Genomic DNA, 113,643 nt, shown 5'->3' on the forward strand with positions numbered 1-113,643 from the left:
GATAGAGAGCTTCTACCGAGCACGCCGAGCAAGCCGCTCCGGGTCGTCGATCAGCACACTCTTGCCTTCGACTCGGATCCATCCCCGTTTCGCGAAGTCGCTGAGGGCCTTGTTGACCGTCTCCCGCGACGAGCCGACCAACTGAGCAAGCTCCTCTTGGGTGAGGTCGTGGTCGACGCGCAGCGCCGAGCCTTCGCGGGTGCCGAACCGCTGCGCGAGGTGCAGCAGTTGCTTGGCGACCCGGCCGGGAACGTCAGTGAAGATCAAGCTGGTCAACGCATCGTTGGTGCGCCGCAGCCTCCGCGCCAGCACCCGCAGCAGCTGCTCGGCGATATCCGGATACTGAGTGATCCACGAGCGCAGCGCGGCGCGGTCCATCATCACCGCGCGCACCTCGGTCAAGGCGGTGACCGTGGACGTGCGCGGTCCCGGGTCGAAAAGTGCGAGCTCGCCGAACATGTCAGCCGGACCCAGCAGCGTGATCAGACTCTCGCGCCCGTCAGGAGTGCGGCGGCCGACCTTCACCTTGCCGGCGGTGATGATGTACAGCTGCTCGCCAGGGTCGCCTTCGCGGAAGATGGTGTGGCCGCGAGGGAACGTCACCGGCTCGAGCTGCTGGGTGAGCGCGCCGACGGCGCTGGGCGCCACCCCCTGAAAAATACCGGCGCGTGCTAGCACCTCGTTCACGACGACTTCCTCTCAGGTGACGAACCGGGACTGCACGGTGATGGGGGAGTGGTCGACATTGACCAGCAGGATGTCCTGGCGATGCGACGCTACGCGCTTTAGCGCGTCCGCGGAGCACAATCGAGAAAGCTCTAAGTCATTGCGCAGAAAGCAATTACGCCTTGCCGAGCCGATAGCGGCTATAGGTGCCGGCTACATCTGCCAGTCGTTGGACCCGTCGTGCCGCGAGTAGGTGCCGCCGCTGGAGTTCTTCACGATGATCGGATCGCCGGGTCCGAAGTTGTCGAAGAACCACCGGGCGTTGGCCGGGCTGATGTTGATGCAGCCATGACTGACGTCGCGCTTACCCTGGTCGTCCACAGACCACGGAGCGCTGTGCACGAAGTCGCCGCTGTCGTCGAACCGGACGGCGAGCTCGACCGTCGTCTTGTATCCGTAGGTGGAGTTGACCGGAACGCCGTAGGTCGAGGAGTCCATCACCACCGACGGCATCTTCTCTTGGACGTAGTATGTGCCGTTCGGGGTCTGATGGCCGCCGGCTGACATACCCATCGACATCGGCATCGTCTTCACGACGGCTCCGTTGCGGGTGACGGTCAGCTGATGTGTGGCGTCGTCGGCGGTGGCGACCAGCGCATCGCCGGTACGAAAGCTCGACACCGTGCCGCCGGCGTCGACGGTCACCGCGGTGTGGGCGGGCCAGAAGCTCAGCGGACGCCAGCGCAATTGCGTAGGCGTCATCCAGTAGAACTTCCCCGGAACCGGAGGGACCGAGGAGACGTGCACGGCGCCTTCGGCTGCGACGGCGTCGTCGACCAAACCGGGGAAGTTGATGATGATCGGCTGGCCCACGCCCACCGTGGAGCCGTTGGCAGGGACGATCCTCGGCGGTCCGAACGGCGGCGTGCCGGTGAACGGCGTCGGGTCCTGCCCCGCGACCGGCCCGGCGACCACCCCTGGGTCAGGCACGGCCGGATCCGGATCTGCAAGTGCGGGAGCCGCATTCACCGCCAGCACCGAAACCACGAGCGAAGCCGCTGCGGCCGCCCTCGAAACCGTAAAGAGACTTCTTTTCGTCCGGCCCGGCATACAGTCCCTCCAGTCGCGTTCCGCATGCAGTGTCGCATAGCGCCCGGTGCGGCCGTCTTTTCGCCGTGCGCGCTCTGGCGCACGCGAGGTAGCACGTTTCGCGGGGGGTGTCTGCGGGAAGAAGACAGGCGCCGGGGGACTGCACGCTTGCGGATGGAGGGGCTTTGATGAGCAAGTTGTTTCCTCGTTTGGCCGGCGCCCTTGCAGTTGCATTGGCGCCCTTGGCGTACGTGACGGTCGTCTCGCCAGCGGTGAGTCACGCCGACTGCGAGTGGGGTACATGGTGGGACCCGGTGGCGAGCGTGTGTCGGCCGGTGGTGCCGCCGCCTCCGCAGGACTGCGGCTGGGGCAATTGGTGGGATCCGGCAGCCAACGTGTGTCGGCCGGTGGTGCCGCCGCCTCCGCAGGATTGCGGCTGGGGCAATTGGTGGGATCCGGCAGCCAACGTGTGTCGGCCGGTGGTGCCGCCGCCTCCGCAGGATTGCGGCTGGGGCAACTGGTGGGACCCGGTAGCCAACGTGTGCCGTCCCGTGGTGCCGCCTCCGCCCGAGTAGTCGTTTCCCGGAGGAGCCGCGCCGAGGCTACGAGCCCTTAAGGCGGATTCTCCAGCGCACGAACGAGGCGTAGCCGACACAGATCGCGGCCAGCATCGCCATGTCGAACAGCCAGGCGCTCGACGTGTGGTGCCAGTGCGAGTCCTTCGGGGTGAGCGGACCGGGGACGAGCTTGATCAGATCCACCGTCGACGCCGACGCGGCGAATCCCCAGCGCGCCGGCGTGAACCACGAAAGCTGGTCCAGCCCAACGCGATGCGTCACGGGGATCATGCCGCCGGAGAACACCAGCTGCGACATGATCGCCACCACCAGCAGCGGCATGATCTGCTCGTTGGACTTGGCCAGCGCCGACAGCGCCAGGCCCACCATCGCCGCGGCCACACAGGTCAACGCCACGTCGACGAACAGCTCGAAGGCCGGACTCTTCAGCAGCACTGCGCCCTGGGTGGGAGCGCCCTTGCCCCACACCGCAATCGCCACCACGATCGCCGACTGGACCACCGCGAACACCGTGAACACACAGATCTTCGCCAACAGGTAGGCAGTCGTGGACAACCCCACCGCCTGCTCGCGAAGGAAGATCGGCCGCTCGCCGATCAGCGTGCGGATGGTCAGCGCGGTGCCCATGAAGATCGCTCCGACGTTGAGCAGCACCAGAATCTGGCCCGGCTCGTTCGGTGCGTCGCCGTAGGGGTTCGGGATTCCGAACCCGACGTCGCCGGGCACTGCCTTGACCAGTGCGCCCATGATCAGCGGCAGCAGCATCAAGAAGACGAAGTAGCCGCGGTCGGCGACGATCAGCCGCACCTGCCGGCGGGTGACCGTCGAGAACTGCCGCCACAGGCTGGTGTGCACCGGCTTGCCCAAGTCCGTCGGCTTCTCGGTCTCCGGCAGCGACGGCGGGGCCGGATGGCGTTCCAGGAACCGCAGCTTCGCGCCCTCGGGGTCGCTTGCCACGGCGCTGAAGATGTCGGCCCAGTTGGTGGTGCCCATTGCCGAGCCGATGTCGCCGGGTGTCCCGCAGAACGCGGTCTTACCGCCGGGCGCCAGCAGCAGCACCTGGTCGCACACGTCGAGGTAGGTCAGCGAATGGGTCACGACGATCACGGTGCGGCCCGCGTCGGCCAGCTGGCGCAGCATCGTCATCACCTGGCGATCCAGCGCCGGATCCAGACCCGAGGTGGGCTCGTCGAGAATCAGCAGCGACGGGCCGGTGAGCAGCTCCATCGCCACCGAGGCGCGTTTGCGCTGTCCGCCGGACAGCTTGTCCACCCGGGTGCCCGCGTGCGGGGTGAGCTCGAGCTCCTCGAGCACGTTCATCATCACCTGACGCCGGTCTTCCTTGGTGGTGTCCGGCGGCAGCCGCAGCTCGGCCGCATAGCCGAGCGCCTGCTCGACGGTCAGCTGACCGTGCACCACGTCGTCTTGCGGCACCATCCCGATACGACTGCGCAGCGACGCGTACTCGGCGTGGACGTCGTGGCCCTCGAACAGCACCCTGCCGCGGGTCGGATTACTGGCCCCGACAATGACTTTCGCCAGCGTCGACTTGCCGGCGCCGGACGGGCCGATCACCGCGGTCAGCGTGCCGGGCCGCGCCGAGAACGAGATGTTGTCCAGCAGCGTGCGGCCGTGCTCGATCTCCAGGCTGACGTCGCGAACCTCCAAACCGCCTGTGCGGGTGGCGGCTTCGGTCTCGGTACGACGGACCAGCGTGCCGCTCTGGAACACCAGGTCGACGTTGCCGATCGTGACGACGTCGCCGTCGCGCAGCAGCGCCCGGTCCACCCGGTTGCCGTTGACGAACGTGCCGTTGATGCTGCGCGCGTCCTGGATCTCGACGCCCTCGGCCGTCGCCACCAACGTCGCGTGGTGCCGCGACGCCAGCACGTCGGGAATCACGATGTCGTTGTCGGTGGCGCGGCCGATCGTCGTCGCCCCCGGCGGCGGAGGCGCAGCGCCGCCACGCAGGATGCGGATCATGCTCGTCGCCAGGTTCTGGCCGTCGGCGCCGGTGGGACGTGCCGTCGGCCGGATCTGCGTCGGCGGCGGCTGATTGTCCGGCTGCGACACAGGCGGCGACGGCGCCCGGGACGCCGGCGCATTCGTGCTGGGCGGCCGCGTCTGCGGGCCACTGGATGCGCCGGGCGGATACGTGTGCGGCGGCTGCGTCGGCGGGTACGACGGCTGCGGCGTGCTCGGCGGATACTCCGCGGGGGCGTGCGGCACGGACTGCTGGTGGCCCTGCCAGGTGGCAGCGCCGCGGGCTTGGGCCGGCACCGACGTGGTCTGCGGCGGCCGGCCCACAGCACCTTGGTGGCGTCCGACTTCGAATGTCAGCCGGGGGCCGTCCGGGTTGCCGATGTTGATGCTCTGCCCGTCGCGGATCTCCACCGACGGCACGCGGCGGTGGTCGACGAACATCCCGTTGAGGCTGCCGTTGTCGATCGCCACCCAGCGGCCGCGGTCGAACCGCAGCAGCACGTGCGCGCGTGAGACGAGTGGATGAGCGACCCGGACGTCGGCGCGCAGATCGCGGCCGATGACCACGTCATGGCCCGGCGCGAAGGTGCGTTGCGACCCGTCGGTCCGAACAGTCAGCGCGGGCGGTGATGGTCGGCTCATTAGCCGTCACTCTATAAGGGCAGCGGCGTCCCGACGCGTCAGCCGGGCGCTCCGGTGACGACGCATCGGGTGCGCACGGTGGGCCGCGAGCGAAAAGCGGCGGGCATGCACTTGTTGCAGTGCGTGCAGGCCGATCGCACCGCGGTGCCGCCCGCGGCGATCCGGTTGACCAGATCCGGTTCGGCCAGCAACGCGCGGGCCATCGCGACGAACTCGAATCCCTCGGCCATCGCGAGGTCCATGGTTTCGCGGTTGGTGATGCCGCCCAGCAGGATCAGCGGCATCGACAGCTCGGCACGGAACGTGCGCGCCAAGTCGAGCAGGTAGGCGTCGCGGTAGGGGTATTCGCGGAAGATCTTCTTGCCCACCAGCCGCAGCCCCCAGCTCGTCGGGGGCTTGAAGATCTTCGCGAAGTCCTCCAGCGGAACGTCGCCTCGGAACAGGTACATGGGGTTGACGAACGAGCTGCCCGCCGTCGGTTCCAGGGCGTCGAGGCCGCCGTCATCCTGCAGCCAGGTGGCAGTGGTGAGCGCTTCGTCGACGGTGATGCCGGTCCGGATCCCGTCTGCCATATTGAGTTTCGCGGTCACCGCGATCTGGTTGCCCACGGCCTGGCGCACCGCCTGCACCACTTGGCGGGCCACCTTCGCGCGGTTGTGCAGCGAGCCGCCGAACTCGTCGTCACGACGATTCACCAGCGGGCTGAGGAACGAACTGCAGAAGTAGCCGTGCCCCAGATGGATTTCGACGGCGTCGAAGCCGGCGTCGACGGCCAGCCGGGCCGCTGCGGCGTGGTCGGCGATCACCTTGTCGATGTCGTCGCGGGTGGCTTTCTTGGCGAACCGCAGGACGATCGGGTTGAAGCTGCGGACCGGCGCCAGCGCCGGCGATTTGTCGGCCGGGCCCACCCGGACGGGCCCGGCGTGCCCGATCTGCGCGCTGGCCGCGGCGCCTTCGGCGTGCACGGCCTCGGTCAGCCGGCGTAGCCCGGGCACCGCCTCGGGTCGCATCCACAGCTGACCGGCCTCCGTGCGGCCGCCCGGTGACACCGCGCAATAGGCGACGGTAGTCATCGCCACCCCACCGGCCGCAGGCAACCGGTGATATTCGACGAGCTCGTCGGTCACCAGCGCGTCGGGCGTCGCCGCCTCGAACGTCGCTGCCTTGATGATCCGATTACGCAGCGTGATCGGCCCCAGCTTGGCCGGGGAGAACACGCTCATCGGGGCCATGGCTCAAAGCGTGCCACAAGCCTGTCAAACTGAGGTTTGTGACTGCGACGGTGCTCGACGGCAAGGCCACCCGCGACGAGATCTTCACCGACTTGACGCAGCGGGTCCAGGCGCTGACGGCCGCCGGACGCACCCCCGGGCTCGGCACGATACTGGTTGGCGACGACCCCGGCTCGCAGGCCTATGTGCGCGGCAAGCACGCCGACTGCGCGAAGGTCGGCATCACCTCGATCCGCCGCGACCTGCCCGCAGACATCAGCCAGGCCAAGCTGGACGAGACGATCGACGAGCTCAACGACAACCCCGAGTGCACCGGCTACATCGTGCAGCTGCCGCTGCCCAAGCAGTTGGACGAGAACGCGGCTCTGGAGCGCATCGACCCGGAGAAGGACGCCGACGGCCTGCATCCGACCAACCTCGGCCGGCTGGTGCTGGGCAAGGCGGCGCCGCTGCCGTGCACGCCGCGGGGCATCGTGGCGCTGCTGCGCCGCTACGACGTACCGATCGCCGGCGCGCACGTGGTGGTGATCGGCCGCGGTGTGACCGTCGGCCGCCCCCTCGGCCTGCTGCTCACCCGACGGTCGGAAAACGCCACAGTCACCTTGTGCCACACCGGAACTCGTGATTTGCCGGCGCTGACGAGGCAGGCCGACATCGTCGTCGCGGCGGTCGGCGTTGCCCACATGGTGACCGCCGACATGGTTAAGCCGGGGGCCGCGGTCGTCGACGTCGGGGTGAGCCGGGTGGACGGCAAACTCACCGGCGACGTGCATCCCGACGTCTGGGAGGTGGCGGGCCACGTGTCGCCGAATCCCGGCGGCGTGGGGCCGTTGACCCGGGCTTTCCTGCTGACAAACGTCGTGGAGCGTGCGGAGTCGCGATGAGCACCCGCGACGCCGTCCGTCAGGTCGTCCGCGCCCAGTGGCCGATCCTGTTGGTATTCCTCATCTTTGCGGCGGCATTCGTGCTCGTGGTCGCAGACTTCTGGCGGCGCGGGTCGTTGTTGATCGGCATCGGGGTCGCGGTTGCCGCGGTGCTGCGGTTGACCTTGTCGGACAGTCGCGCGGGCCTGCTGGTGGTCCGCAGCCGGCTCACCGACTTCGTGACGATGGCGGTGGTCAGCGCTGTGGTGATCTACATCGCGTGGACGATCGATCCGCTGGGCACCAGGTAGTTCCTGGCCGAGTGTTGGGTTGATCCACGCTTCCTGCGGCCGAGCGTGGCTCAAGTCCACACTCGGCGCGAAATAGCCGCTGCGACAATCGGCTTCGCCCACTCCGGCGTCGACGTCAGGTCGTCCGGCCCGACCACCGCACCGCGCGCCACGTGCAGCACCAGCGATGGACGGGGTTCACAGCCGGTCGCAGGGTCCGCGTCGGCTGAGTTGTCGTATACCCGCAATTCGGTGAGCGCGGGCAGCAGCCGTATCAGGTTTTGCCTACTGTGCCGCCACCGGCGCCGGATGACCGGCTCGGGGATGTCGTGACCGCCTGCCCGGACACGATGCCGCACTCGCGCGATGTGTGTTTCGGCACTGTCGAGCCCGACATACCACATGCGCACCTCGAAGCCATCCAATGCCGCGTCCGTGATCAAGCGCGGGATGGTATTGCCGCCCAGAGTGGTTTCGAGCGCGAAGTCGAGCCGTTGCTCGATCGCACGCTCGAGCAGCCGCTTGCCCTCATGCCACGCGGCAGCGTTGGCCTTCGATTGATCGAGCCCCGGGTTCGCGGCCGTCAAGGACTTGGCGGCTTCGTCGGGGTTGTAGTAGTCGGCGCCGGCCGCGCGGATCATCGCGCCGACAATGCTGCTCTTCCCGGCGCCGTTGACGCCGGCAACCACATAAAGCCGTGGCGGTGTCAGCGTCGGCGCTTCGGACGGGCGGCCTCGACGGCGGCCCGGCCGAGCTCGTCAGGCGTCGCGTCGAAGGCTGCGGCCATGGCTGCCTTGGCCTTCGACGTCTGCAAGCGCTCCAACAATTGGTCGAAGTCTGCGGTCAACTCGTCGAGTGCGGGCACACTGCCCGTCGTCAGGGCCTCGAACTCGTCGTACGACAGCAGCACCGCCTTGGGTGTGTTGTGCTTGGTGATCGCGACTGCGCCGCGGCGCGACGCCTCTTCGAAGACCGCACCGAACTCGTTCTTGAACCGAGTGGCAGCGACCGTCGGCACGTCGACCAGCACACCGTCGCGGTTGCGGAACGTCAAAGTAGCCATATTGGACATTTTAGCCAATAGGGCTAAGCACGTTAGGTCGACAGGGTGGCCCGAATGCACACGGTCACATACGGCAGGGCCAGGCCCGTCGAGTTGGCCAACGCCGGATGCGTGGCGAGCAGTTCGCGCACCTGCCCGAGGGTCCGGGTGCGCACTTCCGTCGGCGAGGTGATGCAGTAGCTGCGCGACGCCACCAAGTCGATCAACGCTTGCGGCGTCAGGTAATTCGTCCACTCCACCTGATGGCGCTGGACGTCGACGAACGGCTCGGGCAGCGTGACGCGGTAGTTGAACGGATCGTCCTCATGGCCGATGATGCGGCCCAAATCGCGTACCCAGCCCATCCGCTCGTCGCGCACGTTCCACACCAGGCCGAGCCGCCCGCCGGGCCGCAGCACCCGCGCTACTTCGGCCACCGCGCGGACCGGGTCGAACCAATGCCAGGCCTGCGCCACCAGCACCGCATCCACGCTGTCGTCGGACAGCGGGATCTCCTCGGCGGTACCGAGCAGCGCGGGCGTGTCGGGCAGCGAATGACGAAGCAGCTCGAGCATTTCCGGGATCGGATCGACCGCAACCACGGACAGCCCGCGTTCGACGAGCCGGGTGGTGAGCTTGCCCGTGCCGGCACCGAGGTCGAGCACGTCGCGCACACCGGGCGGCAGCAGCCAGTCGATGGCCTCCGGAGGGTACGACGGCCGGCCGCGTTCGTATGCGGCCGCTTCGGCTCCGAACGACAGCGAGCGGGCTAGCTGGTCGGTCATGCCGATGCGAGCTTGAGCGTCTGCCGGATCAAATCGCCGACGGCCTCGGACTCGATCAAGAACCCGTCGTGCCCGTACACCGAGTCGACAACGTTCAGCCCGGGGCAGCCCGGCAACAGCTCGGCCAGCTCCTCCTGCAGGCGCAGCGGATACAGCCGGTCGGACGTGATGCCGCCCACCACCACGGGAACCTGACATCGGCTCAGCGCCGCCGGCACACCGCCGCGGCCGCGTCCGACATCGTGGCTGGACAGCGCGTCGGTGAGCACCACATAGCTGCCCGGGTCGAACCGGTCGACCAACTTGGCGCCCTGGTACTCGAGGTAGCTCTGCACCGCGTACCGGCCGCCGGTCAGCGGGTTCTCCGAGGCCTGCGGCTGATTGGCGAAGCGCCGGTCCAGCTCCACCTCGCCGCGGTAGGTCAGATGGGCGAAGCGCCGGGCGATGTCCATGCCGTCGACGGGTTCCCGGCCGGTGCCGTAGTAGTCGCCGCCCTGCCAGTTCGGGTCGGCTTTGATCGCGGCGACCTGGGTGGTCTGCGTGCCGATCTGGTCGGCGGTCGCGCGTGCGCCGACGGCCAGCACCAGCGCCGCGCGCACCTTGTCGGGATGGCCGACGATCCACTCCAGCGCCCGCGCGCCGCCCATCGAGCCGCCGACCACCGCCGCCACCTCCGTGATGCCTACCGCCGCCAGCGCTGCGACGTCGGCTTCCACTTGGTCGCGCACGGTGATCGTGGGAAACCTTGAGCCCCAAGGCCTTCCGTCGGGCGCAGGCGAGCTGGGCCCGGTCGAGCCGCGGCAGCCGCCCAGCACGTTGGTGGCCACAGCGCACCAGCGGTTGGTGTCGATCGGCGCGCCGGGACCCACTGCGCTGTCCCACCAGCCGGGGGTCGGATGGTTCGGGCCGGCGGGTCCGGCGACGTGCGAGTCGCCGGTGAGCGCGTGCAGCACCACCACCACGTTGTCGCGCGCTGGCGACAGCTCACCCCAGCGTTGCAGAGCGATCGACACGTCGTCGATCACCCGGCCGCTCTCCAGTCGCAGCGGGCCGATGTCGACGACGCCTATCTCGCCTTCGGCGGGCAGCTGGGTGGTCGGGACGTCGAAATCCGTCACGACAGCGACCCCACCGACTGGGGGTCGGCGCCCTGCGACGAACTGAACGGCTTGGCGGCGGCGAAGCCGCGCTCGAGGTCGGCGATGATGTCGTCGATCCCCTCGATGCCGACGGCGAGTCGCACCAGGCCCGGGGTCACGCCGGTGGCCAGTTGCTCGTCGGGGCTGAGCTGGCTGTGCGTGGTGGACGCCGGGTGGATCACCAGCGAGCGCACGTCACCGATGTTGGCGACGTGGCTGTGCAGGGTCAGCGCGTTGACGAACGCTTTGCCGGCCTCCACGCCGCCGGCCAGTTCGAACGCCAGCACAGCGCCGGTTCCCTTGGGCGCCAGCTTCTTTCCCAGCTCGTACCACGGCGAGCTGGGCAGCCCGGCGTAGTTCACCGACACCACGTCCTCGTGCCCGGCCAAGTACTGAGCGACGCGTTGCGCATTTTCTACGTGGCGCTCCACCCGCAGGCTCAGCGTCTCCAGACCCTGCGCAATCAGGAACGCGTTGAAAGGCGAAGGGGCAGAACCGAGGTCGCGCAGCAGCTGCACCCGCGCCTTGAGTGCGAAGGCGGGCGGGCCGAGGTCGGCGAACACCACCCCGTGGTAGCTGGGGTCCGGCGTGGTGAAGCCAGGGAAGTTACCGTTGCGCCAGTCGAAGGTGCCGCCGTCGACGATCACTCCGGCGATCGCCGCGCCGTGGCCGCCGAGGTACTTGGTGGCGGAGTGCACGACGATGTCGGCGCCGTGGTTGATCGGCTGGATGAGATACGGGGTCGCGATGGTGTTGTCGACGATCAGCGGCACGCCGACGTCATGGGCCACCCCCGCGACGCCGGGGATATCGAGGATGTCGATCTTGGGGTTGGAAATCGTCTCGGCGAAGAACGCCTTGGTGTTCGGTCGCGCTGCGGCCCGCCACGACTCGAGATCGTCGGGGTCGTCGACGAAGCTGACCTCGATGCCCAGCTTGGGCAGGGAGTAGTGGAACAGGTTGTACGTGCCGCCGTACAGCCGGGGGCTGGACACGACGTGGTCGCCGGCGTTGGCGATGTTGAGGATCGCGTACGTCTCCGCCGCCTGCCCGGACGCCAGGAACAACGCGGCCACGCCGTTCTCCAGCGCGGCGATGCGCTGCTCGACGACCGCGGTGGTGGGGTTGCCGATCCGGGTGTAGATGTTGCCTTCGACCTCGAGGCCGAACAGTGCGGCGGCGTGGGCGGTGTCGTTGAACGTGTACGACGTGGTCTGGTAGATCGGCAGCGCCCGGGCGTTGGTGGCGGCGTCCGGGACCTGGCCGACGTGAATCTGCTTGGTCTCGAACGCCCAGCGGCTGCTGGGATCGTCCTGTTCGTTCGTCATCGATGTGCTCCTGTGGTGAGGGCCGTCCGGTCCGGGGCCCGTCATCACGGACCCGCGCTTGCCGTGTAGCCGCTGGCGGCTACTCAACCTGGTCATCACCCGGGGCACCCCACCGCGGTTGGAGGGTTGCCGGCCAGCGAGCCGGGGCTTGGCGCTGGCGCTCTTGACCGATGAGAAGAGTATCGCATGCCGCAAGCCCACTGCCACCGAGTTCGCGTCGCGGCCGCCCGCTCTGACCTCGCTACCGGACCCACCCCTGACACGGCGGGTGCCTCGACGGAATACTGATAGTCGGCTTGTCCGAAACGATGGCGGGAGACACCCAACACATGAGCAATGAGCAACCGACCATCATCTACACGCTGACCGACGAAGCGCCGCTGCTGGCTACTTATGCCTTGCTGCCGGTCATCCGCACTTTCACCGAGCCGGCGGGGATCAAGGTCGAAACCAGTGACATCTCGCTGGCGGCCCGCATCCTGGCGGAGTTCTCCGACTGCCTGGACGAAGATCAGCGCGTGCCGGACAACCTGGCCGAGCTGGGCCGGCTGACTCAGCTGCCCGACACCAACATCATCAAACTGCCCAACATCAGCGCCTCGGTGCCGCAGCTCACCGACGCGGTCAAGGAACTGCAGGAGAAGGGCTACGCGGTGCCCGACTATCCGGCGCATCCCAAGACCGACGAGGAGAAGGCGCTCAAGGAGCGCTTCGCGAAGGTACTCGGCAGTGCCGTCAATCCCGTTCTGCGCGAAGGCAATTCGGATCGGCGCGCAGCGAAGGCGGTCAAGGAGTACGCGCGCAAGCACCCGCACAGCATGGGCGAGTGGTCGCAGGCCTCCCGCACCCATGTGGCGACGATGAAGAGCGGCGACTTCTACCACGGCGAGAAGTCGATGACGCTGGACCGCCCGCGCGACGTGCGGATGGAGCTGAAGACCAAGCGCGGCGAGACGATCGTGCTCAAGCCCGAGGTGAAGCTCGACGAGGGTGACGTCATCGACAGCATGTTCATGAGCAAAAAGGCGCTGTGCGCGTTCTACGAGCAGCAGATCGAGGACGCCTACAAGACCGGCGTGATGTTCTCCCTGCATGTCAAGGCCACGATGATGAAGGTCAGCCACCCGATCGTGTTCGGCCACTGCGTGAAGGTGTTCTACAAGGAAGCGTTCGCCAAGCATCAGGACGTGCTCGACGAACTCGGCGTGAACGTCAACAACGGCATGGTCGACCTCTACAACAAGATCGAGGCGCTGCCGGGATCGTTGCGCGAGGAGATCATCAACGACATCCACGCCGTGCACGAGCATCGTCCCGAATTGGCGATGGTCGATTCGGCGCGGGGCATCACGAACTTCCACTCGCCGTCCGACGTGATCGTCGACGCATCGATGCCGGCGATGATCCGCCTCGGCGGCAAGATGTACGGCGCCGACGGCCGGACCAAGGACACCAAGGCGGTCAACCCAGAGTCGACATTCAGCCGCATTTATCAGGAGATGATCAACTTCTGTAAGACCCACGGTCAGTTCGACCCGACCACCATGGGCACCGTGCCGAACGTCGGCCTGATGGCACAGAAAGCCGAGGAGTACGGCAGCCACGACAAGACCTTCGAGATCCCCGAGGACGGCGTCGCCGACATCGTCGACAACGAGACCGGCGAAGTGCTGATGACGCAGAACGTCGAAGAGGGCGACATCTGGCGCATGCCCGTCACCAAGGATGCGGCGATCCAGGACTGGGTGAAGCTGGCCGTCACCCGGGCCCGCGACTCCGGCATGACCGTGGTGTTCTGGCTCGACATCGAACGCCCGCACGAGGTCGAGCTACGCAAAAAGGTGAAGAAGTACCTGCAGGACCACGACACCGAGGGCCTGCACATCCAGATCATGCCGCAGGTGTGGGCCATGCGGTACACGCTCGAACGCGTGGTGCGCGGCAAAGACACGATCGCGGCCACCGGCAACATCCTGCGCGACTACCTGACCGATCTGTTCCCGATCCTGGAGCTGGGCACCAGCGCCAAGATGCTGTCGATCGTGCCGCTGATGGCCGGCGGTGGCATGTATGAGACCGGCGCGGGCGGCTCGGCGCCCAAACACGTCAAGCAGCTGGTCGAGGAGAACCACCTGCGGTGGGATTCGCTCGGCGAGTATCTGGCGTTGGGCGCGTGCCTGACGGATATCGGCACGAAAACCGGAAACAAGCGGGCCACGGTTCTCGGCAAGACGCTCGACGGTGCGATCGGCTGCTTCTTGGAGAACGACAAGAGCCCGTCGCGCAAGACCGGCGAGCTGGACAACCGGGGCAGCCACTTCTATCTCGCTTTGTACTGGGCGCAGCAGCTGGCCGAGCAGAGCGACGACCAAGAGCTCGCGGATCACTTCGCGCAGCTGGCGAAGTCGCTGTCGGAGAACGAAGACACGATTCTGTCGGAACTCGCTGCCGCGCAAGGCAATTCGGTCGACATCGGCGGCTACTACTACCCGGATCCCGAAAAGACCACCGCAGTGATGCGGCCCAGCAAGACGTTCAACCAGACGCTGGAGGCCGCCCAAGCCTGAGCGCCGTTTCGCGCCATTCGGCCCTTGTAGTGTGGCGACCATGTCCAAGGTCAAGGTCGAAGGCACCGTCGTGGAGCTCGACGGCGACGAGATGACCCGGGTCATTTGGAAGTCCATCAAGGACACGCTGATCCTGCCCCACTTGGACATCGACCTCGAGTATTACGACCTCGGCATCGAGCACCGCGACGAAACCGACGACCAGGTGACCGTCGACGCCGCGCATGCGATCCAAAAGCACGGTGTCGGCGTGAAATGCGCGACGATCACCCCCGACGAGGCCCGGGTCAAGGAGTTCAACCTCAAGAAGATGTGGCTGTCGCCCAATGGGACGATCCGAAACATCCTCGGCGGCACCATCTTTCGTGCACCGATCGTGATCAACAACGTCCCCCGCCTGGTGCCCGGCTGGACCAAGCCGATCATCATCGGCCGCCACGCGTTCGGCGACCAGTATCGGGCCGAGAACTTCGCGTTCGACCGGCCGGGCACGTTCACGATCACCTTCACTCCCGACGACGGCAGCGAGCCCGTCCAGCAGGAGGTCGTCCACATCCCCGACGAGGGCGGGGTGATCATGGGCATGTACAACTTCAAGCGCTCGATCTCCGACTTCGCGCGCGCGTCGTTCAAGTACGGGCTGAAAGAGCGCTATCCGGTCTACCTGTCGACCAAGAACACGATCCTCAAGGCCTACGACGGGATGTTCAAGGACGAGTTCCAGCGCATCTACGACGAGGAGTTCAAAGACGAGTTCGAGCGCAACGGCCTGACCTACGAGCACCGGTTGATCGACGACATGGTCGCCTCGGCGCTGAAGTGGGAGGGCGGCTACGTCTGGGCGTGCAAGAACTACGACGGCGACGTGCAGTCGGACGCCGTCGCGCAGGGTTACGGGTCGCTGGGGTTGATGACGTCGGTGCTGATGACACCCGACGGCAAGATCGTCGAGGCCGAGGCGGCGCACGGCACCGTGACGCGACACTTCCGGCTGCACCAGCAGGGCAAGCCGACGTCGACGAACCCGATCGCGTCGATCTTCGCGTGGACGCGGGCGCTGGAGCACCGCGGCAAACTCGACGACACCCCTGAGGTGATCGAGTTCGCGCAGAAGCTGGAGAGCGTGGTGGTCGACACCGTCGAGGGCGGGCAGATGACCAAGGACCTCGCGGCGCTGATCGGTCCCGACCAGGAGTGGCTGACCACCGAGGACTTCATGGCCGCCCTCGACGACAACCTGCAGAAAGCGCTCGCCGAGGGTTAACCCGTCGACTGCACGGGCGGCGTCCCGAGGTGCTCGTCGACCCACTTCAGGATCACGTCGGTGACGCGCTCGGGGGCCTCGAACATCGGGATGTGGCCGACGCCGTCGAGCTCGGTGACCTGGGTGATCTCCGGGATGTGGGTGTGGAAGTGCCGGGTGTAGCGCGGATGCGGCAGAACCCGGTCCTTCTCGCAGATCACCAGGTGCGTCGGGGTGCAGGTCTCGGCCAGTTCCATCAGCCCGGGCGCCATCAACGACTTCATCAGCAGCTGGTAGTAGGCCGGGCAGTTGCGGACGTCGTCGATGATGTCGAGCAGGTCGCTCTCGGGCAGGGTTTCCGGTGATGCGCTGATCGGGAAGTGCGCGAGATATCGGCTGAACGGCAGGCTCAGCACCCGCGGGCCGAGCAGCTTCACCAGCACATACAGCGGCGCGCCGGCCAGGAACTTGGCGACGATCTCGAACTTCACCGGCGACCACTGGTGCCAGCCGCCCGCCGGAGCGATCGCGGTGATCGTGCGGGCACGGCCCCGGCGCTCCAGCTCGAACGCCACCCAGCCGCCCAGCGAGTTGCCCACGATGTGGGCGGTTTTCCAGCCGAGGTCGTCGAGCTGGCGCTCCAGATGATCGGCGAGCGTGGCGCTGTCGAGCTTCCAACTGCCTTTCGGGCCGCCGTTGTGGCCGGCCATGGTCGGCGCGAACACCTCGTAGCGCCCAGTGTCCGCGATCCGCGGGGCGACTTTCTTCCAGACGTTCTGCGACATCATGAACGGGTGCAGCAGAAGCATCGGCTCGCCGGAGCCGAGGTGAATGGGGGCACGCTCGCGCATGATGGCGACCATAAAGGCGGTACCGCGGGTACCGCAAGCGCGCAGGACGCCCGTGGGTGAAAAGATTGGCCGATCATGAGCAAGCAGAAACGCGTCTTCTCCGGCGTTCAGCCGACCTCCGACTCGCTGCACCTGGGCAACGCCCTGGGCGCGGTGACGCACTGGGTGGGGCTGCAGGACGAGTTCGACGCGTTCTTCTGCGTGGTCGACCTGCACGCGATCACCGTCCCGCAGGATCCAGATGTGTTGCGCCGGCGCACGCTGGTGACCGCCGCGCAGTATCTGGCCTTGGGAATCGACCCGGCCCGCAGCACCATCTTCGTGCAGAGCCACGTGCCCGCCCACACCGAATTGGCTTGGGTGCTGGGCTGTTTCACCGGCTACGGGCAGGCGTCGCGCATGACGCAGTTCAAGGATAAGGCTTTGCGGCAGGGCACCGAGTCGACCACGGTCGGGCTGTTTACCTATCCGGTGCTGATGGCTGCCGACGTGTTGTTGTACGACACCGATCTGGTGCCGGTCGGTGAGGATCAGCGTCAGCATCTGGAGCTGGCGCGTGACGTCGCACAGCGTTTCAACGGCCGCTTCCCGGGCACTTTCGTGGTGCCCGAGGTGCTGATCCCGAAGGCGACGGCCAAGATCTACGACTTGAGCGACCCGACGTCGAAGATGAGCAAGTCGGCGCCCACCGAGGCGGGGTTGATCAATCTGCTCGACGATCCGAAGATCACCGCGAAGAAGATCCGCTCGGCGGTCACCGACAGTGGTCGGGAGGTCCGCTACGACCCGCAGAACCAGCCGGGAGTGTCGAACCTGCTGACCATCCAATCGGCGATCACCGGCACCGACGTCGACAAGCTGGTCGAGGGCTATGCGGGCCGCGGCTACGGCGACCTCAAGCGAGACACCGCCGACGCGGTCGTGGAGTTCGTCACCCCCATCCGGGCGCGTGTCGACGAATTACTGAGCGACACAACCGAGTTGGAAGCGATTCTGAAGAAGGGCGCCGACCGGGCCCGCGAGGTGTCGGCAAAGACGATCGCCAATGTCTATGAGCGGCTAGGGTTCTTGCAGATTCCCTAACAGGAGACAGCCCATGCCGGACAAGCCGGGCATCCTCGATCGGCTGCGGGCACGCTATGGCTGGTTCGACCATGTGATGCGGGCTCAGCAGCGCTACCGCGACGCCAACGGCGACTTCTTCGCCGCAGGGATCACGTACTTCACGGTGTTCGCGTTGTTTCCGTTGCTCATGGTGGCGTTCGCGATCGCCGGGTTCGTGTTGTCGCGCCAACCAGAGCTGCTCGCACAGCTCGAGGATCGCGTCAAGCACACGGTGTCGGGCGAATTCGGCCACCAGATCGTCGAACTCATCGCCGCCGCGATCGAATCGCGGACGTCCGTGGGCGTCATCGGCCTGGCCACCGCGCTGTGGGCGGGCCTGGGCTGGATGGCCAACATCCGCGAGGCGCTGAGCGCGATGTGGGACCAGCGGCACGAAGCCGGAAGCTTTGTGCGTACCAAGCTGTCGGATCTCGGCGCGCTGCTGTCAGTGTTCCTTGCACTCGTCGTCACCATCGGGTTGTCGGCGCTGTCGACCGCGGGTCTGATGCGAAAAGTGTTGCGCTGGTTGGGCATTGCTCATCTTCCGGGGGTCGGCGTGGCACTGCAGATCACATCGGTGCTGGCGTCGGTGCTGGTTTCCTGGCTGTTGTTCGCGTGGATGATCGCCCGGCTGCCGCGGGAGTCGCTGAGCGTGCGCAGCTCGCTGCGCGCCGGGCTGCTGGCCGCGGTGGGTTTCGAGGTGTTCAAGCAGCTGGGGTCGTTGTATCTGGCGACGGTCATGCATGGGCCGGCGGGGGCGACGTTCGGGCCGGTGCTGGGTCTCTTGGTATTCGCCTACATCACGGCGCGGCTGGTGTTGTTCGCGACGGCGTGGGCGGCGACGTCGTCGGAAAACCTCGCCGCCGCACCGGTGGTGCCGCCGGACGCCGCGATCATTGCGCCACGTACTTCCGAGGGCGTCGGGTTGCGTGCGGCTTTCATCGCCGGTGCGTTGGGGGCCCTTGGGGCGCTAGGCCTTTCACGGCTCATGCGCCGAATGTGAACTCACTGCGAGAATCCGGCCGAATCGTCGCAGCCAGCGCACGCTCGGCGATGGAGCTGGCTCGACCTCTGTGCCGGCGGTTTCTGCAGCACTGGCGGGGTGGTGGCCTGCGACGGCGAGCGCGTGGTTCTTCGAGGTCATGGCCCGATGCTGGTATGCGTCGGCCAACGGCGCATGAGGCATTTGCCTCAAAGGCGATCTGGAATCGGCGAAGGACTAGCTTTGTGCGCGGCGGTTGATCGAGCGGGCGGCCAGGATCAAGCCGAACACGATCAACGCGCCCACGATCGCGACACCGACGCGCACCGGCAGGTCGTTCATCGAAGCCGGCAGGCCCGCCGCGGCCGACGGGGCGCTGGTGTCAGAAGCGGTCTTGGGCACCAGCGACGGGTCCGGCTCCACCAGCTTGCCCACCATGGTGCCCGGCGGCGTCGCGAAGCCGTAGTCCAGCAGATGCGCCGCCTGCTGCCACGGCGGGATGGGCTGGCGGGTGCCGTGCAGCAGCACCGCCATCAGGCGCCGGCCGTCGCGGTTGGCCGCACCGACGAACGTCTGGCCGGCGTCGTCGGTGTAGCCCGTCTTGCCGCCCATCGCGCCCGGATAGTTATAAAGGAGCTGGTTGTCGTTCTCGAGCGTGTAGGCGGGGTGCGGCTCGTCGCCGGGAACATTGGGCCGGGCCGGGTGACCGGGGAACTCGAACGTCTTGGTGGCGACGATCTGCGCGAAGATCGGGTTCTGCCAGGCATACCGGTAGAACAGGCCCATGTCGTAGGCCGACGTGCTCATCCCGGGGCCGTCCAGGCCGGACGGGGTGGCGGCACGGGTGTCGGTGGCGCCGAGCTTGCGCGCCAGCGCGTTGATCTTGCCCAGCGCGACGTCCATGCCGCCCAGCTGCATCGCGAGCGCATGCGCGGCGTCGTTGCCGGAGTGCATCAGCAGCCCGTGCAGCAGCTGGAAGACCGTGTAGGTGCCGCCCTGGTCGACGCCGACGCGGGTGCCCTCGGCGTTGCCGTCCTCGGCGGTGCCGGTGACCACCTTCCCGATGCCGAGTTCGTTGATCGCCTGCATCGCAACCAGCACCTTGATGATGCTGGCGGGCCGGTGCCGTCCGTGTGGATCCTTGGCGGCGACCACGGCGCCGGTGTCGAGGTCCGCGACGAGCCACGCGTCGGCGGAGACGTCGTTGGGCAGCGGCGGGGTGTTGGGCGCGACGACCACCCCGCAGCCGCTCAGTGCGTCACCGCCCATCGGTTTGGCCGGAACCGGCAACGGCTGCGGGGCCTCTCCGGCGGTCGGCACCTCGGATTCGTCGACGGCAGGCGGGGTGGTCACCCGGTACGGGCACGAAGGTGTGTCAGGGGCCGCAACCGGCTCGGCGGACGCCGGCGGCATGCCGCCCAGCGTCGGAAAGCCCATCAGCACCGCTGCCGAAGCCGCGCACAGTGCGCGCCGGCCGATCTTCGTCAACCCACCCATCGAGACCGCAGGTTACGGGACGAAGGTCACGGCAGCCGTCATGACCCGCCGCTTGCCGGTCACAGGTCTGCCACATCGCCTACAGGCGCCGCCACGCCTCCGACAGCACGTGGCGCAGGATCTGCTCGATCTCGTCGAACTCGGCCTGCCCGCTGATCAGCGGCGGTGCGAGCTGCACCACGGGATCGCCGCGGTCGTCGGCGCGGCAGTACAGGCCCGCCTCCAGCAGTGCCGACGACAAGAATCCCCGCAGCAGCCGTTCGCTCTCCTCGTCGGTGAACGTCACCTTGTCGGCCTTGTCCTTCACCAGCTCGACGGCGTAGAAGTAGCCTTCGCCCCGGACGTCGCCGACGATAGGCAGGTCGTAAAGCCTTTGCAGCGTAGTGCGCAGCGCGGCGGCGTTGTGCTTGACGTGGTCGTTGATGCGCTCGCGTTCGAAGACGTCGAAGTTGGCCAGTGCGACCGCGGACGACACGGGATGGCCGCCGAACGTGTAGCCGTGCGGAAATGTCGTCTTACCGTCGTTGAACGGTTCGAACAGCCGGTCGGAGGCGATCATCGCGCCGATCGGCGAGTAGCCCGACGACATGCCCTTCGCGCAGGTGATCATGTCGGGGACGTAGCCGAAGTCGTCACACGCGAACATCGACCCGATCCGGCCGAACGCGCAGATCACTTCGTCGGACACCAGGAGAACGTCGTACTCGTCGCAGATTTCGCGTACCCGCTCGAAGTAGGCGGGTGGCGGCGGGAAGCACCCGCCCGCGTTCTGCACCGGCTCGAGGAACACCGCGGCGACGGTGTCGGGCCCTTCGGATTCGATCACCTCGGCGATCCGGTCTGCAGCCCAGCGCCCGAACTCCTTGGCGTCGGTGTTCACCGGCGCGGGCGCGCGGTAGAAGTTGGTGTTGGGCACCCGGAAGGTGCCCGGTGGCAGTGGCTCGAACGGCTTCTTGAAGTTCGGTAGGCCGGTGATCGCGAGCGCGCCGTGCGGGGTGCCGTGGTAGGCGATCGACCGCGAAATCACCTTGTACTTATGGGGTTTGCCGACCAGCTTGAAATACTGCTTGGCCAGCTTCCACGCGGTTTCCACCGCCTCGCCGCCGCCGGTGGTGAAGAACACCCGGTTCAGGTCGCCCGGCGCGTAGTGCGCCAGCCGTTCGGCCAGTTCGATCGCCGGCGGGGTGGCGTAAGACCACAGCGGAAAAAACTCCAGCTGCCTGGCTTGCCGGGCGGCGGCGTCAGCCAGTTCTGCGCGGCCATGGCCCACCTGGACGACGAACAGTCCGGACAGCCCGTCGAGGTAGCACCTGCCGTGGTTGTCCCAAATCCGCACGCCCTCACCGCGAGTGATGACCGGCGGGGTGATGCCGGCGCCGTGCCGGGCGAAATGGCCCCACAGGTAGCGGTCTGCCTTCGCCGACAGGTCAGCCGAAATGTTCTGGGTGGGACCGCTTGTGGTCATCGCGTGCCCCAATTGTATTGCTGCTTGACGAGTTTGAGGTAAACCAGTGTCTCAGCACACGTGACGCCGGGCAGCGCCCGGATCTGGGTGTTGAGCAAACCCAGCAAGTGGTCGTCGTCCTCGCAGACGACTTCGGCGATCACGTCGAAGGAGCCGGCGGTCAGCACCACGTAGTCGACCGACGTCAATGCGGCCAGCTGCTCGGCGAGCTTGCCGGAGTCGCCGGTGCAGCGGATGCCGATCAACGCCTGGCGGGCGAAGCCCAGCTGCATCGGGTCGGTCACGGCGACGATCTGCATCACTCCTGCGTCGATCATCCGCTGAACCCGTTGGCGCACAGCGGCTTCCGACAATCCCACTGCCTTACCGATTCCGGCGTAGGACCGGCGGCCGTCCTCCTGCAGCTGCTCGATGATCGCTTTCGACAGCTCGTCGAGTTGGCCGTCGGTGCTGGGCATGGGAAAGATTCTGGCACGGATTCCGTCGTCGTGGGCAACCCAGACGACGCTTTGACTCGTGGCTTCCGGATGCACGCAACGGATTGGGTGAGCGAAGAATCATGGCCTTCGAAGCGTGGTCGGCCGGCCGCTAATAGACTCTGGTGAATGACCGCAGCGCAGCGGGTCGACGAGTTCGAGGCTTTGCGCCCTCATCTGCTTTCGGTGGGTTACCGGCTCACCGGCACAGTGGCCGACGCCGAGGACGCGGTACAGGATGCGTGGTTGCGGTGGCAGCACTCCGGAGACGAGCCCGGGGACTTGCGGGCTTGGCTGACCAGAGTGGTGAGCAGGCTGGCGCTGGACCGGCTGCGGTCAGCGGCCAGACGGCGCGAAACCTATGTGGGGGAGTGGCTTCCGGAACCGGTGGTCACCACTCCCGGCACCGATGATCCGCTGGCCGCGGTGGTCGCCGACGAAGACGCACGGTACGCGGCGATGGTGGTGCTGGAGCGGTTGACGCCGGATCAGCGGGTGGCGTTCGTGCTGCACGACGGCTTCGGGGTGCCGTTTTCGGAGATCGCGTCGATTCTGGGTACGACGGAGGCGTCGGCGCGGCAATTGGCGTCGCGTGCCCGCCGGATCGTCGGCGACGAGCCGCTTGCGCGGCCGGTGGATGCGTCGCACGACGAGGTGGTGGGCCGGCTGCTGGCCGCGATGGCCGAGGGTGACATGGATGCGGTGATCGGACTGCTGCACCCCGACGTCACGCTCGTCGGCGACGCAAATGGCAAGACCCGCACCGCAATTCATACGATCACAGGTCCGGACAAGGTGGCGCGGTTCCTGTTCGGGCTGGCCCGCCGCTACGGTCCCGGCTGGCTGGAGTCGAGCCGGCTGGCGCTGGTGAACGGCGAACTCGGCGCCTATTCGGTCGGCAGCCCCGGCAGCGACGGCCACGAGCCCGTGCACCCGAGGATCATCGCGGTCGCCGTGCGCGACGGCAAGGTCGCGGCCGTCTGGGACGTGGCCAACCCGGACAAGTTCACCGGTTCGCCGCTGGCCGCTGATCGTCGGCCCACGGAACCCGGCACGCCTCACCAGAGCTGAAGCCCTGTTCGGTGATGCCCAGCGCGGTGTTCATCCGGGCTCGCATGTTCTCGACGCCGATCTGGTAAGTCAGCTCGATCACCCCGGCGTCGCCGAAACGGCGTCGCAGATCGGCCACTTGTTCGTCGGTGACGGTGTGCGGGTCGCGGGTCATCGCGTCGGCGTAGGCGATCGCGGCGCGCTCGTCGTCGTCGTACAGCGGCGAGGTGGCGTAGTCGTCAATGTGCTTGAGCCGCTCCAGGTCCAGGCCCTCGAGGCGGATCAGCATCGAGCCGAAGTCCACGCACCACGAGCAGCCGACGGTGCGGGCGGTCCAGTACACGGCGAGCTCGCGGACGTTCGCGGGCAGCTTGGTCGAGGCCTTCTGCAGCGCGGTCTCGTGGACCGCATTGGCCGTCAGCAGGCCGGGGTGATGAGCCGCGACCGCGAACGGTTCGGGCACTTCGCCGAACCGGCGCTTGGCGTAGCGGTACATCAGCCGGGTCAGCAGATTGGCGCGGTGAGGGGGCAGAGGCGGGATGCGGGTGTTGGTCATACCCCTTAGACGCCGCAGCCCACCGATGTGTGACAGCCGAAATCACGAGACGTTGGGGTCGAACGTGACGATCACGTAGGTGCCGAGCACCAGGGTGAACGTCATCGACACCGCGAGCAGGCCCTTGAGCCAGCGCCGGGTGGAGTCCTTGCGGGCGTAGTCGTCGATGATCACGCGCATGCCGTTGCCGCCGTGCAGCTGCGCCAGCCACAGCAGCAGCAGATCCCATATCCGCAACCATGGCGAATGCCATTGTGCAGCAACGAAATTGAAGTCGATCCGGTGTACACCGTCGTCGGCGATCAGCGTGACGTACAGGTGTCCCACCGCCAGCACCACGAGCGCGAGCCCGGAGAACCGCACGAAAAGCCACGCGGACCTCTCGAACCGCCGGCCCCGCGGAGAGCGGGGCGCATCCACCGGCGTCACGATCGCTGCACCAGGTGCGCGCCCAGCACGATCAGCGCCGGAATCACCGCGGCCAGCCACAGGATGATGACGGCCCACCGCAAGAACATCTGGAGGCGCTCACGAGGCGACAGGAAGTCGACGACGACCACGCGGATCCCGTTGAGCGCGTGAAAGAGCACCGCGGCCACCAGTACCGCCTCCATGAGGCCGACGACCGGCGTCTTGTAGAGCGCGACCACCTGGTCGTAGGCCTGAGGGCTGACCCGCACCAGCGCGGTGTCGAGGACGTGGACGAAGAGGAAGAAGAAGATCGCCGCCCCCGAGATGCGGTGCAGCACCCACAACCAGATCCCAGGATCGCCGCGGCGGACGGCCTTGCGCTCCATCGACGTGGTGCTCATGACGACAGTAAACCCTGCCGCCCCTTCGTCCCGAACCATGCGTCGGGGCCACTAGGGTAAGGCGTTGATCCGATGACGACGGCGAAAGCGGCGACGGTGGGCGCAGACATCGACTGGAAAGCATTGCGCGGCAAGGCAACTAGCCTAGCTGACCGTGCCTACGCGCCGTATTCGCGGTTCCCGGTCGGTGCCGCGGCGCTGGTGGACGACGGCCGCGTGGTGGCCGGCTGCAACGTCGAGAACGCCTCGTACGGACTGGCGCTGTGCGCCGAGTGCGCGGTCGTGTGCGCGCTGCACAGCGGTGGGGGCGGGCGGCTGGTCGCGTTGGCCTGCGTCGACGGGGGCGGCCGGCCGCTGATGCCGTGCGGGCGCTGCCGGCAGCTGTTGATGGAGCACGGCGGCCCGGAACTGCTGGTCGATGCGCCCGGCGGTGCGCGCCGCCTCGCCGAGCTGTTGCCGCACGCGTTCGGGCCGGACGACCTGCAGCGATGAACTTCGACGCGCCCACCGTGATCCGGGCCAAGCGCGACGGCCACCGCCTGTCCGGCGAGGCGATCGACTGGGTGGTGCACGCCTACACCGCGGGCGAGGTCGCCGACGAGCAGATGTCGGCGCTGCTGATGGCGATCTTCCTGCGCGGGATGGACCGCGACGAGATCGCCCAGTGGACCGCGGCGATGGTGGCCTCAGGACAGCGGTTCGACTTCTCGGACATCGGCCGGCCCACTGTCGACAAGCACTCCACCGGCGGCGTCGGTGACAAGCTCACGCTCACCGTCATGCCCGTCGTCGTCGCGTGCGGCGGCGCCGTGCCGCAGGCAGCCGGTCGGGGGCTCGGCCACACCGGCGGCACGCTGGACAAGCTCGAGTCAATTCCAGGGTTCACCGCTGAACTCACGAAACACCAACTGCATCAACAACTTCAAGATGTCGGCGCGGCGATCTTCGCACCGGGCGAGCTGGCCCCGGCCGACCGCAAGATCTATGCGCTGCGCGACGTCACCGCGACCACCGAGTCGTTGCCGCTGATCGCCAGCTCGGTGATGAGCAAGAAAATCGCCGAGGGCGTCAGCGCGCTGGTTCTCGACTGCAAGGTCGGCTCGGGAGCGTTTCTGAAAACCGAGGCGGAGGTGCGTGAGCTGGCCCGCACGATGGTCGAGCTCGGTGCCGCCCACGGTCTGGCGACCCGCGCGCTGCTGACCGACATGAACACCCCACTCGGGCGTGCGGTCGGCAACGCGGTCGAGGTCGCCGAAGCGCTGGAGGTGCTGGGCGGCGGCGGGCCCGACGACGTCGTGGAGCTGACCCTGGCGCTGGCCACCGAGATGCTCGACGCGGCCGGCCTCGACGGCCGCGACCCGGCGGACACCCTGCGTGACGGGTCGGCAATGGACTCCTTCCGCGCGGTGGTCGCCGCGCAGGGTGGCGACCTGGGCAAGCCGCTGCCGCTGGGCGCGAACACCGAGACCGTTACCGCGGACCGAAGCGGCACCGTCGGCGACATCGACGCGATGGCGGTGGCGATGGCGGCGTGGCGGCTCGGCGCGGGCCGAGCACGGCCGGGCGATCCCGTGCAGCCCGGCGCCGGGGTGCGAATCCACCGCCGGCCGGGGGAGCAGGTGGTCGCCGGCGAGCCGGTGTTCACGCTCTACACCGACACCGCGGAGCGCTTGGCGCCCGCGTTGGCAGAACTCGACGGCTGGCGTGTGGGGATGTTCACCCGCAGGCCGCTTGTGATCGACAGAATCGTGGGATGACGGCTCCGCTGAACCTGGACACGATCGGTCGGGCGCCCAAGGCCCTGCTGCACGACCACCTCGACGGCGGCCTGCGCCCGGCGACCGTGCTCGAGCTCGCCGACCAGTGCGGTTACCGCGACCTGCCGGCCACTGACGTCGACGCTCTTGCGACCTGGTTCGCCACCTCCGCGCACAGCGGCTCGCTGGAGCGCTACCTCGCGCCGTTCGCACACACCGTCGGCATAATGCAAACCCAGGCTGCGCTGTATCGGGTGGCCTACGAGTGTGTCGAGGACCTGGCCGCCGACAACGTCGTCTACGCCGAGGTCCGGTTCGCGCCGGAGCTGCACATCGACGACGGCCTGTCGCTCGACGAGGTGGTGGACGCGGTGCTGGCCGGATTCGCCGACGGCGAGAAGGCCGTGCGCGCCGACGGCCGGACCATCACCGTGCGGTGCCTGGTCACCGCGATGCGCCACGCCGCCCGCTCACTGGAGATCGCCGAGCTGGCGATCCGGTTCCGGGACAAGGGCGTGGTCGGCTTCGACATCGCCGGCGCCGAGGCGGGACACCCGCCGACCCGTCATCTCGACGCCTTCGAATACATGCGAAACAACAGCGGCCGCTTCACGATTCACGCGGGAGAGGCATTCGGGCTGCCGTCCATCCACGAGGCGATCGCGTTCTGCGGCGCCGACCGGCTGGGCCACGGCGTGCGGATCGTCGACGACATCGAGGAGCGGGCCGACGGCAGCCACCACCTCGGCCGGGTGGCGGCAATCGTGCGCGACAAGCGGATTCCGCTGGAGATGTGCCCCAGCTCGAACGTGCAGACCGGCGCTGTGCGCAGCATCGCCGAGCATCCGTTCGGCCTGCTGGCGCGGCTGCGGTTCCGGGTGACCGTCAACACCGACAACCGGTTGATGAGCGACACCACGATGAGCCTGGAAATGCTGCGGCTCGTCGAGACGTTCGGTTACGGCTGGGCCGACTTGCAGCGCTTCACCATCAACGCGATGAAATCGGCGTTCATCCCGTTCGACGAGCGGCTCGCGATCATCGACGACGTCATCAAGCCGCGATTCGCGGTGCTGATCGGGTAGGAGGGCACGATGATCACCGGCGCTCACGTCATCGTCTACAGCACCGACGCCGACGCCGACCGCGCGTTCTTCCGCGACGTCCTCGGCTATCCGCATGTCGACGCCGGCGGCGGTTGGCTGATCTTCAAGCTGCCGCCCGCCGAGGTCGCGGTGCATCCCGCCGACCAGGGCGCCCATGAGCTGTATCTGATGTGCGACGACCTCGACGCCACCATCGCCTCGCTTGCCGATCGCGGGATCGGCTGCACGCCGCCGACCGACGAGGGGTGGGGGATCTTGACGACGATCACGCTGCCCGGCGGCGGCAGCCTCGGGCTGTATGAGCCGCGGCACGATCGTGCCACCGAGCTGTAGCTACTCCTGGCGCAGGCGCGACTCGACGAACGCTTCCAGCTCGCCCCACTGGTCGACGGCCTTGACGTACGGCGGTTTGGGTTTGCTGACTCCGTCGGGATCGAGCACATGCGCGACCAGTTGCCCCAGCGGGGTATCCGGCTCGAGGATCCTGTCGACCGTGCTGTCCTGGGAGTAGTCGCCGACGTCGCGAAGCAGCTCGACGGCAAGCGCCAGTTGCTCGCGGTCCACCGCGTCGGGGCCGTCGGCCAGGTCGTCGGCGATGCCGGTCAGCACGTACACGTTGTCCTCGGTGACGTCGATCCGCAGTGAGCCGTCGGTGGCGGCGGTGCGGATGTCGTCGTAGGTCGCCAGGTCGGAGAGGTCGTGGTCGTGCTCGTCGGCCAAGTACCGCGCCAGCGCCCGCTCGGAGCCGAACACGCTGATCCGGCCGTTGCGCCCCAAAAACACCGGAGTGTCGTCGAGGTAGCACCGCAGCGTGTAGAACGTGCCGGTGCTCGTCATCATCCGGACCGGGTCGATGCCCACCTTGGCCCAGAAGTCCTCGTCGCCACCCAGCACGACGTCGTGCGCGGCAGCCGGCTCGGGTTCCTCGGAGGTCTCCTCGTCGGTCTGTGCGCCCAGCTCGACGCTGTCTTCTTCCTCCTCGGGCTCCTCGGGCGCCGGTTCGTCGAGTTCGGCCTTGGCTTTCTCCGCGGCCGCGCTGTCCACGTCGGGGGTGGTGATGACCTCCTCGATCGCGTCGATGACCTTGTCCCAGCCCTTCTCGACGACCGCGCCGATCTCGTCCCAGCGCCGCAGCCCCGCCTTGTCGGAGAAGTTCTCGATCCCGCCGGACACCGCGGTCAGCACCGGGTTGCCATTGAAGAACTTGGTCACCGCAGGCAGCTCGCAGACCGATCCGATCGCCGAGGCGATCGCCAGCGTCCCGGCCAGCTCTTCGACGGACTCCGCTGTCGGCTTCTCGGCGAGCAGCTCGTAGACCTTGATCAAATCGAAGCGCTTGTCGTCTTTCGGGTTGAGCTTGTGGGCCGACCCGCTTTTGAGCTTTTCCCACGCCGGGTGGTCGGTGAGGTCGTTGTCGTGGTCGGAGCGGACGAACGCGACGAGGTCGGCTACCGACTCGAACGCGTAGAGGTCGTCGTCCTTGCCGAGGAACGCCTCCCACTCGTCGTTGGCGTCGCGCCAGCGCGGCGCGTACAGCGTGAACACGTCGCGGTCGTCAAGAGACAGCTCGATCGGCACGATGTCAGCCACGCGCCACAGCCTAGCCACTGACGCTCGGGCGGCTACTTCGTGCTCGCGGCGGCGCTGCCGGCAGAAGCCGAACGGGTGTCGGACGTGTCGTTGCCGGACGGCGCGTGCCTGTTGATCGCCAGCGACGGCAGCCGAACGCGGGGCGGCTTCGGATCGTCCGTGTTGCCAGCCGGCGGTGTGGTCGGCTGCTTGGTCACGTCGGGGCGGAACGCCGCGACGAGATCGGCCGGCTTGGTCAACCTCGGCGGCTTGACCGGCTTGGTCTTCGGCGGGTCGCTCTTGAGCGTCGGCGTCTCGGTGCGCTTCTGGTCGGAGGGCGCCAGATCTTCTGCGGGTGTGGCCGGGGTGAGCTGGGCCGACGGGTTCGCCGCCACGTACGGGGTCGGACTGCCGCAATTGGCGCCGCCCCCGCAGCCGGCGTTGATGGGCGGACCGCCCACTCCGTACGGAGAGGTGGGAACCGTCGTCCCGAGCGGCCGGCTGCCGGTGAAGTAACTGATCCCGTTGTCAAGCCCCACCGGCACGGCACGCACCGCGTTGACCAGCGTGGTGATCGGGTTGCCGAAGTACAGGAAGTTGGCGTGCGTCGGCGCTCCGGGGTTGATCGTGCGGTCGTAGCCCGCCTCCACCAGCACCCGCAGCACCGGGTCGAGGGTCTGTGCAAGCGGGGTTCCGATGACCGGGATCTGCGTGAGCGGCATCAGCAGCGGCAGCACCGGCGTCGGAACGAGGTAGTAGGTGGTGTCGCCGTACCGTCCCTGCAATTGCGGTGTGCCGATGCCGGTGTAGTTGCCGCCGTGGAGGTAGTAGATGCCCATCGCGGCATTGAGGTCGGACAGCAGAAACAGCGGGTTCAGCGGGAAGTCGGTCCAGCCGTCGTACTGGCGGGCGACGTCGACGGTTGTCATAGCCGTCGGGGTGCCGTCCGGGTTGTTGGTGGGCGTGGCGCCGTCAGCGGTCACTCCCAGGATCGGGATGTGCAGCCCCTCGAAGCGCTCGAGGATGCCGCCGTTGGGTCGGTTCGGGTTCCCGACGAGCACGAAGTTCACGGGAACGCCGGCCGGGTTGGCGATCAGGTCGCGCTTTTCGTCTGTCGCGATGGTCGCGCTCTGCGAATAGCCGTACACCACATATTTGGTGTCGGTGACGTCTTGGTTCGGGTCGGTGGCGTCATAGGGGGGCGCCGTCGCTTGGCAGGCGCCGTTGCGAATACAGCGGTCGAGGTTTGCCTTTCCCGCCGCCACCGACTGGTCGAACGTCATGTCGGTGAGCCCGGTGTCGAACCGGAACTGTTCGGGGGTATAGACCGCGACGAGGGTGCAGGGCGAATTGCCGCAGAACCCAGTGTTGTCGATGTAGGTGTCGTTGGCGCCGGTCACATAGTCGCTGATGAACTGCTGCGTGTCCTGCGGCCGACTGAGCGGATGCTTGGTTCCGCCCATGATGAGCGCGGTCGCGGCAAGCACGACCGACGTCATCGTCGTCGACACGGCCAGCAAGAAGGTGAGGCCCAGCGTCAGCAAAGCCACTGCCGCAGCGCGGATGAAAGGGCGCATTCCGACCTCCCTGGGTGCGCCGAAATCTATTTTCACCGCGCTGGGACTCGAAATTTCCCCGCCCGACGCCGTGGGTGAGAACATCCTGACACTTTCGGGACCATTCCCGTAGCAAAATCGAACTACTTCTTTGTGTGACTGTCAGCAAACTTCAACGGTGGTGCTTTTCCAAAGCGCAGCCGCGTGCCGGTCGACCCCGGTAACGTCGCCGGCATGCTGTTCGCGGCGTTACGCGACATGCAGTGGCGAAGGCGGCGCTTTTCATAGCGATCGTCAGCACCGCATTGGTCTTCGCGATGACGCTGGTTCTCACCGGCCTGTCCAACGGCTTCCGGGTCGAATCACAACGAACCGTCGATTCCCTGGGTGTCGACCGATTCGTCATCGAGGCGGGAGCGAACGGCCCTTTTATGGGCGCCACGGCATTCGCTCCCGTTGATCTCGCCCGGATGGCGAGTACGCCCGGTGTCGTGGCGGCGGCTCCGCTCACCATGGCCGCGGTGACGATCAGGCAGGGCACCTCGACAAAGAACGCCACCGCGTTCGGGGCGCCGGAGCATGGCCCTGGCATGCCTGCCGTCGCGGAGGGGCGCACCCCGTCGAGGGCCGACGAGGTCGCGGTGTCGAGCACATTGGGACGCCACGTCGGCGACGATCTTCAGGTCGGCAAGCGCACCCTACGGATCGTCGGGATAGTGCCCAATTCCACTGCGCTGGCGCGCATGCCGAACATCTTCATGACCACCGAGGGCGTGCAGCAGCTGGCTTTCAGCGGTCAGCCGATCGTCACCTCGATAGGGATCGTCGGCACACCGCAAGAAGTACTGCCCGGCTACCAGGTCGTCGATCGGGCGGCTGGCATGACTGACCTGATGCGCCCGATGAAGGTGGCGGTCGACGCGATCACCATCGTCGCGGTGCTGCTGTGGATCGTGGCGGCGTTGATCGTCGGGTCAGTGGTGTACCTCTCTGCGCTCGAGCGGTTGCGCGATTTCGCGGTGTTCAAGGCGATCGGCGCGCCGACGCGGTCGATTCTGGCGGGACTGGCCGTGCAGGCCGTTGTCGTCGCGCTGCTGGCCGCGGCGCTGGGGATGCTGCTCGCCCAAGCACTCGCGCCGTTGTTCCCGATGAACGTCGTGGTACCGATGCGCGCCTACCTCGCGCTGCCGGCGGTCGCTGTGGCCATCGGTCTGCTGGCCAGCCTTGCCGGGCTCCGGCGTGCGGTGGCGGTGGATCCGGCGCTTGCCTTCGGAGGTCCCTGAGCCGTGGGCGATTTGAGCATTCAGGACCTGGTGGTCGAATACTCCAGCGGCGGATACGCCGTGCGGCCGATCAACGGCTTGACCCTCGATGTGGCGGCCGGATCGTTGGTGATACTTCTGGGGCCCAGTGGCTGCGGGAAGACGACGCTGCTGTCGTGTCTCGGCGGCATCCTGCGTCCGCGTTCCGGACTGATCAGTTTCGACGGTGCCGACATCACCGGGCTCGAAGGCAGTGCGTTGGCGAAGTACCGGCGCCAGACGGTCGGCATCGTGTTCCAGGCGTTCAACCTCGTCGCCAGTCTCACCGCGATGGAAAACGTCATGATCCCGATGCGCATTGCCGGCATCCCCCGCGCATCGGCGCGCGAGCGTGCCACGAAGCTGCTGACCCAGGTCGGTCTCGCGGACCGTCTGAAACATCGTCCGGGTGACTTGAGCGGCGGTCAGCAGCAACGAGTGGCAGTCGCTCGGGCCATCGCTTTGGATCCGCCACTGATCCTCGCCGACGAACCAACGGCACACCTCGATTTCATCCAGGTCGAGGAGGTGCTGCGGCTGATCCGCTCGCTAGCTTCGGGGCAACGTGTGGTGGTCGTCGCGACCCACGACAGTCGGATACTGCCGATGGCGGATCGGGTCGTCGACCTGATTCCCGATGTCGCGCCGACGAACCAGCGATCCGAAACGACCCATCTCTCGGCCGGTGAGGTGCTGTTCGAGCAGGGCTCGATGGGAAGTCTCATCTACATCGTGACCGAGGGTGAACTGGAGATCGTGCGCGAATTAGCCGACGGCGGTGAGGAATTCGTGCGCGCAGCCGGTCCGGGCGACTACTTCGGCGAGATAGGTGTGCTGTTTCACCTGCCGCGGTCGGCGACAGTGCGCGCCCGCACCGACGCGACGGTTGTGGGCTATACAGCGCAGGCGTTTCGTGAGCGGCTCGGCGTCAGCGGTTTCGCCGAGCTGATCCAGCGTCGCAAGCTCACCATCGACTGATCCGCGCTGCCCACTGCGCGCTTCGACCGCGCTGTGCGGTCTCACGCTCACGCCGTCGGCCGCCAGAACCCCTGGAAACCCTGACCCGCGTTGGTGGTTCGGATCGGTGACAGCTGAACAGGATCGCCCGCCTCGATCATCATGCCGTTGCCCACGACCATCGCCACATGCCCGTCCCACACGGCGAGGTCGCCAGGCAGCAACGCATTCGGCGCTACCGCCGCGCCGATGTCCTGCTCTTGGGCCAGCCGCGGAAGGTCAAGTCCCGCTTCGTGATACGCCCACTGCGTCAAGCCGCTGCAGTCCAGCCCGACACCCGGCGACGTCCCGCCCCAGTCGTAAGGCACGCCGAGTTGCGTGAGCGCATGCCGTACCGCTTCAGCGGCCACCTGGTTCGGTGCCTGTGCGGTGCTGCCGTCGGGCAGGCGCACCGCGACCCCGCTGCCCAACGCGTCGGGGTTCGGCATGGGTGCCTCGGCGACGTCGTCGAGACCGGTGGCGGCCGGCAGCCCGCCCGACGCCAGGCTGGTGAGCCCGGACAGCCCGGAGAGGCCGGAGGGAATTGCCGACGCGGCCGAAGGGGCCGGCGCGGCCGGAGCCATCGTGGCCGGCGTGGCCGGCGACAGCCCCGCGGGTGACGTCACCGGTGCCTGAGGAGCCGGTGGCGCCCCTGGTCCCGACGCGACAGCCGCGGCATGACCGTCGAGCTCGGCTTCCAGGTTCGCGACCACGCGGCCGGCCTCCGCGAGTGCCTGCCGTGCGGCATCGGCCAGCGCGGGCGCGCTTTTCGGCAAGGCAGGCTCCAGCGCCTGAGCGGTGGCTTGGAAGTCGTCGATGATGCGCTGCAGCTGGGCCTTCGCGCGCGCGACCGCGTCCGACGCGGCCCCCACGCGGTTGGCCATGCCCGACGCGTGGGCCGCGAGGTCGGCCGCGCCGGTGAGCGCCGTCGAGATCGCCTGCCCCGCCGCGTCGGCGGCGAGACCCGACCACGCGGCACCCATCTGCCCGAGCGCCGCTGTGCCCGCGGACGCCGCGTCAGTGATGACCTGGCTGGCGGCGAGCAGTGTCCGGGCCGGGTCGTCGCCGGTGAAGACGCCGGCACCGACGGCGGCGTGCAATTCATGCAGTGGTGCCGCGAGCGCGGCGACCAGGGCGCTGGGCACCGTTAACTGGCCAGGCCTGTGAGGTGAGCCCGGGACCGCTGGTCAACGTCGTCGAAGTGCCCGGCGGCGGCTGTCGTCGCGGCGCCGGCCGCCGCCACGTCGTCGGCGATGCGGCTCAATCCGGCCGCCAGCTCCTCGGTGGCGGCGACGAGTGCCTGGGCGAACCGGCTGCCGATCGGGCCGAACGCGGCGGCGACCGTCGGGCCGAGGTCGACGGACAGGGTGGTGGCCGCGGCGTGAAGGTCGGCGCCCAGGGAGGCGGTAGCGCTGCCGTAGCCGCGGATGGCGTGGGTGTCGGCGTGCATGCCGTGTTGGACGTGGCATCGCGACGATCCGGTTCCGCCGCAATCGCCGGGCTAATGTCTGCGCCATGGACGTGCGCGTCGTAGACCACCCGCTGGCCCGGACCCGGTTGACCACATTGCGCGACGAACGCACCGACAACGCGGCGTTCCGCGCCGCGCTGCGCGACCTGACGCTGATGCTGGTCTACGAGGCGACCCGCGGCGCGCCCACCGACACGATCTCGGTGCGCACGCCGTTGGCGGTGACCACCGGCTGCCGGCTGGCCAAGCCGCCGCTTCTGGTGCCGGTGCTGCGGGCCGGGCTCGGGATGGTGGACCAAGCGCACGCGCTGATACCGGAGGCACGCGTCGGATTCGTCGGTGTCGCCCGCGACGAGCGAACCCATTCGCCGACACCGTATTTGGAGTCGCTTCCCGACGATCTGTCGCGCCAGCCGGTGATGGTGCTGGATCCGATGCTGGCCACCGGCGGGTCGATGGCCCACACTGTCGGACTGCTGCAGGCGCGCCAAGCCACCGACATCACCGCGGTGTGCGTGGTGGTGGCGCCGGAGGGCATTGCCGCGCTCGAGAAGATCGCACCCGACATGCGGGTCTTCACCGCCACCGTCGACGACCGCCTCAACGAGATCGCCTACATCGTCCCTGGTTTAGGCGACGCCGGGGACCGTCAGTTCGGTCCCCGCTGAAGCAGCGCGGTCGCCTCGGCCCGAACCTCTGCGCACATCTCCTCGGCCCGGCGGCGGGCAACCCGCAGCTCGTCGCCGGCCACGCGAATCTCGATGTATGCCTTGGCTTTCGGCTCGGTGCCCGACGGTCTGACCGCCAACCGCACGCCGTCGCCGGAAAAGATGAGCACGTCGGCCCATTCGGCGACGGTCACGGCGACGCCGCAGAGCCGTGCCGGCGGATCGCTGCGCAGCCGCGCGATCAGCGCTGCCGCGTCGTCGGTGCGCACCGTGATCGACGCAGTCAAATGCACGCCGTGGCGGCGGGCCAGGTCGTCGAGCGCGTCGGCAACCGAGCGGTCGTCGCCTTTCAGCGCCGCGACCAGGTCGCAGCACAGCACCGCCGCGCTGATGCCGTCCTTGTCGCGGACGGCCTGCGGGTCGACGCAGTGGCCGATCGCCTCCTCGTAGGCGTACACCAGCTCGTCGCCGGCGGCGCGGGCCAGCCACTTGAATCCGGTGAGCGTCTCCACGTGCCGAGCGTTGTGGGCTGCGGCGATCGCGGCCAGCATGCGAGACGACACCACCGTGCTTGCCACCGCCACGCCCGGCTTCGCGTACCGCAGAATGTAATCGCCCAGCAGCCAACCGGTTTCGTCGCCGGACAGCATGCGCCAGCCGTGCTCTGTCGGGATGGCGATCGCGCAGCGGTCGGCGTCCGGGTCCAGCGCGACTGCGAGGTCCGCGCCGACGTCGGCAGCCAGCTCCAGCAACATGTCCACTGTGCCCGGCTCTTCGGGGTTGGGAAACGCGACGGTGGGAAAGTCCGGGTCGGGAGCGAATTGGCTTGCGACCGTTTGCACGTCGGTGAAGCCGGCCCGCCGTAAAGCCTCGACGGCGACCTGCCCGCCCACTCCGTGCAGCGGCGTCAGCGCCACGCGCACCGTGCCGGAGCCACGGCGCACAGTCGCTGTGCGCTGGAGGTAGTCCTCGAGAATGCCTGCCGCACTGGGTGTTACCGGAATCCGCCGGATGTCGTCGGCGTACGGGGCGTCAGCCATCGCGGCCTCGATCTGCCGGTCGGTGGGTGAGACGATCTGCAGGCCGCCGTCGAGGTAGACCTTGTAGCCGTTGTCGGAGGCCGGATTGTGCGACGCGGTGATCTGCACGCCGGCCACGGCGCCGCGTCGGCGCACGGCGAACGCGAGCACCGGGGTGGGCAGCGGCTCCGGAAAAAGCGTCACCGAAAAGCCTTCGGCGGCAAACACTTCCGCCGCCGCGGTCGCGAACTCCCGCGACCGGTGTCGGGCGTCGTAGCCGACGAACACCGGGCCTGGCTCGACCACGCGCGCCACCGCCCAGGTGGCGCGCACCACGACGGCGAGGTTCATGCCTGCCGGACCGGCCCGCATCGGCCCGCGCAGCCCGGCCGTGCCGAACGTCAGCGGCCTACTGAACTGCGCGGCGAGTTCGTCGGGCGTGCAGGCCGACAACTCCGCCACCGCGTCGGGTTCTGGATCGTGAGCGATCCACTCCGCGATCCACTCTGCGATCCACTCCTGGGGCGTCACTCCCGTGATTCTGCCCTGGCGAGTTTGCGCAGAATCGGGGCAACCAGCATCACCAGGTCGCATTCGAGATCGGTCAGGTGCTCGCGCATCGCGTCCTGCAGCCAGCGGTCCCGCTCGGCCCGATCGGTCTCGAGCAGGGCGGTGCCCTCAGGGGTGATCTCGACGAGCTGGCGGCGCCTGTCGGCGGTGTCGGCGCGGCGAGACACCAGCCTGCGCGCCGCCAGGTCGTTGATGCTGTCCGTCAGCGACTGCACTCGCACATGCAGCCGTTGGGCCAGTTCCGCGGGAGTGCTGACCCCGGTGCGGCTGACTTCGCTGAGCACCTCCAACTGGCTCAGCGTGAGCCCGTGGTCGGGCCGATGCCGTCGCAACTGGCGGGCCAGCGCCATCATCGCCTCGCGCAGTTCGGTGGCGGCGGCGGAACGTTGCGCGCCCATAAGCAAGTTATACCTTAACAATTTCGCTGATCGACGCACTTTGAGTTGCAAAATTGTCAAGGGCATACTTGAAGAATGAGGTGGCTGGTTCTGGCGGGTGTGACGGTCGCGGTGACCGTCCCGCTCGCCAGGCTCGGCGTGCCGTCGGCGGCGTTGTTCGCGGCGCTGGTGGTGGGCATTGCGCTGGCGCTGGTGCCGTGCGCGCCGCGGCGCGTCCCGCGGCTGGCCGGCCTGGCCGCCCAGGGAGTGCTCGGCGTCTACATCGGCACCATGGTGCACCGTGAGTCGTTCGCGGCGCTGGGCTCGGACTGGCCGGTTGTCGCGGCTGTCGCAATCGGCACGCTGGTGCTGTCCGTCGTCGGCGGAGCGCTGCTGGGTCTGCACCGGGACGTCACGCCGCTGACCGGGGCGCTGGCCCTCGTGGCCGGCGGCGCGTCCGGTCTGGTGGCGATCGCGCGGGAATTGGGTGGCGACGACCGCGTGGTGGCCGTGGTGCAGTACTTGCGCGTCGCGCTGATCACCGCGTCCATGCCCGTCGTCGTCACTCTCGTCTATCACGCGACCAAGGCGCCGCACCAGGAAATGGTGTCCGAAAGCGGTTCGCTGCGTTGGTATCTCAGCGTTGCGCTGATGTCGGTGATCGTGCTCACAGGGGCTGCGGCCGGGCGGTTGGTGCGGATGCCCGGCGCCGGATTGCTGGGTCCGATGGCGATCACAATCGCGGTCGAGCTCACCGGGCTCTCGTTCGGGCTGAGCGTGCCCGCGGTGCTGGTGCAGATCGGCTACATGCTGATCGGCTGGCAGGCCGGCCTGGCGTTCACCCGCGAGTCGCTGCGCGCGATCGAGCGCATCCTGCCGGCCGCATTCGGGCTGATCGTCATGCTGAACGTGGCCGCGGCGGGCTTCGGTGTAGTGCTGTCGAAGGTGGCAGGGATCAGCGAGCTCGACGGCTATCTGGCGACCAGCCCCGGCGGCATCTACGCCGTGCTGGCGACGAGCGTCGAAACCGGCTCCAACGTCACGTTCGTCGTTGCCGCGCAAGTGATTCGCGTGCTGCTGATGCTGTTCACGGCACCGCTGGTGGCTCGGGTGTTCCTGCGGTTCTCGCCGCACACTGCTCAGATCATGCCGACGATCGAGCCCAGCAGGGCGCCGATCCGCGCTGCGGATTGACGGCCGGCTTGCAGCACCTCGTCGTGGCGGATCGGCTGGCCCGTGATGCCGGCGGCCATGTTGGTCACGAGCGAGAGCCCCAGCACCTCCAACCCCGCCGCTCGCGCGGCGATGGTCTCGTGCACCGTGGACATGCCGACCAAATCGGCGCCCAGCGTGCGCAGCATCCGAATCTCGGCGGGTGTTTCGTACTGCGGCCCGACCAGGCCGGCGTAGACGCCCTCGGGCAGCGTCGGATCGGCCTCGCGCGCCAGCGCGCGCAGCCGGGGGGAGTACGCGTCGACCATGTCGACGAACCGCGGGCCGATCAGCGGTGAGCGGCCGGTGAGGTTGAGATGGTCGGCGATCAGCACGGCCTGCCCGACGCGATAGTCGTCGCGCAGGGCGCCGGCGGCATTGGTCAGCACCACCGCCCGCACACCAGCGGCCGCCGCGGTGCGGACCGCATGCACGACATGCCGCAGCTCGTGCCCCTCGTAGGCGTGAATTCGCCCGAGCAGCAACAGGATTCGCGTATCGCCTCGTAGGATGGACGACACCGTGCCGCGATGCCCGGCGGCGGCCGGAGGCGTGAAGCCGGGCAGCTCCGCCATGTCAAGGGTGGCGGTGGGACGGCCCAACGCGTCGGCGGCCGGCGCCCACCCGGATCCGATCACCACGGCGACGTCGTGTTTGCTGACTCCGGTGTGGTCGGCGATGGCCGCGGCGGCCTGTCCGGCCAGCTCGTCATCCCGAGTCACGGTCAGCGAGCCTAGTCCGCAATGCGATACTGCGAGGATGCCCGCCACTTCGCCGCCGCGCCGTCATGCCGCTGCCGACGTGGCCGAGCAGGTGGTTCGGGACCGCGGCAGCGACCTGATCGCGCTGTCGCACGACATTCACTCCGAGCCCGAACTCGCGTTCGCCGAACATCGCAGCTGCGCCAAGACGCAGGCCCTGGTGGCCGAGCGGGGCTTCGCGATCAGCGCCGCGCCGGCCGGACTGGACACCGCGTTTCGCGCCGACTACGGCAGCGGTGACCTCACTGTCGCGGTGTGCGCCGAATACGACGCGTTGCCCGGCATCGGACATGCCTGCGGGCACAACATCATCGCCGCGTCCGCGGTCGGTGCGGCGCTGGCGCTGGCCGACGTGGCCGACGAGCTTGACCTGACCGTGGTGCTGATGGGCACCCCCGCCGAGGAGTCAGGCGGCGGAAAGGCGTTGCTGCTCAACGCCGGAGCCTTCGACGACGTACACGCCGCGGTGATGATCCACCCCCGACCGGCTGACATCGCGGCCCCTCGGTCGCTGGCGCTGTCGGAGGTGGCCGTGCAATTCCGCGGCCACGAATCGCACGCCTCGGTGGCCCCGCACCTCGGCGTCAATGCCGCAGACGCGGCGACCGTCGCGCAAGTGGCGATCGGGCTGCTGCGTCAGCACCTCGCGCCTGGACAGCAGGTGCACGGAATCGTCACCGAGGCCGGCTGGGCGCCGAACGTGATTCCCGGGCACGCGTCGATGACGTACGCGTTGCGGGCCGTCGACAAGCAGTCCCTGCATCATCTTCAGGGGCAGGTTTTCCACTGCTTGCGCGCCGGCGCTCTGGCAACCGGATGTGAATGCGACATCGACGCCCGCGGACCCGCCTACGACGAACTACGCCCAGATCCCTGGCTGGCGAACGTGTTTCGCGACGAAATGGCCCGGTGCGGCCGCAGTCCCGTGGCCGCCGAGCTGGAAAGCGCGCTGCCGGTGGGCAGTACCGACATGGGCAACGTCACTCAGGCGATACCCGGGATCCACCCCATCGTCGGCGTCGAGGCGGGCGGCGCGTCGCTGCATCAGCCGGAGTTCGCGGCGGCCGCGGTGTCGCCCAGCGCCGACCAAGCTGTCGTCGACGGATCGATCATGTTGGCGCGCACCGTGATCCGGCTGGCGGAAACCCCGTCGGAGCGGGCGCGGGTGATGCGCGCATGAGCCTTGCAGACACCGCCGAATCTTGGCTGGCGGCACACTACGACGAATTGGTCAGCTGGCGCAGGCATCTTCACGCCCACCCGGAACTGGGTCGGCAGGAGTTCGCCACCACGCAGTTCGTCGCGACGCTGCTGGCCGAGGCCGGGCTCAATCCGAAGGTGCTGCCGTTGGGCACCGGCCTCACCTGCGATCTGGGGCCCGATCACCTGCCGAAGATCGCGCTGCGGGCGGACATGGACGCCTTGCCGATGTCGGAGCGCACCGGCGCGCCGTATGCGTCGGTGGTGCCGGGTGTCGCGCACGCCTGCGGCCATGACGGCCACACCGCGATCCTGCTGGGCACCGCGCTGGCCCTGGCCGGGGTGCCGGACCTGCCCATCGGGGTGCGGTTGATCTTCCAGCCCGCCGAGGAGTTGATGCCAGGCGGCGCGATCGACGCGATCGCCGCGGGGGTGCTGGCAGGGGTCTCGCGGATCTTCGCGCTGCACTGCGACCCGAGGCTGGAGGTCGGCAAGGTGGCGATCACCGCAGGACCGATCACCTCCGCGTCGGACTCCATCGAGATCACGCTGCATTCGCCGGGCGGCCACACCGCGCGGCCGCATCTGACCGCTGACCTCGTGTATGGCATCGGCACGCTGATCACCGGCTTGCCGGGGGTGCTGTCGCGGCGCATCGACCCGCGCAACAGCACGGTCATGGTGTGGGGGGCGGTCAATGCGGGGATGGCGCCCAACGCGATCCCCCAGAACGGCGTGCTGGCGGGCACGGTGCGCACTGCCAGCCACGCCACCTGGCTGACCCTGGAGTCGCTGGTCCGGGAGACGGTGGCGTCGCTGCTGGCGCCGCTGGGCGTCGAGCATTCGCTGCAATACCGGCGCGGGGTGCCGCCGGTGGTCAACGAAGAGCTCGCAACGCGGATACTCAGCCACGCGATCGAGGCTGTCGGCCCTGACGCGCTGGCCGAGACGCGGCAGTCCGGCGGCGGCGAGGACTTCAGCTGGTACCTCGAGGAGGTGCCGGGTGCGATGGCACGGCTAGGAGTGTGGTCGGGCCGTGGGCCTCAGCTGGACCTGCACCAACCGACGTTCGACCTCGACGAGCGCGCGCTGGCCATCGGCGTGCGGGTGCTGGTGAACACCATCGAGCAGGCCGCGGCGTTGCTCTAGCGGTGTGCTAGTCGCCGTGGCCGGGACCGATGTTGCGTGACGGCCGCGTGCGCAGCGCGTGCACGTATTCCGGTGGCGCGCCGGCGATTTCGGCTGCGTCGGCCATCACCCCGAGGTAGCGGGCGGACGGCAGGCCGCCTTCCCACGCGTCGAGCACATACAGCCACGCCAGCACGGGATCGGTTGTGGTGTCCGACGAAATGCGGTCCACACGGCAGCGGATCTTCTTGTGGATGCCGAATTCCGAACCCTCCCAGCGGTCGAGGTTCTTCTCGTCTTCCTTGGTCATGTCGTAGAGCACCACGAAGACCTTGGAATTGGGGTCCTCGACGATGGTGGCCAGCGCACCTTCCCAACCGATGTCCTCGCCGCCGAACGTCAGGCGCCAGCCGTGCAGCCAGCCGGTGCCGGCCATCGGGGAATGCGGTGCGCGTTGCAGCATCTGCTCTGGATGCATGTTCGACCCGTACGCGGCGTAGAGCGGCACGGAGAAAGAGTAGCTACCGTGAGCACTGTGGCAACCCGCATCGTGATCATCGGGGGAGGGCCGGCAGGCTACGAGGCCGCACTGATCGCGGCAGCGCACGGAGCGGACGTCTCCATCGTCGACTCGGACGGCATCGGCGGTGCCTGTGTGCTGTTCGACTGTGTGCCGTCGAAGACGTTCATCGCGTCGACGGGCGTGCGGACCGATCTGCGCCGGGCACCCCAGCTCGGCTATGACATCCACATCGAAGACGCGAAGATCTCGCTGACCCAGATCCACGACCGCGTGAAGCGGCTCGCTGCGGCGCAGTCGCAGGACATCGCCGAGCGGCTGCGCGGTCAAGGCGTGCGGTTGATCGGCGGGCGCGGCGAGATCGTCGACGCGGTCGAGGGCATGGCCCGGCACAGCGTCAAGGTCACCGAGCCCGACGGCAGCAAGCAGGTGCTCGACGCGGACGTGGTGCTGATCGCGACGGGCGCCAGCCCGCGGGTGCTGCCCAACGCCCAGCCCGACGGCCAGCGCATCTTGACGTGGCGGCAGCTCTACGACCTGACCGACCTGCCCGACCACCTGGTGGTGGTGGGCTCCGGCGTGACGGGCGCGGAGTTCGTCAACGCCTACACCGAGCTGGGTGTCGACGTGACCGTGGTCGCCAGCCGCGACCAGATCCTGCCGCACGAGGACTCCGACGCGGCTGCCGTGCTCGAGGAGGTGTTCGCCGAACGCGGTGTGACGCTGGTGAAGAACGCCCGCGCGGAGTCGGTGACCCGCAGCGAGGACGGGGTCGTGGTGAAGATGACCGACGGGCGCTGCGTGGAGGGCAGCCACGCGCTGATCACGGTCGGGTCGGTGCCGAACACGTCGGGTCTGGGGCTCGAGCGCGTGGGCATCGAACTCGGACCCGGCAATTACATTCCGGTGGACCGGGTTTCGCGGACCTCCGTGCCGACGATCTACGCCGCCGGCGATTGCACGGGGCTGCTTCCGCTGGCGTCGGTCGCGGCGATGCAGGGCCGGATCGCGATGTATCACGCGCTGGGCGATGCGGTCACTCCGATCCGGCTGCGCACCGTCGCCGCTGCGGTGTTCACCCGCCCGGAGATCGCCGCGGTGGGGGTGCCGCAGGCCAAGATCGACGACGGCACCGTCGCCGCCCGGACGGTGATGCTGCCGCTGAACACCAACGCGCGCGCCAAGATGTCGGGCCTGCGCAAGGGGTTCGTCAAGATCTTCTGCCGGCCCGCCACCGGCGTGGTGATCGGCGGTGTGGTGGTGGCTCCGGTTGCCTCTGAGCTGATCCTGCCGATCGCGCTGGCCGTGCAGAACGGCAACTCGGTGGCCGAGCTGGCGCAGACGCTGTCGGTCTACCCGTCGCTGACCGGGTCGATCACCGAGGCGGCCCGTCAGCTGGTGGCGCACGACGACCTGGACTGACTGCCGTTAACCTGGTGGTACTGACCAGTAACTTCAACCGGGAGTGTCTGTGATCGAGGCTGCCCCCGCCCCTGGCAACGGGCAGACGTTTCTGGGCCCACGCGAACGCGGGGTTGCCTGGGAACGGCTGAGCTCCGAGCAGTTCGACGTCGTGGTGATCGGCGGCGGCGTGGTTGGCGCCGGCGCGGCGCTGGACGCGGCCACCCGCGGGCTGAAGGTGGCGCTTGTGGAGGCCCGTGACTTCGCGTCGGGCACGTCGAGCCGCAGCAGCAAGATGTTCCATGGCGGCCTGCGCTACCTCGAGCAGCTGGAGTTCGGGCTGGTGCGCGAGGCGCTGCACGAGCGCGAGCTGTCGCTGACCACCTTGGCCCCGCATCTGGTGAAGCCGATGCCGTTCCTGTACCCGCTGACCAAGCGGTGGTGGGAGCGGCCCTATGTGGCTGCGGGAATCTTTCTCTACGACCAGCTTGGTGGCGCGAAATCGGTTCCGGCGCAGAAGCATCTGTTCAAGGCAGGGGCGCTGCGGCTGGCCCCGGGTCTCAAGCGCAACTCGCTGATCGGCGGAATCCGCTACTACGACACCGTCGTCGACGACGCGCGGCACACGATGACGGTGGTGCGCACCGCCGCGCACTACGGGGCCGTGGTGCGGGCCTCGACGCAGGTCGTGGCTCTGCTGCGGGAAGGCGACCGGGTGATCGGCGTGACGGTCCGAGACTCCGAGAACGGCGAGGTGACCGACGTGCGCGGGCACGTCGTCGTCAACGCCACCGGCGTGTGGACGGACGAGATCCAGGCGCTGTCCAAGCAGCGCGGCCGGTTCCGGGTGCGGGCCTCCAAGGGCGTGCACATCGTGGTGCCGCGCGACCGGATCGTCAGCGAGGTCGCGATCATCCTGCGCACCGAGAAGTCGGTGCTGTTCGTGATCCCGTGGGGGACGCACTGGATCATCGGCACCACCGACACCGAGTGGAACCTCGATCTGGCGCATCCGGCCGCCACGAAGGCCGACATCGACTACCTCCTCGACCACGTCAACACCGTGCTGGCCACCCCGCTGACACACGACGACATCGACGGCGTGTACGCGGGCCTGCGGCCGCTGCTGGCCGGGGAGACCGAGGACACGTCGAAGCTGTCGCGCGAGCACGCGGTCGCGGTCCCGGCGCCGGGGCTGGTGGCGATTGCGGGCGGCAAGTACACCACCTACCGCGTGATGGGCGAGGACGCGATCGACGCCGCCAGCGAATTCATTCCGGCGCGGGTGGCACCGTCGATCACCGAGAAGGTGCCGCTGCTGGGTGCTGACGGCTACTTCGCACTGGTGAACCAGGCCGAAAGGGTCGGCGCCTACTACGGTCTGCATCCGTATCGGGTGCGCCACCTGCTGGACCGCTACGGGTCGCTGATCGGCGAGGTGCTCGCGATGGCCAGCGAGCCGGGTGCAGCCAAGCCGGAGCTGCTGACGCCGATCACAGAAGCGCCGGTGTATCTGAAGGTCGAGGCGTTGTACGCGGTGGCGGCCGAGGGGGCGCTGCATCTGGAGGACATCCTGGCCCGGCGGATGCGGATCTCGATCGAGTACCCGCATCGCGGGGTGGACTGCGCGCGGGAGGTCGCAGAGATCGTCGCGCCGGTGCTGGGTTGGGACGAGGCCGACGTGCAGCGGGAGGTGGACACGTACATCGCGCGGGTGGACGCCGAGGTGCGGTCGCAGCAGCAGCCTGACGACGAGTCGGCCGACGCGTTGCGCCAGGCGGCGCCGGAGGCGCGGGCGGAGATTCTCGAGCCGGTGCCGCTGACTTGATCACGTCGTGAGGCCTGCGCCTTTGCCGGTTCGTGACGGGCTCGGTCCGGCGCGGTTGCGGGTGCGCGGTGGATCGGTGCTCGAGGAGTTCACGACGCGGTTCGGCGCGGCCGGCGGGGCGAAGGTTCTGGCGGGCGAGGTGGTGGACGCCGACGGCGCGGTGCTCGATGCGCGCAGCGCGCTGCCGCCGGGCTCCGTCGTCTATTGCTACCGCGCGCTGCCCGCTGAGGTGCCCGTACCCTTTTCCATCCCAGTGCTCTACCGCGACGACGACATCGTCGTGGTCGACAAGCCGCATTTCCTCGCGACGATGCCGCGCGGCCGCCACGTGGCGCAGACGGCGTTGGTGCGGTTGCGTCGGGAGCTCGACCTGCCGGAGCTCACGCCGGCGCACCGGTTGGACCGACTGACCGCCGGGGTTCTGCTGTTCACCGCGCGGCGGGAGATGCGCGGGCTTTTTCAGTCGTTGTTCGCCTGCGGCGCGGTGCGCAAGACGTATCTGGCAAGGGCGTCGGGTGAACTGCGGGCGCCACAGGTGGTGCGGAGCCGATTGTCAAGCGGCGCGGTTGTTTACAAGCAAGCGTTGAACCGGGTGAACCGAATGCGGAGACATTGGTCGAGCCGTTGGGTGATGGTCTCTACCGGCTCACGCCGCGCACCGGCCGCACACACCAGCTGCGCGTGCACATGGCGTCGCTGGGTCTACCGATCGTCGGGGACCCCTTGTATCCCACCGTGCTCGACGTCGCAGCCGACGATTTCTCCGAACCGCTGCAGTTGCTCGCGCACAGCATGGAATTCGACGATCCGCGCGGCGGCGGCCTGATGCGGTTCGTCAGCCGGCGGACGCTTCCGTCATGACAAGCGCGACCGTCAGCCAGCTTTGGCGCTATCCCGTCAAGTCGATGCAGGGCGAGGAATTGCAAGAGATCCCGGTGAGCCGTACCGGCGTGCCGGGCGACCGGGCGTACGCGTTCGTGGATGCCACGGCTGGTAAGCCGTTGAGCGCCAAGCGATTTGGGCTAGTGATGGGGTGCGCGGCGCGGTTTCTGTCCGAGCCGGCGGACGATCACCGGCCCGCACCGATCGCGGTCACGTTTCCCGACGGCACTGTTGTCACCGAGGAAGGTGAGCTGACCCGGCGCGCTTCGGCGTTGCTGGGTCGGCCGGTGCGCCTCGTCGCGACGGCAGCGGATCGTCTGGGCTACGTCGACCTCGCTCCGCTGCACATCGTTGCGACGAGCACGCTGAGACGCCTGCGTGCCGAACACCCGAAAGGCGACTGGGATCCGCGGCGGTTCCGGCCGAACGTGCTCATCGACGGTGACGGGCCGGGCGCCGACGATGAGTGGCTCGGCTGCGATCTGCACATTGGAACGGACGTGGTCGCCCACGTCCTGATGCGGACGGGGCGTTGCGTCATGACAACCCTCGCTCAGGGCGATCTTGCGTACGATCCCGCCGTCCTGCGCACCATCGCCGGTGCGAGCGAGTCCTCCTGTGCAGGTTGGTATGCCGACGTCGTTCAGCCCGGCGTCATCCGCGTCGGCGATCCCGTTCGCATCGATCGGGTGCCCCCGCGTGAGCCCACTTTTGCGGCGCGCCGCTGAACTCTCGGATGTGGTTCGTGGCCGGGACTTGTCGGTGGTGGGTGCGATGCTGTCGTCGTGTCTTCTTCCGCTTTTGGTGGCGCTGTTGCGGTGAGTCCTGCGCGGCGTCTTGAGGTGTTGTTCGGGGAGTTGGCGGAGTTGGCGGGTCAGCGTAATGCGATTGATGGGCGCATCGTGGAGATCGTCGCTGAGATCGATGGTGAGGGGTTGTGGGGGGCGACCGGTGCGCGGTCGGTGCCGGCGTTGGTGGCCTGGAAGCTGGGGGTGTCGTCGGCGACCGCGCACACGATCACTACGGTGGCGGGCCGGCGTGAGCAGTTTCCGCGGTGTGTGCAGGGTCTGGCCGAGGGCCGGTTGTCGTTGGATCAGGTCGGGGTGATCGCCGCACACGCTGCCGAGGGCTCTGATGAGCATTATGCGCAGCTGGCTAGCGTGGCCACGGTGGGTCAGTTGCGCACCGCGGTCAGGCTCGAACCGCGACGCGAGCCCGAAGCGCAACCGCAACGCGAGCCGCGGGCGTCGATCACCAAGAGCTCCGACGAACAGTTCAGTTACTGGCGGATCAAACTGCCGCATCTGGAGGCGGCGACGTTCGAGGCGGCGTTGGCGTCGCATCTGGAGGCGCTGATCGGCGAGTGGAAACACGACCACGACACCGACGACCGCCCGTCAGAGACGGCCCCGCCCATGCCCAGCAGCGTTGAGGCGTTCATGCGGCTGGTCGAGACGGGCTGGGATGTCGAGGCGGCGCGCCGCCCGCACGGCCAGCACACCACGGTGGTGGTGCATCTGGATGTCAAAGACCGTGTCGCGGCGCTGCATCTGGGTCCGGTGCTCACCGACGCCGAGCGCCGCTACCTGAGCTGTGAGGCCACCGGTGAGGTGTGGTTCGAACGTGACGGGCAACCATCGGCGCGGGCCGAACCACCCGGGTGGTCAACCGGCGGCTGCGCCGCGCACTCGAGCATCGCGACCGCACCTGTGTGGTGCCCGGGTGCGGGGCCACCCGCGGTTTGCACGCCCATCACCTTCGGCATTGGGAAGACGGCGGCGCCACCGAGTTGGCCAACCTGGTGCTGGTCTGCCCACATCACCATCGGCTGCACCATCGCGGCCTGATCACCATCACCGGACCCGCCGACGCTCCCGTCGTCGCCGACAGCGCGGGCCGACCACTGAGCGCCGCCTCGCTGGCCCGCCCACCCCAGCACCCCCCGCCCGCGGTCCCACCATGCCCCGGACCCACCGGCGAGCGCGCCCAGTGGTGGTGGTACCAACCCTTCCAACCCCAACCACCACCGACAAACAACTGACGTATGTCTCCCAGCGTCGGTCGCCTGCCGGCACCGCAGTGAAGCTCAAACTCATGGCCGCATAGAGCCCTTTGGTCCGCGACTCACCGCCACCCCTCATCGCCATCCGGGCCGATGGTGCGCACCAACGTGAGCTGAGCCGGGACTGATTCGAGCTTGCGTTGCGCGACGAGGTAGGCGTTGTTCGCGCGAATCCGGAAGAATCTTGACATCACTTCGTTCGGTGCTGGCGCATCATGGCGAAGATTTCAGCTGAAAGCGTTGCAGCACAAGGAGATAGCGATGTCAGATCTCGAACCGACGGCCGAACAGATCGCAGCACTTGCGGCGCGGCCCCCGGATGCTCCCGTGGTGATGGTCAATCTGCTGAAGTTTAAACAGCCCGGCGGAGCAGAGCGCTATCTGCAGTACGCGCGAGAAGTGACCCCGCACCTTCAGCGGGTCGGCGGCATCGTCCGCTACGGCGGAACGGCGCCGACGGTGGTCATCGGCGACGGTGAGCGGCCGTGGTGGGACGCGATCCTGATCGTCGAATACCCGACGCCCGGCGCGTTCATCGGCATGGTCACCGACGAGGCATATCTGAAAGTGCATGAACACCGCGCCGCTGCACTGGAGCGCGGACACCTCATCGCCACATCCAAGTGGTCGATCGGTGATTGACGGCCACCCGCGGCGACTAACTTAAGGGCATGTATCTGATCACGGGGGCGGCCGGAAGGCTCGGCGGAGTCAGTCGTTGGGTCGTCGAGATGTTGATCGAGAAAGGCGAACCGGTGCGGGCCATGGTGCACCGCGAGGACGCCCGGGCGCAGCGACTGCGGGAAATCGGCGCAGAGGTGGTCATCGGGGATCTGACCAATCCGCGCAACGTCGTCGACGCGATGACCGGTGTCGACCGGATGTTCTTCAACATGAGCGTGTCGCTGGACTATCTCGAGGCGACGGCGATCGTCTGCGCGGCCGCGCGGGAGGTCGGCGGCTACCAGGTGATTGTCAACATGTCGCAGATGACGGTCTCGGAAATGGGGTTGACCAGCACCGGCGAGTCATTCCAGCAGTGGTTGCACTGGCTTTCCGAACAGGTGATGAACTGGTCTGGCGTGCCGGTGGTGCACATCCGGCCAACCGTGTTCCTGGACAACCCGTTGTTCGCGATGCTGGTCCGCCGGTCTGTGCGGGAGCGCGGGGTGCTGCCGCTGCCGATCGGAACCGGGCGTACCTCACCTATCGCTGCCGTCGACATCGCCCGCGTGGTCGTCGAGGTGCTGCTCGATCCGGCGGACCGCATCGGCGACGTCTATGAACTGACCGGCGCAGAAGTCCTCGACATCCACGGGTTGGCCGAGCGGTACGCCCGCGGCCTCAACCGGCCGGTGACCGCCGAAGATACGCCCTACGACGACTGGGTCCGGCAGTACCTGCGCGTGTCGGGGCTGCCCGAGCATGTCCAGCAGCACATCGCGACCATGGCCCGGCTGCACCGCGACGGCCGCTACGACCGAATGAGCGACGACTTCGAAAAGATCACCGGGCAGCCGCCGCAGACGGTCGACCAGTACATCGCGGCGCGTCCGCAGCTGTTCGGCGGTTAGCGGCCACTGCTAGCTCTGGCAGTGCGGGCACCAATATGTGACCCGCTCGCCGCTGCGATCGGTTCGAATAGGTGTGCCGCAGCGGCGGCAGGGTTCTCCGGCGCGGCCGTACACCCATAATTCGTTGCCTCGTCGGCGATCTCCGGTGGTGGTGCGGTTCCACCGAGCGCGGTTCGCCACGAGCATGTCGTGTGCGCGAGAGACCACGCGCAGGGGATCTGCAAGTCGTGACACCGGCGCAGTGGGCAAAACGCCGAACACAAAACACAATTCGTTGCAGTAGACATTGCCGACACCGGCCATGACACGCTGGTCCAGCAGTGCCGCCCCGATCGGGCGGTCAGGGTCGGCGGTCAGGTTGGCGGCCGCTCGCGCGGGGTCCCAGTCGGTGCCCAGCAGATCCGGGCCCAGGTGGGCCACCACCGACATGTCCTGGTTGCGCGACAGGATCTCGAGTTGACCCAAGTCAACTCCTGCGGCCTGAATGTCGTTTGTTTCCAGGATGATCCGGACTCTGTGATCGTTCGGCCGCACGCCGCGGTTCTTGGCCGTCACCCGCCAGCTGCCGTCCATCTTCAGATGCGAATGAATGCTCGCCGGGCCGACGCGGATGAACAAGTGCTTGCCGCGGCTGAGCACCTCGTCCACCCTGTGGCCGGTCAGATCCGCGGTCGCAAACCGCGGTACCCGGACATCACAGCGCGTGAGGGTCTTGCCCTCCAAGCCGTCGCGCAGCTTGGCGGCGGTCAGCCAGACGGTGTCACCCTCGGGCATCGAGCCCTGCTATCCCGTGCAAGCGCTCATCGTGCCCTCAGCCGCAGACCCCTCGGCGTCCTCACAAACCCCGAATCGGCCAGCGCCCCCGCCACATCCGCGCGATGACCGGGCTCCAGCACCGGCACGCCGTCCACCCGCTCGACCAAGATGCCGCCCATCCGCCCGTCGGCTACCAGCTCGGCAAGCGCGACCGCGGCCGCCCGCTGCGCCTCGGGGTCCGACGAGAACGTCAACATCGAGCGTCCGCCACGTTCCAGGAACCACACCAGCTTTCCGTCGACCAGCACGACGAGCGCGCCGGCTTTGCGGCCCGGACGGCCTTCGCCGACGGGCCACGGCAACGCCGAGCCGTACGGGTTCGCCGGGTCCGCCGCGGCCAGCGCGACCGCGTGGTAGGCGGGGCGGTCGGGGTCGACGCTGTCCTGATGCGACCGCAACCGGTCGACGGTCGAGGCGACCGCGAACTGTGCGCCGCCCAGTGACTCGACGAAGTAGCCACGCTGGCAGCGGCCCGCGTCCTCGAGCGCGGTCAGCACCTTGTAGAGCGTGGCGAATCCGCCCGGCACTCCCTCTGCGGCCACGCTGCCCTTCGTCAGCACGCCGTAGCGGCCCAGCAACAGTTCAGCCGAAAAGTGCGCGCGCACAGTCGAATCCGGCTCAGGGTGCGGTAACGCCGACCATCTGCCGGCGACGGTGGGGTCCGATGCGCGGTTCTGAGCGTGCGCGACGCTGTAGTGGCTCAGCCGCGGTGCCCGCCGCCGTTGTCGATGCGCAGGCGCCGACCGGCCGCGAACCGACCCCGTGAGCAAGCCCCGCACCGGCGCAAAAGTGTCACCGGTCACCCAGCCGGCCCAAACCAGCTCCCACAGCGCGTCTTTCAGCTCCCGCTCGTCGCGCCCGTCGGTCAGCTGCCGGAAGAAGAAGCCACCGCCGGGCGCCAGCGTGTCGAGGATCATCCGGTGCCGGTCGGTGAAATCAATCTCGACCGGCGCGGCGAGCGACAGCGGCGCGGTGTCGGCCATGTGCAGTGCTACCCAGCCGTCGCTACCCGAGATCGCGCCGGCCCCCGACCAGACCACTTCGCCAGAGGCGAGCAGTTCGTCGAGCATCGCCGGCTGGTAATCGCGTACCCGCTGCCCAAGCACCAACGGCTCCAGGGCGGACGCCGGGACGGCGACCCCGGCGAGCTGTTCCACGACGGCCGCCACGCCGTCGACGCCCGCCGTGTTTCCCCCCACCTGTTGCCAGCCTGGCAGGAACCTGCCGTAGGCGGCGGTGCTGACTGGCTCGACCTGCGCGCGCAGCGCCGCCAGCGACCGCCGCCGCAGCATGCGCAACACCTCGGTGTCACACCACTGTCCGAAATCGCTTGGCGCAGAGATGAATTCGGCACTGACGAGCTTGCCGTCGACAGCAAGCCTTCTCAACACGTCCTCGGCGACCCGTACGCCGAGCCCGAACCGCGCCGCTGCGTCGGAGGTAGTGAACGGGCCCCGGGTGCGGGCATACCGCCCGATCAGCTCGCCCAGCGGGTCGGCGACCGGCTCGGTAAAGCTCACCGGCACGCCAGGCGGCACCGCGATGCCGACGCCGTCCCGCAGCCGGCCGATGTCCTCGACCGCGGTCCACCACGTCGCACCCGCATACGACACCGTCACCGCCCGGCGCGACGCCCGCAGCCCCTCCAGCCAGCCGCCCGGATCCGCCGTGGTGCTGCGCTGAGCGACCTCCTCTTCGGTGAGGGGACCGAGAAGGCGTAGCAGGTCCGCTACCGCTTCGGCGTCGCGCGCGAGTCGGTCGGGACTGAGGTGTTGCAGTTGGCGATGGGTGGCGTCGACGACGTCCGGGTCGAGAAGTTCTCGCAACTCGACGCGCCCCAGCAGTTCGGCCAGCAGCGTGGTGTCCAGCGACAGTGCCGCAGCACGCCGCTCGGCCAATGGCGCGTCGCCTTCGTACATGAACGCGCCGACGTAGCCGAACAGCAGCGACGCCGCGAACGGCGACGGGGTGGCGGTCTCGACCTCTATCACGCGCACGCGGCGCTGCTGAATGCCGGTCATCAGGGCTGTCAGCGCCGGCACGTCGTACACGTCCTGCAGACATTCGCGCACGGCTTCCAGCACGATCGGGAAGTCGGGGTACTTGCGCGCCACATCGAGCAACTGCGCGGCTCGCTGCCTTTGGTGCCACAACGGTGAGCGCTTGCCGGGGTGGCGTCGCGGCAGCAGCAGAGCCCGGGCAGCGCACTCGCGGAAGCGCGACGCGAACAGCGCTGAACCGCCGACCTCCGTGGTGACGGTGGGCTCGATTTCGTCGGGGTCGAACACGAACAGGTCGGCGCCCGGGGGCACGTCCTCGGTGTCGGGCAAGCGAACGACGATTCCGTCGTCGGAGGCGGTGGGTTTCTCGTCGATGCCATAGCGTTCGAGCAGCCGCCGACTGACCGCGAGCGCCAGCGGTCCGTGCACCCGCAGTCCGTACGGTGAGTGCAGGATCACCCGCCAGTCGCCGAGCTCGTCGCGGAACCGTTCGACCAGCAAGGTGGAATCCGTGGGCACCGCACCGGTGGCCTCGCGTTGGTCGTGGAGCAGCCGGCGCAGATTATCGGTGGCGTACGGATCCAAACCCATTGCTGCGCAACGCTGTTCGAACGCATCCGGCGGAAGGCCGGCCAGCTCGCCGGTGAACGCGCCCAACGCCGCCCCGAGCTCGGCGGGCCGACCGACGCCGTCGCCGCGCCAGAACGGCAGCCGGGCGGGCTCGCCGAATGCCGGCACCACCAGCACGCGGTCATGAGTGATCTCGGTGATCCGCCAGCTGGTGGCGCCCAGCGAGATGACATCGCCCGGCCGCGACTCGTACACCATCTCCTCGTCGAGTTCGCCTACCCGCGAAGGCTTCTCAGAATCAGCGCCGGCGGCAAGATAGACGGTGAACAGACCCCGGTCGGGGATGGCGCCGCCCGACGTGACGGCCAGCCGCTGCGCCCCGGGCCGGGCCGTCAGGGTGCCGGTGTCGCGGTCGTACACCAGCCGGGGCCGCAGCTCGGCGAACTCGGTCGACGGATACTTGCCCGACAGCAGATCCAGCGTCGCCTCGAACGCGCTGCGCGGCAAGGTCGAAAACGGGGCGCTGCGGCGCACGGTGTCGAACCACACGTCGGCGCTCACTGGCTCGAGCGCGCATGCGGCGATGGTGTGCTGCGCGAGCACGTCGAGCGGATTGGCCGGCACCGCGAGGTTCTCGATCTGGCCGGCCCGCATCCGCTGCACCGTGACAGCGCAACTGATCAGGTCGGTGCGGTGCTTGGGGAACACGACCCCGCGGGAGATTTCGCCGACTTGATGGCCGGCGCGGCCGATGCGCTGCAGGCCGCTGGCCACCGACGGCGGCGCCTCCACCTGGATCACGAGATCGACTGCGCCCATGTCGATTCCGAGTTCCAGGCTGGATGTAGCGACGACGGCCTTGAGCCGCCCGCTCTTCAGGTCGTCCTCGACCGCGGCGCGCTGTTCTTTGCTCACCGAACCGTGATGCGCACGGGCCAAAAGCGGCTCGGCCCCGAACGTCTGCCCGCTGCCCATGATGTACGCGGGCGGCCCGCCGGGCACTTCCGGGTTCGCAGGCCGATCGAGGGCAATCCCGACGCGTTCGGCGTGAATCTCGTTGAGTCGCGCCGTCAGCCGCTCGGCCAGGCGCCGGGAGTTGGCGAACACGATCGTCGAGTTGTGTGCTTCGATCAGGTCCGCGATGCGCTGCTCGACGTCCGGCCAGATCGTGTTGTTCTCGAGGTTGGCCATGTCAGGCACCGGCACCACCACGGACAGGTCGAACGTTTTGGCCGCCGGCGGCGCCACGATGGTGACCGGCCGCTGTGCGCCGACCAGGAACCGTGCGACCACCTCGGGTGGACGCACGGTGGCCGACAAGCCGATGCGTTGCGCCGGTTGGGGCAGCAGCGCGTCGAGACGTTCCAGGGAGAGCGCCAGATGCGAGCCGCGTTTGGTGCCGGCCACCGCGTGCACCTCGTCGACGACCACCGTTTCGACGCTCGCCAGCGTGTCGCGGGCGGCCGAGGTGAGCATGAGAAACAGCGACTCGGGCGTGGTGATCAGGATGTCCGGCGGCCGGCTGACCAGCTCGCGTCGCCGCGCCGGTGGCGTGTCGCCGGAGCGCAGCCCGACGGTGATCTGCGGGTCCGGCAGGCCCAGCCGCTGCGCTGTACGGGTGATGCCGGTCAGCGGGGTTCGAAGGTTGCGTTCGACGTCGACGGCCAGAGCCTTGAGCGGCGAGATGTAGAGCACCCTCGTGCCGTCGCCGGGTTGATGCGCCAGTCGGTCGATGGCCCACAGGAACGCCGCGAGCGTCTTGCCTGACCCGGTGGGCGCGATGACCAGGGTGTTGTCGCCGTCGGCGATGGCCGACCAGGCCTGTGCCTGGGCGGGGGTGGGCGCCTCGAACGTGCCGCTGAACCACTCGCGAGTGGCGGGGCTGAAGCGGCCCAGCGGATCGGCAGAAGCGGTCACCTCACCATCGTGCCAACCCGCTACGACAAGTCGGTGCGGTGACGGCTCTACGTGGTGGCCCGCTGTCCGACGCCGGTCGCGAGCTCCTTGCCGCGCAGTCGTCCACCCGCTGCCGGATCCAGCGGGGGAGTGGACATGCCGCTGCTGTCCCTGAGCCCGTCGAGAAAGTCGCGGATCGCGTCCAGCGCGCTGCGTGAGGGATGCCAGCCGAGTTCCGCGCGGGCGCGCGTGGTGTCCATGATCGGCAGGCTCAGGGCCAGGTCGACGAGCGCCGGGCTGGCGGGCAGCAGATGCAGGTTCCAGGCGGCGCTGACGACCGCCCGGATGGGAGCCAGCGGAAGCTTGACCGGCCGCGCGCCGAGCAAGCCGCCGAGGCTCACCGGATCGAGCACCGGGTCAGCCGCGACGTTGAACGCGCCCCGAACGGGCTGCACGACTGCGAGCCGAAACGCCTCACCGGCGTCCACGCTGTGCAGCGCCTGCAGCCGCAGGCCGGGCAGATCGGGAACGATCGGCAGCAACGACGGCCGCACCAGCGCGCCGGGCAGCAGCGGACCGGCGAACAGGCGGCGTTGCGCCGAGGCGGCTTCGCACTTGAAGATGAACCCCGGACGCAGCCGCACCACGCGCACGTCGTGATGGTCGCGCTCGAAGGTGTCGAGCACGCGCTCCAGATACGACTTCTCCCGCCCGTACGCCGCGGTGGGCAGCGCGTGGGTGGGCCACGACTCGTCGACGCCCCGATCCTTCGGACCGGGCGCATATGCACCGACCGACGACGAGTACACCAGCGCACCGACACCCGCGCGGGCGACCGCGTCGAACACACGGATCGCCCCCAACACGTTGTTGCGCCAGGTGGCCAGCTCGTCATGCGTCGGCTGGAAGAGCCACGCCAGGTGCACCACCGCGTCGGCGCCCCGGAAGTGCCGGTCGAGATCGTCGCAGGACACGTCGGCTTGCACCCATGTCGTTTTCGGTGGCTGCCACTGCGGCCGGCGGCGGGCGATGCCGACGATCCGGTCCACCCGCTCGTCGGTGGCGAGAGCTTCGACGACGCTTGTCCCGACGTTGCCGGTTGCGCCGGTGACCACCACATGCATGCCGACGGGTACCCGCCCCAGGGCGTTCGAACCGCGCGCGGTCAGCGCCGTTCGGGCACGGCGACGCGCATCAGATCCTGGGCGACCACGAGATCGCCTGAGTACACCTGGGCCGCCTCGTCATGGAACCGGCGATTGTCGGGGTATCGCTGGGAGAAGTGGGTCAGCACCAGCCGCCGCACTCCGCATCGCTGCGCCACCATCGCCGCTTGCCGGGCGGTCAGGTGCCCGTACTGCGCGGCAAGGTTTGCGTCCTCGTCCAGAAACGTTGCCTCGATCACCAGCAAGTCCACCCCGTCGGCCAACGCATACACCGCGTCACAAAGCCGCGTGTCCATGACGAACGCGAACCGCTGCCCCGGCCGCCGCTCGCTGACATCCGAGAGCCGGATGGTCCGCCCGTTTGCCACGATGACGCCGGATCGCTGCAATTCGCCCACGCAGGGGCCGTCGATTTCGAAGCGACGCAACGATTCTGGGAGCATGCGTCGGCCGTCGGGCTCGACTAGTCGGTAGCCGATCGCGTCGGCGGAATGGTCAGCCCCTCGCCGTCCCAGCGCAACAGGTAGCCGTTGTGGTTGCGGTGCCGGGTCGGCACCTGGCTTGACGTGCCGAGGACGATCAGCTCACGGACCGACACGAGCCGGGCTCAGCGCGGCGGCTTGAGCGGATCGTGACCGATCGACATCAGTCGATGACGCCAATTCTCTTGCCCTGCAGTCGGTTCCAGATCGTCTCGGCGTTCGGCATGGACCCGGTCGACGACTCGGCGCATGACGTGCTCGTCGTCGTCGGTGAGGTCGACCCGGCGCTTCTGCAAGATCTGCAGCACCCGTCGGCCGGTCGGCGTCCCGGACTGGTCGGGCAACTCCTCGGCGTCCTCGTGTGCCGAGCGCGTGCGCAGCCATTCGGACAACTCCCGCGATGTCATGTTCACGACGCGGTGAAACTCGTCCCACAGTTCGTCGTCGACCTCGACGTGCCGAGCCACGCACGACCTCCCATCGTTGTCGGGTTTCCTCCTTGGTCGTACCCTGCGCCGCGCCCGTCGAATCGAGGGCTGGAGTTTCTGCGCTGCAACCGACGGGAATCCTGTGGCGATCTGGAGAGGAAGGGGATATGGACGTGGCTATCTGCGACACCTGCGGCAACGAGTACGACAAGGCGTTCACGGTGAGCTGGGGGGAGCGCACCGCGACGTTCGACAGCATCGAGTGCGCCGCCGCGCAGCTGGCACCGGAATGCGCGCACTGCGGCTGCCGAATCCTGGGGCACGGCGTGGAAACCGAAGACGCAATCTTCTGTTGCGCCCACTGCGCGCGCAAGGCCAGCAACGCCGACATCAACGACAGGTATCCGACTCCCGCGGGAGGCTAGCGCCCGATGAAGATGGCGCCGGACACCGGCAACCCGCGGCGCGACCGCGCGACGCTGGCCGCGGCGGTGAAAGCGGCGGCAGTGTTCGTCGCGATCGCCGTGGTGGTACTGCTGGCGTCGCTGGCATGGCTGAACGGGTGCAAGACGGGCACCGGGGCAGGTGCGCTCGACCATTGCAGCGCGCTGCAGCGCAACACCCTGGCGATCGGTCCGGCCGTCGTGCTCTTTGCCGGCGGCGTCTGGGCGTTCGTCCGCACGTACCAAACTTGGCGTGCCGGAGGTGGCTGGTGGATCTGGCAAGGGGCGGGCTGGTTCCTGCTGGTGCTCATGCTCGTGGTGCTGACGATGACGGCGCCGGTCGCGCTGCTGTAGCCGTGCCGTTCGGTCACTTCTTGCCCTCTTCAAGTCGACGGATGCCGAGTATCGTCGAGGGCATCTCGATGAAGGAGACGGTGATGGGAGACACACATCACGATCCGACGGATCACTCCCGCACATATCAACCACACGCCGGCGAGTCGATGATCGACGTCTACTTCTGGCCGGGCTTTTTCCTGATCGCCGTCGGTGTCGTCGCGCTCATCGCGTTCGTGGCGGCACTTGCCTACAAACACCAGGAACTGCTCGTCTGGGCCGCGATCACCGCGGCACTGACGGTCGGCGGGGGTGCGTCGTGGCTCAGCGTCGAGCGGCGCCGCGTGCGCCGTATCGAAGCGCGCTGGCTTGCGCAGCATCCCGCCACCTCGCCGCACCGGCACGCCGCGTAACGCGCGGTGTTCGGCAGCGCGGGCAGTTTCGCACGCCCGGCGGCAGGGTAGGCCTTCTGACGAAACCACGCCTGAGACAGGGAGATTGCGCATGCCGGAACGGCAGAACGACCCCAGCGACCACGCCCGTACCACGCGTCCGCGCGTCGGCGAAGCGATGAAAGACAATCGCAGCCTCGGGGGCTACGCGCTGCTCGGGTTGGCGGTGCTGGCGTTGGTGATCGGCATCGGCGCGGCCGCCCGGGGCGTGATGGATTGGACGATCGGTGCGGGCGCGGTCGCGCTGATCAGCGCGGCCGTCGGTGCGGTGTGGGTGTACGGCGAACGCAGGCGAGTGGCTCGGGTCGCCGCCGAGAACGCCCGAGACGCCGATCACGCAGCCTCGCGCAGGCTTTAGCGTCGGCTGCAAAAACCTTCGAAATGGCAATGGGCCCAGTCCATTTCGGACTGGGCCCATTGCGCGTCGTGAAGTTACTGGTTTGCCTCTTGGCGCTTCTCGGCCGCCTTCGCACTGCTGCGCGCCGCATCCGCTTCGGCTTCCTTCTTCGCGGCATCGCGCTCTGCCTCGGCCTTGTCCTGCTGGGCCTTGCCCTCACGAACCAGGTCGTCGCGGCCGGTCACCGTCCCGACAGCTTCCTTGGCCTTACCCTTGACATCTTCGACGACGCCCCGGATGGCTTCTTCGGGTCCGCTGTTCTCCGCCATTGACTTCCTCCTTGTTGGATACCTTCATGCGAGCGCGACCGCTCGGCGCTGCGGACGATGGCCTCCCATCCCGCGACGACAGACGTCCTTGCCCGTCGCTGACTGGCTATTTCCCGCGGCCCTGTGGGACTAAACCTGATGCCCGAGCGCGGCCGGCAGCCGCGCCGAGTACCTGCGGAAATTTGGACGCAGAGTGATCGAATTCATCTCCACTCGCGCCACGTCCTCCCACGCCGCCAAGAACGTGCCGCGGTGACGCCACCGCAGAATTCGTGCGAGCAGCGCCGGCCCGTTCACATTGGTGCGTTCGTAGCCGAGATAGGCCGATCGGCTGTGCGGGCTGACGACGAAGCCGAGAAGGCGCGTGGGTACCTGCTGGTGGTCGTCGGGCGGTGCGGCCAAGCGCACATCGACAACGGTGCCCAGCCGATGTGACTGCTCGTCGTGTACGTCGCAGCCCAAGAGATCACTCAGGAGCATGGCGGCCTCCCGGAATGCGACTGATCACGTTGTCTCGCAGCCAGCGCTCCACCCACGTGGAGTCGAAGTCTTCCAGCGTGACCTTCAATGTGATCACCGTGGTGAGCTTTTCGACGAGTCCCCAGTCGATGTAGGTCAGTCGAGACTTCGACGGCCGGCCGCCGAAGATCCGTGTCGCCAGCACCGGCCCGGTGACCAGGTGAGTCACCGTAGGCGGTGGTGTGCCGCGTGGGATATCGTGGCCCACAGGCAGATTGGCCAGCACGATGTCGTCGACGGTGCCGGACGGAACCTCGTGGATGTCGTGAATCTGGCGGTCCAGCAGCTGAAGTCGCGCGTCGATGACGCGTCCGGGCCAGTGTTTGGCGGGCAAATCACCCATAGTTCTCGTCATTGCCCGGCTCCCGTTACGATCATCAGCGGTATCGCCGCCAGCGACGCGGCGAGAATCACCACCAGGTACACCATGGCAAACGCGTTGGTGAGCTTGCCGTTGACCCGGTCGCCCATATATTCAGGGTCGTTGGCCACCAATAGAATCGGCAGATACGTCAGCGGCAGCGCGATCGCGGAGAACACCACCGAGTACTCGGTCACCATCACCGGATCCACACCCGTGGCCAGCACCGCGCAGCCGAGGACCAGCGACACGATCATCACGACGTGAAATCGTGACGCCTGCACAGGCCTGCGGAACTTGCCCCACGGCCAGCCGAAGAACTGGGCGAGGGTGTAGCCGGCCGACAGCGTGGTCTCCAGCGCCGCCCCGAACGTGGCAGCGACCACGCCGACGATCACGAATGCCAGCGCCAGCTTTCCGCCGGCCAGCACCGCCGGCGTCACCATTTGCGAAAGCGACATCACCTCAATGGCTTTCGGCGCGAAGACCAGGGCCGCGCACGCCGCGATGGACAACGACAGCACACCTCCCAACGGAAAGCCCACAAGAACGTTGAGCCGGGACTTACCCAGATCGTCTTCGGACCAGCCTTCCTCGACGGCGCCGGAGGAGAAGAAGAACACCTCGTAGGGCGTCATCGCCGCCCCGAACAGGGCGATCGCGAAATACCAGTACGTCGCCGCCGACTCCGACTGTGGTACCACCGGCGCCAACGCCTGACTGCCCAGATCGGCCCAGTTCGGGTGCAGCAGAAACACACTCACGGCGAACACGATCAGGGCAAGTCCCGCCAGGCCGGTGACGTTCTCCATGGTCTCGAATTTCACCCGCCAGATCACCAGCCACACCGCGAACGCGGCGACGGGTATCCACAGCATGGGGCCGACGTCGGTGGCTAGCTGCAAAGCCAGTGCGACACCACCGATTTCGGCGGTGATCGTCATCAAGTTGACGAAGAACGACGCGCCGAGATTGGCCAGCGCCGCCCGGGGTCCGAGCCGGTCGCGGATGATCTCGAACGTCGCGCGGCCGCTGACCGCGGCGACCCGGCCGGCCATCTGGGCGTACAGACAGATGCCCAGTACGCCGACGGGAATCACCCACGCCAGCCCAAGGCCGAATCGCGATCCGACGACGGAGTTGGTGACGAGGTCGCCGATGTCGAGGAAGCCGCCGATCGCCGTCAGGACGCCCAACGCAACGGCGAAGATATTCTTCATCCGCTCACCGCCGACAATCGCTCCGTTGCGTCGGTGAGGCGTTGGCGTGCAACGTCGAGGGGCGTCGGGTCGACGCCGAGCACCACAGCACTGGCGGTGGTGAGCGACGTGACCGCGCCGGTGATCGCGTCGAGTAGCGCGTGCTGACGGCGCAGGTCGTCGTCGCGGGTGGCCGTGAGTCGTGCAATTCCCTTGTAGCTCTTGGTCGCTTCGTCACGCGCGTCGGCCAGCTGCACGCTGGCCAGCTGGCGTGTTGACTTGCCGGCCTGCCACAAGTCGAGCGCCAGAATGCCGGTGCGGGCGGCCGACTCGCATTGTGCTTGGGCGCGCGCGAGCGCTCCGGCCATCCCGTCGCGAATCGACGGACAGCCGCGCACCAGTACACCGAGCGCTACGAGAACGACGAGCAGCAGTGCGGCGTTTCGGGTTCGCCGCCACCGGTGCGCCATCGCAAACTAACGGTCGACGTCCCAGTCGTCGGCATCAGGCGCTGTGGTGCGCTGGTCCTGCCAGTCGGCCGGGTTCGCGTCCTCAGGCGGTGCCTCGGAAGCGATTTCGCTGACCTCGGTTGGTTCGAAGGTCTCCGAAAGGTTCGGTGTGCGGCCCACCTCGAGGCGCTGCTCGACAGCGTCGGCGACCGGGGTTTCTTCGTCGATCGGATCGTCAGGTGGCAGTGCAGAGGTCACCCGTCGAACCTACCCCGCCGCGCACACTGGCCAAAACGCCAGTTGTGACGAACATCTGCCCGGCGTTTTCGTGGGGCGGACGAAGGGTACGCGCCACACCATGACTTCACTGTGGTTGGCCAACCGTGCGCAGGCGCCGTGGGTGGCAAGCACCCTCGACGGCAACCGATCCGCCGACGTCGTCGTGGTAGGGGCCGGCATCACCGGACTGATGACCGCCGTGCTGCTGGCCCGCGCGGGCAAGGACGTGCTGGTGCTCGAGGCGCGCACCGTCGGATCGTGCGCCACGGGCAACACCACCGCGAAAATCAGCCTGCTGCAGGGCACCCACCTTTCCAAGATCATCCAGCGTCACGGTGTCGAGACGGCCAAGGCATACGTCGACGGCAACCGCGAAGGGCAAGAGTGGGTGGTGCACCACTGCGAAACCCGCGGGGTCGCAGTACAGCGCGAAGACGCCTACACCTACGCCCAGTCCGGCAAGGGTGTGCCGTCGGCGCGCGCGGAACTGAAGGCATGCGAAGCCGTGGGCTTGGGCGCGAAATGGGACGACGACGCCGACGTGCCGTTCCCGTACCACGGCGGCGTGCGGCTGCCCGACCAGGCGCAGTTCGATCCGATGCCATTTTTGGACTCGCTGGTAGCCGAACTGCAGGATCGCGGCGGCCGACTGGTCGAGGGGGCTCGCGTGCGCAGCGTGTCCAGCCGCCGTGGCCTCACGCTGCGGGTCAACGGCCCCGACGAAGACGAAACCGAGGTGCGGGCCGGGCAGCTGGTGCTGGCCACCGGTATTCCGGTCCTGGACCGCGGCGGCTACTTCGCCAGGCTGAAGCCCAGCCGGAGCTACTGCCTGGCGTTCAAGGTGCCCGGCACCATTACCCGACCGATGATGATCTCCACCGACTCGCCCACCCGCTCGGTGCGGTACGCGCCCACGCCCGAGGGGGAGCGGCTGATCGTGGGAGGCGCGGGTCACCCGGTGGGGCGCAAGAAGAGCCCGTCGAAGGCGCTGGAGGAGCTCTCGTCGTGGGCGCGCCTGCACTATCCCGGCGCGGTGCAGACCCACTTCTGGTCGGCGCAGGACTATACGCCCGTCGATCAGCTGCCGTACGTGGGCCCCATCTTGCCGGGCAACGAAAGCATCTTCGTCGCAACAGGATTCAACAAGTGGGGGATGACCAATGGAGCGGCCGCGGCGCTGGCGCTGTCGAGTCGCATTCTCGGCGGCCGCATGGACTGGGCGAAGGCATTCGCCAGCTGGAGCCCGCACGAGCTGTCCGGAATCACCACCGCGCTGCAAGCCAACCTCGAGGTCGGGTTCAACCTTGCGAAGGGCTGGATCACGCCGCTCACTCGGGCGGTGCATCGCCAGCCCGGCGACGACGAGGGCGGGGTGGTCAGCGGTCCGCCGTGGCACTTGGAGGCGCGCTGTGTGGTCGACGGGGTCGAGCATCGCGTCTCGCCGGTCTGCCCGCACCTCGGCGGAATCGTGAACTGGAACGACGCCGACAAGGCGTGGGAGTGCCCACTGCATGGGTCCCGGTTCGCGCCCGACGGCACGCTGCTGGAAGGTCCTGCGACCCGCGACTTGACCCGCTCGAGCTGACCACTGCTTTGTTTACCTACAAGTGACTCCGGGAACCACTTGTGGCGTGGCGACAACCGCACAGGCTCGCAGCATCCTGCTGTGGCATGTGCACGGTTCGTGGACCGAGTCCTTCGTGTCCGGGTCGCACCGCTATGTGCTGCCCCTGACTGACGATCACGGCGCCGACGGTCGCGGGCTGTGCGGGCGCCGCTGGCCGCGTGCCCGCGAAGTCCACGTCGACCGGCTCCGCGACGAGCCGGTGGATCTTGTGATCCTGCAGCGGCCGCACGAGCTGGAGCTGGTGACGCAGTGGCTGGGCCGGCGCCCCGGGGTCGACGTGCCTGCCGTCTACGTCGAGCACAATGCGCCGCGGCCGTCGCCTACCGAAAGTCGCCATCCGGTCGCCGACCGGTCCGACATCCCGATCGTGCACGTCACCGAGTTCAACCAGTTGATGTGGGACAACGGCACCGCGCCGACCACGGTCGTCGCCCATGGGATCGCCGATCCCGGTGAGCTCTACACCGGCGAACTCGCCGCGGCCGCCACGATGATCAACGAGCCGCTGCGCCGCAACCGCGTGGTGGGCACCGACCTGTTGCCGGCGCTGTCCGCCGACGTGCCGGTGGACGTCTGGGGAATGGGGACATCGGAGCTCGGCGACCGGCTCGGCGGGCAGGTGCGCGGGCACGGCGACGTCGCGCCGCCGGCGCTGCACCAACAGGTGGCCCGACGCCGCGTGTATCTGCACACCGCCCGGTGGACGTCGCTGGGGTTGTCGCTGTTGGAGGCCATGCATCTGGGCATGCCGGTGGTGGCGGTCGCGTCGACGATGGCGCCGCTGTGCGTGCCCAGCGAGGCCGGTGTGGTCAGTGCCGACGTCGAGGCGCTCGCCGACGCGGTCAGGTTGTACGCCAACGATCACGAGGCGGCGCGGGCGGCGGGCAAGTCGGCCCGCGAGTTCGCACTCGGCCACTTCGGTCTCGATCGTTTCCTGCGCGACTGGGACCGCCTCGTGGAAAGTGCATGCGCCGGGCGAGGGGAAGCGTGAAAGGGGAGCACTGCCAATGAGAATCGCCATGATCTCCGAACACGCCAGTCCGTTGGCGGCGCTTGGCGGCGTGGATGCCGGCGGTCAGAACGTTCACGTCGCCGAGCTGTCGGCCGCGTTGGCCCGCCGCGGCCACGAGGTGCTGGTGTACACCCGCCGCGACGATCCGGGGCTGCCGGAGCGGGTGCGCGCACCGGCCGGCTACACCGTAGTGCACGTGCCCGCGGGCCCGGCCACCGTGCTACCCAAGGACGAGCTGCTGGAGCACATGGGCGTCTTCGGAGACTTCCTGGCCGACCAGTGGCTCACCGAACGCCCCGACATCGCGCACGCCCACTTCTGGATGTCCGGTGTCGCGACGCGGCTGGCCACCCGCCGGCGCGGCGTGCCGATGGTGCAGACGTTCCATGCGCTCGGCGTGGTCAAGCGCCGTCACCAGGGCCAGCAGGACACCAGCCCGCCCGGCCGGTTGCGGCTCGAGGAGCTGCTGGCCCGGCGCACCGACTGGGTGGCCGCGACGTGCACCGACGAGGTGTTCGAGCTGGCGCGGCTGGGCCGGCCGCGGGCCCGCACCGCGGTGATCCCGTGCGGGGTGGATCTGCGGCACTTCACGCCCGACGGACCGCGTTGGGAGCGCACCGACCGCAGGCGCGTGGTCACGGTCGGAAGGTTCGTGCCGCGCAAGGGATTTGACGTTCTCATCGAGGCCATGGCCTCGGTGCCGGATGCGGAGCTTCTGGTGGTCGGCGGTCCCGACGCCAGCCGGCTCGGGGACGAACCCGAGGCGGTGCGTCTGGCGAACCTGGCCGAAGAGCTGGGAATCGGCGACCGCGTGCGGCTGTGCGGCTCGGTGTCGCGCTCCGAGATGCCGGCGGTGCTGCGCTCGGCGGACGTGGTCGCGTGCACTCCGTGGTACGAGCCGTTCGGCATCGTTCCGGTCGAGTCCATGGCATGCGGCGTGCCGGTGTTGGCGACGGCGGTGGGTGGCATGCTCGACACCGTGGTCGACGGTGTCACCGGTGTGCTGGTGCCGCCGCGCGATCCGCGGGCCTGCGCCGAGGCGCTGTGCGAGATGCTGGAAGACCCTGCGCGACTGGCGGAGTGGGGCGCCGCCGGGCGCCGACGGGCCGAAGCGCGCTACTCGTGGGACCGCATCGCCGCGGACACCCTCAAGGTCTACCAGCGCATGACCGCCACCTCCTCCCCGCGAGCGCGCGTGTTTGCCCGCCGACACGCCGAGTAGATGCGGGCACCAGTGCACGCTCGCGGCTACTCGAGTGTGCGGACTCTGCGTTCGAGGTCCTCGGGCAGGTGACGGCGCTGGGCAAGCGCCGCCGGCAGTCGAACCAGCGCCTCGGCGGTCGCTTTGGCATGCGCGGAATCCGCTGTGGCGCAACGCAACAGGCGCGCCAGCGCCGACGTGCAGCGGTCGGCCGGCCGACGCATGCACGCGGTCAGGAACTCGTTGCGCAGAACACGCGCGTCGCGAGCTGCGCTGGATCCACGGACCTTCGACGGCTGGTGGCAGGCTCTGACCTGCGGGCAGTAGCACAGATCCCAGCCGGCGGCGGCCAGATCGAGCGCCAGCAGCGTCTCCTCGCCATAGATGTGCAGCAGCGGGCTGAATCCACCCACTGCCAGGAACGCGTCGCGCCGCACGATCGCCGAACAGCATTGGAAGCCAAGCACACTGGGCCCGGGCAGACCATTCCTGCGGCCCAGCGGGCTGGCTGCGAGCTCGTCGCTGAACGCGTCGCGACGACCCGACGGCCATACCGTGGTCTGCGCCGCGATCAGTGCCAGCGTGGGATGGTCGTCGAAGAGTTGCTCCGCGATCTCCGTCGCGCCCGGCTCCCACCACGAATCGTCGTCGCAGAACGCCACGAACGGTGTCTCGCAAGCGCTGACGCCGACGTTGCGGGCCGCGGCGCCGCGGTTGCGGTCCAGCGGAATGAGCCTGATTCGGCCCCTGCCGGCTCGAGATCTCGCAAGCGTCCGGACCATGTCGCAGGTCTGGTCGTCAGAACCGTTGTCCACCACGATGATTGGGCACGCAAAGCTGGACAGCAGCCGGCCGATGGTGGGTTCCAGTTCGTCGGCGCGGTTGTAGGTCGCGATGACGAACGACGTCCTGGGCTGCTCCATGCCCGGCATCTACCCGGCGGCCCCGCGGGGGAAACCGCTCGTTTGGCCAATTGCGACCTGGGTATTTGAAGAGGATGCGGAAATGGCGTTCTGTATTGGTCACGGGAGGAGCGGGCTTTCTCGGCACCCACCTGTGTCTGCGACTGCTGAACCGCGACGTCGAAGTGGTCTGTGTCGACGACCTGTCCACCAGCGCCCCAGCCAACGTCGACGATCTCAAACGACAGAGCGGGCTGCAGTTCGTCGAGCACGACATCACCGAGGCGTCCGACGATCCGCGACTGAACCGCCGCTTCGCTGCGGTGTTTCACCTGGCCTCGCCGGCGTCGCCGCCGGACTACTTGCGTCTGCCCATCCAGACGCTGCGGGTGGGTGCGCACGGCACGTCGTTGGCTCTCGAGATCGCCGAGCGCAGCGGCGCACGGTTCGTGCTGGCTTCCACGAGCGAGGTGTACGGCGATCCGCTGGAGCATCCCCAACGCGAAACTTATTGGGGCAACGTCAATCCCATCGGTCCGCGCAGCGTGTACGACGAGGCCAAGCGGTTCGCCGAGGCGATGGTGTTCGCCCATCATCGCACCCACGGCGGCGACGTCGGCGTCGCACGGATCTTCAACACGTACGGCCCTCGGATGCGTGCCGACGACGGCCGCATGGTGCCGACGTTCTGCCGTCAGGCGCTCGAGAACAAGCCCATCACGGTAGCGGGCAGCGGTCAGCAGACCCGATCGCTGTGTCACGTCGACGACACGGTAACGGCCCTGCTGGCCCTGGGAGAATCAGACATCACCGGGCCGGTGAACATCGGCAACCCGACCGAGATGACGGTGCTCTCGGTGGCCGAAATGATCCGCGAGCTGGCCGGCAGTTCCTCGCCGATCCACTATGTGCCTGCGGCACAAGACGATCCGCAACGCCGCTGTCCCGACATCCGGCTGGCTCGCGAACAGCTGTCGTGGGAGCCGAAGGTGCCGCCGTATCAAGGGCTGGCCGAGACCGTCGCGTGGTTCCGTGACCAGGATGTCCAGGCGCTTTCCGCGCCTGCCAACCGGTAGCGCCCGCTGTTTAACCACATCTGCCTTGGGTATGTCTTTGGACGTCTAACGATCGAGCCGACGGCAAATACAATTCATCAGGGGGCATGCGTGCGCATCCTTGGCGTCAACGCCGTGTTCCACGATCCCGCGGCCGCGTTGGTGGTCGACGGGCAGATCGTGGCCGCGGCCGAGGAGGAACGTTTCACCCGCCGCAAGCACGGCAAGCAGGCGGTGGCGTTCTCCACGTGGGAATTGCCGACGCAGTCGGCGCGATGGTGCCTCCAGCAGGGCGGTATCTCGGCCGCGGACCTCGACGCCGTCGCCTACTCCTATGACCCCGCGCTGGCCGAAGTGCCCGGCGGCCCTATCGCCGGGCAGGACCGCGACTGGGAGTACCTGCGCACGCTCTACGCACGGCGCGCGCCGCAGTTCCTGGCGGCCGCATTGCCGGGACTGGACCCGGGCATCGTCCGTCACGTCCGTCACCACGTCGCGCACGCTGCGTCGGCGTCGCTGGCGTCACCGGAACCCGACAGCGCGGTGCTGGTGGTCGACGGCCGCGGCGAGGCGACGTCGATGCTGGCCGGCGAGTACCGCGAAGGCAAGCTGGATATCCTTGCTGCACAAGAACTTCCGCATTCGCTGGGCCTGCTGTACGAAAGCCTTACCGAGCACCTCGGTTTCAAGCGGTCATCTGACGAATACAAGGTGATGGCGATGGGCAGCTACGGGCGCCCTGCCTACGCCGAACGGCTCCGCGAACTCGTGTACGCCTGCGGCGACGGCACATTCCGCACCGAGCCCGTGGACTGGACCGAGTTCGCGCCGCCACGTGATCCGCACGCCACCGATTTGGACCCTGCCCATGCGGACCTGGCCTGCAGCGTGCAGCGGGTGCTCGAGGAAGTGCTGGTGCAGCTGGTGTCCTGGTTGCGCGGCCGGAGTCGCTCCGACGCGCTGTGCCTGGCCGGTGGGGTCGCACTGAACTGCGTGGCGAACTCGCGGCTGTATCGGGAGGGCGGCTTCGCCGACATCTGGGTACAGCCCGCGGCGGGCGACGCCGGTACGGCGCTCGGGGCTGCGCTGGCCGTGGCCGCCGAACACGGTGAACCGATCGCCCCGATGCCCTCGGCGTCGCTGGGCCGGGGCTGGTCCGACGACGAAATCGCGGCGATCCTCGACACCGCCGACGTCGCGTACGAGCGGCCCGACGACATCGCCGTGGCGATCGGGGACGCGCTCGCCGACAACCAGCTCGTCGGCTGGTTCCAGGGCCGCGCCGAGTTCGGCCCACGGGCACTGGGAAACCGATCGCTCTTGGCCGATCCGCGCCACGCCAAGAATCTCGAGCGGATGAACAACGTGAAGGGCCGCGAGCAGTTTCGGCCCGTCGCACCGATGGTGCTCGCCGACAGAGCCGCCGACATATTCTCCGGCGGCCCGATTCCCAGTCCATACATGCTGTTCGTGCACGATGTCGACCCGCAGTGGCGGCAACGCATCCCGGCCGTGACGCACGTCGACGGCACCGCGCGCATCCAGACCGTCGACACGGACAAACCGGTGCTGCACAGAATGATCAGCCACTTCGCGTCGCGCACCGGGGTGCCCGTCGTCGTCAACACCAGCTTCAACACCGCTGGACGGCCGATGGTCGACAGCCCGCGCGATGCGCTCGAGTGCTTCGGCAGCTCACCTATCGACGTGCTGGCTATGGGCCCCTTCATGATTCGGAGACATCGGGCGTGACGGGGTCGGTTGCGGTGGTGATCCCGACGATCGGCCGAGAGTCGCTGGGCCGCCTGCTCACCGCGCTGGACCAAGGCAGAGGGCCCAGGCCGGACGCGGTGGTCGTCGTCGACGACCGCCCCGCACCGGATCATCCACTTCCAATGCCGGACAACGGTCTACCGATCACAGTGCTGCGATCGGGTGGGCGAGGACCCGCAGCCGCCCGCAACGTCGGATGGCGTGCGAGCGCGGCCGAATGGATCTGCTTCGTCGACGACGACGTGGTCACCGGCCCCGGCTGGCCCGCGCAGCTGGCCGCGGACATCGAGAATGCCGACCCGTCAGTCGTGGGCATCGAGGCCCGGATCAGCGTGCCCGCGCCCGAGGGGCGGCGGGCCACCGACGACGAGCGCCGCACTTTGCAACTCGTCACGTCGACATGGATCACCGCGGATCTGGCGTATCGGCGTTCGGCGCTGGTGGCGTGCGGCGGCTTCGACGAACGCTTCCCGCGGGCGTACCGCGAGGACGCCGACATCGCGTTGCGCATGCAGCGCATCGGCCGCATCGTGCGCGGCGCCCGCGAGACCATGCATCCCGTCCCGCAGCGCACGCCGTCGATCATGGCGAGTGTGCGTGCGCAGGCCGGCAACCGTGACGACGCGCTGATGCGGCGCAAGCACGGCCGCCACTGGCGCGCCAAGATCGGCGGGAACAGGGGGCGGCTGCGGCTGCATGCGGCCACCACCTCAGCAGGAATGCTGGCACTGGTCGCCGCATTGGCCGGCCGTCGCAAACTCGGGTTGGCTTCTGCGGCAACGTGGTTGGCGTTGACGTTCGAATTCGCGGTGCGGCGCATCGTGGCCGGCCCGCGCACGGTCCGCGAGGTGACGGCGATGGCGGTCAGCAGCGTGCTGATCCCACCGGTCGCGGTGGCGCAACGGCTCTGGGGCACATGGCTGTTCCGGCGTGCGCATCCCGAGCCGCCGCTGGCGGTGCTGTTCGACCGCGACGACACGCTGATCGAAGACGGCCCCTATCTCAACGACCCCGACGGGGTGGTGCCCAAGGCGAATGCCCGCCAGGCGCTGGGCCGGCTGCGCAAGCACGGCCTGCTGCTTGCCGTCGTCACCAACCAGTCCGGTGTCGCGAAGGGCTTGATCAGCGACCAGCAGTTGCAGGCGGTCAACGCCCGAGTCGACGAGCTGCTGGGACCGTTCGACACCTGGCAGGTGTGCGTCCACGACACCGATGACGGGTGTGCGTGTCGAAAGCCGTTGCCCGGTATGGTGATTGCCGCCGCCACTGCTCTGGGCGTGGATACGCGGCACTGCGTGATGATCGGCGACACGGGCGGTGATGTCGCGGCGGCGCAGGCCGCACGCGCCGACGCGATTCTGGTACCGACGGAACGGACCCGGCCAGAGGAGATCGCCGACGTGAAGGCGGCGGCGCACGTAGCGCATTCGCTGGAGGAGGCCGTCGAGCTGGTGCTGAGGCGGGTGCGGTGATGAGCGGCTTGCGCGAAGAACAGAAGGCAACCGGTACCGCACTGGTGGCCCGGCTGGACAGCACCGGTGACGTGCTGATCACCGGTCCCGCGGTGCGGGCCGTCGCCGCGAATCACGACCGCGTGGTGTATCTGGCCGGGCCGCGTGGCAGTGAAGCGGCGCGACTGTTGCCGGGGGTCGACCGCGTGGTCGAGTGGGCCGCGGCGTGGGTGGATTTCGACGCTCCTGAGCTGACCGCAGACAGCGTGCACCAGCTGGTCGACACTATTGCTGCCGAAAAGCCCGACGCCGCACTGATTTTCACGTCATTTCACCAGTCGCCGCTGCCGCTGGCGTTGATCTGCCGCATGGCCGGCGTGCCGTGGGTCGGCGCGATCTGCGAAGACTATCCCGGAACACTGCTGAATCTTCGCCATCACGTCGCGGCGGGCATCCCCGAACCCGAGCGTGCGCTGTCGCTAGCCCAAGCCGCCGGTTGGCAGCTGCCTTCCGGCGACGACGGACGCTTGCGACTACGACCGGTGCCGCCGGTGCCGGCGCGGCTGGCCGCGGTCACCGGCCAGGATTACGTGGCATTCCATCCTGCGGCCGCGGTGCCGGCTCGCAGCCCGTCGCCGCACACGTGCGCCGAGATGGTGCGCGCGCTTGCGGCGGCGGGGCATCGCGTCGTGGTCACCGGCACCGGCGCAGACCGCGAACTCACCGCAGCGGTGGCCGGCGAGCACGCCCGCGATCTCGGCGGCGAGACCACGTTGGCGGAGCTGGCCGCGGTGTTCGCGGGTGCGCGCGCGGTGGTGGCGCCCAACACCGGCCCCGCCCATCTCGCCGCTGCGGTGGGCACACCGGTGGTGTCGTTGTTCGCGCCGGTGGTGCCCGCCGAACAGTGGAGCCCGTACGGCGTGCCGGTGGTGCTTCTCGGCGACCAGCAGGCGCCGTGCCGCCTCACCCGGGCGCGCCGGTGCCCGGTACCCGGACATCCGTGCCTGGACGGAATTCCCGCCGCCGAGGTCGTTGCCGCAGTAGCCGAAATCGCAAGCCGAGGTGCAGCATGATCGACAAACATTTCGCCGACCTGGTCCGGGCCGCCGCGCAGGTGCGGCCCAGCGCGCAGCAACTGCAGCAGTGGGCGCAGCACCTCGCCGACGTGTTCGCCGCGGGCGGGCGGGTGATGGCCTGCGGCAACGGCGGCAGCGCCGCCGAGGCGCAGCATCTGACCGCCGAGCTGGTGGGTCGCTTCAAAGACGAGCGAAAACCGTTGTCGGCGATCTCATTGCATACGGACACGTCCGCGCTGACCGCGCTGGTCAACGACTACGGCGCCGAGGAGATGTTCGCCCGGGGCGTGCGGGCCCACGGTAGGCCGGGTGACGTGCTGGTCGCACTGTCCACCAGCGGCACCAGCCCCAACGTGCTGGCCGCCGTCAAGGCCGCGCACCAGGCGAAGGTGACCACGTGGGCGCTCACCGGGCCGGCTCCCAATCCGCTGGCAGCGATGAGCGACGACGCAATCTGTGTCGAGGCGCCGTCCACCGCGACCGTGCAGGAGATGCACCTGGTGCTGATCCACGCGCTGTGCATCGCGCTGGACGAGCTGCTGCTGGGCCCGAAGGCCACCGTATGAAACCGATTGTGATCATTGGCGATTCGATGCTCGACGTGGACGTCGACGGGTCGGCGCGGCGGCTGTCACCGGAGGCGCCGGTGCCGGTGGTGGAACCGGACCGTATCTGGCACCGGCCCGGCGGCGCGGGTCTGGCCGCGGTGCTTGCGGCGCGCGCGCACCCCGACGTGGTGCTGGTGACCGCGACGGCGGACGACGCGGCGGGGCGCTCCCTGGCCGGGCTGTTCGCCTCCGAACATCCCGAGATCCGGGTGGTCGGGCTGCCGCTCACCGGCACGACGGTCAGCAAGGTCCGCATCCGCGCGGCCGGGCAGTCGGTGGTGCGAGTGGACCACGGCGACGGTGTCGCGGCTGCCGACCCGCTGCCCGCCGAGGTTGCCGACGTGCTGCGGACCGCCGCAGCGGTGTGCGTCGCCGACTACGGACGCGGCGTCGCAGCGCATCCGCAACTTCGCGACGTGCTGACCGGTCTGGCCGCGGACGTGCCCGTGGTGTGGGACCCGCATCCCCGCGGCGCGGCGCCGGTGCCCGGCTGTGCGCTGGCCACGCCGAACGAGACTGAAGCACAACAGTTTTCCCAGAGCGCCCGCACCCACAGCCGGATCGCGGCGGCCCTGCGTGAGCGATGGCGCACCGACGCGGTGAGTGTGACACTGGGTGCACGCGGCGCGTTGTTCTCCGACGCCGAGCACGTCGTCAAACACGTGCCGGCACCGGCGGTAGGCGGCTTGGGCCGCACCGACACCTGTGGTGCGGGCGACCGGTACACGGTTGCGGCGGCGATCGCACTCGGCGAGGGTAAGCATGCCCTCGCCGCCACCGCCGCAGCCGTCGACGCGGCCTCGCGGTTCGTGGCGGCCGGCGGCGCCGCCGGCGTGTCGAGTGCGATGCCGATGCCGTCGGACTTCGGCATGGCGCCCACCGCTGCCGCCGTCACCGGTATGCCGGCGGTGCTTGCGCTGGCCGACAAAGTGAGGCAGCGCGGCGGCACGCTGGTGGCCGCCGGAGGGTGCTTCGACCTGCTGCACACCGGCCACGTCCGGCTGTTGCGACGCGCCCGCGAGCTCGGCGACGCCCTTGTGGTGCTGATCAATTCGGACGCGTCGGTACGGGCGCTGAAGGGGCCTGGACGCCCCGTGGTGCCGGCCGCTGACCGGGCGCGGGTGCTGGGCGCGCTTGCGTGCGTGGACGGCGTCGCGATCTTCGACGAGGATTCCCCGGCCGCCGCGCTGGAGCGGCTGCGGCCCGACATCTGGGTGAAGGGCGGCGACTACACCGGCGTCGAGCTGCCCGAAGCCGACGTGGTAGCCCGGCACGGCGGCGAGGTGGTGCTGTTGCCGACGGTACCCGGCTATTCGTCGTCGAAGTTGATAGAAGCCACCCGCTGAACTAGCTGCACCGAAGGAAGGCAGACGCATGACGCAATCCGGACGACTCGGCAACGTGCTGATCACCGGCGGCGCATCAGGACTGGGCGCGGCGACCGTGCGCGCGGTACAGCGCCACGGCGGCAACCCGCTGGTGATCGACATTGTCCAGCCGGTCGGCGAAATCCCTTGGACCTGGGCCGATCTCGCCGATACCGAGACGGTGCACTCGGCCGTCACCGAGCTTGCCGAATCCGTCGACGGCCAACTGCACGGCGTGTTCACCGCCGCGGGCACCGACAAGTGCGGGCGGCTGGACACCGTTGCGGCCAAGGATTGGGAGCGGGTGCTGCATGTCAATCTGCTCGGCACCGCGGCGGTGGTGCGCAGCGCATTGCCGTATCTGAAAGCCACCCACGGCCGGATCGTCACGTGCGCTTCGACGCTGGGCATCAAGGCGGTCAGCGACGCGACCGCGTACTGCGCGTCCAAGTTCGGCGTGGTCGGCTTCACGCGGGCGTTGGCCGCGGAACTGGCCGGTGACGTCGGTGTGACGCTGCTGATCCCCGGCGGCATGGCCACCGCGTTCTTCGACGGTCGCGACGAGCAGTACAAGCCGCCACCGGACGCCAAACTCAACGATCCCGACAATGTCGCCGAAACAGTGGTGTTCGCGCTCAGTCAGCCGCAAGGAAGCGAAATCCGGGAAATGGTCGTGTGCTCCTCCGAGGAGTCGTCGTGGCCGTGACACTGGCCGATCCCGGCGGAACCGTGCTGGTGCTGCGGGCGCTCGGGCTCGGCGACCTGCTCACCGGCATTCCCGCGCTGCGCGGCCTGCGCAGAGCGTTTCCGGTCGCGCACATCGTGTTGGCCACCCGAGCCGATCTCGCGCCGCTCGCCCTGTTCAGCGGCGCCGTGAACGACGTGCTGCCGACCGCCGGACTAGGCGAATTGCACTGGGACGGACCACCACCGGAGTTGGCGGTGAACCTGCACGGCCGGGGGCCGGAAAGCATCGCAGACCTGGTGTCGACGCAGCCCAAACAGCTTGTCTCCCATCGCAATCCGACATATCCCCAAGTGTCCGGTCCGCCGTGGCGCGAAGAGCTGCACGAGGTCGACCGGTGGTGTGCGCTGCTTGGCGCAGCCCGCATCGCCTGCGATCCCGAAGACCTCGGGCTCGGGCGTCCAGCCGGCTACCCGTACCACCGCGACGTCGTCGTCATCCATCCCGGAGCTGCCGCCGCGTCACGCCGGTGGCCACCCGACCGGTTCGCCGCGGTCGCCGCGGCCCTGCACGCCGCCGGCCATCGGATTGTGATCACCGGCTCGGCAGCCGAGCGGGAGCTGGCCGGTGCCGTGGCCGCGCAGGCTGGACTCGACGAAACCGCCGTTGTCGCAGGTGAATTGGACGTACTGGGCATGGTCGCGTTGATCGCCGACTGCCGGCTGCTGATCTGCGGCGACACCGGCGTCGGCCACATCGCCACCGCGACCGGCACGCCGTCGGTGCTGTTGTTCGGGCCGACGCCGCCGAGCCGCTGGGGACCGCGCGGCCGGGGCCCGCACGTCACACTATGGGCAGGCGACCGTGGCGATCCGCACGCGGACCGCCCGCATCCCGGGCTGCTGCTCATCACCCCCGCGCGGGTTCTCGACGCATGCCGCTCGATTCTGCCGGAGGCCGCGTGATGGCGATTGCGGTAGGTGTGGTGGGTGCCGGCTACGTCGGGTTGACCAGTGCAGTGTGCTTGGCGGCCAAGGGTTTCGACACGGTGTGCGTGGATAGCGATCCCCGCCGCGTCGAACAACTGTCGCACGGAGTCGCGGTGATCGACGAGCCTGGGCTCGACGAGTTGCTGAGCTCCGGCCTCGACGGCGGAACGCTGCGGTTCTCCGACGACTATCGAGCGCTGGCGGACCGCGACGTGGTGTTCGTCTGCGTGCCCACACCGACGAATCCCGATGGCAGCGCGGACACTTCGGCGGTCGAGTCGTGCGCCAACGGGTTGGGCGAGGTGCTCGCGCCCGGCGCGGTGGTTGCGGTCAAGTCCACGGTGCCCGTGGGCACCTGCCGGCGGCTGAGCGGGCGCCTGGGTGACCACGGCATCGTGACGGTGTCCAATCCCGAGTTCCTGCGCGAGGGTCACGCGATCTACGACTTCTGCCACCCCGACCGCGTGGTGATCGGCCTGCCCGACGGCCCGCGGGCACGGCGGGCCGGTGACCTGCTGGCGCGGGTCTATGCCGGCGATACCGACACGGTGCTGCGGATGACGCTGGAGAGCGCCGAGTTGGCGAAGTATGCGAGCAATGCCTTTCTCGCCGTGAAGCTTTCGTACGTGAACTCGCTGGCCGAGTTGTGCGGGGGGGTGGGCGCCGACATCGAAGACATCGCGCGCTGCATGGGCGCTGACCCGCGGATCGGGCCCGCGTTCCTGATGCCCGGACCGGGCTGGGGTGGCTCGTGTCTGCCGAAGGACACCGCCGCTCTGCTGCACACCGGACGCTGCCACGGCGTCCCGATGCGCGAAGTCGAGTCGGCCCGCGCCACCAACGAGGCACAGCGGGCGCGGATCGTGACGACCCTGCGCCGACGGCTAGGCCGGCCGCTGGCCGACGTGCGGATCACGGTCCTGGGTTTGACGTTCAAGGCAGGCACCAGCGACATTCGTGAGTCGCCGGCCTTGGCAATCTGCGCGGAGTTGGCACGAAGCGGCGCACAGGTGACGGCCTACGACCCGCGACTGGAGAGCATGGATCGCCGAAGTGTTCCGGTGCCGACAGCCAGCGACCCGTACGTCGCCGCCAAGGACGCCGACGCGATCGTCGTACTCACGGAGTGGTCCGAGTTCGCCGAGCTCGACTGGTCGGTCATCGGGCGCAACGCCGCCGCCGGCGCGATCGTCGTCGATACCCGTAACCTGTTGAGCGCCAAGACGATCAGCGATTCAGAGCTGACTTACGTCGGTAACGGAAGAGTGGGCGGCTACTAGCTGGACACGGTCAGCGCCAGTACCGCGACGTCGTCTTCCACACCCGGGCCGAGGTGCGTCAGCAGCGACCGGATGTCGTCGACGATGCGATCGGCGGTGGTGGGGCTGCGCGCCGACGCGAATGTCACCAGCGCGCCGTCGTCGTCGAAACGCTCGGTGCCGGTGCCGGTGCGCGCCTCGGTCAGCCCGTCGGTGTAGAGCACCAGGGTGTCGCCGGTGCCGAGGTGAAGGCGACGGTGCACCAACCGCACGTCGGCGAGGATGCCGAGCGGCTGGCCACCCGCCGTGCTCAGCGGCTCGACTCCGCCGTCGCCGCTCAGCAACAGCGCAGGCGGATGCCCGCCGCTGGCCAAAGTGACCTCGAAACCGCTGCCGTGGCGCGTCATCACCCCGAAGATCACTGTGCAGAACCGGACATAGCCCTCGAGCGGCTCGTGCTCGAGCACGCTGTTCACGTTGCGCAGCACCGCGATCGGTTCGTCGTCGAGCACCGCCGCTGTGCGCAGCGCGTAGCGGGCCATCGACGTGACCGCCGCCGCCTCGGCGCCTTTGCCGCAGACGTCGCCGATGAAAAATGCCCACTTGTGCGGCGAGAGCGGGAACAAGTCGTAGAAGTCACCGCTGACCTCTTCGGCCGAGGCGGCGTGATAGTAGGCAGCAGCCTGCAGGCCGTCCGGGGGCCGCAGTGCCGACGGCAGCAACGAGCGCTGCAGTGTCGTGGCCAGTTCGACGGCGCGCGCGCGTTCCTGCTCTGCCCGGGTGCGGGCCTGCAGCAGCTCTTTCTCGTACGAGCGGCGCTCTTGCGCGTCGAACACGGCGATCCGAATGCGTGCGGGCCGCCCGTGGTCGTCTTCTCTGACTTTTGCCGACAACAGGACCGGCAGTCGGCGGCCGTCGGCGGCCACCAGATCCATTGCGGGACCACCGATTTCGCCGTTCAATCGCAGCAGCGGCGCGAAATGTGTCTCGTGGTGGATGCGGCCGCCGACAGTGAACAGGTCGGTGTAGGGCCGGCCGATCAGCGCGGCGGCGTCATAACCAAGCCACCGCGCCAAGGTGGCGTTGACCGCGACGATGCGGCGGTCGGCGCGTGCGACGAGGTATCCGCACGGCGCGTTGGCATAGAGGTCTTCGACGTCCTCGCCAAGCTCCTGGAAAGTCATGCCCGGGCGAACGCCGCGATCGCGGCGGCGGTCGCCTCGGGAGCGGTGAGCTGAGGGCAGTGGCCGGTGGTATCCAGAGTGACCAGCGTGCTACCGCCGATGTGCTGGTGCACATACGCGCCGACGGCACGAGGTGCGATCGCGTCCTCGGCGCATTCGAGCACCAGGGTGGGCACCGGCACGCCGGCCAAGTCGGCGCGATTGTCGGACAGGAAGGTGGCTCGGGCGAACACCCGAGCACAATCCGGGTCGGTGCGGCAGAACGTCTCGGCCAGCTCGTCAGCCAACTCCGGGCGGTCAGGCGCCCCCATGATCACTGGCGCCATCGCATGCGACCAACCGAGGTAGTTGGTCTCCAGTGACGCCAGCAGTTCGTCGATGTCGGCGCGGGAGAAGCCGCCGTGGTAGCCGTCGTCGTCGAGGTAGCGCGGCGACGGCGCCACGAGCACGAGCTTGGCGAATCTGGCCGGCTCCTCGGCGACCGCCAGCACGCCCATCATCGCGGCCACCGAATGCCCGACGAACACCACGTCGTGCAAGTCCAGTTCGCGCACGAGCTCGACGATGTCCGCGGCGTAGCCGGCCAGCGACGAGTACCGGTCGGGATCCCACGCCGCCGGGTCGGACCCGCCTGACCCGACGTGGTCGAACAGAACGACCCGAAACTGCGGTGCCAGTGTGGCGGCGACGAACCGCCACAGGTTCTGATCGCAGCCGAAGCCGTGCGCCAGCATGACCGTCGGCCCGTCCGGCGAGCCCACGATGTTGATGTTGTTCCTCGTCACGAGGTCCACGAGGTCATCGTTTCACGCTGCGGGCAGCAGCGGCACTGCGGTTGCCGGATCGACGCAGCCGCGCGAACTGCTTCGGTGTCAGTGCGCCATCGCGGCAGGGGCCGGCTGGTCGTCTGCGGTCTTCGGCGGTGTGCGGGGCAGCCACAATGCCGGGATGTATGCCAGCGCGACGATCGCGACCACCACGGCGAACACCACGGTGTAGGCATGGGACAACTCGTGGGTGACCGCGGTCATGAAGTCGGGCCGGCGTACCGCGTCCGGAATCAGCGCAGGATCGATAGGGGCGTGGCGGCGGGCGGCGTCCTGCTGCAGCGACTGCAGCCGGTTGGCGGCCGTCAGCGTGGCGCTGCTGTTGATTTGGTGGGTCAGGATCACCGACGTGATCGCGGTGCCGATGGAGCCGGCGACCCGCTGGTTGACGTTGATCAGCGTGGATCCGCGCGCCACCTGATGAGGGTTCAGCGTCTGCAACGCCGCCCCGGACAGCGGCATCATGGTGCAGCCCATGCCCATTCCGACGGCCAGCAGTCCGATCAGCAGCAGCGGGAAGTAGTCCCGCTGGCTCCAAACGCCGTAGGCGAACACGCCCATACCGGCGACCATCAAGGAAATACCGAGCAGCACAATTCGTTTCGGCCCGTCACGGTCCATCAACCGGCCGGCGATCGGCATTGTCAACATCGCGCCGAGGCCTTGGGGGATCAGGTGCAAGCCCGACTGCAGCGGCGTCTGGTGCAGCAGCTGCTGAAAGTAGCTGGGCAACAACAAGGTCGCGCCGAAGAACGCCGCCGCGAAGAAGAGCATGGCGAGGTTGGCGACGGTCACAAGCCGGTCGGCGAAGAGCCGTAGGTCGATCAGCGGATGGTCGGTGCCGCGCAGCGCGTGCAGGACGAACCCGGCGATCAGCGCGATGCCGATGGTGCCGGGGATCCAGACGTGGGCGTCGGTGACCGAGCCGCGGTCGGGAAGTGAGGACACGCCGTAGAGGAAGCTCGCCAAGCCCGGCGACAGCAGGAGCATTCCGACGAGGTCGAATGATTCCGACGGCGACGGTTGGTCTTTGGCGAACACGACACCGGCCAGCACGAACGCGACAACGCCGATCGGAACGTTGATCAAGAAAATCCACGGCCAGCTGTAGGAGTCGATCAGCCAGCCGCCCAGGATCGGCCCGCCGACTGGTCCCAGCAACATCGGCACGCCGAGCACCGCCATCAACCGGCCCAGCCGTTTAGGGCCCGCCTCCCGCGTGAGGATCGTGAACGTCAGCGGCATCAGCATGCCGCCGCCGAGACCCTGGATCACCCGGAAGATGACCAGCAAGGTGATCGTGTGAGCCATTGCGCACAGCAGCGATCCTGCGGTGAACAGCACGATCGACCCCATGAACAGCCGCTTGGTGCCGAACCGGTCGGCCGCCCAGCCGGTGAGCGGGATGACAGCGGCCAGCGCAAGCGTGTAGCCGGTCATGGTCCACGCGACCACGGCCTCGCTGGAGTCGAACTGCTCGATGAACGTGCGCTGCGCGACGCTGACGACCGTGGTGTCGAGGATCGTCATGATCGCGGCCAGCACACATACCCCGGCGATCTTCAGCAGGCCGGCGTCGAGCCGATCGGGGTGGTCGGCACTGGCTTCCGGGCTTTCGGCGTGTACCACGCCGGTCAGGTTAGCCAGCTACTTAGGCCGCGAAACTTCTCGGTCGCCAGGCGTGGATCACAGCAGGCCGAGTAGCTGGAGGTCCGTCGCGTACTTGACGATGATCTGCGGCGTCACGTGCGGGATGTCCTTGTCGGGGCCGATCTTCGCGTTCTGCACCGCCGCACGGAACTTGTCGGTGGGTGCCATCGACCCGCGCAGCGGCTTGTCGGGCTGCTGGTAGTTGTGCAGCAGCGGAAGCAGCGAGGCCTGCCGCTGACGGTCGGGCAGCGCACGCAGCGCGATGTCGAACCGCTGTAGCCATGTCGCGTAGTCGCCGACCCGTTGCACCGGGTAGCCCGCCTCGATCAGCCAGTCGACGTACTCGTCGAGCCCGATGCCGTCGTCGTACGGGTTCATCACGTGGTAGGTGTCGAACCCGTCGCCCGCCTGGGCGCCCAAGGTGGCGATCGCCTCGGCGATGAAATCGACTGGCAGCCCGTCATAGTGGGCCCGCTGCCGATTCCCGTCGGCGTCGAGTTCGTAGAACGACTCGGGTGCGATGCCGGTCGCCACCAGGCTCAGCATCAGCCGGGTGAACATGTCGGGCAGGTTCAGCTGGCCGGCGTAGCGGGTCTCGGCCAGTATCATGTCGCAGCGGAAGACCGCGACGGGCAGACCGCACAGATCGTGTGCCTCCCGCAGCAGCACCTCGCCGGCCCATTTGCTGTTCGAGTAGCCGTTGGCGTAGCTGTCGTCGACCTTGCGGGTCGCGCTGATGTCCCGGATGTCGGCGTCCTCGGTGAAATCACCGGGCTTGATGCCGGCGCCCACGCCGATGGTCGACACATAGGTGAACGGCTTGAGCCGTGCGGTCAGCGCAAGCCGGATCAGCTCGGCGGTGCCCAGCGCATTGGGGCCGAACAACTGGCTGTAGGGCAGCACGTGGTTGACCAAGGCGGCCGGGTCGACGATCACGTCGACCGTCTCGGCCAGGCGTTGCCAATCTGCTTGCGCCAGACCGAGATTGGGCTCGCCCTTGTCGGCAGCGAGCACCTCGAGGTGGTCGGCGGCCAGCTCGCGGTAGTGGCGCAGCAGTTGCGGATCGCCGCTGTCGAATGTTCTATCCAGCCGGCGGCGCGCATCCTCGTCGGACTTGCCACGCACCAGGCAGATCACCTTGCCGTCGACCAGTTCCATCCGCTCCAGCCACTCCAGCGCAAGGTACCGGCCCAGAAATCCGGTGGCCCCGGTGAGCAGCACCGTGCGCACCTGAGGCCTCGGCCCCGGCAGTGCGGCAGCCGCGGACAGCGTGGCCTCGTCGATGAACTTGTCCAGCGTCAGGTCGCGCGCATGCACCTCGGTGGCGTCGCGGCCGTGCACCGACGCGAACGTCGGGCGCTTGCTGCCTTGCCGTTCGGTGGTGATGTAGTCGGCCAGCGCGGCGAGGTCGGTGGCCGGGCTGACGATCACGCCCACCGGCACGTCGACCTCGAAGATTTCATGCAGCAGATTGGCAAAAGTCAACGCGGACAACGAGTCTCCGCCCAGATCGGTGAAGTGAGCGTCGGGGGACAGGTCGGCTGCGGCCGAGCCCAGCAGCGCACCGGCTGCCCGGGTCACCGTCTGAAGCACCGGGGCGTCGGCGCCACCGCGCCGCAGCTCGCGCAGTTCGTCGGCCTGACCTTCGGCCAACTCCACGTAAAGCTGCTCCAGCCGATCGCCGTAGCGTTCGCGCAGTTGGGGTCGCGCCAGCTTGCGAATTCCGGTCAGCAGACCGTTCTCCAGGCTGAAAGGCGTTGTCTCGACGATGAAATCACGTGGGATCTCATATGACTGAAGTCCGGCGGCCTTAGCAACCTTCTGCAGCGAGTCGCTGATGGCCGGCTTCAACTCGTCGATCCTGTAGCGGGCCAACGCATCCTCGGTCGGCACGATCACCGCCAGCAGGTACGAGCGCGCGCTGTTGCCGTAGACGTAGATCTGACGCACCAGCGGGCTGTCGCCGAACACCGTCTCGAGCTTCGAGACCGTGACGAATTCGCCCTGCGACAGCTTGAGCACATTGTTTCGCCGGTCCACATACTCCAAGTGGTCCGGTGCGATCTCGGCGACGATGTCGCCGGTGTGGTAGTAGCCGTCCGCGTCGAACATCTCGGCGGTGACGTCGGGCCGCTTGTAGTAGCCGGGAATCAGATCTTCTGACTTGATAAGCAGCTCGCCGCGGGGATGAGGGCGATCGGTGCGGAAGTAGCCGAGATCGGGCACGTCGGCGAGTTTGTAGTCGATCACCGGTGGCCTCTGCACCTTGCCGTCGACGAACACCCCGCCCGCCTCGGTCGAGCCGTAGCCGTCGACGAGGTGGATGCCGAGCAACGCTTCGGCCCACGCCTTCATCTCCGGTGACATGGGCGCCGAGCCGGTCATCGCGGTGACGTAGCGGCCGCCGATGACATCGCGTGCCAGCTCGGCCATCACGTCGGCTTCGACGGCGGTTTCGTCGGCGCCGGCCGCGAGGCGGCGGTCTACTTCGCTGCGGAATTGCTGATACAGCATGTCCCAGATCCGCGGCACGAAGCTGAGCTGGGTGGGACGGACCAGCGCCAGGTCGTCGAGGAAGGTCGACAGGTCGCTCTTGGCAGCGAAGTACACGGTGCCGCCGTTGCCCAACGCGCCGTAGAGGATGCCGCGGCCCATCATGTGGCTCATCGGTAAGAAGCTCAGGACGATCGACGGGGCGACGGCGTGCTGACCCCAATTGGCGCGTGCGGCACGTCGCCAGCCGTTGGCCACCAGCCGCTCCGGGTACATCGCGCCCTTGGGCGCGCCGGTGCTGCCGGACGTGTAGATGAGCAGCCGTAGCGGATCGTCGTCCTCGAATACCGCCGCGGGCACGTCGGAGAGTTTCTCCCCGCGTTCGATGATCTCGGCCAGTGTGGAGAGCACGGTGCGGCTGCCGGCCTCGGCGAGCTTGGCCTTGGCGGCGTGGAAAGCCTCCCGTTGCTCGTCCACCTGCGAGTGGAAGTCGAAGACCACCAGCCGCTTCGGTGCGTGTCCGGAGAGCACCAGCTCGACGGCGTCCGCGAGGTAGTCGATGCTGGATGCGACGACCACCGGCTGGGTCTCGGCGACGATGGGCCGCAGCTGCTCGACGGCTGCGCTGGTTTGCAGCGGAACCGCAACGGCGCCAAGGCGAATCAGCGCGACGTCGAAGATCGTGTAGTCCACGCTCGTGAAGCCGAGCATCGCTACGCGGTCGCCGGGCGAGACAGGTTGAGCCGCAAGTGCATTCGTGATGGCGGACGCTGCTTCGGCCAGCTGCCGGTAAGTGACGTGGTCGAAGCGGGGGAGAAGTCGGATCGAGGTGCGGCCGGTGTGCGGATCGGTGACGTAGTCGACGGCACGCTGGCCCAGCGCGGGCCGATCGGCGTACCCGTCTGTCACTGCCTGCACAATCTGCGGCAACCGCAGCCCGGGCTGCTCGATCGCGGCGTTGACGGCCTCGCTGGGCCGCGCGTCGGCGAATTGCCGGTCGGTGGCGCAGAGCTCGGCGATCCGGCGCTCAAGGCGCTGTTCGGAGGAATCGGTCGACATCACAATCCTTAATGGGGTTCACGACTTCGAGACGCGTTACGCAAAATTGGGGAACATTAGATAGGGTAACTATATTCCGGGTCGACGGTCGATCTCCAGTCGTGTGACGAACAGCACGACACCAGAGTGATTGGGGCTCAACGCGGTCCGCGAAATGACGAAAGACCCCAGGCGATACCTGGGGTCTTTCGTCGTTGCTAGTGCTTACCGTTGAGCTGAGCGCTCGCGCTTCTCCTGGGTCTTGGCGGTGGCCCGGGCCTTCTCGGCCTGCGCCTCCTTCTTGGCGGCATCGCGCTGCGCGTCGGCCTTGTCCTGCTGGGCTTCGCCTTCACGGACGAGGTCGCCCCGCCCGAGGATCGAACCAACGAACTGTTTGACCTGGCCGAGGACACCTTCGATGATGCCGCGGATGGCCTCTTGCGGACCCGACTTGTGATCAGCCATGACGTTTCCTCCTCATTCGGCGTTCAAGAGGGAGGGTTTCCCGTCAAGCGGACCGACGAAAAGTGAGATGGGTCTCTTTGACCGCCTGGACCGGCGCGGCCGAGGGTGACGTGCGGGGCTCAGCGCCCCTTCTCCACGCGGTGGATCAGCTGGCAGGTGGCCTTCTCGATCATTTCCTGGCGAATCGACTGCGAGCGGTGCCGCTGGGCACGCCGGATGGCCGGCGCAATGGTCAACCCGTCCTCGTACGCCTGTACCACCCGTGGGTCGACATACGACGCCCGCGCCACAGCCGGGGTGTTGCCCAGTTCCCCGGCGACCACCTTCATCACGGCGGCTTCCGCGCGCTTGCGCGCGGTCTTGCTCGTCGGCTCCGGGGAATGCGCGAACGCCTCGGCCGCCAGCACAGTGCCGTGCCATGTCCGCAGGTCCTTGATGCTGTACTCGTCACCGACCAGCTCGCGGAAGCGGGCATTGACGTCCTCGGCGTGCATCTCCACCCATTCACCGTCGTCCGTGCGGTACACCAGCAGCCGCGGATAGGGACTCTGCGCGCGCATCAGCGACCGCACGGCACGCACCACAAGCGGGTCGTCGATCTCGATCGTGCGCTGCACGCCGCTCTTGGCGGGATAGTCGAACTCGACGCTGTCGCGGCGCACGCGCACATGCTCGCGGCGCAGCGTGGCCAAGCCGAAACTCCCGTTCTCCTGGGCGTATTCCTCGCCGCCGGCGCGGAAGTATCCGCGGTCGAGTAGCCGCTGCGCGACCCCGAGCACCCGGGCGCAATGCAAACCGCGTCCACGCAGATCGGCGACCACGTGCGTGCGCCAGTCCGGGAGCCGTTTGGCCAGACTCAGGGTCCGGTCGTACTTCTCCTCGGCGCGTTCTTGTTGCCAGCGCTGGTGGTAGATGTACTGCTTGCGGCCGGCCGCGTCGGTCCCGACCGCCTGGATGTGGCCGTTCGGGTACGGGCAGATCCAGACGTTCTTCCATGCGGGCGGGATGACGAGACCGTCGATGCGCTCCAGCGTTTGGGAGTCGGTCACCGGATTGCCGTCGGAGTCCACATAAGAGAAGCCGCGGCCCCGGCGGACGCGTCACACGCCAGGGCCGCCGACGGTGGTTCGGCGCAGCCTCACGCAGGTCTTCCTTCCACTGAGAGCTACGCCTCAAACGTCGCCGTTTAACTGGCGGTTGAGGCCGGGTATCCGGGGCGGTGATGAACCAGAACGAAGCGACGACACGACGTCTCCGGCGCCGGTCATTGCATCTGCGGCATCAGGTCCACGACCACTTCCGCGTAGACACCGATCACCAGCAGGCCCAAAACCAAGGCCACGACCGCCACTACCGCGGCGACGCTGCGAAGCGCCTGCGACGCGGGGGCGGTGACCTCGGTCGGTGCGGGGTGATGCACGGCGGGGTAATACCCTCTCTCGTGCGGTTTCATTCTCGCTCGAGAGGGTCGTCGTGACGGATGGCCAGCGGTGGAAGGGTATTCTCATGCCGATGCCAGGAGGCCAGATGTCCGAGGCTGACGACCACCCTGTGCCGGCGGCGCACGGCCAGCCGGTTGAATTCCGAGTACCCGCCCGGCTGGAGAGCCTTGCGGTGATCCGGGCGCTCGTGACCGCGCTCGGCACCCTCGAGGACCTGGATCTCGACGCCGTGGCTGATCTACGGCTGGCGCTCGACGAGGCGTGTACCGCGTTGATTCGCTCTGCGGCGCCGGACTGTCGCTTGACGGTGACCGTGCGTCCGCGTGCGCACGACCTCTGGGTTTCCGTGTCGGCGCCGTGCGTCGAAGAAAACGTGCTGCGACCGGGAACCTTCAGTTGGCATGTCATCAGTTCGCTCACCGACGACGTGGAGACGTTCCGTGACGGTGCCGACGTCACGGGCCCCGGACGCGTCTTCGGGATCACGATGACCGCGAGACGGCTGGACTCCACCAGGTGAAAGAGAGTTCGTCACCGCGAACCCGTTCTGAATACGCCGACGTACCGGAGATGTTCCGGGAGATGAACGCCCTACCGGCGGACTCGCAGGAACGGGAACGGGCCCGGGAGAAGATCGTGCGACGGTGCATGCCGCTCGCGGAGCACATCGCGCACCGCTTCGACGGCCGGGGCGAACCGCGCGAGGACATCGCGCAGGTGGCTCGCCTCGGACTGGTGAACGCGGTGAACCGGTTCGACGTCGAGTGCGGCAGCGACTTCGTGTCGTTCGCGGTGCCGACGATCATGGGGGAAGTCCGTCGCCACTTCCGCGACAACAGCTGGGCGGTCAAGGTGCCCCGCCGACTCAAGGAGCTGCATCTGCAGCTCGGCAGTGCCACTGCTGAGATGTCGCAACGGCTGGGCCGGGCGCCGACGCCGTCAGAGTTGGCCGCCGAACTCGACCTGGACCGCGAAGAAGTGGTCGAGGCGCTGATCGCCGGCAGCGGCTACAACACGCTGTCCATGGACAGCGGTGGGGGCGGTGGCGACGAGGACAGCCCGCCGCTCACCGAGACGCTGGGTAGCCACGACGCGAACCTCGACCGCATCGAGAATCACGAGGCGCTGCGGCCGCTGCTCGACGCGCTGCCGGAGCGTGAGCGGACGGTGATCGTGCTGCGCTTCTTCGAGTCGCTGACTCAGAGCCAGATCGCCGAGCGGGTCGGGATCTCGCAGATGCACGTGTCGCGGTTGTTGGCGCGGACCTTAGCCCGACTCCGTGACGAGTTGAAATAGGCTGCGAGCCCGTACTGGGTCTGAAAAGCCTTGCAGCGCTTTGTCAATCGACGACACCGCAGGCAAACGCGTGCCTTTGTCACACACCCGCAGCAATCGCTGCACGGCATGGCCGGGCACCAGCGCCCATTCGATGCCGCTGCGCTCGCAGTTCTCTGCGATGTCGAGGAGGCATGGAAGGCATTGTGCCCCAAGGAAATCCAGTTGACTCAAGTCCATCACCAGCGGTCTGTGCTCGCTGATGCTGCGCTGGGTGAAATCGGCGAGGTGGTGGATGTTGGACGCGTCCAACTCCCCGGTGGCCGCAATTACTATCGCGCCGGCATATGGGTGGGCGGCTAAGCACACCCCGGGGGCGGAGAATTGGGCGAGATAGCCGGACCTCCCGGTAGTGGAGAGTTTGGCGTTGTGAACAACAGTCATTGACGACCTCATCTGTTCGAGGGTGTCGCATAGCGGCGGAGCGGTCGGGCACTGGCCCCACGAGCAGGGAGTTCGAAACCTGCACTACCCGAGACGTTCCGCTCAGGCTGTGAACTCAACCCTGCGCCTGACACTACTACCGCGCTGACCGACAAACAACCAGAAATGATGATGGTCGGCCGTCTTCTTAGGGTCTTATCAGCAGCGTGCAATCGTGGCTGAATTGTCCGAATCAACCATCCTGTCTAAGCGCAAAAGGTTTGCGCCGCCGATAGTTTCCTGGCCAGAATTGCCTGATTAAACGGGACGGGACGCAGCCGCGGAACCGCGGTGTTGCTGGCCGACATGCCTGATCACCGCTCGGCGATACGACATCTGAAGAACAGTCCGTGGATCTCGATCGGTCCAGACGCGCGTTGGATTGTGGCAGTAGTGATTTCGGCGTTTCCAGGGCCTTGGCACTCTGTGGCCTGCCCCGGTGAGGCGCTGGGAACCAAGCGCGCCGACGAGTGTGCGCGTTACTTTATCTCCGCCAGCACGGTGCCCTGAGTGATCGCGGCGCCTGGCTCGACGGCCAGCCCGGTGACGGTGCCGTCCTTGTGGGCGGTCACCGGGTTCTCCATCTTCATCGCCTCGAGCACCACGATCAGATCGCCGGTGCTGACTTCCTGGCCCTCTTCCACCGCGACCTTGACCACGGTGCCCTGCATCGGTGCAGTCACCGCATCACCGGAGGCGGTACCGGCACCGCCGTGCGAGCCGCGTTTGCGCGGCTTGGGCTTCTTGCGAAGGATGCCGGGGCTCGCACTGCTGGCAGCGGCGCCATTACCCAACGCGAGATCGCCCGGCAGCGACACCTCGAGCCGGCGGCCGCCCACCTCGACAACCACCTTCTGCCGTGGCAGGCTCTCGTCCTCGTCGAGCGGTTCGCCGCCGGTGAACGGCTCGACGGTGTTGTTCCATTCGGTCTCGATCCAGCGGGTGTGCACCGAGAAGCTTTCGCCGTCGCCGATGAACGCCGGATCGCTGACCACCGCGCGGTGGAACGGGATCACCGTCGCGAGGCCTTCGACCTCGAACTCGGCGAGAGCCCTGCGCGCGCGTCGTAACGCCTCGTCGCGGTCGGCGCCGTACACGATCAGCTTGGCCAGCATCGAGTCGAACTGCCCGCCGATCACCGAACCGGTCTCGACGCCCGAGTCCAACCGGACGCCGGGGCCGCTGGGCGGATGGAACTTGGTGACGGGGCCGGGGGCAGGCAGGAAGTTGCGTCCGGCGTCCTCTCCGTTGATGCGGAATTCGATCGCGTGGCCGCGCGGCGTCGGATCCTCGGTGAGGTCGAGCTTCTCACCGTTGGCGATCTTGAATTGCTGCAGCACCAGGTCAATGCCTGCGGTTTCCTCGGTGACCGGATGCTCGACCTGCAGCCGGGTGTTGACCTCGAGGAACGAGATCAGGCCGTCCTGGCCGACCAGGTACTCGACGGTGCCCGCGCCGTAGTAGTGGGCCTCCTTGCAGATCCGCTTGGCCGACTCGTGGATCTCCTTGCGCTGCGCGTCGGTGAGGAACGGCGCCGGCGCCTCCTCGACCAGCTTCTGGAAGCGGCGCTGCAGCGAGCAGTCGCGGGTGCCGGCGACGATCACGTTGCCGTGCTGATCGGCGATCACCTGCGCCTCCACGTGGCGCGGCTTGTCCAGGTAGCGTTCGACGAAGCACTCGCCGCGGCCGAACGCCGCCGTGGCCTCGCGGACGGCCGATTCGTAGAGCTCGGGGATCTCCTCGATGGTGCGGGCCACCTTCATGCCCTTGCCGCCGCCGCCGAACGCGGCCTTGATGGCGATCGGGACGCCGTACTCCCGCGCGAACGCCACCACCTCGTCGGCATCCTTGACCGGGTCCGGCGTGCCCGGCACCAGCGGTGCCTGCGCGCGGGCGGCGATGTGGCGGGCGGTGACCTTGTCGCCGAGGTCGCGGATGGACTGCGGGCTGGGCCCGATCCAGATCAGCCCGGCATCGATGACGGCCTGCGCGAAGTCGGCGTTCTCGGACAGGAACCCGTAGCCGGGGTGGACGGCGTTGGCGCCGGATTTGCGGGCGGCGTCAAGGAGCTTTTCGATGTCCAGGTAGGACTCGGCAGACGTCTGGCCGCCCAGCGCGAACGCCTCGTCGGCCAACCGTACGTGCGGCGCGTCGGCGTCAGGCTCGGCGTAGACGGCCACGCTTTCGAGTCCTGCGTCTCGCGCCGCCCGGATCACTCGGACCGCGATCTCACCGCGGTTGGCGACGAGCACCTTCGAGATCCGTGAACTGGCGTGACTAGGCACTGCGCCTCCTGGCTGGTCGGGTTGCTGGTCTCTCTAAGAGAAGTCTTTAAGAATGTAGCCGACGCCGAGTTCAACCGGCGCGCAGGTGCCGCTTGATGCGAGCCAGCATCGCCGACATGCCGCGCAGCCGCAGCGGACTGATCAACGCAGCCAGCCCCAGTTCGGTGTAGAAGTCGTCGGGTACCGCCAGGATGTCGTCGGCAGGCTGGTGATCGAGGGTGGCCAAGATCGACGCGAATCCGCGGGTGGTGGGGGCTTCTGCGGGGGCGCTGAAGAATAGCCGCACGTCGTCGCGGTTGCCGGCGTCGACATGCAAGAACAGCGGCGACTGGCATTCGGGCACCGGCTCCATCGCGGCCTCTTCCAGCTCGGCGGGCAGCGGCGGCAGCTCGTCGGCGAACTCCAGCAGCAGCTTGAGCTTGTCCTGGCCCTCCACCTCGCGGAAGTCGGACACCACCTCGGCCAGCGGAGCCGGAAGCGTCGACGTCATCGGGAGCCGGGCACCCCGCCTGGCTCAGGCCCCGCGACGATCGGCACCCGCACCGTGTTGCCCCATTCCGTCCACGAGCCGTCGTAGTTACGCACCTTGGGCAGGCCGAGCAGATGCGTGAGTACGAACCAGGTGTGGCTGGAGCGTTCGCCGATGCGGCAGTACACAATCGTTTCGCTGTCCGGCTCGAGGAAGCCGTACAGCTCCTCGAGCTCCTCGCGGCTGCGGAAGGTGCCGTTGTCCTGCGCGGCCTTCGCCCACGGAATCGACACCGCAGTAGGGATGTGGCCGCCGCGCAGTGCGCCCTCTTCGGGGTAGTCGGGCATGTGAGTGCGCTCGCCGGTGTACTCCTGCGGCGAGCGCACGTCGATCAGCGGCTGCTTGCCGAGTGCGGCCAGCACGTCGTCCTTGTACGCCCGGATCGGGGCATCGTTGCGCTGCACCACCGGATAACCGCTGGAACGCCGGTCGGGGACCTCCAGCGTGGTTTCGCGCCCGCTCGAGATCCATAGGTCGCGACCGCCGTCGAGCAGCCGCACATCAGGGTGGCCGAACAACGTGAAGACCCACAGGGCGTATGCAGCCCACCAGTTGCTCTTGTCGCCGTAGATGACGACGGTGTCGTCGCGGCTGATGCCCTTGGAGTCCATCAGCGCGGCGAACTGCTCGCCGTCGATGTAGTCGCGCACGTGGGGGTCATTGAGGTCGGTGTGCCAGTCGATCTTCACCGCGCCGGGGATGTGGCCGACGTCGTAGAGCAGCACGTCCTCGTCGGACTCGACCACGGCCAGTCCGGGCGCGCCGAGGTGCGACGCCAGCCAGTCGGCGGTGACCAACCGCTCGGGGTGGGCGTAGGACTGCAGTTCAGGGCTGGGATCGGGAGGCAATGGCACGTCAACGAGCCTAGCGCGGGTGAGATCGCGCCGAGTTCAACGCTATGGCGATATCCACTCGGTCTTTCCCTGCTCAGCGTTGAATTCGCGGTCAGGTCACAGGGTTGGCGGCCCACAGCGCCGGTATCGACAAGCCGGCGCGGGCCAGCAGTCGGCGGGTGAGCGGCAGGCTGATGCCGGTCACGCTCGACGGGTCACCGTCGACGGCGTCGACGAACCAGCCGCCGAGGCCGTCGATCGTGAACCCCCCGGCGACGTTCAGCGGTTCGCCACTGGCCACGTAGGCATCGAGCTCGTCCTCCGATGGATTCGCGAAATGCACTGTGGTAACTAGCGTTTCAGCACTTTGATACGCAATCTCGTTGTCGTACAGCCGAATCAGGCAGTGGCCGGTGTGAAGGTCACCGGTGTGACCGGCCATCGTCTGCCACTGCTGTTTGGCTTCCGCTGGCGACGACGGCTTGCCCCGCAGGCGCCCGTCGCAGTAGAGCATCGAATCACAGCCAATCACAACGCAATCGGCGGTGACGGCTGCGTCGAGCCGAGCGACGACGTCTTCGGCTTTCGCGGTCGCCAGCGCGGTGGTGACCATCTCCGGCGGGCCATCTTCTTGCGCGGCGATCACCGCGTCCTCGTCGACACCGGAAACCACGACGAGAGGCTCAATCCCCGCCTGGCGCAAGACCTTTCGCCGCCCCGACGAGGCCGACCCGAGCACCACCCGGGTCATCGGCGCATATACGTCCGTTCCAGCAACGTGACGCGCTCCCACGAGAAAATCGCATAGCGCAGCTTGCTGACGGGATGACCCCACAGGTTGCGTTCTTTGACCGTGGGCGCGAGCGTGCCGCCGGAGGCGCCACCCAGCACCGCCACCAGCGCAGCGATGTCCTCGTCGGTGGGCTTGCCGCGCTCGATGTGGATGTCGACGTGCGCCGTCGCGGCGGCCGTTTCGTTCGGTTCCCCTGGCTGATCTGTCATGGCTCGTTCCTCCGCTCAGAGCGGGATGTTGCCGTGCTTCTTCGGCGGCATCTGAGTGATCTTGCGTTCCAGCAGCCGCAGTGCGGTCGCGATGTACCCACGCGTGTGTGACGGGGGGATCACCGCGTCGACGTAGCCGCGCTCCGCGGCGATGTACGGGTTGACCAGCGTGTCCTCGTAGTCCTGCTGCAGCTTGAGCCGCAGCGCCTCGACGTCCTCGCCGTTGCGGGCGGCCTCGGCCAATTGCTGGCGGTAGACGAAGCCCACCGCGCCGGAAGCACCCATGACCGCGATCTGCGCGGTCGGCCAGGCGACGTTGACGTCGGCGCCCATGTGCTTGGACCCCATCACGTCGTAGGCACCGCCGTACGCCTTGCGCGTGATGACGGTGATCTTGGCGACGGTCGCCTCGCCGTAGGCGTACAGCAGCTTGGCGCCGCGGCGGATGATGCCGTTGTATTCCTGGTCGGTGCCGGGAAGGAAGCCGGGCACGTCGACCAGCGTGATGATCGGGATGTTGAAGCAGTCGCAGGTCCGGACGAACCGGGCCGCTTTCTCCGACGCGTTGATGTCCAGACAGCCGGCGAAGTGGGTCGGCTGGTTCGCGACGATGCCGACCGGCCGCCCCTCGATGCGGCCGAAGCCGACGATGATGTTCGCGGCGTATCCGGCCTGAACCTCGAGGAACTCGTCGTCGTCGAGGATCCGGGTGATCACCTCGTGCATGTCGTAGGGCTGGTTCGGCGAGTCCGGAATAAGCGTGTCCAGCTCGAGGTCTTCGGCGGTCAAGTTGTCCTCGATGGCGCCTTCGGGAACCGGCACGGGGTAGACGGGCGGATCGGCGTAGTTGTTGGGCGGCAGATACGACAGCAGGTCGCGCACATAGTCGAACGCGTCCTGCTCGCCGGAAGCGACGTAATGTGCGGTGCCAGACTTGGCCATGTGGGTGTGCGCGCCGCCGAGTTCCTCCATCGTGACGTCCTCGCCGGTGACGGTCTTGATCACGTCGGGGCCGGTGATGAACATCTGGCTGGTCTGGTCGACCATCACGACGAAGTCGGTGAGCGCGGGGGAGTAGACGTGTCCGCCCGCCGCGGCGCCCATGATCAGCGAGATCTGCGGGATGACGCCTGACGCCAGGATGTTTCGGTGGAAGATCTCGCCGTACAACCCCAGGGAGACGACGCCCTCCTGGATCCGCGCGCCGGCGCCGTCGTTGATGCCGATGAGCGGCCGGCCGGTCTTGATGGCCAGGTCCTGCACCTTGACGATCTTCTCGCCGTACACCTCGCCGAGGCTGCCGCCGAACACCGTCGCGTCCTGGGAGAAGATGCACACGTCGCGGCCCTCGATGGTGCCGTATCCCGTCACCACGCCGTCGCCCAGCGGGCGCTTCTGCTCGAGGCCGAAGTTGGTGCTGCGGTGCCGGGCCAGCGCGTCCAGCTCCACGAACGAGCCCTCGTCGAGCAGCGCGTATATCCGCTCCCGGGCGGTCAGCTTGCCCTTGGCGTGAACCTTCTCGACGGCGGCCTCACCGACCGGGTGCAAGGTCTCCTCGGTGCGCCTGCGCAGATCCGCCAGCTTGCCGGCGGTGGTGTGGATGTCGATGGTGTGCTCGGCAGCCGGTTCCGCGGTGTGGTCGGCAGTGTCGTTCTTCGTGCTGCTCGTCATGGACGTCGATGGTATCGGTACGTTGCGGACACGATTCAACGGAGCCGAACGGCTCTCGCCGAAGGCCGTGATTCTGGCAACAGATCGTTGCTGGTCGGAGAAAAGCGTCCCGGATGCGGTCTGTTGTCTTTAGGATGATGCGAGCGCGACGGACTGACTCGGTGGAGGATTCTGTTCTCTTCCCCGCGCGAACTAGACCCTGGCCTAGCCGAAATTAGCTCTGACGGTCTATTCACAAGCGCCGCAGAAATGCTGATAGTTGCGAGGTGTTCTTCCGATCAGCTCGCGGCCCTAGGAGGCCGCCGGCGAGGGGATCGAACGCACGTAGTTCGAGTACTGGCGTCACTTGCCGGCGGACCCCGCCGCAACACCCACCGAGTCATAACGGCGGTGTCCGTGTCCTCGGCGGAGAACGGCCCCGCTACATTCTGTTGACGGCTGGCGGTCAGACAGGCAGGCCCACACGGCTGAGAAAGCCACGAGTTGGATGGCCGAAGGATGCCGTCGACTAGCGTGGGCAAGTCGGAGTCGGCTTGGGAAGAGTCGGACGGCGCGGACGTACTTCGCGACGCCAGTCTTCTGATCGTCGACGACTGCAAGCTCTACCGCGACAACCTGGCTGCGGTTCTGGTTGCCAACGGGGCGGCCGTTCCAAGCGTCGCGTGGGATCTGCCCTCGTTGATCAGGACGCTTGAAGATACCGCACCGCATGTCATCGTATTGATGATGGCCACTCGCGACAGCAAGATCTTACTCAGGGCGGCAAGGGAATTCACTCCGAGCGCGCGAGTGATCGCCGTCGGTTTGTCGGAAAACGACGAATCGGAGATCGTCTCCTGTGCCGAAGCAGGTGTGGCCAGCTACCACTTACGGACCGAGTCCCTTGCCGACCTTCTTCTGTTGATACGGAAGGTTGCTGCCGGGGAGTCGTCGTATTCGCCAAAAGTTGCCGCAATCTTGCTCCGCCGGTTGTCGGCGCTTTCTTCCAAGAAGGGCCAACTGGCAGGACGGGAACTAGTTCTCACGGCGCGCGAGGCCCAGATCTTGCGGATGGTGGAACTGGGCCTTTCGAATCGCGATATCGCGGTACGGCTGCAAATCGCCGTTCATACCGTCAAAAACCACGTGCACAGCCTGTTGATCAAGCTTGGCGTCAGTACACGCGCCGAAGCATCGACGCTGTCCCGCAGTGTCGGGTACACCGTCAGGAACCAGGGGAACTAGACCGCGGTCTAACAGAAGTTGGCTCTGACGGTCCATTTACATACGCGATCAGAGTTTCGATAGTTGCGATGTGTTCTTCGGATTAGCTTCGAAATTCAGTCGGTGTTCGCTGGCGAGGCAATCGGCGGCCGTTTTATCGGCACCGTCGATCCCGCCCACCGCGTCGGATACGCGACGTCGGCACCTGGCGGGCGCGTGACTTCCAGCATCCGTGTCGACCTTCCCGACACCGATGCCGTCGGGGACGTCATTGCAGACTTCACCGCTGCGGCCCGCGAATGGCCGCACCGTGCTGCCATCGTGCACAACGGGTCGTCCATCAGCTATCGAGACCTCGCAGAGCGGGTCCGCTCCACCGGATTCGGCTATCGGACGCACCGATTCGGCGCTGATGAAGCACCCGTTCTGATCGGCGCGTTGGTATCGCACACACCCGTCGTGGTGAGCCACTTGCTGGGAATACTGCAAGCCGGTGCTGTCTATTGCCCGATCGACGCCGCGCTTCCGGTCGCCCGCAAAGAGGCGCTCGCCGCGGTACTCGGCGTCGACCGTCTTTTTGCGGCAGGCCGACACTCGCAGGAAGCAGGCAACCTGCGGATCGAAGCCGTCGATGAAGACCTGCTTGTTGCGGATTCTGAACTACCTCAGTCCCTTTGGCGCCAAAGCGATCCCGCTTATGTGCTGTGCACCTCCGGTTCGACGGGAACGCCGAAGCCGGTGGTGGTGTCTCGGCGTGCCCTGACCATCACTGTGCGAGCGTTGCGCGGCCTCTTCGGGCTCACTTCGGAAGACCGCGTCCTTCAATTCGCCTCGCTCGGCTGGGACACCTGCTTCGAAGAGATCCTGCCTGCGTTAACCGCAGGCGCCACACTGGTTTTCGACGACGCGGCCCATTCCGGATCGTTTCGCCCGTTCCTGCGCATGCTGGCGGAACGGAAAGTCACCGTGCTCGATCTGCCGACGGCGTTCTGGCACGAGCTCGTGCTCTTTCTGCACGAGGAGCGAGCGACACTTCCAGACAGCATCCGACTGGTGGTGATCGGCGGCGAGCGAGTTGACCCAACCCGGCTGCGGCAGTGGCGCGACCTCGACGTCGGGCACGTCAGCTTGCTCAATACCTACGGGTGCACCGAAACGACGATGGTGACCCACGCGGTGCAGCTGAGTGGCCCGGGCGCCGAGCCGGACGTCGTGGCCTACGACGCCGAGGCGCCACTGGGCCATCCGCTGCCCCATGTGCGCGATTACGTCAGCGACGAGGGCGAGCTGTTGGTCTGCGGCCCCTCGTTGGCCACCGGATACCTCGACATGCCGGAACTGACGGCGGCGGCGTTCCCGGTCGCCGATCACGGATTTGGACCGACCCGGTGGTTCCGCACCGGAGATCTGGTCGTGCGCGGCGAATACGGGACCCTCTACCCACGCGGCCGCGCCGACGAACAGGTGAAAGTTGCTGGCGTACGCGTACATCCGGCCGAGGTGGAGGCACAGTTGAACACCCACCCCGCGGTCGCGGGGGCCGTCGTGATGGGCGAACGGCGCCTCGGGCAGACGACGTTGACAGCCTATGTCGTGCGGGCCGGGGCGACGACCTCGGCTGAGTTGAGGCGATACCTGCGTGACCGCCTGCCGGCCCAATTCGTACCGAGCACAGTGAAATTCGTTGCAGCGCTGGCCTATACCTCCAGCGGAAAAGTCGATCGGGCGGCAACGCGACGTGCCGCAGCCGAGTACAGCGAAGGAGCAGGATGAGCGCCGACCACATTGTCCAGATTTTCCGGAGGGTCCTCGCCACCAGCGAGGTCAAGGCGAGCTCTGACTTCTTCGAACTCGGCGGCGATTCGCTGCTTGCCACGCGCGTGCTCAGCGCGCTCGCAAGGGATTTCGGGACGGAACTGTTGTACGAGGACTTCGTCGAAGACCCTTCGCCGGCTGGGTTGTTCGCCAAAGTGGCCGGCGCGGCGTGATGGATGGAGTCGGCATGCGCGTGGTCGTCGTCGGGGCAGGCCTGGCCGGACTGACCGCCGCACTCGACTTGGCGGCGGCGGGGGCTGACGTCACAGTGCTGGAGGCCCGGGATCGAGTCGGCGGCCGGATGCACGGTATCCCGGTGTCGCAGCGTGTCGTCGCCGACGGCGGTGCTGCCTATCTGGGCGTGCGGCATACCGAGCTTCTCGCAATGGTGGGCGAGCACGGGCTTGGTCTGGCTTCCACAACGATGGTCGGAGACAGCACGTTTCTGCTGTCCGATCGGCGGACGACAACCGCAAGTCGGGTACCGCCCCTGGACGCCGTCGCGCTCGGCGACCTATTCGATCAGCTCGAGGATCTCGTCGATCAAGTCCGGCCCGATGCGCCGTGGCAATCCCCAGACGCCGAACGCCTCGACCACCTGACAGCCGCGCGCTGGCTTGCCGACACGGTCAAGCACCCGGACGCGCACACCTTCTTCCCGCTGTTCATCGGCGAGATGATGGCGGCCGATCCGACGACAATCTCTGCTCTTCACATGGCCTTCTATCTGCGTTCCGGCGGAGGGATCCGCTATCTCAACGCGTTCGAGGGCGGGGCGCAGCAGTGGCGGATCGACGGCGGAGCGCACCTGCTGTGCCAGGCGCTCGCGCAACGACTCGGCGAGCGAGTCATCTTGCGGCGTTCGGTGCGTGCCATCGAGCAAGACGCCGAAGAAGTTGTAGTGCAATGCGTCTCGGGTCTCGACGGCACCCCGTGTGAGTATCGAGCCGATCGGGTGGTAGTCGCCATCCCGCCACTGTTGGCGCAGCGGATCGAGTTCCGGCCCGCTCTTCGCGCACCGCGGGCGACGGTGGCCACCGGCCGCGGCTGTGCGGTCAAGGTCCACCTGAGTTTTCCAGCGCCGATATGGCGGGAGCACGGCCTGTCCGGGTGGTCGGTGAGTGACAGAGGGCCGCTGCTGTCGACGGTCGATGATTCACCGCCTGATGAATCTGTCGGCGTGCTCACGGGATTCGTCACCGGCGCCGCCGCATCGGCCTTCTCCGCGCTGTCGAGGACCAAGCAGCAGGACGCCGCGCTGGCCCACGCCGGCCGGCTCTTTCCCCAGTTACCGCAGCCGGCAGGATGCGCGGTGACCGACTGGCTGGCCGAGGAATACAGCAGGGGATGCTATGCCGCCCTGTTGGGTCCCGGCGACTGGTTGCGGCTCGGCCCGACACTGACCGAACCTCATGGCCGCGTCCACTGGGCCGGTACCGAAACCAGCCTGGAGTTCTTCGGGCTGATGGAGGGTGCGATCCGGTCGGGCCAACGCGTCGCGACCGAATTGATCCACGGCGCTCCAGCAGCGACCGCTTCGCGAAAGGTCGTGCTGCAATGACACTACTCACCGAACATGGGCGTAATGGCTTCAGCGCCGCGACCGATCAGCCGTACGCCTATGCACGCAAGGAGTTGTTCGAACCGGATTGGCGCCGCTATCCGGGTTGGGCTACGGTCACCGACCGCGAATGGCGAGATCCGCAGTGGCAGCGGGCGCATTCCGTCAAGAATGTTGCGCAACTTCGCGCGGTGGCAGGGGATCTGCTCGAAGAACGGTTCTACGCCGACTTGCTTGCCGATCAGCAGCAGAGCGCGACGATGTCGATGTTGCTGCCGCCGCAGATGCTGAACACCATGGCACCGAGATGCGTTGCGCAACGCCAGCGGTTCACCGACGCCTTCTATGCCGATCCGATCCGGCGTTACATGCTGCCGGTGCTCAGCGACCGTGCGTCGGAATGGACCTCGCATCCCTACGCCGAGCGAGATTCGTTGCACGAGAGCGACATGTGGGTGGTGGAGGGACTGACTCATCGGTATCCCACCAAGGTGCTCGCCGAACTGCTGTCGACGTGCCCCCAATATTGCGGGCACTGCACGCGGATGGATCTGGTCGGCAATTCCACACCGACGATCACCAAGACGAGACTGACCCTGCGGCCGGCCGACCGGCAGAGCCGAATGCTTGACTACCTGCGCGCCACGCCGACTGTGCGTGACGTCGTCGTGTCGGGCGGGGATGTGGCGAACGTGCCATGGCCGCGGCTGGAATCGTTTGTCACACAGTTGCTCGAGATCGACACCATCCGCGATATCCGCTTGGCCACGAAGGCGCTGATCGCGCTGCCGCAGCACTGGTTGCAAGACGATGTTCTCGACGGCGTCAGCCGCGTGGCGCGCATCGCCGCCGCGCGCGGGGTGAACCTGGCGCTGCACACCCACGCCAATCATGTGCAGTCGGTGACACCGCTGGTCGCCGCGGCGGCGCGGGGTCTGCATGACGCAGGACTGCGTGACGTGCGCAACCAGGGGGTGCTGTTGCGCGGGGTGAACGCCACTGCCGACGACCTGCTCGACCTGTGCTTTGCGCTGCAGGGTGAAGCGAACATCTCGCCTTACTACTTCTATATGTGCGACATGATCCCCAACGCCGAACACTGGCGTACGCCATTGTCGCAAGCTCAACAGCTGCAGCTGTCGATCATGGGATACCTGCCCGGTTTCGCGACGCCACGCATCGTGTGCGACGTGCCCTATGTCGGCAAACGGTGGGTGCATCAGGTGGCACGCTACGACCGAAACCTCGGAATCTCCTACTGGACAAAGAATTACCGCACAGGGTTGGACGGAACGCACGCCGAAGCGTTGACGCGCGTCTACCCCTTCTACGACCCGATCGACAGTCTGCCCGCGTCCGGCCAAGCGTGGTGGCGGGAGAACAGCCACCTTCCGTGTGACGCAGCACTTTCGGTCGACGACGACTCGGTCGCGCCCGCCGCCGAAGGCGGCACCGCTGCGACTTCGGTAGACCTTCGATGACCACACTCCGACCAATATCGCCGCCAACATCTCTCGACCATCCGGGGGCAACCATGACCACTACGGAATACAAGTCAGGGCAGAGTAATTCGACGCCTGAAGGTTTGGACACGGCTCATCGAGAAGGCGACGCGCGGTATGCCAGTAAGGCCAGCCACACGAAGTGGCGCAACGTGACCGCGCCTCCACTCGTTCGCCGATTCAGGTCCCACCCGGGGTTCCGGTCGGAGTCGGCGGATCGGGTGATGGAGAAGGTCACCGCGGCCAGAGCGCATGGGCGCCAATGGAAGCGGTCGTACCGGAGGCAGGTTGTAGTGACGGACACAATCGCTGTGATGGCGGCGGTCACTGTCGCACAGTTAGCACGATTCGGCCTGCCGCAGCAAGATCATTCGATGATCAGCAGCGGAGAGTGGCGCTACGTCACGGCCTGCTCGATCGGTCTGATGGTCATCTGGATCGCAGCCTTGGGATTGCAGCAGTCATGGGATCTATCTCTGGCGGGAATCGGGTCAGAGGAGTACCGCCGGGTTGTCACCGCTACTGCCTGGGTCTTCGGAATCATCGCTGTCACTGATCTGCTGCTCCAACTGGGAATGGTCCGGGGCTACCTCGCGATTGCACTTCCGGTCGGCCTAGCAGGACTGCTCGCCGGCAGATACCTTCTGAGACACAACCTGGCCCGCAAGAGAGCGCGCGGTGCCTTCACGAGCCAGATCGTGGTCCTCGGCAGGCCGCAGTCGGTAATCGCGTTGTGCAACACCATGAATCGGTGTAGCTATGCCGGTTACCGGGTGGTCGGTGCGTGTCTGCCGGACTTTTGCGGCGGAGTCGGTCTCGAGCTCGAAACCGCGGCCGGAACCATTCCGGTATTGGGCAACGAACACTCGGTCGCGGAGGTAGTTCGCCTGACCAATGCGGATGCCCTCGCGGTTACTTCGGCTGAGCAACTCGGCCAGGAGCACATGCGGACGCTGACCTGGCAACTCGACCCGTTGGGTATCGACCTGATCGTCATGCCGGGCATGGTCGACATCGTGGGCCCCCGGCTCAAGATCCGGCCGATTGACAATATGCCGCTGTTCCACGTAGCGCGGTCTCGCCACGACGGTGCGTTGCGGTATCACAAGCGGTTCTTCGATCTTGTCTTCGGAAGCTGTGCACTGCTGATGTTTTCGCCGATCATGGTGTTTGCCGCGATCGCGATCAAGTTGCATGACGGAGGACCCGTGTTCTTCCGCCAGGAACGTGTGGGCTACAAAGGCGTTCCATTTCGGATCTTCAAGTTCAGAACCATGAACATCGACTCCGAGGCGCAGTTGGAGGCTGAGCGGGCCATCTCCGGACAGACCGACTGCATCTTCTACAAATCGGCTGCGGACTCGCGCATCACACCAATCGGACGGTGGCTGCGGAAGACGAGTATCGACGAGATTCCTCAACTGTTGAACGTGATCGCCGGCTCGATGAGTCTCGTCGGCCCACGGCCGCTCGTTCCCGGTGAGGGCTCCTCGGTTGAGTACTTCATCGAGCGCAGGGGACTCGTCAAGCCCGGAATGACTGGCCTGTGGCAGGTGTCCGGCAGGTCCGACGTCTCCGCCGAGGAACGCGTGCGCCTCGATCACTTCTATGTCGACAACTGGTCCTACGTCCAGGACATGCTGATCATCCTGCGGACGGCGCGGGCGCTGTTCAAAGCCCACGGTGCCTACTGATCGCGCATCAAACCTGCGACGAATTGACGGATCAATGATGAAGTCTCCCGCTTTGACCTCCCGCGAAAGCGCTGACGTACGGGCGTCGGAGTCAGACGTCCGTACGGATGCTGCCTTCGGTGCCGGGTCGCTGTCCGGTCTGGCGGTCTGCGTGGTCGCCTGCCATTTCCGCCCGGAGTCGTCGGGTAGCGCGCCGTACAACTCATTTCTCGTCGACACGCTTGCAGAGGCGGGCGCAACGGTGAAAGTCATTACGGGAGTGCCGCATTACCCCCAGTGGCGCGTCATGGACACGCGGTATCGACTGGGTCTGCGGTGGCGTGAATCGATCACTGCGGCACCAGGGCGCGGCTCGGTGAGCATCGTCCGGCTTCGACATGCAGTACCGCGTGACCCCGACCTTCTAGGCCGCATGCGTCAGGAGTTGAGCTTCGCTGCGCTGAGCGCCCCTGCTGTCGCCGCAACGCGGGCCGACATAGTGATCGGCGTGACGCCGTTGCTCGGCGCAGCCTTCGCCGGCATGGTGGGGCGGCGTGGACGTCCATTCGGTGCCATCGTGCACGACCAGGTGGGGAAGGCCGCCGTACAGTCAGGCAGTGCCGGCAGCCGGGTAGCGAAAATCGTTGCAGCCGTCGAGTATTCGGTGCTGCGGCAAGCCAACCGGGTCGGCGTGATCACCGACAAGTTCAGTCCTGCGCTGGTGGCAGCCGGAGTGAATCCCGATCGGATCTGTGCGGTGCCTCTCTTCTCACATGTGAATCCTGTTGACCTGTCTCCTGTGGCGGCCCGGCGCGCCCTCGGCTGGCCCGACACCGGTCGTCTCACTGTCGTGCACACCGGAAACATGGGCATGAAACAAGGCCTGGCGCACGTCTTGGATGCGGTCCGGTTGGCGAACGACAGACACCCGGGAGCCATCGAGTTCGTCCTCGTCGGCGACGGCAACACGAGACCAGCGCTGCAACGGCAGGCCGCAGATCTCGACGGTGTCCGCTTCGTCGACCCCGTCTCCGACGATGACTATCCACTCGTACTCGCAGCGGCGGACATCCTGCTGGTTCACGAACGGCCAGGAGTCCGCGAAATGTCGCTTCCCAGCAAGCTCACGTCGTATACCACCGCGTCACGGCCGATAATTGCTGCGGTCGCGGACAACAGCATCACCAGATCATTTTTGTGTTCTGCGCAGGCCGCACTGCTGGTGCCTAACGGTAATCCGGAAGCGCTTGTCGACGGCCTACTTCGAATCAGCGCCGACGATCTCTTGCGGTCCAGGTTGGTCGACAACGCCCGTCGGCTCGGGCGCGAAGAATTCAGCGAACGCAGCGGCCGGCAGCACTTCGTTCGCTTCGCCCGAGCGCTCGCTGAAGACACGGCCCGGCCACCGAACGGCTCCGAATCCGGGCACCGAGAAGCTCTTGCAACAAAGGATGCACAGATATGAAAAAAGCGGTCATCACAGGGATTACCGGTCAGGACGGTTCCTACCTCGCAGAGTTGCTGCTCGACAAGGGCTATGAGGTGCACGGACTGATCCGCCGATCATCGTCGTTCAACACCTCGCGGATCGACCATATGTACGTCGATCCGCATGACCCCGACGCGCGATTGTATTTGCACTACGGCGATCTCAGAGACGGCGCCCGCCTGGTGACCCTCTTGTCGGACATCTCGCCCGACGAGGTGTACAACCTCGCTGCGCAGTCACATGTCCGGGTCAGCTTCGACGAACCGGAGCACACCGGCGATACAACAGGAATGGGCTCGACACGGCTGCTGGAGGCGGTGCGGCTCTCGGGCGTGCAATGTCGGTTCTATCAGGCGTCGAGTTCGGAAATGTTCGGAGCATCGCCGCCTCCCCAGAACGAGGACACACTGTTCTATCCACGTTCGCCCTACGGCGCCGCAAAGGTCTACGCGTATTGGATCACCAAGAATTACCGCGAAGCGTACGGAATGTTCGCGGTGAACGGCATTCTGTTCAATCACGAATCACCGCGCCGAGGCGAGACTTTCGTGACGCGAAAGATCACTCGGGCGGTTGCGCGGATCAAGGCCGGACTCCAGCGCGAGCTATACCTGGGCAACCTCGACGCGGTTCGTGACTGGGGCTATGCGCCGGAATATGTGGAGGGCATGTGGCGCATGCTGCAAGTCGACGAGCCGGATGACTACGTCTTGGCAACCGGCCAGGGCCACACTGTTCGGGATTTCGTCGAGATCGCCTTCGACAGAGCAGGTCTCGACTGGCAGGACTACGTGAAATTCGACAAGGGGTATGTCCGTCCCACAGAGGTCGATGCGCTTATCGGTGACTCGTCGAAGGCTGCGCGTTTGCTCGACTGGAAAGCCGAGGTGCTCACGCCCGATCTCGCCGCAATCATGGTCGACGCGGATATCGACGCGCTGCGTTGCGAGGGCACGCCATGGGTGGATAAGCCGATGCTGGTCGGCCGGAAATAGCGAGCAGCTTTCGATGACGTCACGGACAGATAGCTCGGATCGCATGCGGATACTGCATGCGGTCACGCTGCTCAGTCCCGACGGCGCGTATGGCGGACCGGTCCGGGTCTCACTCAACCAGGCATCGGCATTACGCAGTCGGGGACACTCAGTGACTCTTGCCACGGCTGAGAGGGGTTTCGACGTCCCGCCGACATGCATGGACGGAACACCGCTGGTGGCCCGGCCCGCCAGGCGTCTGGTCCCTCGCTCCGGGTTTGCCGGCCTTTGTGCGCCGGGTTTGGTGACGTGGCTTCTTCGTACACGCAGCCAGTTCCACGCGGCGCACGTTCACCTCGCGCGCGACCTCGTCCTGCTGCCTCTGGCCGTAGCCATGATGCGGTTGAAGCTGCCCTTCGTTCTTCAGCCGCACGGCATGATCCTCCCGGGGGGGCACCCGCTAGCGCCCCTGTTCGACCGCTCGGTCGTCAGCAAGCTGCTTCGCCACGCACACGAAGTCTTCTACCTGACAACCGATGAGCGCGACGCGCTCGACGAGGTCGCCGGCGGGAAGGCTCGCCTCACTGCGTTTCCCAACGGCGTACCGCTGTATGAGAAGGCGACGTATTCGCGGAACGTGCCCGAGGTGCTCTACCTTGCTCGCTTACATCCCCGCAAGCGTCCGGTCGACTTCGTCACGGCGGCACTCGAGCTGAACGCCCGTGGTATTGCAGCGGATTACACCCTCGTCGGCCCGGACGAAGGCGAAGGCAGGCGGGTTCAGCAGGCCGCCGCCCATGCCGACAACATCAACTGGGCGGGCCCGATCACAAGCGGAGCTGGGCCGGCCCGCATGAGGCAGGCGTCGATATACGTGTTGCCCTCCGTGAGCCCGGAACCCTATCCGATGGCAGTGCTCGAGGCGATGTCAGTCGGGCTTCCCGTCGTGGTCACGGATCAGTGCGGTCTAGCGCCTGTGGTCCGGAAATACAACTGCGGCATCGTCATCGAGCCCGGGGCGCCGAACGTCGCAAAGGCCGTCCGCGACCTACTCTCGGCACCCGAGGCTGCGCGTTCGATGGGTGAACGAGGGCGCGAAGCGGTCATCCGTGACCTCGGCATGTCGTACATCGGAAAGCGGTTGGAGACCAGTTACGCGGACGCGGCTTTCGACGCCAGGCGGTCCGCATGAAGTCTTGGCTTCTCTCCTGGAGATCTGCGATTCCGAGCTCAGTCCTCGTGCTCCTGCTAGTGGCAGCAACGGTCACCACGACTGTGCTTGTCACTGATCGCACTCCGGAAACGCTGCCGCCGACTCCTGACGGCCCCGTGCGAGTGTCTGTGATCGGCGATTCCTACAGTGCCGGTCCCGACAACGACGTGGTATGGCCCTCACTGATCGCCGCCGGATCTGCGCTCAGCATCTCCGATGTCGCTGTCGCAGACGCTACCTATGCGGGTGGCAAAGGGTGGAGCGGACGCTTCGCCGATCAAATCGACAAGGCACTCGCTTCCAAACCCGATGTGATCGTCGTCTTCGGCGGCCTCGGCGACGCCGGGCTACCTGACGGGCAGATCACCCAATCCGCGATCGATCTCTTCGCCGAACTGACCAGGCGGGCGCCGAACGCCAAAGTCGTTGTTTTTGGCCCGATTTGGCACGAGGATCCGGTACCGGACGTATTCACGGCGCTCGACGCGGACATCGCGGCCGCCGCCAACAGCAATCACATCACCTACATTCCGCTCATCCGGGAAAAATGGCTGTTCGCCGATGGGTTGATGCAGGGCGACAACGCGCCAACCGACGACGGCCAGTCGGTGCTAGCGCGCCAACTAAACCCTCTTCTGCTGCAGCAGATTCGCGAATCTCAACAAGGTGCTCTGCAATGAGTGCAATGAGTAGGAGTCTCCACGTCACGTTTCCTCGGAAGTCGACGCTTGTCCTCGCCATTCTCGCGCTCGTGGCAGTCGTCGGCGTCCCACTCGCCATCGTCGACACGATGGCGGCGGGGCCGCCGGTCACCCAGTTCGCCAAGGTTGAGGGGATCCCACCCACGCTGCCGAGCAGGTCCAGTCCCGCGGTCTTGTTCATCGGTGACTCTTACACGCAAGGCCCTGACACGCCTGATCTGAGCTATGGCTGCATCGCAGCGACACAACTGGGTTGGGAGTGCAACATTGCGGCTCAGGGCGGAACCGGCTATCTCGCCGGCGGCCCGGGGCACCGCCTGCCGGTAACTCCACCTGAGTTGCCCTCGACGTCATTCCTGGAACGACTGCCTCGCCTGCGAGAGTTGTACCGCGCCGACATCGTGATTCTCGACGGCGGCCGTAACGACATGCAGTTCGCCACATCCGATGTGGAACCGATATTCGCCTACACGGTGAAGCAGGTGATTCAGTTGTGGCCGAACAGCCATGTAATCGTGATCGGACCATGGTTCCTCAACGAGCCGGTAATCAGGCCGCCATCTCTTGACGGGGCAACGATTGGCGACGACTTCCGATCAGTGCTTCGCTCGAATCCTGATTTCGACGCCGTGGATTTCATCGATCCTGGAGCTCTCGGCTGGTTCGTCGGTATCGACAGATCGCCATATGTGGCCGAGGACGGAATACACCCGAGCTTCGTGGGCGTCAAGAAGATCGCTGAACTGCTCACCGACGCCTTGCGGGCAGACGGGTTCACGAACCCATCATGAACTCCACTCTGCGCAACTATGTCCTGGTGCTGCGGCGCTGGTGGCGCATCGTGGTCGCATTCACGCTGCTGTCGATGACGGCGACTGCCCTGTATTACATCGTGAGTCCGCCCGAATATTCTTCGCAGGCTGTCCTTTTCGTGTCGACTCCGCGGGACGACGCGCGAAGCTATTACGACGGCGATGACTATGCCAAGAAGCGAGCGGACACCTATCTCACTTTGAGCAAGAGTCCCGAGATAGCCCAGCGAGTCATCGACGACCTTGGGCTGGATACCGGCGCCCAGCAGATGCTTGGTCGCGTCACCCTCGCCCCCATTCGCGACACCGTACTTCTCCAGCTGACAACGACCGGGGACACCCCGCTGCAGTCTCAGGTGATCGGTAATACTTACATCGACGAACTTCGCCGAACCGTCAACGCGCTGGAATCAGTGTCCGGCGGCCTGGCCCCGCGCGTGGACTTGGTGCCAGTGCAGCCACCCACGTTTGCGGGCCGTGCCGGCATGTTTCCGCCGTGGATCATCATCGGCGCCGTGGCGGCGCTGGGACTCGTCGCCGGCGCGCTCGGCGCAGTCGTGGTTGCTCTGCTGGACGGACGGATTCGTCGTGCCGAAGACGCGGCGGAGGCGACGGGGACGCCCGTGCTGGCGTCGTTTCGCTCGTCGATTCGCTGGCAAGAAGCCGACTTTCAGCCGTGCGACGGTGAGTCCGGCCGACAACTTCGAAGCACACTCGACCGGTTGGCGATACTCGGCTCGCGAGTCGTGATGGTGGCCTCGGCCGAAAGTGCCGCGGGCAAGACGGGTGTGGGGCTCACCGCCGCGCGGGTGCTCGCCGACAGGGGCTCGGCGGTGGCTCTGGTGGACTTCGACTCCCGCGGCTCCCGGCTTGCTTCGGCTCTCGGCCTTGACGAAACAGACACGGTCGACGCACTCATCCACCGAGACTCGCTGTGCTCTCAGGCGTCGCCAGCTGTCCTGGCACCGCTTCGGGCCAATTGGCATGGCGTCGTGGTGATTCCGTTCGGCTCGGTCGACGACGACCCAGGTGCAATAGCGGATCATCCGCGGACCGCCGCGATGTTCGGTGCGCTGCGCAGTGCGTACGACTGGGTCATCGTCGACACTCCTGCTGCGAACGAATTCAGTGATGTGGTGCGACTGGCCCGGCACGCTGACGCGGTGGTGCTGACCGCGAAGGCGGGCCGTACCAAATTCGATGAACTTCGCGCTGTGTGCCACCAGTTGAAGCTGGCCGACGCCAACGTATTGGGTGTCGTGTTCGTCGACGACAACGGGCCCGGTCGCCAACGAGGCGTCCCGGCCCGCAACAGCGAACCCGTCGATGATTCCGGGCACCATCTGCTCGGCTCCGAGCCTTCCATCTGACTTGACAAGGAGACTGTCGTGGATTTTCAGACCATCGTTCGCGGAATACGACGCAGGTGGTGGATCGTGGCGATCGCGGCCGTCGCCGGCATTGTCGTGGGATACCTGGCAAGTAGCTTCGCCACTCGCGAGTACACCGCTACGACAAGACTTTTCGTTGCCGCGACGGGCGGAAACAGTTCGTCTGAAGCATATTCCGGCAGCCAGTTCTCCGAGCAGCGCGCGGAGTCGTACGCCCAGATGATCACGAGTGAGCAGATAACCCAGCGCGTGGTCGACAACCTCAAGCTGCCGATGTCGGCGAAAGCGCTTTCTTCGGAGGTGACCGCCGCCATCGTGCCTCGAACGGTGCTGCTCGATGTGTCGGTGACTGATCAGTCCCCCGAACGCGCGGCGGCCATCGCGAATTCGCTTGCAGATGCGTTCATTCAATACGCCGGACCGCTGGAGACACCGGCTGGGCAGAGCACGCCTCGGTCGACGATAACGGTGGTGAGCCGGGCTCAGGTACCGATGTCACAGAGTTCCCCGAACGTCGCCTTGAACGCCGTATACGGATGCATCGGCGGCACGCTGCTCGGGCTGGCGGCCCTTGCTTTGATACCGGTATTCAACAGGCGAATCGACTCCGTCGAGGAACTCGGCCAACTCACAGGTGCGCGTGCTGTCGGTCCGATAACAATGCCCGATCACACCATCGACGCGTCGAAGGGACGATTCGACGCGTGGCGCCCTGCCGACGCAGAAGAGCTCCGACGCCTCCGCGTGTACGTGGACGCTCACGAACCATCACCGCAGGTCGTTCTGGTAGCGGCGGCTTCCGCCGGCTACGCGGCCGCCACTCTGGGGACGGGTCTGGCGGCAGCCTTTTCCGAAACGGGACGGAGCACCGCGCTCATCGTGGCGGATGCGACGTTAGACGCCGGACGATTCGGCCTACAGGACAAGGCGGTCGGGCTCGCCGAACTGCTCGACGAGAAATCCTCGTTCGAGGACGTTTTCCACAGCACCGCGCGCCCCAATTTGGCTCTGGTGCCTCCTGGCACGACGCCGGGCCTCGAGTCTTCGCTGTCGTCCGCCGCGATGAGCACATTCGTCGACGATGTCCGCAAGGAATACGACCGCGTTGTCATCGTGACGGCATGCGTCAATGACAGCAGCGCTGCCGCGGTCCTGTCAGCGATCGTCGACGCTGATCTTCTGGTGGTTGACAAGTCCAAGACGCAACGCGGGGAGGTTGTGAAGGCAATGAGCGAGCTGAAGGCAGCCCGGGCCCCTCTTCTGGCCGTTGTGCTCGCCACCTCGAGCAGCAATGAGCTGCCGTTGGTCGATAAGGCGTTCAAACCGTCCAGTACTCGGCCGCGGCACCAGGCAGACAAGGATCACGAATGAACAACACAGAGCAAGCCAACGTAGCTCGGTTCCCGGGGGCCAATGCACCGCCGGGCGAACGGTTTTCGCTCGCCGGCTTCACCGGTCGAGGTTATGACCGCGGCCGCAGCCTGCCTATTCAGATCCTGTGGCTGGCGTCGCGCGGCTTGCTGATGAAGTGGTGGTGTCCCAACGCGGTCCGGATCCTGACGTTGCGGCTCTTCGGCGCGAAAATCGGTTCAGGCGTGCTCATTCGCCACGAGGTCAAGATTCACTGGCCCTGGAAGCTCGAGATCGGATGCAACTCGTGGATCGGCGAGGAGGCATGGATTCTCAACCTCGAACGAGTGAAAATCGGATCCAACACCTGCATATCCCAAGGCGCGCTTGTCTGTTCCGGCAGCCATGACCGGCGAAGTCCTACCTTCGAATTCGACAACGCCCCCGTCAGCATCGGTGATTCGGTATGGGTTGCGGCGCGTGCGACCGTGCTACGAGGCGTCCGCATCGGAGATGGCGCCACGATCGGAGCAACAGCCCTTGTCACCGGTGACGTTGCGCCAGGTACCACCATCCTTCCGGCTGAACCACAGATTCAGCGCCATAAAGACCCCCGACAACTGTGAGGCTCTCGTGCACACTGAATCCCGCATCTACGTCGCCGGCCACCGCGGCATGGTCGGCTCCGCGATCACCCGTCGGCTCCTCGACGAGGGTTACAGCAACATACTCACTCGCTCCCACAAGGAACTTCCGCTAGACGACGCGGCAGCGGTGGAGGAGTTCTTCGCTTCGGAGAGGCCGGAGTACGTCGTACTTGCCGCCGCGAAAGTGGGCGGCATCATCGCCAACGCCACCCAAGGGGCCGACTTCATTCGGGACAACCTCAAGATCCAGACGAATGTCATCGACGCCGCCCACCGCTATGGCGTCGAGAAGTTCATGTTTCTGGGCTCGAGCTGCATCTATCCCAAGCACGCGAAGCAACCGATGGTGGAAGAAGCCCTTCTCACCGGTCCTTTGGAGGAAACCAACCGGCCCTACGCGGTCGCAAAGATCGCCGGCATAACGATGTGCGAAGCGTATGCCAAACAGTACGGTTTCAACGCGTTCGCGGCGATGCCCCCGAACGTGTATGGAATCGGTGACAACTTCCATCCGGAGCATTCTCATGTGGTCGCAGGTCTGATGCGCCGATTCCACGAGGCGAAGCTGTCCGGACAGCCGACGGTCGTGGTATGGGGAACCGGTTCACCGCTGCGAGAGTTGATCGACGCCGACGACCTCGCTGATGCCTGCGTGTTCTTGCTGCGCCACTATGACGCCGGGGGGGTCATCAATGTCGGCTCCGCACAGGAAATTTCGATCCGCGACCTTGCTCTGCTGATGAAATCGGTCGTCGGATACGACGGTGAGGTGGAGTTCGACTCGACCCGACCGGACGGTACTCCTCGCAAGCTCATGGACAGTAGCAAACTACGGGCACTCGGTTGGCGACCCACGGTCACGATCGAGGCGGGGCTGAAGAAGATGTACGGGTGGTTCCTCGAGTCACTGGCCGACGAGTGCGGGGGAGGGACCAATCCGTGAAAAAGAAGATCGAACTGCTGGTTTGGCTTCTGCCGAGCAGTCCGCTGAAGAACAAGCTGTTGAGGATGTTCGGTCACGCTGTTGCGTCGTCTGCCCGCATCGGTCCCGTCGTGGCGTTGAACGTCGGGTGTGCCGTCATCGGCGAGAGCGCTAACATCGCCGCGCTGAACATCTTTCGGTCTCTTCGGCTTCTGAAGATGGGCGACGGCGCCACGATAGGATCTCTCAACACGATATCTGCGCACCCGGCATACCAAGCGTTGCACCCGGATGTCGGAAGCTTGGTCATGGGTGACGGTGCGATCATCACCAGCCGACACAATGTGGACTGTTCCGGAGTAGTCCGGATCGGCGAGATGTCCGCGATCGCCGGTCAGCGAACGACAATTCTGAGCCACGAGATCGACATACTGCGCAACGTGCAGACGGCCGGGCAGGTCACGATCGGGGAGCGCTCCGTCGTCTCGACCAACTGCGTGGTGCTGAAAGGTGCCATCCTGCCGCCCTACTCGCTGCTGACCGCGAACTCGACCCTGGCCAGAGCGAGGAAAATCGATCCAGCCCCGGGCATTTACGGGGGCTCTCCTGCCGAATTCATCAGGTCGAATCCGTTGGAAGGCGGCAGTTGGTTCGAGCGTGAGCAGAGCGCCACGACCAAACTCAGAATCGAACTCCCGCGTCGGCGCCCGAACTCGAACGGAAACGGCCGAGCCGTGGTCGTCCGTGCGGCATCACCTCACACCGAGAAGGGCCTGGACGGCGGCGAGCGCCGGCTTGGCGCTGAAATCTGAGCGGAGAAGACCATAGTTGTATTCCACGTTGCGGCTGCCTGTTTCGACGTCACGGAAGTCGAACAGGAATATCGGGCCGCCATTGGGCAGAGACCGCATGTACTTGATGCCGTCTGTCAAGATCTCGGCCTGACGCTGTTGCGTCACGCCGACCTGCTGACCGGAAAGATCCGGCGCGACGGCGCCCGGAGCCGCCGTCGATGCACCGAATTCCGTGAACCAGATCTGCTTTCTGCTCTGGCCGTGGCTGGCCAGAAGCTCAGTGACTTCCTTGATCGCGCGATTCGAGTTCGACGAATTCTCCGGCCCTTCGACGCTCAGGAGATCCGGGGAACTGTACGGGTGCATGGCCACTGCATCGAAGAACTCACCCGCGCCATGCTCGTACAAACCCCTGATGAAGGTGGCCGGCGCCATCTCCGTCGGATCGTCGACGGCCGGGGATGTCCCGCCGGTGATCACGACAGCCCCGGGATCGGCAGACTTGATGGCTGCGTAGGAGTCCTTGAGCATCGACGAGTACAAGGCGAGATCGGGAGCCGGCGCGAAGCTGTCGTCGATATTCGGTTCGTTCCAGATTTCCCAGTGGTGAACGACGTTCGAGTAGCGCTGGGCAACTTGGGCGATGAAATCGCGCCAAGCCTGCGCGTCGGCAGGTCTCGGATGGATCAGGGCCCGGTTTTCAGGCGCGACCGCCCAAGACGGCGCGTAGGTCACCAGGCCAAGGATCATCAAGCCTCGGTCAGCCGCCTCCATGACAAGCGCATCGGTATCGCGCCAGTCGAATTGGCCTGGAGACCGTTCGATGTCGCCCCATTGGATGTAGACGCGGACCGCCCGGAAGCCGGCGGCTTTGATCAAGTCGTACTGGCGGCTTCGCGACGCGGGGTCGATGTTCGGTTCGTTGAGCGTGACAGCGTTGACTCCGACGATGCTCGGTGGCGCAGCGGGTGCCGGGGGAGGCGGGTTTGTCACGGTCGCAGGCGTGGGCGGAGCGGCTTTCTGACATCCGACGAGCGCGACGAGCAACGTCATGGAGACCATCACGACGAATCGTCGGGAGATTGCGAGACCTTCGCCCCTCACGTGAGTCAACGTTCGCCTTCCGTTGGGGTCATCAGCCCGAGCACCGGAGCCACAGGTGGTCTTGAAAAAGAGCATGCCCGCAACATGGTCGTGCCGCAATGGAGTGCGCGATGCGGGATGTTTCGTCGAACGCGCCCCCGAGTGATATCGGGGTTCCTGCGATGACTGACTTGGTCATTCACCGCGCTGCACTGGCTGGTGACCGCGCCGCAGCCCTACCCATTCCGCGCCTCGGTAGCTCGCCATCGCGCGGCTCGTTCGAGAGCCGGCGGACCACCGCGCGACGGGCGCTCACCGTAGTGGTGCTGATCGCATTGGGTGCGACGTCGGCGATCCAGATCCAAGGGTTCACCCTGACGATGCTCGCCCCGGTCTGTCTTCTCCTGGCGCCGGCATTGCTTCTGACGCGACCGGCGCTTGGGCAGTGGCTTCCTCTGACCCTCGCGATAATCGGGTTTGCCGCCTTTTGCATCTCGGCACAGATCAACCACTTGAGTCTGGTTGATCAACGAGTGCAACAGTGGGGGGCATTCGCCATCTACTATGCGGGCTTTCTGGTGCTGGCCGGAAGAGACCTGCTCCGCATCTTCTCGATCTTTTGCGGCATCGCCATCGGCACCGTGGTCTACAGCATCCTGCCCGGCACGGCGGCGGCGTCCTCCTACGGATCTTTCAGCGACATCTGGAAATACGGCTGGGGACAGTGGATCGTCATCATCTTGTTGTTCGGTTTGACTGTTGTCAGAGTCGGGCTTCCGCTGCAGGCCGTAGTACTGGTGTTGATCGGGGCCTACAGCCTGGCCGAGGACTACCGGTCACTGGCGACGAATTGCGTTCTTGCCGCGGTCGTCGTGGTGGTGGGCTGGGCTGGTGCCGAGAGGATCCCGCGATGGCTGCAGCTCACACTTGTGGCGGGGTCGGCAGCTGCGGTGTTCGCTCTCTTACCGAAACTGGCGACGAGCGGGCTCTTAGGCAGTGCGATTCAGCGCAAGACGGAAAGCCAGTTAGCTCAGGGCGTTCCGCTGATCCTTGCTGGACGGACGGAGTCGC

106 protein-coding genes, 6 pseudogenes and 1 riboswitch (1 of these 113 only partly in view) are annotated in these 113,643 nt (G+C 67.2%); of the genes and pseudogenes, 61 read left to right on the top strand and 51 right to left on the bottom strand.

Annotated features, from left to right (window positions below; genetic code table 11):
- Window positions 1-12 precede the first annotated feature (12 nt).
- Both crp and AC5Y39_RS08435 read right to left on the bottom strand, forming a co-directional pair.
- A complete protein-coding gene (gene crp, locus AC5Y39_RS08430) occupies window positions 13-687 on the bottom strand; it encodes a cAMP-activated global transcriptional regulator CRP (RefSeq protein WP_499950284.1) in 675 nt (224 codons plus the stop codon).
- A gap of 192 nt (window positions 688-879) precedes the next feature.
- Entirely contained in the window at window positions 880-1,776 is an 897-nt protein-coding gene (locus tag AC5Y39_RS08435) for a L,D-transpeptidase (protein WP_500021692.1), read from the bottom strand.
- A gap of 167 nt (window positions 1,777-1,943) precedes the next feature.
- On the opposite strand from AC5Y39_RS08435, the gene AC5Y39_RS08440 reads away from it, so the two are divergent.
- A complete protein-coding gene (locus tag AC5Y39_RS08440; RefSeq protein WP_500048205.1) occupies window positions 1,944-2,330 on the top strand; it encodes a hypothetical protein in 387 nt (128 codons plus the stop codon).
- 27 nt (window positions 2,331-2,357) lie between these two features.
- On the opposite strand, the gene AC5Y39_RS08445 is transcribed toward AC5Y39_RS08440, so the two are convergent.
- Window positions 2,358-4,958: an FHA domain-containing protein gene (locus AC5Y39_RS08445; RefSeq protein ID WP_500021458.1), complete on the bottom strand. Its 2,601-nt coding sequence runs from the start codon at window positions 4,956-4,958 to the stop codon at window positions 2,358-2,360.
- 38 nt (window positions 4,959-4,996) lie between these two features.
- A complete protein-coding gene (locus AC5Y39_RS08450) occupies window positions 4,997-6,190 on the bottom strand; it encodes an NADH:flavin oxidoreductase (RefSeq protein ID WP_500021456.1) in 1,194 nt (397 codons plus the stop codon).
- A gap of 38 nt (window positions 6,191-6,228) precedes the next feature.
- Between AC5Y39_RS08450 and AC5Y39_RS08455 the strand changes: the two genes are divergently transcribed.
- Both AC5Y39_RS08455 and AC5Y39_RS08460 read left to right on the top strand, forming a co-directional pair.
- Window positions 6,229-7,074, top strand: a complete 846-nt coding sequence (locus tag AC5Y39_RS08455; protein WP_500021454.1) for a bifunctional methylenetetrahydrofolate dehydrogenase/methenyltetrahydrofolate cyclohydrolase — start codon at window positions 6,229-6,231, stop codon at window positions 7,072-7,074.
- Window positions 7,071-7,364 (top strand): DUF3017 domain-containing protein, encoded by a 294-nt coding sequence (locus AC5Y39_RS08460; protein WP_500021452.1) that lies wholly within the window; start codon window positions 7,071-7,073, stop codon window positions 7,362-7,364. Before AC5Y39_RS08455 ends, AC5Y39_RS08460 begins: the two co-directional genes overlap by 4 nt.
- Window positions 7,365-7,414: 50 nt before the next feature.
- Here AC5Y39_RS08460 and AC5Y39_RS08465 read toward each other — a convergent pair whose 3' ends face one another.
- The 5 genes from AC5Y39_RS08465 to AC5Y39_RS08485 are packed head-to-tail and all read right to left on the bottom strand — an operon-like array spanning window position 7,415 to window position 11,637.
- Complete coding sequence (locus AC5Y39_RS08465) at window positions 7,415-8,053, bottom strand: ATPase (protein ID WP_500021466.1); 639 nt, start codon at window positions 8,051-8,053, stop codon at window positions 7,415-7,417.
- On the bottom strand, window positions 8,050-8,406 hold the full coding sequence (locus AC5Y39_RS08470) for a type II toxin-antitoxin system prevent-host-death family antitoxin (RefSeq protein WP_500021450.1): 357 nt from the start codon (window positions 8,404-8,406) through the stop codon (window positions 8,050-8,052). The genes AC5Y39_RS08465 and AC5Y39_RS08470 overlap by 4 nt, the downstream gene beginning before the upstream one ends.
- 32 nt (window positions 8,407-8,438) lie before the next feature.
- Complete coding sequence (locus AC5Y39_RS08475; protein WP_500021448.1) at window positions 8,439-9,170, bottom strand: class I SAM-dependent methyltransferase; 732 nt, start codon at window positions 9,168-9,170, stop codon at window positions 8,439-8,441.
- Window positions 9,167-10,288, bottom strand: coding sequence for a homoserine O-acetyltransferase MetX (gene metX / locus AC5Y39_RS08480; protein ID WP_500021446.1), 1,122 nt, complete (start codon window positions 10,286-10,288; stop codon window positions 9,167-9,169). The genes AC5Y39_RS08475 and metX overlap by 4 nt, the downstream gene beginning before the upstream one ends.
- Window positions 10,285-11,637, bottom strand: coding sequence for a bifunctional o-acetylhomoserine/o-acetylserine sulfhydrylase (locus AC5Y39_RS08485; protein WP_500021444.1), 1,353 nt, complete (start codon window positions 11,635-11,637; stop codon window positions 10,285-10,287). Before AC5Y39_RS08485 ends, metX begins: the two co-directional genes overlap by 4 nt.
- A gap of 49 nt (window positions 11,638-11,686) precedes the next feature.
- Window positions 11,687-11,806, bottom strand: a riboswitch (SAM riboswitch).
- Window positions 11,807-11,966: 160 nt separating this feature from the next.
- On the opposite strand from AC5Y39_RS08485, the gene AC5Y39_RS08490 reads away from it, so the two are divergent.
- Entirely contained in the window at window positions 11,967-14,204 is a 2,238-nt protein-coding gene (locus AC5Y39_RS08490; RefSeq protein WP_500021442.1) for an NADP-dependent isocitrate dehydrogenase, read from the top strand.
- 40 nt (window positions 14,205-14,244) lie between these two features.
- Complete coding sequence (locus AC5Y39_RS08495; protein WP_500021441.1) at window positions 14,245-15,468, top strand: NADP-dependent isocitrate dehydrogenase; 1,224 nt, start codon at window positions 14,245-14,247, stop codon at window positions 15,466-15,468.
- Here AC5Y39_RS08495 and ephH read toward each other — a convergent pair.
- A complete protein-coding gene (ephH, locus tag AC5Y39_RS08500; RefSeq protein ID WP_500021439.1) occupies window positions 15,465-16,298 on the bottom strand; it encodes an epoxide hydrolase EphH in 834 nt (277 codons plus the stop codon). The two genes, AC5Y39_RS08495 and ephH, sit on opposite strands and share 4 nt — an antisense overlap.
- 75 nt (window positions 16,299-16,373) lie before the next feature.
- Between ephH and trpS the strand changes: the two genes are divergently transcribed.
- The gene (trpS, locus tag AC5Y39_RS08505; RefSeq protein WP_500021437.1) at window positions 16,374-17,381 is read left to right on the top strand and encodes a tryptophan--tRNA ligase; all 1,008 of its coding nucleotides are present in this window, start codon (window positions 16,374-16,376) and stop codon (window positions 17,379-17,381) included.
- Between the two features lie 13 nt (window positions 17,382-17,394).
- Entirely contained in the window at window positions 17,395-18,405 is a 1,011-nt protein-coding gene (gene yhjD / locus AC5Y39_RS08510; protein ID WP_500021435.1) for an inner membrane protein YhjD, read from the top strand.
- Window positions 18,406-18,621: 216 nt separating this feature from the next.
- Here the strand turns inward: yhjD and AC5Y39_RS08515 are convergent, their stop codons facing one another.
- The 3 genes from AC5Y39_RS08515 to AC5Y39_RS08525 form a co-directional block, all read right to left on the bottom strand.
- A complete protein-coding gene (locus AC5Y39_RS08515; protein WP_500021464.1) occupies window positions 18,622-19,821 on the bottom strand; it encodes a D-alanyl-D-alanine carboxypeptidase family protein in 1,200 nt (399 codons plus the stop codon).
- A 139-nt stretch (window positions 19,822-19,960) separates the two neighbouring features.
- The gene (locus AC5Y39_RS08520; protein WP_500021433.1) at window positions 19,961-21,346 is read right to left on the bottom strand and encodes an aspartate aminotransferase family protein; all 1,386 of its coding nucleotides are present in this window, start codon (window positions 21,344-21,346) and stop codon (window positions 19,961-19,963) included.
- Complete coding sequence (locus AC5Y39_RS08525) at window positions 21,343-21,804, bottom strand: Lrp/AsnC family transcriptional regulator (protein ID WP_500021431.1); 462 nt, start codon at window positions 21,802-21,804, stop codon at window positions 21,343-21,345. The genes AC5Y39_RS08520 and AC5Y39_RS08525 overlap by 4 nt, the downstream gene beginning before the upstream one ends.
- A 147-nt stretch (window positions 21,805-21,951) precedes the next feature.
- Here AC5Y39_RS08525 and AC5Y39_RS08530 point away from each other — a divergent pair, with 147 nt between their 5' ends.
- The gene (locus tag AC5Y39_RS08530) at window positions 21,952-22,893 is read left to right on the top strand and encodes a sigma-70 family RNA polymerase sigma factor (protein WP_500021429.1); all 942 of its coding nucleotides are present in this window, start codon (window positions 21,952-21,954) and stop codon (window positions 22,891-22,893) included.
- Here AC5Y39_RS08530 and AC5Y39_RS08535 read toward each other — a convergent pair.
- From AC5Y39_RS08535 to sdhC, 3 genes are read right to left on the bottom strand one after another with little or no spacing between them, the layout of a single operon-like run.
- Complete coding sequence (locus tag AC5Y39_RS08535; protein ID WP_500021427.1) at window positions 22,829-23,428, bottom strand: carboxymuconolactone decarboxylase family protein; 600 nt, start codon at window positions 23,426-23,428, stop codon at window positions 22,829-22,831. The genes AC5Y39_RS08530 and AC5Y39_RS08535 overlap by 65 nt on opposite strands.
- 42 nt (window positions 23,429-23,470) lie before the next feature.
- A complete protein-coding gene (locus AC5Y39_RS08540) occupies window positions 23,471-23,860 on the bottom strand; it encodes a succinate dehydrogenase hydrophobic membrane anchor subunit (protein ID WP_500021462.1) in 390 nt (129 codons plus the stop codon).
- The gene (sdhC, locus tag AC5Y39_RS08545) at window positions 23,854-24,240 is read right to left on the bottom strand and encodes a succinate dehydrogenase, cytochrome b556 subunit (RefSeq protein WP_500021425.1); all 387 of its coding nucleotides are present in this window, start codon (window positions 24,238-24,240) and stop codon (window positions 23,854-23,856) included. The genes AC5Y39_RS08540 and sdhC overlap by 7 nt, the downstream gene beginning before the upstream one ends.
- A 72-nt stretch (window positions 24,241-24,312) precedes the next feature.
- Between sdhC and AC5Y39_RS08550 the strand changes: the two genes are divergently transcribed.
- From AC5Y39_RS08550 to AC5Y39_RS08565, 4 genes are read left to right on the top strand one after another with little or no spacing between them, the layout of a single operon-like run.
- Window positions 24,313-24,732 carry a cytidine deaminase gene (locus tag AC5Y39_RS08550; RefSeq protein ID WP_500021423.1) on the top strand — a complete coding sequence of 140 codons (420 nt, stop codon included), beginning with the start codon at window positions 24,313-24,315 and terminating at the stop codon, window positions 24,730-24,732.
- Window positions 24,729-25,997, top strand: coding sequence for a thymidine phosphorylase (locus AC5Y39_RS08555; RefSeq protein ID WP_500021421.1), 1,269 nt, complete (start codon window positions 24,729-24,731; stop codon window positions 25,995-25,997). Before AC5Y39_RS08550 ends, AC5Y39_RS08555 begins: the two co-directional genes overlap by 4 nt.
- Window positions 25,994-27,082 (top strand): adenosine deaminase, encoded by a 1,089-nt coding sequence (locus AC5Y39_RS08560; protein ID WP_500021420.1) that lies wholly within the window; start codon window positions 25,994-25,996, stop codon window positions 27,080-27,082. Before AC5Y39_RS08555 ends, AC5Y39_RS08560 begins: the two co-directional genes overlap by 4 nt.
- A gap of 9 nt (window positions 27,083-27,091) precedes the next feature.
- Window positions 27,092-27,436, top strand: a complete 345-nt coding sequence (locus AC5Y39_RS08565) for a VOC family protein (RefSeq protein ID WP_500021419.1) — start codon at window positions 27,092-27,094, stop codon at window positions 27,434-27,436.
- On the opposite strand, the gene satS is transcribed toward AC5Y39_RS08565, so the two are convergent.
- Window positions 27,437-28,693, bottom strand: coding sequence for a protein export chaperone SatS (gene satS / locus AC5Y39_RS08570; protein ID WP_500021418.1), 1,257 nt, complete (start codon window positions 28,691-28,693; stop codon window positions 27,437-27,439).
- Between the two features lie 32 nt (window positions 28,694-28,725).
- A complete protein-coding gene (locus AC5Y39_RS08575) occupies window positions 28,726-30,249 on the bottom strand; it encodes a PE-PPE domain-containing protein (RefSeq protein ID WP_500021417.1) in 1,524 nt (507 codons plus the stop codon).
- Between the two features lie 213 nt (window positions 30,250-30,462).
- Here AC5Y39_RS08575 and AC5Y39_RS08580 point away from each other — a divergent pair.
- Window positions 30,463-31,511 (top strand): annotated as a pseudogene (locus tag AC5Y39_RS08580) (ABC transporter permease).
- 3 nt (window positions 31,512-31,514) lie between these two features.
- Window positions 31,515-32,507, top strand: coding sequence for an ABC transporter ATP-binding protein (locus tag AC5Y39_RS08585; protein WP_500021416.1), 993 nt, complete (start codon window positions 31,515-31,517; stop codon window positions 32,505-32,507).
- A gap of 47 nt (window positions 32,508-32,554) precedes the next feature.
- Here AC5Y39_RS08585 and AC5Y39_RS08590 read toward each other — a convergent pair whose 3' ends face one another.
- Both AC5Y39_RS08590 and AC5Y39_RS08595 read right to left on the bottom strand, forming a co-directional pair.
- Complete coding sequence (locus AC5Y39_RS08590) at window positions 32,555-33,670, bottom strand: bifunctional WXG100 family type VII secretion target/C40 family peptidase (RefSeq protein ID WP_500021414.1); 1,116 nt, start codon at window positions 33,668-33,670, stop codon at window positions 32,555-32,557.
- 2 nt (window positions 33,671-33,672) lie between these two features.
- Window positions 33,673-33,975: a hypothetical protein gene (locus AC5Y39_RS08595; protein WP_500021412.1), complete on the bottom strand. Its 303-nt coding sequence runs from the start codon at window positions 33,973-33,975 to the stop codon at window positions 33,673-33,675.
- Between the two features lie 65 nt (window positions 33,976-34,040).
- Here AC5Y39_RS08595 and upp point away from each other — a divergent pair, with 65 nt between their 5' ends.
- On the top strand, window positions 34,041-34,664 hold the full coding sequence (gene upp, locus AC5Y39_RS08600; RefSeq protein ID WP_500021409.1) for a uracil phosphoribosyltransferase: 624 nt from the start codon (window positions 34,041-34,043) through the stop codon (window positions 34,662-34,664).
- Here the strand turns inward: upp and AC5Y39_RS08605 are convergent.
- Entirely contained in the window at window positions 34,646-36,214 is a 1,569-nt protein-coding gene (locus AC5Y39_RS08605; RefSeq protein WP_500021407.1) for a phospho-sugar mutase, read from the bottom strand. The two genes, upp and AC5Y39_RS08605, sit on opposite strands and share 19 nt — an antisense overlap.
- Complete coding sequence (locus tag AC5Y39_RS08610; RefSeq protein ID WP_500021405.1) at window positions 36,211-36,651, bottom strand: MarR family winged helix-turn-helix transcriptional regulator; 441 nt, start codon at window positions 36,649-36,651, stop codon at window positions 36,211-36,213. The genes AC5Y39_RS08605 and AC5Y39_RS08610 overlap by 4 nt, the downstream gene beginning before the upstream one ends.
- A 75-nt stretch (window positions 36,652-36,726) precedes the next feature.
- Here AC5Y39_RS08610 and AC5Y39_RS08615 point away from each other — a divergent pair, with 75 nt between their 5' ends.
- Window positions 36,727-37,824, top strand: coding sequence for an AbrB family transcriptional regulator (locus tag AC5Y39_RS08615; protein WP_500021403.1), 1,098 nt, complete (start codon window positions 36,727-36,729; stop codon window positions 37,822-37,824).
- Here AC5Y39_RS08615 and AC5Y39_RS08620 read toward each other — a convergent pair.
- Window positions 37,770-38,564: a purine-nucleoside phosphorylase gene (locus tag AC5Y39_RS08620; protein ID WP_500021401.1), complete on the bottom strand. Its 795-nt coding sequence runs from the start codon at window positions 38,562-38,564 to the stop codon at window positions 37,770-37,772. The genes AC5Y39_RS08615 and AC5Y39_RS08620 overlap by 55 nt on opposite strands.
- A gap of 37 nt (window positions 38,565-38,601) precedes the next feature.
- On the opposite strand from AC5Y39_RS08620, the gene AC5Y39_RS08625 reads away from it, so the two are divergent.
- Window positions 38,602-39,783: a M20 family metallopeptidase gene (locus AC5Y39_RS08625; protein WP_500021399.1), complete on the top strand. Its 1,182-nt coding sequence runs from the start codon at window positions 38,602-38,604 to the stop codon at window positions 39,781-39,783.
- Complete coding sequence (locus AC5Y39_RS08630) at window positions 39,780-40,952, top strand: M20 family metallopeptidase (protein ID WP_500021397.1); 1,173 nt, start codon at window positions 39,780-39,782, stop codon at window positions 40,950-40,952. Before AC5Y39_RS08625 ends, AC5Y39_RS08630 begins: the two co-directional genes overlap by 4 nt.
- A 7-nt stretch (window positions 40,953-40,959) precedes the next feature.
- Here AC5Y39_RS08630 and AC5Y39_RS08635 read toward each other — a convergent pair whose 3' ends face one another.
- The gene (locus AC5Y39_RS08635) at window positions 40,960-41,439 is read right to left on the bottom strand and encodes a gamma-glutamylcyclotransferase family protein (protein ID WP_500021395.1); all 480 of its coding nucleotides are present in this window, start codon (window positions 41,437-41,439) and stop codon (window positions 40,960-40,962) included.
- A gap of 27 nt (window positions 41,440-41,466) precedes the next feature.
- On the opposite strand from AC5Y39_RS08635, the gene AC5Y39_RS08640 reads away from it, so the two are divergent.
- From AC5Y39_RS08640 to AC5Y39_RS08670, 7 genes and pseudogenes are all read left to right on the top strand, one after another.
- Window positions 41,467-42,873, top strand: coding sequence for an NAD(P)H-quinone dehydrogenase (locus tag AC5Y39_RS08640; RefSeq protein WP_500021460.1), 1,407 nt, complete (start codon window positions 41,467-41,469; stop codon window positions 42,871-42,873).
- Window positions 42,874-42,922: 49 nt separating this feature from the next.
- The gene (locus AC5Y39_RS08645) at window positions 42,923-44,680 is read left to right on the top strand and encodes a glycerol-3-phosphate dehydrogenase/oxidase (RefSeq protein ID WP_500021393.1); all 1,758 of its coding nucleotides are present in this window, start codon (window positions 42,923-42,925) and stop codon (window positions 44,678-44,680) included.
- A 7-nt stretch (window positions 44,681-44,687) separates the two neighbouring features.
- A pseudogene (locus tag AC5Y39_RS08650) lies at window positions 44,688-45,541 on the top strand (pseudouridine synthase).
- A complete protein-coding gene (locus AC5Y39_RS08655; RefSeq protein WP_500021391.1) occupies window positions 45,538-46,290 on the top strand; it encodes an MOSC domain-containing protein in 753 nt (250 codons plus the stop codon). The pseudogene AC5Y39_RS08650 and the gene AC5Y39_RS08655 overlap by 4 nt, the downstream one beginning before the upstream one ends.
- 57 nt (window positions 46,291-46,347) lie before the next feature.
- Window positions 46,348-47,603, top strand: a pseudogene (locus AC5Y39_RS08660) (HNH endonuclease signature motif containing protein).
- A 282-nt stretch (window positions 47,604-47,885) separates the two neighbouring features.
- Window positions 47,886-48,266: a DUF1330 domain-containing protein gene (locus AC5Y39_RS08665; RefSeq protein ID WP_500017981.1), complete on the top strand. Its 381-nt coding sequence runs from the start codon at window positions 47,886-47,888 to the stop codon at window positions 48,264-48,266.
- A gap of 29 nt (window positions 48,267-48,295) precedes the next feature.
- Entirely contained in the window at window positions 48,296-49,198 is a 903-nt protein-coding gene (locus AC5Y39_RS08670) for an NmrA family NAD(P)-binding protein (protein ID WP_500017983.1), read from the top strand.
- 9 nt (window positions 49,199-49,207) lie between these two features.
- Here AC5Y39_RS08670 and nei2 read toward each other — a convergent pair whose 3' ends face one another.
- From nei2 to AC5Y39_RS08695, 5 genes and pseudogenes are all read right to left on the bottom strand, one after another.
- The gene (gene nei2, locus AC5Y39_RS08675; RefSeq protein ID WP_500017985.1) at window positions 49,208-49,972 is read right to left on the bottom strand and encodes an endonuclease VIII Nei2; all 765 of its coding nucleotides are present in this window, start codon (window positions 49,970-49,972) and stop codon (window positions 49,208-49,210) included.
- 26 nt (window positions 49,973-49,998) lie between these two features.
- Window positions 49,999-54,501, bottom strand: coding sequence for an ATP-dependent helicase (locus AC5Y39_RS08680; protein WP_500017987.1), 4,503 nt, complete (start codon window positions 54,499-54,501; stop codon window positions 49,999-50,001).
- Between the two features lie 47 nt (window positions 54,502-54,548).
- Window positions 54,549-55,604 carry an NAD-dependent epimerase/dehydratase family protein gene (locus AC5Y39_RS08685; protein WP_500017989.1) on the bottom strand — a complete coding sequence of 352 codons (1,056 nt, stop codon included), beginning with the start codon at window positions 55,602-55,604 and terminating at the stop codon, window positions 54,549-54,551.
- A 41-nt stretch (window positions 55,605-55,645) separates the two neighbouring features.
- Window positions 55,646-56,244: pseudogene (locus AC5Y39_RS08690) on the bottom strand (ribonuclease Z).
- A gap of 9 nt (window positions 56,245-56,253) precedes the next feature.
- Complete coding sequence (locus AC5Y39_RS08695) at window positions 56,254-56,595, bottom strand: DUF3140 domain-containing protein (protein ID WP_499951573.1); 342 nt, start codon at window positions 56,593-56,595, stop codon at window positions 56,254-56,256.
- Between the two features lie 134 nt (window positions 56,596-56,729).
- Here AC5Y39_RS08695 and AC5Y39_RS08700 point away from each other — a divergent pair, with 134 nt between their 5' ends.
- The 4 genes from AC5Y39_RS08700 to AC5Y39_RS08715 all read left to right on the top strand — a co-directional run bounded on the left by AC5Y39_RS08700 (window position 56,730) and on the right by AC5Y39_RS08715 (window position 58,145).
- Window positions 56,730-56,981, top strand: a complete 252-nt coding sequence (locus AC5Y39_RS08700; protein ID WP_500018382.1) for a metallothionein — start codon at window positions 56,730-56,732, stop codon at window positions 56,979-56,981.
- A gap of 6 nt (window positions 56,982-56,987) precedes the next feature.
- Complete coding sequence (locus tag AC5Y39_RS08705; protein WP_500017991.1) at window positions 56,988-57,353, top strand: hypothetical protein; 366 nt, start codon at window positions 56,988-56,990, stop codon at window positions 57,351-57,353.
- Window positions 57,354-57,436: 83 nt separating this feature from the next.
- The gene (gene usfY, locus AC5Y39_RS08710; protein WP_500018384.1) at window positions 57,437-57,748 is read left to right on the top strand and encodes a protein UsfY; all 312 of its coding nucleotides are present in this window, start codon (window positions 57,437-57,439) and stop codon (window positions 57,746-57,748) included.
- A gap of 91 nt (window positions 57,749-57,839) precedes the next feature.
- Entirely contained in the window at window positions 57,840-58,145 is a 306-nt protein-coding gene (locus AC5Y39_RS08715) for a protein UsfY (RefSeq protein WP_500017992.1), read from the top strand.
- 74 nt (window positions 58,146-58,219) lie between these two features.
- Here AC5Y39_RS08715 and mbp1 (AC5Y39_RS08720) read toward each other — a convergent pair whose 3' ends face one another.
- The 6 genes from mbp1 (AC5Y39_RS08720) to AC5Y39_RS08745 form a co-directional block, all read right to left on the bottom strand.
- The gene (gene mbp1, locus AC5Y39_RS08720; RefSeq protein WP_499907541.1) at window positions 58,220-58,453 is read right to left on the bottom strand and encodes a microaggregate-binding protein 1; all 234 of its coding nucleotides are present in this window, start codon (window positions 58,451-58,453) and stop codon (window positions 58,220-58,222) included.
- 129 nt (window positions 58,454-58,582) lie between these two features.
- Complete coding sequence (locus AC5Y39_RS08725) at window positions 58,583-58,933, bottom strand: hypothetical protein (RefSeq protein ID WP_500017994.1); 351 nt, start codon at window positions 58,931-58,933, stop codon at window positions 58,583-58,585.
- Complete coding sequence (locus tag AC5Y39_RS08730) at window positions 58,920-59,315, bottom strand: hypothetical protein (RefSeq protein ID WP_500017996.1); 396 nt, start codon at window positions 59,313-59,315, stop codon at window positions 58,920-58,922. Before AC5Y39_RS08730 ends, AC5Y39_RS08725 begins: the two co-directional genes overlap by 14 nt.
- An 8-nt stretch (window positions 59,316-59,323) precedes the next feature.
- Window positions 59,324-60,553 carry an NRAMP family divalent metal transporter gene (locus AC5Y39_RS08735; RefSeq protein ID WP_500017998.1) on the bottom strand — a complete coding sequence of 410 codons (1,230 nt, stop codon included), beginning with the start codon at window positions 60,551-60,553 and terminating at the stop codon, window positions 59,324-59,326.
- A complete protein-coding gene (locus AC5Y39_RS08740) occupies window positions 60,550-61,002 on the bottom strand; it encodes a hypothetical protein (RefSeq protein WP_500018000.1) in 453 nt (150 codons plus the stop codon). Before AC5Y39_RS08740 ends, AC5Y39_RS08735 begins: the two co-directional genes overlap by 4 nt.
- 6 nt (window positions 61,003-61,008) lie before the next feature.
- On the bottom strand, window positions 61,009-61,239 hold the full coding sequence (locus tag AC5Y39_RS08745) for an Rv3202a family protein (protein WP_500018001.1): 231 nt from the start codon (window positions 61,237-61,239) through the stop codon (window positions 61,009-61,011).
- Between the two features lie 100 nt (window positions 61,240-61,339).
- Between AC5Y39_RS08745 and AC5Y39_RS08750 the strand changes: the two genes are divergently transcribed.
- The 3 genes from AC5Y39_RS08750 (at window position 61,340) to AC5Y39_RS08760 (ending at window position 65,121) form a co-directional block, all read left to right on the top strand.
- Entirely contained in the window at window positions 61,340-62,845 is a 1,506-nt protein-coding gene (locus tag AC5Y39_RS08750) for an FAD-dependent oxidoreductase (protein ID WP_500018003.1), read from the top strand.
- Window positions 62,846-62,924: 79 nt separating this feature from the next.
- A complete protein-coding gene (locus tag AC5Y39_RS08755) occupies window positions 62,925-63,878 on the top strand; it encodes a glycosyltransferase (protein WP_500018386.1) in 954 nt (317 codons plus the stop codon).
- A 16-nt stretch (window positions 63,879-63,894) separates the two neighbouring features.
- Window positions 63,895-65,121, top strand: a complete 1,227-nt coding sequence (locus AC5Y39_RS08760) for a glycosyltransferase (RefSeq protein WP_500018005.1) — start codon at window positions 63,895-63,897, stop codon at window positions 65,119-65,121.
- Window positions 65,122-65,147: 26 nt separating this feature from the next.
- On the opposite strand, the gene AC5Y39_RS08765 is transcribed toward AC5Y39_RS08760, so the two are convergent.
- The gene (locus AC5Y39_RS08765) at window positions 65,148-66,023 is read right to left on the bottom strand and encodes a glycosyltransferase family 2 protein (RefSeq protein WP_500018007.1); all 876 of its coding nucleotides are present in this window, start codon (window positions 66,021-66,023) and stop codon (window positions 65,148-65,150) included.
- 74 nt (window positions 66,024-66,097) lie between these two features.
- Between AC5Y39_RS08765 and AC5Y39_RS08770 the strand changes: the two genes are divergently transcribed.
- The 9 genes from AC5Y39_RS08770 to AC5Y39_RS08810 all read left to right on the top strand — a co-directional run bounded on the left by AC5Y39_RS08770 (window position 66,098) and on the right by AC5Y39_RS08810 (window position 76,286).
- Window positions 66,098-67,078 (top strand): NAD-dependent epimerase/dehydratase family protein, encoded by a 981-nt coding sequence (locus tag AC5Y39_RS08770; protein ID WP_500018009.1) that lies wholly within the window; start codon window positions 66,098-66,100, stop codon window positions 67,076-67,078.
- A gap of 90 nt (window positions 67,079-67,168) precedes the next feature.
- Window positions 67,169-68,809 (top strand): carbamoyltransferase family protein, encoded by a 1,641-nt coding sequence (locus AC5Y39_RS08775; RefSeq protein WP_500018011.1) that lies wholly within the window; start codon window positions 67,169-67,171, stop codon window positions 68,807-68,809.
- Entirely contained in the window at window positions 68,806-70,302 is a 1,497-nt protein-coding gene (locus AC5Y39_RS08780; protein WP_500018013.1) for an HAD-IIIA family hydrolase, read from the top strand. The genes AC5Y39_RS08775 and AC5Y39_RS08780 overlap by 4 nt, the downstream gene beginning before the upstream one ends.
- A complete protein-coding gene (locus tag AC5Y39_RS08785) occupies window positions 70,302-71,354 on the top strand; it encodes a glycosyltransferase family 9 protein (protein ID WP_500018015.1) in 1,053 nt (350 codons plus the stop codon). Before AC5Y39_RS08780 ends, AC5Y39_RS08785 begins: the two co-directional genes overlap by 1 nt.
- Entirely contained in the window at window positions 71,351-71,923 is a 573-nt protein-coding gene (locus AC5Y39_RS08790; RefSeq protein WP_500018017.1) for a D-sedoheptulose-7-phosphate isomerase, read from the top strand. Before AC5Y39_RS08785 ends, AC5Y39_RS08790 begins: the two co-directional genes overlap by 4 nt.
- Before the next feature lie 8 nt (window positions 71,924-71,931).
- Window positions 71,932-73,311 (top strand): PfkB family carbohydrate kinase, encoded by a 1,380-nt coding sequence (locus AC5Y39_RS08795; RefSeq protein ID WP_500018019.1) that lies wholly within the window; start codon window positions 71,932-71,934, stop codon window positions 73,309-73,311.
- A 28-nt stretch (window positions 73,312-73,339) separates the two neighbouring features.
- Window positions 73,340-74,038, top strand: a complete 699-nt coding sequence (locus tag AC5Y39_RS08800; protein ID WP_500018021.1) for an SDR family oxidoreductase — start codon at window positions 73,340-73,342, stop codon at window positions 74,036-74,038.
- Window positions 74,029-74,982, top strand: coding sequence for a glycosyltransferase family 9 protein (locus AC5Y39_RS08805; protein WP_500018023.1), 954 nt, complete (start codon window positions 74,029-74,031; stop codon window positions 74,980-74,982). The genes AC5Y39_RS08800 and AC5Y39_RS08805 overlap by 10 nt, the downstream gene beginning before the upstream one ends.
- Window positions 74,952-76,286, top strand: coding sequence for a UDP-glucose dehydrogenase family protein (locus AC5Y39_RS08810; RefSeq protein WP_500018025.1), 1,335 nt, complete (start codon window positions 74,952-74,954; stop codon window positions 76,284-76,286). Before AC5Y39_RS08805 ends, AC5Y39_RS08810 begins: the two co-directional genes overlap by 31 nt.
- On the opposite strand, the gene AC5Y39_RS08815 is transcribed toward AC5Y39_RS08810, so the two are convergent.
- The 7 genes and pseudogenes from AC5Y39_RS08815 to AC5Y39_RS08845 form a co-directional block, all read right to left on the bottom strand.
- A complete protein-coding gene (locus AC5Y39_RS08815) occupies window positions 76,283-77,449 on the bottom strand; it encodes a PP2C family protein-serine/threonine phosphatase (RefSeq protein ID WP_500048206.1) in 1,167 nt (388 codons plus the stop codon). The genes AC5Y39_RS08810 and AC5Y39_RS08815 overlap by 4 nt on opposite strands.
- The gene (locus AC5Y39_RS08820; RefSeq protein WP_500018029.1) at window positions 77,446-78,243 is read right to left on the bottom strand and encodes an alpha/beta fold hydrolase; all 798 of its coding nucleotides are present in this window, start codon (window positions 78,241-78,243) and stop codon (window positions 77,446-77,448) included. The genes AC5Y39_RS08815 and AC5Y39_RS08820 overlap by 4 nt, the downstream gene beginning before the upstream one ends.
- A 78-nt stretch (window positions 78,244-78,321) precedes the next feature.
- Window positions 78,322-79,905: a DHA2 family efflux MFS transporter permease subunit gene (locus tag AC5Y39_RS08825; protein ID WP_500018031.1), complete on the bottom strand. Its 1,584-nt coding sequence runs from the start codon at window positions 79,903-79,905 to the stop codon at window positions 78,322-78,324.
- Between the two features lie 57 nt (window positions 79,906-79,962).
- Window positions 79,963-83,478, bottom strand: a complete 3,516-nt coding sequence (car, locus tag AC5Y39_RS08830) for a carboxylic acid reductase (protein WP_500018033.1) — start codon at window positions 83,476-83,478, stop codon at window positions 79,963-79,965.
- 204 nt (window positions 83,479-83,682) lie between these two features.
- A complete protein-coding gene (gene mbp1, locus AC5Y39_RS08835; RefSeq protein WP_499951544.1) occupies window positions 83,683-83,922 on the bottom strand; it encodes a microaggregate-binding protein 1 in 240 nt (79 codons plus the stop codon).
- 119 nt (window positions 83,923-84,041) lie between these two features.
- A pseudogene (locus AC5Y39_RS08840) lies at window positions 84,042-85,064 on the bottom strand (DNA topoisomerase IB).
- A gap of 122 nt (window positions 85,065-85,186) precedes the next feature.
- Window positions 85,187-85,342, bottom strand: coding sequence for a hypothetical protein (locus tag AC5Y39_RS08845; protein ID WP_500018037.1), 156 nt, complete (start codon window positions 85,340-85,342; stop codon window positions 85,187-85,189).
- A 107-nt stretch (window positions 85,343-85,449) separates the two neighbouring features.
- Here AC5Y39_RS08845 and AC5Y39_RS08850 point away from each other — a divergent pair, with 107 nt between their 5' ends.
- Together AC5Y39_RS08850 and AC5Y39_RS08855 are read left to right on the top strand one after the other, a co-directional pair.
- Complete coding sequence (locus AC5Y39_RS08850) at window positions 85,450-85,884, top strand: ATP-binding protein (RefSeq protein ID WP_500018039.1); 435 nt, start codon at window positions 85,450-85,452, stop codon at window positions 85,882-85,884.
- A gap of 50 nt (window positions 85,885-85,934) precedes the next feature.
- Entirely contained in the window at window positions 85,935-86,660 is a 726-nt protein-coding gene (locus tag AC5Y39_RS08855; protein WP_500018388.1) for a SigB/SigF/SigG family RNA polymerase sigma factor, read from the top strand.
- Here AC5Y39_RS08855 and AC5Y39_RS08860 read toward each other — a convergent pair.
- The 7 genes from AC5Y39_RS08860 to AC5Y39_RS08890 all read right to left on the bottom strand — a co-directional run bounded on the left by AC5Y39_RS08860 (window position 86,631) and on the right by AC5Y39_RS08890 (window position 93,442).
- Window positions 86,631-87,083, bottom strand: a complete 453-nt coding sequence (locus tag AC5Y39_RS08860) for an STAS domain-containing protein (protein ID WP_500018041.1) — start codon at window positions 87,081-87,083, stop codon at window positions 86,631-86,633. The genes AC5Y39_RS08855 and AC5Y39_RS08860 overlap by 30 nt on opposite strands.
- A gap of 518 nt (window positions 87,084-87,601) precedes the next feature.
- Window positions 87,602-89,407 carry an acetyl/propionyl/methylcrotonyl-CoA carboxylase subunit alpha gene (locus AC5Y39_RS08865; RefSeq protein ID WP_500018043.1) on the bottom strand — a complete coding sequence of 602 codons (1,806 nt, stop codon included), beginning with the start codon at window positions 89,405-89,407 and terminating at the stop codon, window positions 87,602-87,604.
- 70 nt (window positions 89,408-89,477) lie between these two features.
- Window positions 89,478-89,897 (bottom strand): SufE family protein, encoded by a 420-nt coding sequence (locus AC5Y39_RS08870; RefSeq protein WP_499907602.1) that lies wholly within the window; start codon window positions 89,895-89,897, stop codon window positions 89,478-89,480.
- Window positions 89,894-90,790, bottom strand: a complete 897-nt coding sequence (locus AC5Y39_RS08875) for a sulfurtransferase (protein WP_500018045.1) — start codon at window positions 90,788-90,790, stop codon at window positions 89,894-89,896. Before AC5Y39_RS08875 ends, AC5Y39_RS08870 begins: the two co-directional genes overlap by 4 nt.
- 91 nt (window positions 90,791-90,881) lie before the next feature.
- Window positions 90,882-91,520 carry a Maf family protein gene (locus AC5Y39_RS08880; protein WP_500018047.1) on the bottom strand — a complete coding sequence of 213 codons (639 nt, stop codon included), beginning with the start codon at window positions 91,518-91,520 and terminating at the stop codon, window positions 90,882-90,884.
- Entirely contained in the window at window positions 91,517-91,771 is a 255-nt protein-coding gene (locus AC5Y39_RS08885) for an acyl-CoA carboxylase subunit epsilon (RefSeq protein ID WP_500018049.1), read from the bottom strand. The genes AC5Y39_RS08880 and AC5Y39_RS08885 overlap by 4 nt, the downstream gene beginning before the upstream one ends.
- 15 nt (window positions 91,772-91,786) lie before the next feature.
- Window positions 91,787-93,442, bottom strand: a complete 1,656-nt coding sequence (locus tag AC5Y39_RS08890; RefSeq protein ID WP_500018051.1) for an acyl-CoA carboxylase subunit beta — start codon at window positions 93,440-93,442, stop codon at window positions 91,787-91,789.
- Window positions 93,443-93,955: 513 nt separating this feature from the next.
- Between AC5Y39_RS08890 and AC5Y39_RS08895 the strand changes: the two genes are divergently transcribed.
- The 17 genes and pseudogenes from AC5Y39_RS08895 to AC5Y39_RS08975 all read left to right on the top strand — a co-directional run bounded on the left by AC5Y39_RS08895 (window position 93,956) and on the right by AC5Y39_RS08975 (window position 111,507).
- Window positions 93,956-94,666 carry a LuxR C-terminal-related transcriptional regulator gene (locus tag AC5Y39_RS08895; protein WP_500018053.1) on the top strand — a complete coding sequence of 237 codons (711 nt, stop codon included), beginning with the start codon at window positions 93,956-93,958 and terminating at the stop codon, window positions 94,664-94,666.
- Between the two features lie 195 nt (window positions 94,667-94,861).
- On the top strand, window positions 94,862-96,418 hold the full coding sequence (locus AC5Y39_RS08900) for an AMP-binding protein (protein WP_500048208.1): 1,557 nt from the start codon (window positions 94,862-94,864) through the stop codon (window positions 96,416-96,418).
- Window positions 96,415-96,633: an acyl carrier protein gene (locus AC5Y39_RS08905; protein WP_499907616.1), complete on the top strand. Its 219-nt coding sequence runs from the start codon at window positions 96,415-96,417 to the stop codon at window positions 96,631-96,633. The genes AC5Y39_RS08900 and AC5Y39_RS08905 overlap by 4 nt, the downstream gene beginning before the upstream one ends.
- 14 nt (window positions 96,634-96,647) lie before the next feature.
- Entirely contained in the window at window positions 96,648-98,021 is a 1,374-nt protein-coding gene (locus tag AC5Y39_RS08910; protein WP_500018057.1) for a flavin monoamine oxidase family protein, read from the top strand.
- Window positions 98,018-99,502: a KamA family radical SAM protein gene (locus AC5Y39_RS08915; protein WP_500018058.1), complete on the top strand. Its 1,485-nt coding sequence runs from the start codon at window positions 98,018-98,020 to the stop codon at window positions 99,500-99,502. The genes AC5Y39_RS08910 and AC5Y39_RS08915 overlap by 4 nt, the downstream gene beginning before the upstream one ends.
- Before the next feature lie 245 nt (window positions 99,503-99,747).
- Window positions 99,748-101,217, top strand: a complete 1,470-nt coding sequence (locus AC5Y39_RS08920) for a sugar transferase (RefSeq protein WP_500018060.1) — start codon at window positions 99,748-99,750, stop codon at window positions 101,215-101,217.
- Between the two features lie 37 nt (window positions 101,218-101,254).
- Window positions 101,255-102,661, top strand: a complete 1,407-nt coding sequence (locus AC5Y39_RS08925; protein WP_500018062.1) for a glycosyltransferase family 4 protein — start codon at window positions 101,255-101,257, stop codon at window positions 102,659-102,661.
- Window positions 102,658-103,680, top strand: a complete 1,023-nt coding sequence (gene gmd, locus AC5Y39_RS08930; RefSeq protein WP_500018064.1) for a GDP-mannose 4,6-dehydratase — start codon at window positions 102,658-102,660, stop codon at window positions 103,678-103,680. Before AC5Y39_RS08925 ends, gmd begins: the two co-directional genes overlap by 4 nt.
- A gap of 43 nt (window positions 103,681-103,723) precedes the next feature.
- Entirely contained in the window at window positions 103,724-104,851 is a 1,128-nt protein-coding gene (locus AC5Y39_RS08935) for a glycosyltransferase (RefSeq protein WP_500018390.1), read from the top strand.
- Window positions 104,852-105,000: 149 nt separating this feature from the next.
- Window positions 105,001-105,552 (top strand): SGNH/GDSL hydrolase family protein, encoded by a 552-nt coding sequence (locus tag AC5Y39_RS08940; protein WP_500018066.1) that lies wholly within the window; start codon window positions 105,001-105,003, stop codon window positions 105,550-105,552.
- A gap of 71 nt (window positions 105,553-105,623) precedes the next feature.
- Entirely contained in the window at window positions 105,624-106,364 is a 741-nt protein-coding gene (locus AC5Y39_RS08945; RefSeq protein ID WP_500018068.1) for an SGNH/GDSL hydrolase family protein, read from the top strand.
- Window positions 106,361-107,755: a tyrosine-protein kinase domain-containing protein gene (locus AC5Y39_RS08950; RefSeq protein ID WP_500018070.1), complete on the top strand. Its 1,395-nt coding sequence runs from the start codon at window positions 106,361-106,363 to the stop codon at window positions 107,753-107,755. Before AC5Y39_RS08945 ends, AC5Y39_RS08950 begins: the two co-directional genes overlap by 4 nt.
- Before the next feature lie 66 nt (window positions 107,756-107,821).
- A pseudogene (locus tag AC5Y39_RS08955) lies at window positions 107,822-107,980 on the top strand (polysaccharide biosynthesis tyrosine autokinase); the annotation flags it as partial.
- 456 nt (window positions 107,981-108,436) lie between these two features.
- Complete coding sequence (locus AC5Y39_RS08960) at window positions 108,437-109,147, top strand: P-loop NTPase family protein (protein WP_500048211.1); 711 nt, start codon at window positions 108,437-108,439, stop codon at window positions 109,145-109,147.
- The gene (locus AC5Y39_RS08965; RefSeq protein WP_500018074.1) at window positions 109,144-109,752 is read left to right on the top strand and encodes an LbetaH domain-containing protein; all 609 of its coding nucleotides are present in this window, start codon (window positions 109,144-109,146) and stop codon (window positions 109,750-109,752) included. Before AC5Y39_RS08960 ends, AC5Y39_RS08965 begins: the two co-directional genes overlap by 4 nt.
- A gap of 7 nt (window positions 109,753-109,759) precedes the next feature.
- The gene (locus AC5Y39_RS08970) at window positions 109,760-110,716 is read left to right on the top strand and encodes a GDP-L-fucose synthase family protein (protein WP_500018076.1); all 957 of its coding nucleotides are present in this window, start codon (window positions 109,760-109,762) and stop codon (window positions 110,714-110,716) included.
- Entirely contained in the window at window positions 110,713-111,507 is a 795-nt protein-coding gene (locus tag AC5Y39_RS08975; RefSeq protein ID WP_500048209.1) for an acyltransferase, read from the top strand. The genes AC5Y39_RS08970 and AC5Y39_RS08975 overlap by 4 nt, the downstream gene beginning before the upstream one ends.
- Here AC5Y39_RS08975 and AC5Y39_RS08980 read toward each other — a convergent pair.
- Window positions 111,448-112,368, bottom strand: coding sequence for a cellulase family glycosylhydrolase (locus AC5Y39_RS08980; RefSeq protein WP_500018080.1), 921 nt, complete (start codon window positions 112,366-112,368; stop codon window positions 111,448-111,450). The two genes, AC5Y39_RS08975 and AC5Y39_RS08980, sit on opposite strands and share 60 nt — an antisense overlap.
- A 527-nt stretch (window positions 112,369-112,895) precedes the next feature.
- On the opposite strand from AC5Y39_RS08980, the gene AC5Y39_RS08985 reads away from it, so the two are divergent.
- Window positions 112,896-113,643, top strand: the 5' portion of a protein-coding gene (locus AC5Y39_RS08985; protein ID WP_500018082.1) for a hypothetical protein. The gene runs 455 nt beyond the window's last position; the window shows 748 of its 1,203 coding nt (coding positions 1-748); its start codon is at window positions 112,896-112,898; its stop codon lies beyond the right edge, outside the window.

It is taken from the genome of Mycobacterium sp. NGS39 (genome assembly GCF_059812765.1).

Excerpts from the sequence above, each read along its gene's own strand:
- gmd (WP_500018064.1), top strand. The coding sequence starts at position 102,658 with ATGAAAAAAGCGGTCATCACAGGGATTACCGGTCAGGACGGTTCCTAC.
- AC5Y39_RS08520 (WP_500021433.1), bottom strand. The coding sequence starts at position 21,346 with ATGACCACAAGCGGTCCCACCCAGAACATTTCGGCTGACCTGTCGGCG.
- AC5Y39_RS08655 (WP_500021391.1), top strand. The coding sequence starts at position 45,538 with ATGACAAGCGCGACCGTCAGCCAGCTTTGGCGCTATCCCGTCAAGTCG.
- ephH (WP_500021439.1), bottom strand. The coding sequence starts at position 16,298 with ATGCGCGAGCGTGCCCCCATTCACCTCGGCTCCGGCGAGCCGATGCTT.
- AC5Y39_RS08725 (WP_500017994.1), bottom strand. The coding sequence starts at position 58,933 with ATGCTCCTGAGTGATCTCTTGGGCTGCGACGTACACGACGAGCAGTCA.
- AC5Y39_RS08575 (WP_500021417.1), bottom strand. The coding sequence starts at position 30,249 with ATGCGCCCTTTCATCCGCGCTGCGGCAGTGGCTTTGCTGACGCTGGGC.
- AC5Y39_RS08770 (WP_500018009.1), top strand. The coding sequence starts at position 66,098 with ATGCGGAAATGGCGTTCTGTATTGGTCACGGGAGGAGCGGGCTTTCTC.
- AC5Y39_RS08960 (WP_500048211.1), top strand. The coding sequence starts at position 108,437 with ATGCCCGATCACACCATCGACGCGTCGAAGGGACGATTCGACGCGTGG.
- AC5Y39_RS08460 (WP_500021452.1), top strand. The coding sequence starts at position 7,071 with ATGAGCACCCGCGACGCCGTCCGTCAGGTCGTCCGCGCCCAGTGGCCG.
- AC5Y39_RS08625 (WP_500021399.1), top strand. The coding sequence starts at position 38,602 with ATGCCCGCCACTTCGCCGCCGCGCCGTCATGCCGCTGCCGACGTGGCC.
- AC5Y39_RS08550 (WP_500021423.1), top strand. The coding sequence starts at position 24,313 with ATGACGACGGCGAAAGCGGCGACGGTGGGCGCAGACATCGACTGGAAA.
- upp (WP_500021409.1), top strand. The coding sequence starts at position 34,041 with ATGGACGTGCGCGTCGTAGACCACCCGCTGGCCCGGACCCGGTTGACC.
- AC5Y39_RS08950 (WP_500018070.1), top strand. The coding sequence starts at position 106,361 with ATGAACTCCACTCTGCGCAACTATGTCCTGGTGCTGCGGCGCTGGTGG.
- AC5Y39_RS08715 (WP_500017992.1), top strand. The coding sequence starts at position 57,840 with ATGCCGGAACGGCAGAACGACCCCAGCGACCACGCCCGTACCACGCGT.
- trpS (WP_500021437.1), top strand. The coding sequence starts at position 16,374 with ATGAGCAAGCAGAAACGCGTCTTCTCCGGCGTTCAGCCGACCTCCGAC.
- nei2 (WP_500017985.1), bottom strand. The coding sequence starts at position 49,972 with ATGCCCGAGGGTGACACCGTCTGGCTGACCGCCGCCAAGCTGCGCGAC.
- AC5Y39_RS08525 (WP_500021431.1), bottom strand. The coding sequence starts at position 21,804 with ATGCCCAGCACCGACGGCCAACTCGACGAGCTGTCGAAAGCGATCATC.
- AC5Y39_RS08855 (WP_500018388.1), top strand. The coding sequence starts at position 85,935 with ATGTTCCGGGAGATGAACGCCCTACCGGCGGACTCGCAGGAACGGGAA.
- AC5Y39_RS08920 (WP_500018060.1), top strand. The coding sequence starts at position 99,748 with ATGGAGAAGGTCACCGCGGCCAGAGCGCATGGGCGCCAATGGAAGCGG.
- AC5Y39_RS08860 (WP_500018041.1), bottom strand. The coding sequence starts at position 87,083 with ATGACTGTTGTTCACAACGCCAAACTCTCCACTACCGGGAGGTCCGGC.
- AC5Y39_RS08670 (WP_500017983.1), top strand. The coding sequence starts at position 48,296 with ATGTATCTGATCACGGGGGCGGCCGGAAGGCTCGGCGGAGTCAGTCGT.
- AC5Y39_RS08685 (WP_500017989.1), bottom strand. The coding sequence starts at position 55,604 with ATGCATGTGGTGGTCACCGGCGCAACCGGCAACGTCGGGACAAGCGTC.
- AC5Y39_RS08555 (WP_500021421.1), top strand. The coding sequence starts at position 24,729 with ATGAACTTCGACGCGCCCACCGTGATCCGGGCCAAGCGCGACGGCCAC.
- sdhC (WP_500021425.1), bottom strand. The coding sequence starts at position 24,240 with ATGAGCACCACGTCGATGGAGCGCAAGGCCGTCCGCCGCGGCGATCCT.
- AC5Y39_RS08445 (WP_500021458.1), bottom strand. The coding sequence starts at position 4,958 with ATGAGCCGACCATCACCGCCCGCGCTGACTGTTCGGACCGACGGGTCG.
- AC5Y39_RS08885 (WP_500018049.1), bottom strand. The coding sequence starts at position 91,771 with ATGACAGATCAGCCAGGGGAACCGAACGAAACGGCCGCCGCGACGGCG.
- mbp1 (WP_499907541.1), bottom strand. The coding sequence starts at position 58,453 with ATGGCGGAGAACAGCGGACCCGAAGAAGCCATCCGGGGCGTCGTCGAA.
- AC5Y39_RS08910 (WP_500018057.1), top strand. The coding sequence starts at position 96,648 with ATGCGCGTGGTCGTCGTCGGGGCAGGCCTGGCCGGACTGACCGCCGCA.
- AC5Y39_RS08610 (WP_500021405.1), bottom strand. The coding sequence starts at position 36,651 with ATGGGCGCGCAACGTTCCGCCGCCGCCACCGAACTGCGCGAGGCGATG.
- AC5Y39_RS08750 (WP_500018003.1), top strand. The coding sequence starts at position 61,340 with ATGACTTCACTGTGGTTGGCCAACCGTGCGCAGGCGCCGTGGGTGGCA.
- AC5Y39_RS08535 (WP_500021427.1), bottom strand. The coding sequence starts at position 23,428 with ATGACCAACACCCGCATCCCGCCTCTGCCCCCTCACCGCGCCAATCTG.
- AC5Y39_RS08915 (WP_500018058.1), top strand. The coding sequence starts at position 98,018 with ATGACACTACTCACCGAACATGGGCGTAATGGCTTCAGCGCCGCGACC.
- AC5Y39_RS08810 (WP_500018025.1), top strand. The coding sequence starts at position 74,952 with ATGCCGCTCGATTCTGCCGGAGGCCGCGTGATGGCGATTGCGGTAGGT.
- AC5Y39_RS08435 (WP_500021692.1), bottom strand. The coding sequence starts at position 1,776 with ATGCCGGGCCGGACGAAAAGAAGTCTCTTTACGGTTTCGAGGGCGGCC.
- AC5Y39_RS08470 (WP_500021450.1), bottom strand. The coding sequence starts at position 8,406 with ATGGCTACTTTGACGTTCCGCAACCGCGACGGTGTGCTGGTCGACGTG.
- AC5Y39_RS08765 (WP_500018007.1), bottom strand. The coding sequence starts at position 66,023 with ATGGAGCAGCCCAGGACGTCGTTCGTCATCGCGACCTACAACCGCGCC.
- AC5Y39_RS08705 (WP_500017991.1), top strand. The coding sequence starts at position 56,988 with ATGAAGATGGCGCCGGACACCGGCAACCCGCGGCGCGACCGCGCGACG.
- AC5Y39_RS08560 (WP_500021420.1), top strand. The coding sequence starts at position 25,994 with ATGACGGCTCCGCTGAACCTGGACACGATCGGTCGGGCGCCCAAGGCC.
- AC5Y39_RS08880 (WP_500018047.1), bottom strand. The coding sequence starts at position 91,520 with ATGACCCGGGTGGTGCTCGGGTCGGCCTCGTCGGGGCGGCGAAAGGTC.
- AC5Y39_RS08485 (WP_500021444.1), bottom strand. The coding sequence starts at position 11,637 with ATGACGAACGAACAGGACGATCCCAGCAGCCGCTGGGCGTTCGAGACC.
- car (WP_500018033.1), bottom strand. The coding sequence starts at position 83,478 with ATGTCGACCGATTCCTCCGAACAGCGCCTTGAGCGCCGGATCGCCGAG.
- AC5Y39_RS08565 (WP_500021419.1), top strand. The coding sequence starts at position 27,092 with ATGATCACCGGCGCTCACGTCATCGTCTACAGCACCGACGCCGACGCC.
- AC5Y39_RS08490 (WP_500021442.1), top strand. The coding sequence starts at position 11,967 with ATGAGCAATGAGCAACCGACCATCATCTACACGCTGACCGACGAAGCG.
- AC5Y39_RS08965 (WP_500018074.1), top strand. The coding sequence starts at position 109,144 with ATGAACAACACAGAGCAAGCCAACGTAGCTCGGTTCCCGGGGGCCAAT.
- AC5Y39_RS08890 (WP_500018051.1), bottom strand. The coding sequence starts at position 93,442 with ATGACGAGCAGCACGAAGAACGACACTGCCGACCACACCGCGGAACCG.
- AC5Y39_RS08440 (WP_500048205.1), top strand. The coding sequence starts at position 1,944 with ATGAGCAAGTTGTTTCCTCGTTTGGCCGGCGCCCTTGCAGTTGCATTG.
- AC5Y39_RS08815 (WP_500048206.1), bottom strand. The coding sequence starts at position 77,449 with ATGACTTTCCAGGAGCTTGGCGAGGACGTCGAAGACCTCTATGCCAAC.
- AC5Y39_RS08730 (WP_500017996.1), bottom strand. The coding sequence starts at position 59,315 with ATGGGTGATTTGCCCGCCAAACACTGGCCCGGACGCGTCATCGACGCG.
- AC5Y39_RS08850 (WP_500018039.1), top strand. The coding sequence starts at position 85,450 with ATGTCCGAGGCTGACGACCACCCTGTGCCGGCGGCGCACGGCCAGCCG.
- AC5Y39_RS08735 (WP_500017998.1), bottom strand. The coding sequence starts at position 60,553 with ATGAAGAATATCTTCGCCGTTGCGTTGGGCGTCCTGACGGCGATCGGC.
- AC5Y39_RS08800 (WP_500018021.1), top strand. The coding sequence starts at position 73,340 with ATGACGCAATCCGGACGACTCGGCAACGTGCTGATCACCGGCGGCGCA.
- AC5Y39_RS08870 (WP_499907602.1), bottom strand. The coding sequence starts at position 89,897 with ATGACGTCGACGCTTCCGGCTCCGCTGGCCGAGGTGGTGTCCGACTTC.
- AC5Y39_RS08740 (WP_500018000.1), bottom strand. The coding sequence starts at position 61,002 with ATGGCGCACCGGTGGCGGCGAACCCGAAACGCCGCACTGCTGCTCGTC.
- yhjD (WP_500021435.1), top strand. The coding sequence starts at position 17,395 with ATGCCGGACAAGCCGGGCATCCTCGATCGGCTGCGGGCACGCTATGGC.
- AC5Y39_RS08665 (WP_500017981.1), top strand. The coding sequence starts at position 47,886 with ATGTCAGATCTCGAACCGACGGCCGAACAGATCGCAGCACTTGCGGCG.
- AC5Y39_RS08475 (WP_500021448.1), bottom strand. The coding sequence starts at position 9,170 with ATGACCGACCAGCTAGCCCGCTCGCTGTCGTTCGGAGCCGAAGCGGCC.
- AC5Y39_RS08615 (WP_500021403.1), top strand. The coding sequence starts at position 36,727 with ATGAGGTGGCTGGTTCTGGCGGGTGTGACGGTCGCGGTGACCGTCCCG.
- AC5Y39_RS08495 (WP_500021441.1), top strand. The coding sequence starts at position 14,245 with ATGTCCAAGGTCAAGGTCGAAGGCACCGTCGTGGAGCTCGACGGCGAC.
- AC5Y39_RS08905 (WP_499907616.1), top strand. The coding sequence starts at position 96,415 with ATGAGCGCCGACCACATTGTCCAGATTTTCCGGAGGGTCCTCGCCACC.
- AC5Y39_RS08530 (WP_500021429.1), top strand. The coding sequence starts at position 21,952 with ATGACCGCAGCGCAGCGGGTCGACGAGTTCGAGGCTTTGCGCCCTCAT.
- AC5Y39_RS08450 (WP_500021456.1), bottom strand. The coding sequence starts at position 6,190 with ATGGCCCCGATGAGCGTGTTCTCCCCGGCCAAGCTGGGGCCGATCACG.
- mbp1 (WP_499951544.1), bottom strand. The coding sequence starts at position 83,922 with ATGGCTGATCACAAGTCGGGTCCGCAAGAGGCCATCCGCGGCATCATC.
- AC5Y39_RS08595 (WP_500021412.1), bottom strand. The coding sequence starts at position 33,975 with ATGCACGCCGACACCCACGCCATCCGCGGCTACGGCAGCGCTACCGCC.
- usfY (WP_500018384.1), top strand. The coding sequence starts at position 57,437 with ATGGGAGACACACATCACGATCCGACGGATCACTCCCGCACATATCAA.
- AC5Y39_RS08760 (WP_500018005.1), top strand. The coding sequence starts at position 63,895 with ATGAGAATCGCCATGATCTCCGAACACGCCAGTCCGTTGGCGGCGCTT.
- AC5Y39_RS08515 (WP_500021464.1), bottom strand. The coding sequence starts at position 19,821 with ATGGGCTTTCCGACGCTGGGCGGCATGCCGCCGGCGTCCGCCGAGCCG.
- AC5Y39_RS08630 (WP_500021397.1), top strand. The coding sequence starts at position 39,780 with ATGAGCCTTGCAGACACCGCCGAATCTTGGCTGGCGGCACACTACGAC.
- AC5Y39_RS08925 (WP_500018062.1), top strand. The coding sequence starts at position 101,255 with ATGAAGTCTCCCGCTTTGACCTCCCGCGAAAGCGCTGACGTACGGGCG.
- AC5Y39_RS08790 (WP_500018017.1), top strand. The coding sequence starts at position 71,351 with ATGATCGACAAACATTTCGCCGACCTGGTCCGGGCCGCCGCGCAGGTG.
- AC5Y39_RS08785 (WP_500018015.1), top strand. The coding sequence starts at position 70,302 with ATGAGCGGCTTGCGCGAAGAACAGAAGGCAACCGGTACCGCACTGGTG.
- AC5Y39_RS08935 (WP_500018390.1), top strand. The coding sequence starts at position 103,724 with ATGCGGATACTGCATGCGGTCACGCTGCTCAGTCCCGACGGCGCGTAT.